This is a genomic window from Pseudomonas sp. BN515 (assembly GCF_029873155.1).
Classification (GTDB): Bacteria; Pseudomonadota; Gammaproteobacteria; order Pseudomonadales; family Pseudomonadaceae; genus Metapseudomonas.
Window position 1 is genome coordinate 1 of sequence record NZ_SSOH01000049.1, and the last position, 112,186, is coordinate 112,186.

General features: G+C 65.0%; 109 protein-coding genes (1 of these 109 cut by a window edge). 60 read left to right on the plus strand and 49 right to left on the minus strand.

The window, feature by feature from the left end; translation table 11 throughout:
- From E8E91_RS12440 to pilG, 6 genes are all read right to left on the minus strand, one after another.
- Nucleotides 1-2,168 (minus strand): Hpt domain-containing protein (locus E8E91_RS12440; protein ID WP_280375991.1); only part of this gene is annotated, 2,168 nt, incomplete at its 3' end.
- Between the two features lie 9 nt (nt 2,169-2,177).
- Nucleotides 2,178-3,038: a protein-glutamate O-methyltransferase gene (locus E8E91_RS12445; protein WP_280376132.1), complete on the minus strand. Its 861-nt coding sequence runs from the start codon at nt 3,036-3,038 to the stop codon at nt 2,178-2,180.
- A 62-nt stretch (nt 3,039-3,100) separates the two neighbouring features.
- Nucleotides 3,101-5,149 carry a methyl-accepting chemotaxis protein gene (locus tag E8E91_RS12450; RefSeq protein WP_280370848.1) on the minus strand — a complete coding sequence of 683 codons (2,049 nt, stop codon included), beginning with the start codon at nt 5,147-5,149 and terminating at the stop codon, nt 3,101-3,103.
- A 139-nt stretch (nt 5,150-5,288) separates the two neighbouring features.
- Nucleotides 5,289-5,825, minus strand: a complete 537-nt coding sequence (locus E8E91_RS12455) for a chemotaxis protein CheW (RefSeq protein ID WP_280375992.1) — start codon at nt 5,823-5,825, stop codon at nt 5,289-5,291.
- A 55-nt stretch (nt 5,826-5,880) separates the two neighbouring features.
- The gene (gene pilH, locus E8E91_RS12460) at nt 5,881-6,246 is read right to left on the minus strand and encodes a twitching motility response regulator PilH (RefSeq protein ID WP_151131354.1); all 366 of its coding nucleotides are present in this window, start codon (nt 6,244-6,246) and stop codon (nt 5,881-5,883) included.
- Between the two features lie 45 nt (nt 6,247-6,291).
- On the minus strand, nt 6,292-6,699 hold the full coding sequence (pilG, locus tag E8E91_RS12465; protein WP_003455569.1) for a twitching motility response regulator PilG: 408 nt from the start codon (nt 6,697-6,699) through the stop codon (nt 6,292-6,294).
- 267 nt (nt 6,700-6,966) lie between these two features.
- On the opposite strand from pilG, the gene gshB reads away from it, so the two are divergent.
- From gshB to E8E91_RS12500, 7 genes are all read left to right on the plus strand, one after another.
- Nucleotides 6,967-7,929 (plus strand): glutathione synthase, encoded by a 963-nt coding sequence (gene gshB, locus E8E91_RS12470; RefSeq protein ID WP_280375993.1) that lies wholly within the window; start codon nt 6,967-6,969, stop codon nt 7,927-7,929.
- A gap of 56 nt (nt 7,930-7,985) precedes the next feature.
- On the plus strand, nt 7,986-8,879 hold the full coding sequence (locus tag E8E91_RS12475; RefSeq protein ID WP_280375995.1) for an energy transducer TonB: 894 nt from the start codon (nt 7,986-7,988) through the stop codon (nt 8,877-8,879).
- Between the two features lie 113 nt (nt 8,880-8,992).
- Nucleotides 8,993-9,559 carry a YqgE/AlgH family protein gene (locus E8E91_RS12480; protein WP_280375996.1) on the plus strand — a complete coding sequence of 189 codons (567 nt, stop codon included), beginning with the start codon at nt 8,993-8,995 and terminating at the stop codon, nt 9,557-9,559.
- A complete protein-coding gene (gene ruvX, locus E8E91_RS12485; RefSeq protein WP_151131350.1) occupies nt 9,559-9,999 on the plus strand; it encodes a Holliday junction resolvase RuvX in 441 nt (146 codons plus the stop codon). Before E8E91_RS12480 ends, ruvX begins: the two co-directional genes overlap by 1 nt.
- A 21-nt stretch (nt 10,000-10,020) precedes the next feature.
- Nucleotides 10,021-10,533: a bifunctional pyr operon transcriptional regulator/uracil phosphoribosyltransferase PyrR gene (pyrR, locus tag E8E91_RS12490; protein ID WP_271471490.1), complete on the plus strand. Its 513-nt coding sequence runs from the start codon at nt 10,021-10,023 to the stop codon at nt 10,531-10,533.
- Between the two features lie 36 nt (nt 10,534-10,569).
- Nucleotides 10,570-11,577, plus strand: coding sequence for an aspartate carbamoyltransferase catalytic subunit (locus E8E91_RS12495; protein WP_280370838.1), 1,008 nt, complete (start codon nt 10,570-10,572; stop codon nt 11,575-11,577).
- Nucleotides 11,577-12,848 carry a dihydroorotase gene (locus E8E91_RS12500; RefSeq protein WP_280375997.1) on the plus strand — a complete coding sequence of 424 codons (1,272 nt, stop codon included), beginning with the start codon at nt 11,577-11,579 and terminating at the stop codon, nt 12,846-12,848. The genes E8E91_RS12495 and E8E91_RS12500 overlap by 1 nt, the downstream gene beginning before the upstream one ends.
- A gap of 69 nt (nt 12,849-12,917) precedes the next feature.
- On the opposite strand, the gene E8E91_RS12505 is transcribed toward E8E91_RS12500, so the two are convergent.
- The 3 genes from E8E91_RS12505 to E8E91_RS12515 form a co-directional block, all read right to left on the minus strand.
- Nucleotides 12,918-13,952 carry a sensor domain-containing diguanylate cyclase gene (locus tag E8E91_RS12505; RefSeq protein ID WP_280375998.1) on the minus strand — a complete coding sequence of 345 codons (1,035 nt, stop codon included), beginning with the start codon at nt 13,950-13,952 and terminating at the stop codon, nt 12,918-12,920.
- Nucleotides 13,953-14,034: 82 nt separating this feature from the next.
- Complete coding sequence (ptsP, locus tag E8E91_RS12510; protein ID WP_280375999.1) at nt 14,035-16,314, minus strand: phosphoenolpyruvate--protein phosphotransferase; 2,280 nt, start codon at nt 16,312-16,314, stop codon at nt 14,035-14,037.
- Between the two features lie 22 nt (nt 16,315-16,336).
- Nucleotides 16,337-16,816 (minus strand): RNA pyrophosphohydrolase, encoded by a 480-nt coding sequence (locus E8E91_RS12515; RefSeq protein WP_190833280.1) that lies wholly within the window; start codon nt 16,814-16,816, stop codon nt 16,337-16,339.
- A 145-nt stretch (nt 16,817-16,961) separates the two neighbouring features.
- On the opposite strand from E8E91_RS12515, the gene E8E91_RS12520 reads away from it, so the two are divergent.
- Nucleotides 16,962-17,615: an HAD family hydrolase gene (locus E8E91_RS12520; RefSeq protein ID WP_280376001.1), complete on the plus strand. Its 654-nt coding sequence runs from the start codon at nt 16,962-16,964 to the stop codon at nt 17,613-17,615.
- Between the two features lie 9 nt (nt 17,616-17,624).
- Here E8E91_RS12520 and E8E91_RS12525 read toward each other — a convergent pair whose 3' ends face one another.
- The 3 genes from E8E91_RS12525 to ilvA form a co-directional block, all read right to left on the minus strand.
- Nucleotides 17,625-18,092, minus strand: a complete 468-nt coding sequence (locus tag E8E91_RS12525; protein WP_280376003.1) for a DUF2269 domain-containing protein — start codon at nt 18,090-18,092, stop codon at nt 17,625-17,627.
- A 19-nt stretch (nt 18,093-18,111) separates the two neighbouring features.
- Nucleotides 18,112-18,570 carry a DUF2269 family protein gene (locus tag E8E91_RS12530; protein WP_280376005.1) on the minus strand — a complete coding sequence of 153 codons (459 nt, stop codon included), beginning with the start codon at nt 18,568-18,570 and terminating at the stop codon, nt 18,112-18,114.
- Nucleotides 18,571-18,644: 74 nt separating this feature from the next.
- Nucleotides 18,645-20,159, minus strand: a complete 1,515-nt coding sequence (gene ilvA, locus E8E91_RS12535) for a threonine ammonia-lyase, biosynthetic (protein ID WP_280370823.1) — start codon at nt 20,157-20,159, stop codon at nt 18,645-18,647.
- Nucleotides 20,160-20,292: 133 nt separating this feature from the next.
- Between ilvA and rpiA the strand changes: the two genes are divergently transcribed.
- Both rpiA and E8E91_RS12545 read left to right on the plus strand, forming a co-directional pair.
- Nucleotides 20,293-20,964 (plus strand): ribose-5-phosphate isomerase RpiA, encoded by a 672-nt coding sequence (gene rpiA, locus E8E91_RS12540; RefSeq protein ID WP_280370822.1) that lies wholly within the window; start codon nt 20,293-20,295, stop codon nt 20,962-20,964.
- A gap of 84 nt (nt 20,965-21,048) precedes the next feature.
- Nucleotides 21,049-21,381, plus strand: coding sequence for a YegP family protein (locus E8E91_RS12545; RefSeq protein ID WP_280370820.1), 333 nt, complete (start codon nt 21,049-21,051; stop codon nt 21,379-21,381).
- Here E8E91_RS12545 and E8E91_RS12550 read toward each other — a convergent pair whose 3' ends face one another.
- On the minus strand, nt 21,382-22,305 hold the full coding sequence (locus tag E8E91_RS12550) for an SdiA-regulated domain-containing protein (RefSeq protein ID WP_280376007.1): 924 nt from the start codon (nt 22,303-22,305) through the stop codon (nt 21,382-21,384).
- Nucleotides 22,306-22,423: 118 nt separating this feature from the next.
- Here E8E91_RS12550 and E8E91_RS12555 point away from each other — a divergent pair, with 118 nt between their 5' ends.
- The 7 genes from E8E91_RS12555 to E8E91_RS12585 all read left to right on the plus strand — a co-directional run bounded on the left by E8E91_RS12555 (nt 22,424) and on the right by E8E91_RS12585 (nt 30,582).
- The gene (locus E8E91_RS12555) at nt 22,424-23,440 is read left to right on the plus strand and encodes an AraC family transcriptional regulator (protein ID WP_280376008.1); all 1,017 of its coding nucleotides are present in this window, start codon (nt 22,424-22,426) and stop codon (nt 23,438-23,440) included.
- A 310-nt stretch (nt 23,441-23,750) separates the two neighbouring features.
- A complete protein-coding gene (locus tag E8E91_RS12560; protein ID WP_280376009.1) occupies nt 23,751-24,800 on the plus strand; it encodes an ABC transporter ATP-binding protein in 1,050 nt (349 codons plus the stop codon).
- Nucleotides 24,797-25,711 carry an ABC transporter permease gene (locus E8E91_RS12565; protein ID WP_190833264.1) on the plus strand — a complete coding sequence of 305 codons (915 nt, stop codon included), beginning with the start codon at nt 24,797-24,799 and terminating at the stop codon, nt 25,709-25,711. The genes E8E91_RS12560 and E8E91_RS12565 overlap by 4 nt, the downstream gene beginning before the upstream one ends.
- A complete protein-coding gene (locus E8E91_RS12570; protein ID WP_190833262.1) occupies nt 25,708-26,496 on the plus strand; it encodes an ABC transporter permease in 789 nt (262 codons plus the stop codon). The genes E8E91_RS12565 and E8E91_RS12570 overlap by 4 nt, the downstream gene beginning before the upstream one ends.
- 29 nt (nt 26,497-26,525) lie before the next feature.
- A complete protein-coding gene (locus E8E91_RS12575; protein WP_280376012.1) occupies nt 26,526-27,569 on the plus strand; it encodes an extracellular solute-binding protein in 1,044 nt (347 codons plus the stop codon).
- Nucleotides 27,570-28,125: 556 nt separating this feature from the next.
- The gene (locus E8E91_RS12580) at nt 28,126-29,517 is read left to right on the plus strand and encodes an APC family permease (protein ID WP_280376013.1); all 1,392 of its coding nucleotides are present in this window, start codon (nt 28,126-28,128) and stop codon (nt 29,515-29,517) included.
- 33 nt (nt 29,518-29,550) lie between these two features.
- Entirely contained in the window at nt 29,551-30,582 is a 1,032-nt protein-coding gene (locus E8E91_RS12585) for a histone deacetylase family protein (protein ID WP_280376024.1), read from the plus strand.
- 48 nt (nt 30,583-30,630) lie between these two features.
- Here E8E91_RS12585 and E8E91_RS12590 read toward each other — a convergent pair whose 3' ends face one another.
- The 4 genes from E8E91_RS12590 to E8E91_RS12605 form a co-directional block, all read right to left on the minus strand.
- Nucleotides 30,631-30,978: a NirD/YgiW/YdeI family stress tolerance protein gene (locus tag E8E91_RS12590; protein ID WP_280376026.1), complete on the minus strand. Its 348-nt coding sequence runs from the start codon at nt 30,976-30,978 to the stop codon at nt 30,631-30,633.
- Between the two features lie 102 nt (nt 30,979-31,080).
- The gene (locus tag E8E91_RS12595) at nt 31,081-31,968 is read right to left on the minus strand and encodes an SdiA-regulated domain-containing protein (protein WP_280376133.1); all 888 of its coding nucleotides are present in this window, start codon (nt 31,966-31,968) and stop codon (nt 31,081-31,083) included.
- 128 nt (nt 31,969-32,096) lie between these two features.
- Entirely contained in the window at nt 32,097-32,762 is a 666-nt protein-coding gene (locus E8E91_RS12600) for a fumarylacetoacetate hydrolase family protein (RefSeq protein WP_280376028.1), read from the minus strand.
- Between the two features lie 56 nt (nt 32,763-32,818).
- A complete protein-coding gene (locus E8E91_RS12605) occupies nt 32,819-34,210 on the minus strand; it encodes an FAD-binding oxidoreductase (protein WP_280376030.1) in 1,392 nt (463 codons plus the stop codon).
- A gap of 188 nt (nt 34,211-34,398) precedes the next feature.
- Between E8E91_RS12605 and serA the strand changes: the two genes are divergently transcribed.
- Nucleotides 34,399-35,628 carry a phosphoglycerate dehydrogenase gene (serA, locus tag E8E91_RS12610; RefSeq protein ID WP_280376032.1) on the plus strand — a complete coding sequence of 410 codons (1,230 nt, stop codon included), beginning with the start codon at nt 34,399-34,401 and terminating at the stop codon, nt 35,626-35,628.
- Between the two features lie 186 nt (nt 35,629-35,814).
- Here the strand turns inward: serA and E8E91_RS12615 are convergent, their stop codons facing one another.
- A complete protein-coding gene (locus tag E8E91_RS12615) occupies nt 35,815-36,246 on the minus strand; it encodes a DUF4399 domain-containing protein (protein WP_280376034.1) in 432 nt (143 codons plus the stop codon).
- Nucleotides 36,247-36,373: 127 nt separating this feature from the next.
- Between E8E91_RS12615 and E8E91_RS12620 the strand changes: the two genes are divergently transcribed.
- Nucleotides 36,374-36,910, plus strand: coding sequence for a transporter substrate-binding domain-containing protein (locus E8E91_RS12620; RefSeq protein ID WP_280376035.1), 537 nt, complete (start codon nt 36,374-36,376; stop codon nt 36,908-36,910).
- A 3-nt stretch (nt 36,911-36,913) separates the two neighbouring features.
- Here the strand turns inward: E8E91_RS12620 and E8E91_RS12625 are convergent, their stop codons facing one another.
- On the minus strand, nt 36,914-37,405 hold the full coding sequence (locus E8E91_RS12625) for a DUF523 domain-containing protein (RefSeq protein WP_280376036.1): 492 nt from the start codon (nt 37,403-37,405) through the stop codon (nt 36,914-36,916).
- A 224-nt stretch (nt 37,406-37,629) separates the two neighbouring features.
- Between E8E91_RS12625 and E8E91_RS12630 the strand changes: the two genes are divergently transcribed.
- Nucleotides 37,630-38,187 (plus strand): DUF6160 family protein, encoded by a 558-nt coding sequence (locus E8E91_RS12630; protein WP_280376037.1) that lies wholly within the window; start codon nt 37,630-37,632, stop codon nt 38,185-38,187.
- Nucleotides 38,188-38,198: 11 nt separating this feature from the next.
- On the opposite strand, the gene E8E91_RS12635 is transcribed toward E8E91_RS12630, so the two are convergent.
- Nucleotides 38,199-38,816: a 2OG-Fe(II) oxygenase gene (locus E8E91_RS12635; RefSeq protein ID WP_280376039.1), complete on the minus strand. Its 618-nt coding sequence runs from the start codon at nt 38,814-38,816 to the stop codon at nt 38,199-38,201.
- Between the two features lie 206 nt (nt 38,817-39,022).
- On the opposite strand from E8E91_RS12635, the gene E8E91_RS12640 reads away from it, so the two are divergent.
- Nucleotides 39,023-39,778: a DUF2059 domain-containing protein gene (locus E8E91_RS12640; protein WP_280376040.1), complete on the plus strand. Its 756-nt coding sequence runs from the start codon at nt 39,023-39,025 to the stop codon at nt 39,776-39,778.
- A 61-nt stretch (nt 39,779-39,839) separates the two neighbouring features.
- Here E8E91_RS12640 and E8E91_RS12645 read toward each other — a convergent pair whose 3' ends face one another.
- Nucleotides 39,840-40,781 carry an alpha/beta hydrolase gene (locus tag E8E91_RS12645; RefSeq protein WP_280376041.1) on the minus strand — a complete coding sequence of 314 codons (942 nt, stop codon included), beginning with the start codon at nt 40,779-40,781 and terminating at the stop codon, nt 39,840-39,842.
- Nucleotides 40,782-40,902: 121 nt separating this feature from the next.
- On the opposite strand from E8E91_RS12645, the gene E8E91_RS12650 reads away from it, so the two are divergent.
- Complete coding sequence (locus E8E91_RS12650) at nt 40,903-41,478, plus strand: DUF6436 domain-containing protein (RefSeq protein WP_280376042.1); 576 nt, start codon at nt 40,903-40,905, stop codon at nt 41,476-41,478.
- On the opposite strand, the gene E8E91_RS12655 is transcribed toward E8E91_RS12650, so the two are convergent.
- Nucleotides 41,475-42,515, minus strand: a complete 1,041-nt coding sequence (locus tag E8E91_RS12655) for an AraC family transcriptional regulator (protein ID WP_280376043.1) — start codon at nt 42,513-42,515, stop codon at nt 41,475-41,477. The two genes, E8E91_RS12650 and E8E91_RS12655, sit on opposite strands and share 4 nt — an antisense overlap.
- 111 nt (nt 42,516-42,626) lie before the next feature.
- Here E8E91_RS12655 and E8E91_RS12660 point away from each other — a divergent pair, with 111 nt between their 5' ends.
- Nucleotides 42,627-45,008, plus strand: a complete 2,382-nt coding sequence (locus E8E91_RS12660) for a penicillin acylase family protein (RefSeq protein WP_280376044.1) — start codon at nt 42,627-42,629, stop codon at nt 45,006-45,008.
- Nucleotides 45,009-45,153: 145 nt separating this feature from the next.
- On the opposite strand, the gene E8E91_RS12665 is transcribed toward E8E91_RS12660, so the two are convergent.
- Both E8E91_RS12665 and E8E91_RS12670 read right to left on the minus strand, forming a co-directional pair.
- Complete coding sequence (locus E8E91_RS12665; protein WP_280376046.1) at nt 45,154-46,338, minus strand: PLP-dependent aspartate aminotransferase family protein; 1,185 nt, start codon at nt 46,336-46,338, stop codon at nt 45,154-45,156.
- Nucleotides 46,335-47,714, minus strand: coding sequence for a pyridoxal-phosphate dependent enzyme (locus tag E8E91_RS12670; RefSeq protein WP_280376047.1), 1,380 nt, complete (start codon nt 47,712-47,714; stop codon nt 46,335-46,337). Before E8E91_RS12670 ends, E8E91_RS12665 begins: the two co-directional genes overlap by 4 nt.
- Nucleotides 47,715-48,074: 360 nt before the next feature.
- Between E8E91_RS12670 and E8E91_RS12675 the strand changes: the two genes are divergently transcribed.
- The 5 genes from E8E91_RS12675 to E8E91_RS12695 all read left to right on the plus strand — a co-directional run bounded on the left by E8E91_RS12675 (nt 48,075) and on the right by E8E91_RS12695 (nt 54,217).
- The gene (locus E8E91_RS12675; protein ID WP_280376048.1) at nt 48,075-51,980 is read left to right on the plus strand and encodes an RHS repeat protein; all 3,906 of its coding nucleotides are present in this window, start codon (nt 48,075-48,077) and stop codon (nt 51,978-51,980) included.
- 100 nt (nt 51,981-52,080) lie between these two features.
- Nucleotides 52,081-52,428 (plus strand): hypothetical protein, encoded by a 348-nt coding sequence (locus tag E8E91_RS12680; protein ID WP_280376049.1) that lies wholly within the window; start codon nt 52,081-52,083, stop codon nt 52,426-52,428.
- Between the two features lie 24 nt (nt 52,429-52,452).
- Nucleotides 52,453-53,379: an RHS repeat-associated core domain-containing protein gene (locus E8E91_RS12685; RefSeq protein ID WP_280376050.1), complete on the plus strand. Its 927-nt coding sequence runs from the start codon at nt 52,453-52,455 to the stop codon at nt 53,377-53,379.
- 392 nt (nt 53,380-53,771) lie between these two features.
- Nucleotides 53,772-53,885: a ParB/Srx family N-terminal domain-containing protein gene (locus E8E91_RS12690; RefSeq protein WP_280376051.1), complete on the plus strand. Its 114-nt coding sequence runs from the start codon at nt 53,772-53,774 to the stop codon at nt 53,883-53,885.
- A gap of 8 nt (nt 53,886-53,893) precedes the next feature.
- A complete protein-coding gene (locus E8E91_RS12695) occupies nt 53,894-54,217 on the plus strand; it encodes a hypothetical protein (protein WP_280376052.1) in 324 nt (107 codons plus the stop codon).
- A 631-nt stretch (nt 54,218-54,848) separates the two neighbouring features.
- Here the strand turns inward: E8E91_RS12695 and E8E91_RS12700 are convergent.
- From E8E91_RS12700 to pilT, 3 genes are all read right to left on the minus strand, one after another.
- Complete coding sequence (locus E8E91_RS12700; RefSeq protein WP_280376053.1) at nt 54,849-55,244, minus strand: TM2 domain-containing protein; 396 nt, start codon at nt 55,242-55,244, stop codon at nt 54,849-54,851.
- A gap of 74 nt (nt 55,245-55,318) precedes the next feature.
- Nucleotides 55,319-56,464 (minus strand): PilT/PilU family type 4a pilus ATPase, encoded by a 1,146-nt coding sequence (locus E8E91_RS12705; RefSeq protein ID WP_151131313.1) that lies wholly within the window; start codon nt 56,462-56,464, stop codon nt 55,319-55,321.
- 39 nt (nt 56,465-56,503) lie between these two features.
- Entirely contained in the window at nt 56,504-57,538 is a 1,035-nt protein-coding gene (gene pilT, locus E8E91_RS12710) for a type IV pilus twitching motility protein PilT (protein ID WP_028629028.1), read from the minus strand.
- 163 nt (nt 57,539-57,701) lie between these two features.
- On the opposite strand from pilT, the gene E8E91_RS12715 reads away from it, so the two are divergent.
- From E8E91_RS12715 to E8E91_RS12770, 12 genes are all read left to right on the plus strand, one after another.
- Entirely contained in the window at nt 57,702-58,394 is a 693-nt protein-coding gene (locus E8E91_RS12715; RefSeq protein WP_280376054.1) for a YggS family pyridoxal phosphate-dependent enzyme, read from the plus strand.
- A gap of 14 nt (nt 58,395-58,408) precedes the next feature.
- Nucleotides 58,409-59,227 (plus strand): pyrroline-5-carboxylate reductase, encoded by an 819-nt coding sequence (gene proC, locus E8E91_RS12720; RefSeq protein WP_280376055.1) that lies wholly within the window; start codon nt 58,409-58,411, stop codon nt 59,225-59,227.
- Between the two features lie 10 nt (nt 59,228-59,237).
- The gene (locus tag E8E91_RS12725; RefSeq protein WP_044871035.1) at nt 59,238-59,831 is read left to right on the plus strand and encodes a YggT family protein; all 594 of its coding nucleotides are present in this window, start codon (nt 59,238-59,240) and stop codon (nt 59,829-59,831) included.
- On the plus strand, nt 59,831-60,127 hold the full coding sequence (locus tag E8E91_RS12730) for a DUF167 domain-containing protein (RefSeq protein WP_280376056.1): 297 nt from the start codon (nt 59,831-59,833) through the stop codon (nt 60,125-60,127). Before E8E91_RS12725 ends, E8E91_RS12730 begins: the two co-directional genes overlap by 1 nt.
- 208 nt (nt 60,128-60,335) lie before the next feature.
- Nucleotides 60,336-62,315: a dynamin-like GTPase family protein gene (locus tag E8E91_RS12735; protein ID WP_280376057.1), complete on the plus strand. Its 1,980-nt coding sequence runs from the start codon at nt 60,336-60,338 to the stop codon at nt 62,313-62,315.
- 119 nt (nt 62,316-62,434) lie between these two features.
- Entirely contained in the window at nt 62,435-63,574 is a 1,140-nt protein-coding gene (locus E8E91_RS12740) for a homoserine O-acetyltransferase (RefSeq protein WP_190833220.1), read from the plus strand.
- A gap of 3 nt (nt 63,575-63,577) precedes the next feature.
- A complete protein-coding gene (gene metW / locus E8E91_RS12745) occupies nt 63,578-64,198 on the plus strand; it encodes a methionine biosynthesis protein MetW (protein ID WP_190833219.1) in 621 nt (206 codons plus the stop codon).
- Nucleotides 64,199-64,215: 17 nt separating this feature from the next.
- Nucleotides 64,216-64,635, plus strand: a complete 420-nt coding sequence (locus E8E91_RS12750) for a DUF4426 domain-containing protein (RefSeq protein WP_190833218.1) — start codon at nt 64,216-64,218, stop codon at nt 64,633-64,635.
- Nucleotides 64,632-65,225: an RdgB/HAM1 family non-canonical purine NTP pyrophosphatase gene (gene rdgB / locus E8E91_RS12755; RefSeq protein ID WP_280376058.1), complete on the plus strand. Its 594-nt coding sequence runs from the start codon at nt 64,632-64,634 to the stop codon at nt 65,223-65,225. The genes E8E91_RS12750 and rdgB overlap by 4 nt, the downstream gene beginning before the upstream one ends.
- Entirely contained in the window at nt 65,222-66,400 is a 1,179-nt protein-coding gene (gene hemW / locus E8E91_RS12760; RefSeq protein WP_280376059.1) for a radical SAM family heme chaperone HemW, read from the plus strand. The genes rdgB and hemW overlap by 4 nt, the downstream gene beginning before the upstream one ends.
- A gap of 60 nt (nt 66,401-66,460) precedes the next feature.
- Entirely contained in the window at nt 66,461-66,784 is a 324-nt protein-coding gene (locus E8E91_RS12765) for a DUF3392 domain-containing protein (RefSeq protein WP_280376060.1), read from the plus strand.
- A gap of 39 nt (nt 66,785-66,823) precedes the next feature.
- Nucleotides 66,824-67,078 (plus strand): hypothetical protein, encoded by a 255-nt coding sequence (locus tag E8E91_RS12770; RefSeq protein ID WP_179058531.1) that lies wholly within the window; start codon nt 66,824-66,826, stop codon nt 67,076-67,078.
- A 286-nt stretch (nt 67,079-67,364) separates the two neighbouring features.
- On the opposite strand, the gene E8E91_RS12775 is transcribed toward E8E91_RS12770, so the two are convergent.
- The 5 genes from E8E91_RS12775 to E8E91_RS12795 form a co-directional block, all read right to left on the minus strand.
- On the minus strand, nt 67,365-68,708 hold the full coding sequence (locus E8E91_RS12775; RefSeq protein WP_280376061.1) for a DUF1329 domain-containing protein: 1,344 nt from the start codon (nt 68,706-68,708) through the stop codon (nt 67,365-67,367).
- Between the two features lie 154 nt (nt 68,709-68,862).
- Nucleotides 68,863-69,582, minus strand: coding sequence for a tRNA (guanosine(46)-N7)-methyltransferase TrmB (gene trmB, locus E8E91_RS12780; RefSeq protein WP_280376062.1), 720 nt, complete (start codon nt 69,580-69,582; stop codon nt 68,863-68,865).
- Nucleotides 69,583-69,799: 217 nt separating this feature from the next.
- The gene (locus E8E91_RS12785) at nt 69,800-70,594 is read right to left on the minus strand and encodes a thiazole synthase (protein WP_271471873.1); all 795 of its coding nucleotides are present in this window, start codon (nt 70,592-70,594) and stop codon (nt 69,800-69,802) included.
- An 89-nt stretch (nt 70,595-70,683) separates the two neighbouring features.
- Nucleotides 70,684-70,884: a sulfur carrier protein ThiS gene (gene thiS, locus E8E91_RS12790; protein WP_280370754.1), complete on the minus strand. Its 201-nt coding sequence runs from the start codon at nt 70,882-70,884 to the stop codon at nt 70,684-70,686.
- 107 nt (nt 70,885-70,991) lie between these two features.
- Entirely contained in the window at nt 70,992-71,369 is a 378-nt protein-coding gene (locus E8E91_RS12795) for a DUF423 domain-containing protein (RefSeq protein ID WP_280376063.1), read from the minus strand.
- A 66-nt stretch (nt 71,370-71,435) separates the two neighbouring features.
- On the opposite strand from E8E91_RS12795, the gene mtgA reads away from it, so the two are divergent.
- Nucleotides 71,436-72,128, plus strand: coding sequence for a monofunctional biosynthetic peptidoglycan transglycosylase (gene mtgA, locus E8E91_RS12800; RefSeq protein ID WP_151131297.1), 693 nt, complete (start codon nt 71,436-71,438; stop codon nt 72,126-72,128).
- A 30-nt stretch (nt 72,129-72,158) separates the two neighbouring features.
- Here mtgA and E8E91_RS12805 read toward each other — a convergent pair whose 3' ends face one another.
- The 5 genes from E8E91_RS12805 to ftsY form a co-directional block, all read right to left on the minus strand.
- Nucleotides 72,159-72,761, minus strand: a complete 603-nt coding sequence (locus E8E91_RS12805) for a hypothetical protein (RefSeq protein WP_280376064.1) — start codon at nt 72,759-72,761, stop codon at nt 72,159-72,161.
- Nucleotides 72,762-72,821: 60 nt separating this feature from the next.
- Nucleotides 72,822-73,676, minus strand: a complete 855-nt coding sequence (gene rpoH / locus E8E91_RS12810) for an RNA polymerase sigma factor RpoH (RefSeq protein ID WP_151131295.1) — start codon at nt 73,674-73,676, stop codon at nt 72,822-72,824.
- 113 nt (nt 73,677-73,789) lie between these two features.
- Nucleotides 73,790-74,809: a permease-like cell division protein FtsX gene (gene ftsX, locus E8E91_RS12815; RefSeq protein ID WP_151131294.1), complete on the minus strand. Its 1,020-nt coding sequence runs from the start codon at nt 74,807-74,809 to the stop codon at nt 73,790-73,792.
- Nucleotides 74,809-75,477 (minus strand): cell division ATP-binding protein FtsE, encoded by a 669-nt coding sequence (ftsE, locus tag E8E91_RS12820; protein ID WP_069081568.1) that lies wholly within the window; start codon nt 75,475-75,477, stop codon nt 74,809-74,811. The genes ftsX and ftsE overlap by 1 nt, the downstream gene beginning before the upstream one ends.
- Nucleotides 75,474-76,937 carry a signal recognition particle-docking protein FtsY gene (gene ftsY, locus E8E91_RS12825; protein WP_280376065.1) on the minus strand — a complete coding sequence of 488 codons (1,464 nt, stop codon included), beginning with the start codon at nt 76,935-76,937 and terminating at the stop codon, nt 75,474-75,476. Before ftsY ends, ftsE begins: the two co-directional genes overlap by 4 nt.
- 143 nt (nt 76,938-77,080) lie before the next feature.
- Here ftsY and E8E91_RS12830 point away from each other — a divergent pair, with 143 nt between their 5' ends.
- The 4 genes from E8E91_RS12830 to E8E91_RS12845 are packed head-to-tail and all read left to right on the plus strand — an operon-like array spanning nt 77,081 to nt 81,568.
- The gene (locus E8E91_RS12830) at nt 77,081-78,436 is read left to right on the plus strand and encodes a pitrilysin family protein (RefSeq protein WP_280376066.1); all 1,356 of its coding nucleotides are present in this window, start codon (nt 77,081-77,083) and stop codon (nt 78,434-78,436) included.
- On the plus strand, nt 78,429-79,916 hold the full coding sequence (locus E8E91_RS12835; RefSeq protein ID WP_280376067.1) for a pitrilysin family protein: 1,488 nt from the start codon (nt 78,429-78,431) through the stop codon (nt 79,914-79,916). Before E8E91_RS12830 ends, E8E91_RS12835 begins: the two co-directional genes overlap by 8 nt.
- On the plus strand, nt 79,916-80,533 hold the full coding sequence (rsmD, locus tag E8E91_RS12840) for a 16S rRNA (guanine(966)-N(2))-methyltransferase RsmD (RefSeq protein WP_280376069.1): 618 nt from the start codon (nt 79,916-79,918) through the stop codon (nt 80,531-80,533). Before E8E91_RS12835 ends, rsmD begins: the two co-directional genes overlap by 1 nt.
- Before the next feature lie 15 nt (nt 80,534-80,548).
- A complete protein-coding gene (locus tag E8E91_RS12845) occupies nt 80,549-81,568 on the plus strand; it encodes a hydrolase (protein WP_280376070.1) in 1,020 nt (339 codons plus the stop codon).
- 10 nt (nt 81,569-81,578) lie between these two features.
- Here E8E91_RS12845 and E8E91_RS12850 read toward each other — a convergent pair whose 3' ends face one another.
- From E8E91_RS12850 to E8E91_RS12870, 5 genes are all read right to left on the minus strand, one after another.
- Nucleotides 81,579-82,619, minus strand: a complete 1,041-nt coding sequence (locus E8E91_RS12850; protein WP_280370732.1) for an HlyD family efflux transporter periplasmic adaptor subunit — start codon at nt 82,617-82,619, stop codon at nt 81,579-81,581.
- 8 nt (nt 82,620-82,627) lie between these two features.
- Nucleotides 82,628-84,712, minus strand: coding sequence for a TolC family protein (locus E8E91_RS12855; protein ID WP_280376071.1), 2,085 nt, complete (start codon nt 84,710-84,712; stop codon nt 82,628-82,630).
- Between the two features lie 4 nt (nt 84,713-84,716).
- Nucleotides 84,717-86,045 (minus strand): glycosyltransferase, encoded by a 1,329-nt coding sequence (locus tag E8E91_RS12860; protein WP_190833190.1) that lies wholly within the window; start codon nt 86,043-86,045, stop codon nt 84,717-84,719.
- Between the two features lie 2 nt (nt 86,046-86,047).
- Nucleotides 86,048-87,442, minus strand: a complete 1,395-nt coding sequence (locus E8E91_RS12865; protein ID WP_280376072.1) for a diguanylate cyclase — start codon at nt 87,440-87,442, stop codon at nt 86,048-86,050.
- 83 nt (nt 87,443-87,525) lie between these two features.
- Nucleotides 87,526-88,191 (minus strand): TetR/AcrR family transcriptional regulator, encoded by a 666-nt coding sequence (locus E8E91_RS12870; RefSeq protein WP_280376073.1) that lies wholly within the window; start codon nt 88,189-88,191, stop codon nt 87,526-87,528.
- Between the two features lie 257 nt (nt 88,192-88,448).
- Here E8E91_RS12870 and E8E91_RS12875 point away from each other — a divergent pair, with 257 nt between their 5' ends.
- The 7 genes from E8E91_RS12875 to ggt all read left to right on the plus strand — a co-directional run bounded on the left by E8E91_RS12875 (nt 88,449) and on the right by ggt (nt 95,137).
- Complete coding sequence (locus tag E8E91_RS12875; protein WP_280376075.1) at nt 88,449-89,879, plus strand: coniferyl aldehyde dehydrogenase; 1,431 nt, start codon at nt 88,449-88,451, stop codon at nt 89,877-89,879.
- 28 nt (nt 89,880-89,907) lie between these two features.
- The gene (locus tag E8E91_RS12880; protein ID WP_280376076.1) at nt 89,908-90,453 is read left to right on the plus strand and encodes a twin-arginine translocation pathway signal protein; all 546 of its coding nucleotides are present in this window, start codon (nt 89,908-89,910) and stop codon (nt 90,451-90,453) included.
- A 53-nt stretch (nt 90,454-90,506) separates the two neighbouring features.
- Entirely contained in the window at nt 90,507-92,102 is a 1,596-nt protein-coding gene (locus E8E91_RS12885; RefSeq protein WP_280376077.1) for a GMC family oxidoreductase, read from the plus strand.
- A gap of 28 nt (nt 92,103-92,130) precedes the next feature.
- The gene (locus tag E8E91_RS12890) at nt 92,131-92,517 is read left to right on the plus strand and encodes a phosphopantetheine adenylyltransferase (RefSeq protein WP_280376078.1); all 387 of its coding nucleotides are present in this window, start codon (nt 92,131-92,133) and stop codon (nt 92,515-92,517) included.
- Between the two features lie 73 nt (nt 92,518-92,590).
- On the plus strand, nt 92,591-93,070 hold the full coding sequence (gene coaD, locus E8E91_RS12895; protein WP_151131280.1) for a pantetheine-phosphate adenylyltransferase: 480 nt from the start codon (nt 92,591-92,593) through the stop codon (nt 93,068-93,070).
- Nucleotides 93,071-93,178: 108 nt separating this feature from the next.
- Nucleotides 93,179-93,430 (plus strand): YfhL family 4Fe-4S dicluster ferredoxin, encoded by a 252-nt coding sequence (locus E8E91_RS12900; protein ID WP_028629061.1) that lies wholly within the window; start codon nt 93,179-93,181, stop codon nt 93,428-93,430.
- A gap of 39 nt (nt 93,431-93,469) precedes the next feature.
- Entirely contained in the window at nt 93,470-95,137 is a 1,668-nt protein-coding gene (gene ggt / locus E8E91_RS12905; RefSeq protein ID WP_280376134.1) for a gamma-glutamyltransferase, read from the plus strand.
- Between the two features lie 107 nt (nt 95,138-95,244).
- Here ggt and E8E91_RS12910 read toward each other — a convergent pair whose 3' ends face one another.
- From E8E91_RS12910 to E8E91_RS12930, 5 genes are all read right to left on the minus strand, one after another.
- Nucleotides 95,245-97,095 carry a Na/Pi symporter gene (locus E8E91_RS12910; RefSeq protein ID WP_280376079.1) on the minus strand — a complete coding sequence of 617 codons (1,851 nt, stop codon included), beginning with the start codon at nt 97,093-97,095 and terminating at the stop codon, nt 95,245-95,247.
- Between the two features lie 130 nt (nt 97,096-97,225).
- A complete protein-coding gene (locus E8E91_RS12915; RefSeq protein ID WP_280376080.1) occupies nt 97,226-97,564 on the minus strand; it encodes a multidrug transporter in 339 nt (112 codons plus the stop codon).
- A gap of 72 nt (nt 97,565-97,636) precedes the next feature.
- Nucleotides 97,637-98,215: a lysophospholipid acyltransferase family protein gene (locus E8E91_RS12920; RefSeq protein ID WP_280376081.1), complete on the minus strand. Its 579-nt coding sequence runs from the start codon at nt 98,213-98,215 to the stop codon at nt 97,637-97,639.
- Between the two features lie 62 nt (nt 98,216-98,277).
- Complete coding sequence (gene mutM / locus E8E91_RS12925; protein WP_280376082.1) at nt 98,278-99,090, minus strand: bifunctional DNA-formamidopyrimidine glycosylase/DNA-(apurinic or apyrimidinic site) lyase; 813 nt, start codon at nt 99,088-99,090, stop codon at nt 98,278-98,280.
- A 14-nt stretch (nt 99,091-99,104) separates the two neighbouring features.
- Nucleotides 99,105-99,917, minus strand: coding sequence for an HDOD domain-containing protein (locus E8E91_RS12930; protein ID WP_190833395.1), 813 nt, complete (start codon nt 99,915-99,917; stop codon nt 99,105-99,107).
- 231 nt (nt 99,918-100,148) lie between these two features.
- Here E8E91_RS12930 and E8E91_RS12935 point away from each other — a divergent pair, with 231 nt between their 5' ends.
- From E8E91_RS12935 to E8E91_RS12950, 4 genes are all read left to right on the plus strand, one after another.
- Nucleotides 100,149-101,345 (plus strand): class I SAM-dependent rRNA methyltransferase, encoded by a 1,197-nt coding sequence (locus E8E91_RS12935; protein ID WP_280370706.1) that lies wholly within the window; start codon nt 100,149-100,151, stop codon nt 101,343-101,345.
- 266 nt (nt 101,346-101,611) lie between these two features.
- Nucleotides 101,612-103,450, plus strand: a complete 1,839-nt coding sequence (ilvD, locus tag E8E91_RS12940; RefSeq protein WP_280376083.1) for a dihydroxy-acid dehydratase — start codon at nt 101,612-101,614, stop codon at nt 103,448-103,450.
- A gap of 201 nt (nt 103,451-103,651) precedes the next feature.
- Complete coding sequence (locus E8E91_RS12945; RefSeq protein WP_280376085.1) at nt 103,652-105,019, plus strand: uracil-xanthine permease family protein; 1,368 nt, start codon at nt 103,652-103,654, stop codon at nt 105,017-105,019.
- A gap of 38 nt (nt 105,020-105,057) precedes the next feature.
- Nucleotides 105,058-105,525: a metallophosphoesterase family protein gene (locus E8E91_RS12950; RefSeq protein ID WP_280376086.1), complete on the plus strand. Its 468-nt coding sequence runs from the start codon at nt 105,058-105,060 to the stop codon at nt 105,523-105,525.
- A gap of 115 nt (nt 105,526-105,640) precedes the next feature.
- Here the strand turns inward: E8E91_RS12950 and E8E91_RS12955 are convergent, their stop codons facing one another.
- On the minus strand, nt 105,641-106,153 hold the full coding sequence (locus tag E8E91_RS12955; RefSeq protein WP_280376087.1) for a dihydrofolate reductase: 513 nt from the start codon (nt 106,151-106,153) through the stop codon (nt 105,641-105,643).
- A gap of 296 nt (nt 106,154-106,449) precedes the next feature.
- Here E8E91_RS12955 and E8E91_RS12960 point away from each other — a divergent pair, with 296 nt between their 5' ends.
- From E8E91_RS12960 to E8E91_RS12975, 4 genes are all read left to right on the plus strand, one after another.
- On the plus strand, nt 106,450-107,988 hold the full coding sequence (locus tag E8E91_RS12960; RefSeq protein WP_280376088.1) for a nucleobase:cation symporter-2 family protein: 1,539 nt from the start codon (nt 106,450-106,452) through the stop codon (nt 107,986-107,988).
- A gap of 98 nt (nt 107,989-108,086) precedes the next feature.
- The gene (locus tag E8E91_RS12965; RefSeq protein ID WP_280376089.1) at nt 108,087-109,484 is read left to right on the plus strand and encodes a DUF2868 domain-containing protein; all 1,398 of its coding nucleotides are present in this window, start codon (nt 108,087-108,089) and stop codon (nt 109,482-109,484) included.
- A complete protein-coding gene (locus tag E8E91_RS12970; protein ID WP_280376090.1) occupies nt 109,477-110,847 on the plus strand; it encodes a GTPase/DUF3482 domain-containing protein in 1,371 nt (456 codons plus the stop codon). The genes E8E91_RS12965 and E8E91_RS12970 overlap by 8 nt, the downstream gene beginning before the upstream one ends.
- A gap of 158 nt (nt 110,848-111,005) precedes the next feature.
- Complete coding sequence (locus E8E91_RS12975) at nt 111,006-111,740, plus strand: hypothetical protein (RefSeq protein ID WP_280376091.1); 735 nt, start codon at nt 111,006-111,008, stop codon at nt 111,738-111,740.
- 63 nt (nt 111,741-111,803) lie between these two features.
- Here the strand turns inward: E8E91_RS12975 and E8E91_RS12980 are convergent, their stop codons facing one another.
- A protein-coding gene (locus E8E91_RS12980) for a ribonuclease T(2) (RefSeq protein WP_280376092.1) crosses the window boundary here: on the minus strand, nt 111,804-112,186 show its 3' portion. Its footprint extends 616 nt past the window's final position; only the last 383 of its 999 coding nucleotides appear in the window; the start codon falls outside the window, past its right edge; its stop codon occupies nt 111,804-111,806.

Genomic DNA, 112,186 nt, shown 5'->3' on the forward strand with positions numbered 1-112,186 from the left:
GTGGCTTCGGCCAGCTCCAGCGGCGCATCCAGGCTGAGATCGATGCTCTCGGCAGCCGGTTCGGCTTCCAGCTCACCCAGGCTCCAATTGTCGTCGGAGACCAGCAGCTCGCCTTCGGCGGCCGGGGCCACAGTGGCTTCGGCCAGCTCCAGCGGAGCATCCAGGCTGAGATCGATGCTCTCGGCAGCCGGCTCGGCTTCCAGCTCGCCCAGGCTCCAGTTGTCGTCGGAGACCAGCAGCTCGCCTTCGGCGGCCGGCGCTTCGGCGAGTTGAACCGGCTCCAGCGGTGCCGGCAGCTCGAGGCCGTCGTCCGCAAGTTCGAAGTCCGCAGCCAGGGGCATGACGGCTTCCGGCTCGTCTTCCGGGTCCAGGTGCTGGTGCAGCTCCGACTCTTCGGCGGCCAGTACTTCAATTTCCTGCAGCGGATCGGCCAGGGGCGCCGGGGCTTCTTCCTCTTCCACGCGGTCGAGGATGGAAGGCTTCTCCTGCAGCGGATAACCCAGGGCGCCGAGGCTTTCCTCCGCGACGTCGAGGATCAGGTCACCCTGGGCGGCATGGTCCTCGGACAGGCGTTCGAGGTAGTACTCGACGCTGGTGATGGCGTCGGCCAGGGTGTCCAGGCTCTGCCAGTTGGGCACGGCCTTGCGCGCCAGCAGCTGTTCGAGGATGTAGCGGTTGCAGGCTTCGAGCAGAGCCGCGGCGCGCGGCAGCGGGATCATCGCCATTCCGCCGCGAGCCTGGGTCAGCAGTTCCGGCACGCGGGCCAGGTGCTCGTGGTTCCACTGCGAAGCGATGAATTCGATGATGGCGTCCTTGGCCTGTTCCAGGCCATTGCGCGCCTCCTTGATCACCAACTGGTGGATCTGCGCCACATCGGTGGTGGGCAGGTGACTTTCTTCCGCCGCGCCCTGTTCCGCCGGGCCGACCATGCCGGCCAGGGTGGCTTCGACGTAGAGCAAGGCACCGGCCACATCCATCAGCACCGCATCGCTGGGATCACGCTGACCCAGGGACAGGCCGTGGATGACGTCGATCTGGTCGAGGATCACCCGACGCGGTTGGCCGAAACCGAGCACCGCCAGTGTGTCGGCGATCTGCTTGAGCGGCGGCAGCAGGGAATCCAGTTCGGCGACGCCGGAGCGGTCGCTGCGCACGAACAGGTCGAGGCTGTCCTTGACCCGCACCAGTTCTTCACAGAGGGCAGTGACCACCGAGCGCATGGCATCGCGGTCGGGGCCAGCGAGACGGGCACGCTCCTCGTCCACCACGGCGGTATCGGGCAGGGCCTCGTCGAGGCGATAGCGCTCTTTCAGGGCGCGAATGCGCGGCGACTGGGCCGGGGCCTTGGCGATGTAGAACAGCAGGTTCTTCACCAGCTCTTCCGAGGCCGCCTGGTTGAAGCCATCGGCGCCTTCCTCGAGCAGACGCTTGAGTTCCTTGTCGACCTGGCGCAGCAGGTTGCGTACCGAGGAACCGTTGACCACGGAGCCATTGGCCAGGCCTTCCACCAGGCCGGAGGCGATCTGCCAGAGCGGGCCGAGCGGCGCGTCCTGGCAAAGAGATTCGAGACGCGCGAACACCCGAGCCATGTAGCCCAGGTTGGTCGCCAGGTCCTGGTTGCGGATCACGCCCACCAGGGCGGTCTGCAGCATCTGCCGCAGTTTGCGCAGTAGCACCGGCAGGTCGGCAGTACGCATGCGCGCCAGGGTGTCCATGGACAGCGCCGGCAGCACGCTGGAAAGGTCTGGGGCGAACAGGCTGGTTTCCGAGAGCAGGTTGTCGCCACGGGCAGCACGCAGGTCGTTCAGCAGCGGCAGCAGGACCATCGGCAAGTCGCGGCGGGCGCTCTGGATGCGGTCCAGGTAGGGAGGCAGCTGCAGGATGGCCTGCATCAGCACTTCCAGGGCCTCGCCCCGGTTGGCTGCGCGGCCTTCCATCAGGGCTTGGGCAAGACGCTCCATTTCTTCGGCGAGCAGGGCAGCGCCGTAGAACTCGACCATCTGCAGCGTGCCCTGGACCTGATGGATATAGGTCAGGCAGAAACGCATGCGCGTCGGATCCTGGGGATTCTCGACGAAATCCTCCAGGGCCTGTCGCGCCTGCTTCAGGGTTTCCGCGATCTCGCCCTTGACCCACTCGAGGGCGACGTAGTCGTGCCGATCAGTCATAGCCGTCTGCTATCCCTTCCGGGTGAATGCCAGAACCTGTTCATTGGGCACCGGATCGAGATCCGGGTGCTGCCACCCCACCACTTCACCGACACCCAGCACCATCAGGCCTCCCGGCGCCAGGCGTTCGGCCAGGCGGTTGAGGATTTCGCGGCGCCGCCAACGGCGAAAGTAGATCAACAGGTTCTGACAGAAAATTACGTCCATGCCGGACATTGGCGCCTTCGCCAGTTCCAGCACATTGAGCCGTGCGCAGCACACCCGTGCGGCCAGGCTCGGCACTATCTTGTAACGGCCATCGTCCTGGACCTGGAAATAGCGCTTGGTGAAGGCTGCTTCCAGTTGTTCCAGGCGCCTTGCGCCATACAGGCCCTCACGGGCCTTGGCCAGGGCGCTGAGGCTGATGTCGGTGCCGGTCACGCCGAAGTAATCCGGTCGTTCGGTACCGCCAAGGGCCTCGGCTGCCAGCATGGCCAGCGAATAGGGTTCTTCACCGCTGGAGCAACCCACGCTCCAGATCTCCAGGGGCCGGGCAAGACCAGCCTCGATACGCCCCCGCAGATAATCGGTGAGCAGCTCGAAGGAAGCCGGGTGACGGAAGAAGCGGGTCTCCTGCACGGTCAGCCGATCCAGCAGGGTCGACCATTCCACCGCGCCGCGCGGGCCATCGGTGACCTGACGGTAGTAGCTGGAGTAGTCCTGCACCCCCAGCTCACGCATGCGCGCGCTGAGATTGGCCTGGAGGAAGGAGCGGCGCTGGTCGCTGACCACCACGCCGGTACGCTCCTCCAGCAACTTCTGCCAGTCGTGGAATTCCGCTGTCGTCATGTCGGCCAGGGGTTTCAAGGCCCAGACGCCGCCTGGCTGCATGCTGTCGTGCCCTTGATTCATGGCCGTCGTGCCGCGGCCTCAGACCGCGGCGCCTCCCCTGCTCAGGCTATGTCCTGCGCTTCCGGCAGCTTGAAGCCGGAAACCGACTTGCGCATCTCGCTCGCCATCTTCGCCAGGTTGCCGATGCTCTTCGCAGTGGCGGTGGTACCGGCGGAGGTCTGCGAGGTGATCTCCTGGATCACGTTCATGGTGTTGGAGATATGGCCCGCGGAGGACGCTTGCTGACGAGCGGCGTTGGAAATGTTCTGGATAAGTGCCGCGAGGGTCTTGGATACCTTCTCGATCTCTTCCAGGGCCACACCGGCGTCCTGGGCCAGGCGGGCACCGCGGACCACTTCGGACGTGGTCTGCTCCATGGAGATAACCGCTTCGTTGGTGTCGGTCTGAATGGTCTTCACCAGCGCCTCGATCTGCTTGGTCGCGGCGGAGGAACGCTCCGCAAGGCGCTGTACTTCGTCCGCTACCACGGCGAAGCCGCGGCCCGCGTCGCCCGCCATGGACGCCTGGATCGCGGCGTTAAGGGCGAGGATGTTGGTCTGGTCGGCAATGTCGTTAATCAGGCTAACGATGTCACCGATCTCCTGGGACGATTCACCGAGGCGTTTGATCCGCTTCGAGGTGTCCTGGATCTGCTCACGGATGTTGTCCATGCCGGTGATGGTGTTGTGCACCACTTCGTTGCCCTTGTTGGCGATGGCTACGGAACGTTCCGCTACCGCCGAGGACTCGGAGGCGTTCGCCGATACCTGGTCAATGGACACGGCCATTTCGTTGATCGCGGCGGAGGCGCCGGCGATTTCCTGGGCCTGGTGCTCGGAGGCCTCGGCCAGGTGCATGGCGGTGGCCTGGGTTTCCTGGGCGGCGGCGGCCACCTGCACGGCGGTCAGGTTGATGGTTTCCACCAGCTCGCGGAGCTGGTCGATGGAGTAGTTGATGGAGTCAGCGATCGCACCGGTGAAGTCCTCGGTTACGGTCGCGGCCACGGTCAGGTCACCGTCGGCGAGGTCGGCGATTTCGTCGAGCAGTCGCAGAATCGCTGCCTGGTTACGTTCGTTCTTCGCGGCGGTCTCGGCCAGTCGGTTGCGGGTGCTCTGCACCATCACCAGACCGATGAGGATGATCGAGCCCAGGGCGAACACGGCCAGCACGTAGCCGGCGAAGGTGTTCATGCCACGGCCATTGGCCAGGTTCTCGAAGCCGGTGGTCAGAGCGGAAGCCTTGTCCAGCAGGGTCTGGGAGCCGGTGAAGATGGTGTTGGCGGATTCACGGACCTGGAAGAGTTCGGGCGAGGTTTCGAGGATCTCGTCCACAGAGCCGGATACGAACTCGAAGAGCTCGGAAATCTCCTGCAGGCGCTCCAGGGCCTCGGTGTTGGTGACCTTGGAGATCTCCATCGCCGCGTTGCCTTCGATCATGGCGCTCAGTACACGGCCGAACAGGCTGGCGTCGCGGCCGAACATGTCGGCGGCCTGAACCGAGTCATCGTCACCGGCCAGTACCTTGTTCACCGAGCCGAGGATACGTTCGGCCAGCAGCGACTGGCGCTGGGCCACGGAAACCTGGCTGGCGGGAGCACCGCTTTCCAGGAGGATGTCCACGACTTCCTCGTACTCGACCTGGAGCTGCGGAATGGTTTCGGCCAGGGTGGCGGCTACCTGGTGCAGGGAGAGTACGGTCTGCTCGCTGGCCAGGATGGCGTCGGCGTTCTTGCGCAGGCTGTCCCAGTCCTTCTGCACCACATCCATCTCGCCCTTCACGGCGACGGGTGCCGCAGGCAGGCCGGTGGTGGCGTCACCCTGTTGCAGGAAGTTCCAGCGCTTCTCGAAGTCGTTGCGCGCGTCCTTCAGCAAGGCGAAGGCTTCGGCCTTGCCCGCCGCGGCTTCACTGGAGTTCTTGGCGATACGCTGGGACAGCACGCGGAGTTCACCGGCGTGGCTGATGTATTCCTTGTCGTAGTTCGCCTGGGTGTTGAGGTACGCGAAGTTCGCGAACAGCAGCACGATGGCGACGATCAGGACCACGAAGAGTCCGGCGATCAGCGACGTGCTGCGCACCCCGGAGAACAGATTGCCTGCGTTCAGTCTTTTCATTATCGGGCCCCCGCCTGGACCAACCACTTATTCCCATGTAACGCCAAAGGGCCGGCAAAGCCGGCCCAACCTTGAAGCCTTGGCCCCGGAGACTCTGCCCCGGTGACCGGTACGGAGCGCCATGCGCCCCGCGTCGAATCTAGACAGCCACCTCGAGGAACGCCTGGTGCTGCGCGAGCGCGTGCGGGCTGAATACCAGCCAGGGCTGCTCGCGATGGAAAACGCCGTGAATGAACGGCTGGATGCTGGCCTCCAGTGGAGGAAGCGTCTCGCTGAAGGAATCCACCAGGAAATGCTGCATGCCGAAGACTTCATCGACGATCAGCCCGGCGAAGATCTCCTGATAGTCCACCACCAGGACCCGGCGCTGTTTGCGCAGCGGCGAAAGTTCGCTGCCGAAGAAGCCGCACAGGTCCATGACTGGTAACAGGCGGCCACGGACGTTGGAAACGCCCTTGACCCAGGACTTCACACCGGGAAGCGAGGTGTGGCGCGGCTCGTGCAGCACTTCGCTGACCTCGCCCATGGGCGCCACGAACAAGCGCTCGCCCATGCGAAAGCCGATGCCGCTCCAGCTCTGCACCACCTGCTGCTGCGCAGGCAGGCCAGCCGCCAGCGCGCGACAGCGCTGGTCGATCTCGAAGAGGAGCTGGAAGGGAGTCTGCGAATCCGACATGGCGACCGGCCTTGGCCTGTTTCTAATAGTTATGTTTCGGGGACCGGCGCGGCAATCAGCCGGCCAGTACCGTATTCAGGGTCTTGATCAGCGTGTCTTCTTCGATCGGCTTGGTCAGGTAGTCACGCGCGCCCTGTCGCTTGCCCCAGACCTTATCGGTTTCCTGATCCTTGGTGGTGACGATAATCACCGGAATGTGACTGGTGTCAGCGTCCTTGGTCAGTTGACGGGTCGCCTGGAACCCATTGAGACCGGGCATCACGATGTCCATCAGGACAGCGTCCGGCTTTTCCTGGCGGGCCAGGGCCACGCCGTCGGCGCCATTCTCGGCCTTGAGTACCTGGTGGCCATGCTTCTCGAGCATGGCAGTCAGCTTGTACATCTCGGTCGGCGAGTCATCAACAATCAGAATACGAGCCATTGTGTTCCCCATACGGAAAGGCTTCACCGGCCTTCAGGCCGGACTTCAGGAGGCTTGCTCCACCGGGGTGAAATCGGGGACGTGAGTCTTGATCGCGCCGAGCAGCTCTTCCTTGCTGAAGGGCTTGGTGAGGTACTGATCGGAACCGACGATGCGACCCTTGGCCTTGTCGAACAGGCCGTCCTTGGAGGACAGCATGATCACCGGGGTGGATTTGAAAGCACTGTTGTTCTTGATCAGGGCGCAGGTCTGATACCCGTCCAGGCGCGGCATCATGATGTCGACGAAGATGATGTTCGGGTGGGAATCGGCGATCTTGGCCAGGGCATCGAAACCATCAACTGCGGTGATGACCTCGCACCCCACTTTCTTGAGCAGAGTCTCGGCTGTACGACGAATCGTTTTCGAATCGTCGATCACCATGACCTTCAAACCCTCGGAATGCTGTTCCATGTTCGCCCTACCATCGCCTCGGTGAGTCGTTATTCTGCTTTATATATGTGCCTGAGGCCCTGCAACCGACGGGCTGCGACCCAATCGTCGGGCCTTTTTAGCACAGTCTCCAGACGCAAGCTACACGGCCTCTGCATCTGCGATTCTTCCCTTTCTGGGGAAGGTTTTTTCCTTGACCGCAATCAATGCCGGCGCCACCCTGAGCGCCTTATCCAACCGGCCCGCCAGCTTTGGCGCGCCCCTTGAAACCTGTTGCGGAGACCCCCCATGAGCGTTCGCCTCGGGATCGTCATGGACCCCATTGCGCAAATCTCCTTCAAGAAGGACAGCTCCCTGGCCATGCTACTGGCCGCCCAGGAGCGCGGCTGGTCACTGTTCTATATGGAGCAGCAGGACCTATACCAGAAAAACGGTGAAGCTCGCGCGCGCATGCGCCCCTTGAAGGTATTCCTCGACCCCGAACACTGGTTCGAGCTGGAAGCGGAGGCCGATACCCCGCTGGCCGAGCTGGACGTGATCCTGATGCGCAAGGACCCGCCCTTCGACAACGAGTTCGTCTACTCCACCTACCTGCTGGAACAAGCCGAACGGTCCGGCGTGCTGGTGGTGAACCGCCCGCAGAGCCTTCGCGACTGCAACGAGAAGTTCTTCGCCACCCTGTTCCCCGATTACACGCCGCCAACCGTGGTCAGCCGACGAGCGGACATTCTGCGCGAGTTTGCCGAAGAACAGCGTGACATCATTCTCAAACCCCTGGACGGCATGGGCGGTTCCTCGATTTTCCGTCACCGCGCCGGTGACCCGAACCTCTCGGTGATCCTCGAGACCCTGACCGCCCACGGCAGCCAGCAGATCATGGCGCAGGGCTACCTGCCGGCGATCAAGGACGGCGACAAGCGCATCCTGATGATCGATGGCGAGCCGGTCCCCTACTGCCTGGCGCGCATCCCGGCTGCCGGCGAGACTCGCGGCAACCTGGCCGCCGGCGGTCGTGGCGAAGCGCGCCCACTGACCGACCGCGACCGTGAAATCGCCGCCGCCGTCGGCCCGACCCTGCGGGAGAAAGGCCTGCTGTTCGTCGGCCTGGACGTGATCGGCGAGCACCTCACCGAGATCAACGTCACCAGCCCCACCTGCATCCGCGAGATCGACAAAGCCTACGACACACGCATTGGTGAACGTCTCATGGATGCGATCGCCCGCAAGCTCGATGCGCGGAGTGCTTCATAGACTTTTATGCGGACGCTCGGCAGACTTCGCCGCTAACTGAAGCAAGCTGACTGGCGATGAACGCAGCCGTGAATACCTCCTCCCAACTGTCCGCCGGCGTCCGCCCGGCGGATCGGCTGGGCTTTACCCTGTTCCTCGCCGCCGTGCTGCACGTGGCGCTGATCCTCGGTGTCGGCTTCACCGTCGGCGACCCACAGCAGATCAGCAAGACCCTGGAAATCACCCTCGCCACCTTCAAGAGCGAGGAGAAGCCGAAGAAGGCCGACTTCCTCGCCCAGGCCAACCAGCTGGGCAGCGGCACCCTGGAACACAAGGCCACGCCCAAGACCACCGAGCAGGCGCCATTCCAGGACAAGGAAATCCGCAAGACCACGCCCCCCGCCGCACCGCCCCAGGCGCCCAAGAAGGAAGCGCCCAAGGCCGCCGTGGCCACCAAGAGCCCGCAGCCGCAGAAAACCACGGTCAAACGCGAGCAGACCAAGCCCCAGCCCGAGGCCACTCCGGCGCCGTCCTTCGACAGCTCGCAGCTCTCTTCCGAAATTGCCAGCCTCGAAGCGGAACTGGACAAGGAGCGCCAGCTCTACGCCAAGCGCCCGCGCATTCACCGCCTGAACGCCGCGTCGACCATGCGCGACAAGGGCGCCTGGTACAAGGAAGAGTGGCGCAAGAAGATCGAGCGCATCGGCAATCTCAACTACCCGGATGAAGCCCGCCGCCAGCGCATCTACGGCAACCTGCGCCTGCTGGTGTCGATCAATCGCGACGGCACCCTGTACGAAGTGCAGGTGCTGGAATCCTCCGGCCAGCCGGTGCTGGACCAGGGCGCCATGCGCATCGTGCGCCTTGCCGCGCCCTTCGCCCCGTTCACCGGTGACCTCGCGGATATCGACCGCCTGGAGATCATCCGCACCTGGCGTTTCGAGCGCGGCGACCGCCTGTCGAGCAATTGAAAGCAGCAGGACGAGATTGGCTCTAGGCTTCAGGCAGAGTCCCGGCGTGGCGTGAGTCCGCGCCGCAGCCTTTTCGCTTGAAGCCTGCCGTCTTAAGCCTGAAACTAACCGACATGAAAAGCGCACCGAGCTACCTCAAGCATCACTTTCTGATCGCCATGCCGCACATGGCCGATCCGAACTTCGCCCAGACCGTCACCTACCTGGTGGAGCACAACGAGCAGGGCGCCATGGGCCTGGTGATCAACCGCCCCAACGGCCTGAGCCTGAGCGACGTACTCGAACAACTGCGCCCGGAAATCACTCCGCCGGCACGCTGCCAGGGCCTGCCCATCTACGCCGGTGGCCCGGTGCAAACCGACCGCGGCTTCGTCCTGCACCCGACCGGCCACAGCTTCCAGGCCACTCTGGAACTGGGCGAACTGGCCCTCTCCACTTCCCAGGACGTGCTCTTCGCAATCGCCGACGGCAGTGGTCCGCAGAAGAGCCTGGTAGCCCTCGGCTACGCCGGTTGGGATGCAGGCCAACTGGAAGCTGAACTCAGTGACAACGCCTGGCTGACCTGCCCGGCGGACCTGTCCATCCTCTTCGAGACCCCGTCCGAGCAGCGCCTTTCGGCGGCCGCCGCGCGTCTGGGCGTGAACCTCAGCCTGCTTACCGCCCAGGCCGGGCACGCCTGATGGCCGAACCCAAACCCCTGCGCCTGTTGCTCGGTTTCGACTACGGCACCAAACAGATCGGCGTTGCCGTCGGCCAGGCGGTCACCGGCCAGGCCCGCGAGTTGAAGGTGCTAAAAGCGCAGAACGGCGTGCCGGACTGGCAACAGGTCGAAGCCCTGGTCCGTGAGTGGCAGCCCGACGCCATGGTCGTCGGCCTGCCGCTGAACATGGACGGCACCCCCAGTGACATGAGCGCCCGCGCGGAAAAATTCGCCCGGCGCCTGAATGGCCGCTTCAATCTCCCGGTATTCACCCACGACGAACGCCTGACCACCTTCGAAGCGAAGGGCCACCGCCTGGCCCAGGGCCAGCGCGATGGCTACCGCGACCGTCCGGTGGACGCCCTGGCCGCCGCGCTGCTGCTGGAAGGCTGGCTGGCCGAGAATTCCGCAACTTCCTGATTCCGAACGCGAGGACCGCCGATGACCCTGCCCAATCCCGCCGAACTGCTGCCGAGGATGGCCAGCGACCTGCAAGCCCACCTGAAGGCCCGCAACATCGACGAACCGCGCTACATCGGCATCCGCACCGGCGGTGTCTGGGTCGCCCAGGCCCTGCTTGAACAGCTGGGCGAAAAGGGGCCCATGGGCACCCTGGACGTATCCTTCTACCGCGACGACTTCACCCAGAGCGGCCTGCACCCGCAAGTGCGCCCGTCCGCTCTGCCCTTCGAGATCGAAGGCCAGCACCTGGTGCTGATCGACGACGTACTGATGAGCGGGCGCACCGTGCGCGCCGCCCTCAATGAGCTCTTCGACTATGGCCGCCCGGCCAGCGTGACGCTGGTCTGCCTGCTCGACCTCAACGCCCGCGAGCTGCCGGTCCGCCCGGATGTGGTCGGTGCAACCCTGTCCCTGGGCGCCACTGAACGGGTAAAATTGCTCGGCCCCGCGCCGCTCACCCTCGAGCGCCAGGATCTCGCTTCACCCGCCTGACCTACCGATTTCTCGTAACCTTTCAGGGCCTGCCCCATGCCGACAGACGCCAAGCGCCCGCTGCAGCTCAACGACCAGGGCCAGCTGCGCCACTTCCTCTCGCTCGACGGTCTGCCCCGCGAGCTGCTGACGGAACTCCTCGACACCGCCGACTCCTTCCTCGAAGTCGGCGCCCGCGCGGTGAAGAAAGTCCCGCTGCTGCGCGGCAAGACGGTGTGCAACGTGTTCTTCGAGAACTCCACCCGCACCCGCACCACCTTCGAGCTGGCGGCCCAGCGCCTGTCCGCCGACGTCATCACGCTCAACGTGTCCACTTCCTCCACCAGCAAGGGCGAGACGCTGTTCGACACCCTGCGCAACCTGGAAGCGATGGCCGCGGACATGTTCGTGGTGCGCCACGCCGACTCCGGCGCCGCTCACTTCATCGCCGAGCACGTGTGCCCGGACGTCGCCATCATCAATGGCGGTGACGGCCGCCACGCACACCCGACCCAGGGCATGCTCGACATGCTCACCATCCGCCGCCACAAGGGCAGCTTCGAGAACCTCTCGGTCGCCATCGTCGGCGACATCCTGCACTCGCGCGTGGCCCGCTCGGACATGCTCGCCCTGCGTACCCTGGGCTGCCGGGACATCCGCGTGATCGGGCCGAAGACCCTGATCCCGGTAGGCGTCGAACAGTACGGCGTGAAGGTCTACACCGACCTCGCCGAGGGCCTGAAGGACGTCGATGTGGTGATCATGCTGCGCCTGCAGCGCGAACGTATGCAGGGCGGCCTGCTGCCCAGCGAGGGCGAGTTCTACAAGCTCTACGGCCTGAGCACCCAGCGCATGACACTGGCCAAGCCGGATGCCATCGTCATGCACCCGGGCCCGATCAACCGTGGCGTGGAAATCGAATCCGCGGTGGCCGACGGCAGCCACTCGGTGATCCTCAACCAGGTCACCTACGGCATCGCCGTGCGCATGGCGGTGCTCTCCATGGCCATGAGCGGCCAGACCGCGCAGCGTCAACTGAACCAGGAAGCCGAGGAGCTGAACTGATGCGTACCCATATCCTCGGCGCCCGCCTGATCGACCCGGCCAGCGGCCACGACCAGGTCGCCGACCTCTTCCTCGACAGCGGCAAGGTCGCCGCCATCGGCAAGGCCCCGGCCGGCTTCGAAGCGGACAAGACCCTCGACGCCAAGGGCCTGGCGGCTGCCCCCGGCCTGGTGGACCTGTCCGTCGCCCTGCGCGAGCCCGGCTACAGCCGCAAGGGCAATATCGCCAGCGAGACCCTGGCTGCCGTCAGCGGCGGCGTCACCAGCCTCTGCTGCCCGCCCCTGACCCGCCCGGTACTGGACACCCCGGCCGTGGCCGAGATGATCCTCGACCGCGCCCAGGAAGCCGGCCACGCCAAGGTCTTCCCCATCGGTGCCCTGACCAAGGGCCTGGCCGGTGAGCAGCTGTCCGAACTGGTGGCCCTGCGCGACGTGGGCTGCGTGGCGTTCGGCAACGGCCTGGCGAGCTTCGCCAGCAACCGCGTGCAGCGCCGCGCCCTGGAATACGCGGCCACCTTCGACCTGACCGTGGTCTTCCATTCCCAGGACGCGTCCCTGGCCGAAGGCGGCCTGGCCCATGAAGGTCCGACCGCCAGCTTCCTCGGCCTGGCCGGTATCCCGGAAACTGCCGAAACCGTGGCACTGGCCCGTGACCTGCTGCTGGTCGAACAGAGCGGCGTGCGTGCCCACTTCAGTCAGATCACCAGCGCCCGCGGCGCCGAAATGATCGCCCAGGCACAGGCCCGTGGCCTGCCGGTAACCGCTGACGTGGCCATGTACCAGCTGATTCTCACCGACGAGGCGCTGATCGACTTCTCCAGCCTCTACCACGTGCAACCGCCGCTGCGCACCCGCGCCGACCGCGACGCGCTGCGTGAGGCGGTGAAGAGTGGCGTGATCAACGCCATTTCCAGCCACCACCAGCCCCACGAGCCGGATGCCAAGCTCGCCCCCTTCGGCGCCACCGAACCGGGTATGAGCGGCGTGGAGCTGCTGCTGCCGCTGGCCATGACGCTGGTGCAGGACGGCCTGCTCGACCTCCCCACCCTGCTCGCCCGCCTCACCGTCGGCCCGGCTCGCGCCCTGCGCCTGCCCGCCGGCCGCCTCGCGGTTGGCGCTCCTGCAGACGTGGTGCTGTTCGACCCGCAAGCCACCACCCTGGCCGGGGAAACCTGGAAGTCCAAGGGCGACAACTGCCCCTTCATCGGTCACTGCCTGCCGGGCAAGGTGCGCTATACCCTGGTGGACGGCCGGATCATCTTCGAAGCCTGATACCCACCCATGAAAAAGCCCGCCAATCGGCGGGCTTTTTCGTTTCAGCCAGATGGAGCCACCAGTGGCTTAACAGCCCACGATGCAATTGCGCCGCTGCTTGGCGCGGTAGAGCCCATCATCCAGGCGTTTAAGCAAGGATTCGATCCCCTCGCCGGCCTGCATCGCCGCCACCGAGAAGCTGGCGGTCAGCCCTAGCGGCAGACTCGCATCGGCCTGACTGACCAGCAAACGCAAGCGCTCCGCGAGGAGCAGCGCCGCGCTCTGGTCGGTTTCGGGAAGCAGGGCGATGAATTCTTCGCCACCCCAGCGGGCGAAGCAGTCCTCATCCCGCAACGCCTGACGCACGGTACGGCTGACAGCCACGAGGGCGCGGTCACCGATCTGGTGGCCGTGGTTGTCGTTGATGCGCTTGAAGTGATCCAGATCGAACATCAGCAGCGCAGTGACATGCCCGTGACGCTGGAAACGCTGCCACTCGCCGTGGAGGCTGCGCTCGAAGTGCCGGCGGTTGGATATCTGCGTCAGCGGATCGGTCTCGCTGAGGCGCATGGCGGCTTCCACCTGAAGGGCCAGCGCCTCGTTAGCCTGGCGCAACGCCTCGGTACGCGCCTCCACCAGCGCCTCGAGCTTGCGATTGAGAGCCAGGAGTTCATCGTTCTTGCGCTGCAATGCCAGTGCAGCCATCTTGCGCCGGTGGACGTTGCGGTGAGCGCCGATCATGCGCGTTGGCTTGCCGGCCTCGTCGAACTCGACGAAACGGCCGTGATCGCTGATCCAGAGATAGCTGCCATCTCGGCAACGGCAGCGGTAATCCTCGGCGTAGATCAGGCTTTCACCGTCCAGATAAGCCTGGAAATTGCGCATCACCCGCTCGAAATCACCGGGGTGGATCACCGATCGCCAGGTGTCCACGTCCTCCGGCAGGCTGTCCGGCGGATAGCCGAGCATGGAGTACCAGCCGGGGCTTCGCTTGACGTGATTGGTGCGGATATTCCAGTCCCAGATGCCGTCGCTGACGATATCCAGGGCATAGCGCAGGGTGCGCTCGATCTCTTCGCGGGTGGTGCCATAGCAGTGGTCGAGGGGCGCGAGCTTGTCCATAAGCTTCCTACGGGTCGACGACCCGGCTGGGACTTCCACGCCCGGGCAATTGCCCGGGCGCCACGAACACTTGCCCCCGGCCTCAGGCCTGGATGGTCGCCGCCGGATTGATGACCCGGCCGAGCCCCAGGTTGCGCAAGGCGAGATGCAGCGAGCTGTGGATGACCTGCGGGTTGTCGATGGCCAGCAGTTGCTCCAGCAGCTCCTTGGCTTTGGTCATGGTGACCTGGCGCAGCAGCCACTTCACCTTCGGCAGGTTGGTGGCGTTCATCGACAGGCTGTCGAAGCCCATCGCCAGCAGCAGCACGGCAGCAGCAGGATCGCCCGCCATCTCGCCGCAGATGCTCACCGGTTTGCCTTCCGAATGGGCGTCGTCCACCACCTTCTTCAGGGCCTGCAGCACTGCCGGATGCAGGTAATCGTAGAGATCGGCCACGCGCGGGTTGTTGCGATCCACCGCCAGCAGGTACTGGGTCAGGTCGTTGGAGCCCACCGATAGGAAGTCCACCTGACGCGACAACTCGCGGGTCTGGTAGACGGCAGCTGGGATCTCGACCATCACGCCAACCGGCGGCATGGGGATGTCCACGCCTTCGTCGCGCACTTCGCCCCAGGCACGGTGAATCAGGTGCAGCGCCTCTTCCAGCTCGTGGGTTCCGGAAATCATCGGCAGCAGGATGCGCAGGTTGTCCAGGCCTTCACTGGCCTTGAGCATCGCGCGCACCTGGACCAGGAAGATTTCCGGGTGATCGAGGGTGACGCGGATGCCGCGCCAGCCGAGGAAGGGGTTGCTTTCCTTGATCGGGAAGTAGGAAAGCGCCTTGTCGCCGCCGATATCCAGGGTACGCATGGTCACCGGCAGCGGATGGAAAGCGGCAAGCTGCTCGCGGTAGATGGCGAGCTGCTCTTTTTCGCTGGGGAAGCGCTCGTTGATCATGAACGGCACTTCGGTACGGTACAGGCCGACGCCCTCGGCACCGCGCTCCTGGGCGCGGGTCACATCGGCGAGCAGACCGGTGTTCACCCAGAGCGGCATGCGATGACCGTCCAGGGTTTCGCAGGGCAGGCTGCGCAGCGCGTCCAGGCCCTTGACCAGCTGGCGTTCCTCTTCCACCACTTCGCTGTACTGCTTGCGCAGCTCGGGCGAGGGGTTGGTGAAGACTTCGCCGTGGTAGCCGTCGACGATGAGCTCGATGCCGTCGACCTTGGAATACGGCAGGTCGACCACGCCCATCACAGTGGGAATGCCCATGGCGCGGGCGAGGATGGCGACGTGGGAGTTGCCCGAACCCAGGACCGACACCAGGCCCACCAGCTTGCCTTCCGGCACTTCGCCGAGCATCGCCGGGGACAGCTCCTCGCTGACGAGGATGGTGTTCTCCTGGTAGACCAGGTTCTGCTTGCGCTCTTCCTGCAGGTAGGCGAGCAGGCGGCGGCCGAGGTCCTTGACGTCCGAGGCGCGCTCACGCAGGTAGGCGTCGTCCATCAGCTCGAAACGGGTCACGTGCTCCATCACCACCTGGCGCAGGGCGCCCTGGGCCCACTGGCCGGTGCGGATCACACGCTTGACCTCCATGCCGATGGAGGCGTCGTCGAGCATCATCAGGTAAACGTCGAAGAGCGCACGCTCTTCGGGGCGCAGCTGGGTTTCCAGCTTGCTGGAGAGACGGCGCATGTCTTCGCGCACCGCTTCCAGGGCTTGTTTGAAGCGCTCGACCTCGGCTTCGATGTCATCGACCGCGCGATCGGGCACGACGTCGAGATCGGCGGGCGGCAACACCACCACCGCCTTGCCCACAGCGGCACCGGGGGCGCCCGGTACACCGACGAACTTGGCTTCCTGGGTGCCCTTGCCCTGGCGGCCAAGGCCACGAATGGAGCCGGTTGCCTCGGCGTGGGCGATAACGCCCGCGAGCTGCGCGCTCATGGTGACGAGGAAGGCTTCCTCGCCCTCGTCGAACTGGCGGCGCTCCTTTTGCTGCACCACCAGAACGCCCATCACCCGACGGTGGTGGATGATCGGGGCGCCAAGGAACGAGGCGAAACGTTCTTCACCGGTTTCAGCAAAGTAGCGGTAACGGGGGTGATCGGCGGCGTGTTCGAGGTTCAGCGGCTCCTCGCGGGTACCCACCAGGCCGACGAGGCCTTCGTTGGGCGCCATGCTGACCTTGCCGATGGAGCGTTTGTTCAGGCCCTCGGTGGCCATGAGCACGAAGCGGTTGGACTCCGGGTCCAGCAGGTAGACCGAGCAGACCTGGCTGCCCATGGCCTCCTTGACCCGCTGCACGATGATCGCCAACGCCGCCTTCAGATCCTTGGCGGCGTTCACTTCCTGGACGATCTTGCGCAGCGTGTTGAGCATGGCTAGGCAGCCTTTCTCCGGGTCAGTCTTGCGCCAGCAGGCGCGGTGCTAGTTCCTTGAGGGCACGACGGTAGACTTCTCGCTTGAAGGTCACCACCTGACCCAACGGGTACCAGTAACTGACCCAGCGCCAGCCATCGAACTCGGGCTTGCCGGTCAGGTCCATCCGTACCTTGTTCTCGTCCGACTGCAAGCGCAGCAGGAACCACTTCTGTTTCTGGCCAATGCACAACGGTTGGCTGTTGGTTCGCACCAGCCGCTGGGGCAGACGATAGCGCAACCAGCCGCGGGTGCAGGCAAGAATCTTCACATCCTGCTCTTCCAGGCCAACTTCTTCGTTCAACTCCCGGTAAAGGGCCTCTTCGGGCGTCTCCCGTGGATTGATCCCGCCTTGCGGGAACTGCCAGGCATCCTGATTGATACGCCGGGCCCAAAGCACCTGCCCGACATCATTAGCGAGAATGATGCCGACATTCGGGCGAAAACCATCGGAATCAATCACGGCACTCAACCTCGCAAACGCATGTTCCGGCATTGTTCCATAAAGGCCGCAAACGCAGCAATGCGAGCATTCCACGCGATGGGCAGGTCCACCCAAAGCGGCTATTCTGGCCGCCCTTCGAAGCCTCGATGCAAGGAAAAACGACGTGCGTTTGGCTCTTTTCGACCTCGACAACACCCTGCTGGCCGGCGACAGCGACCACGCCTGGGGCGACTACCTGTGCGAACGCGGGATTCTCGACGGGATTGCCTACAAGGCACGTAACGATGAGTTCTACCAGGACTACCTGGCCGGCCGCCTGAACATCCAGGACTACCTCAACTTCAGCCTGGAAATACTCGGCCGCACCGAGATGGTGCAACTGGACCAGTGGCACCGTGAGTTCATGCGCGACTGCATCGAACCCATCATCCTGCCCAAAGCCGAGGCCCTGCTGACAGAACACCGCGCCGCCGGCGACAAGCTGCTGATCATCACTGCCACCAACCGTTTCGTCACGGCGCCCATCGCCAAGCGCCTCGGCGTCGAAACCCTGCTGGCCACCGAATGCGAAATGGCCGATGGCCGCTACACCGGCCGCACCACCGACATCCCCTGCTTCCGCGAGGGCAAGGTGACACGACTGGCGCGCTGGCTCGACGAAACCGGTTTCGACCTCGGCGACAGCACCTTCTATAGCGACTCGCTGAACGACCTCCCCCTGCTGGAGCAGGTAACCCGTCCGGTGGCGGTGGACCCGGACCCGAAACTGCGCGCAGAGGCACAGCAGCGCGGCTGGCCGGTGATCTCCCTGCGCTAGTCGGCCAGATCAGAGCGGCTTGATCACCATCAGGGCGTAAATCGCCACCAGCACGCCCAGCACGAACACCGCCAGGCGAACGCGTAATGCCAAGTGGGCGGCAATCTGCGGCCCGAGCGGCTGGCCATCTCGCAAGGCCTTGCGCGCGCGGTTGCGAATGCGCACCTGCAGCCAGAACAGCGGCAGCCAGCAGAGCGCCGCCAGCAGATAAAGCCCGGTGCTCCACAGCAACCAGAGCTGCCCCAGGGGCCAGCCGCCCACCTTGGCCAGGGCAAGTCCCGTCAGCGGCAGCAGCGTGGCAGAGCTGGCGATGAACCAGAGATCCAGCCTCACCAGCGAGGAGAAGGTGAGCGCGATTTGCTGGAGGTCGCCGCCTTTCCATGCCCGATAAGCGAAGAACAGCCCAACCAGCACCGTGCCAAGCAGCACCACAGCGAGCAGCCCGTGGACGGTCTTGAGCAGGAAATAGAGGGTCATGCCGGGCGCTGGCGTCGCGTCAGAGCGGCTTGGCCAGCATCAGCGCCAGCACCGAAAGGAACAGCAGCAGGCCCACCAGGCCGTAGGCGGCGCCGAACTTGAGGTTGCGCTGCACCGGCGCCGTGGCCGGTCCGCCCGCGACCAGAGCCTGTTCCCGCAGGCGCGCAACGCGGCCGAACAGCAACAGCCAGGCGATGCAGCCGAACAGGTAGAGGATGGCGCCACCCAGCAGCCAGGTCTGGCCCAGCGGCAAGCCGGCGAGGTTGACCATCCACCAGCCGCTGACCGGCAGGGAGACGGCCACGACAATCAGCAGCGGCACGCCGATCAGCAGGATGCGCCGCAGGCTCGGGCCGATCCGCGCGGCATCGCCTGAGCGGAAGTTGCGCCAGCCGTACCAGGCCAGTCCCACCAGACCGCCGAAGAACAGCAGGGTGGCCAGGCCGTGGAGGATGCGGAACAGCAGGTAGTTTTCCATGGAACAGGTCCTTGTCAGCGAAAGCGGCTGCGAGAAAGCCTAGCAGCCGCCCGGTCCGGCGCGATTGCGCGTCCTCAGCCCAGGAAGAGCCTGTAGGCGGGGTTTTCGCTCTCATCCCAGTACGGATAGCCGATCTCGTCCAGGGCCGCGTGCACCAGGGCACGTTCCTCGGCCGGCACCTGCAGGCCGGCGACCACGCGGCCATCGGCGGCGCCGTGGTTGCGGTAATGGAACATGGTGATGTTCCAGCGCCCGCCCAGCTTGTTGAGGAAGTTGAACAACGCGCCGGGACGCTCGGGGAATTCGAAGCGGAACACCAGCTCGTCGCTGATGCGCACGGCGTGGCCGCCGACCATGTGGCGGATGTGCAGCTTGGCCAGCTCGTTGTCGGTCAGGTCCAGCACCGGGAAGCCCTGGCTGCGCAGGTTCTCCACCAGGGCCGCGCGCGGGTCGGTTTCCGGGTGGGTCTGCACGCCGACGAAGATGTGCGCTTCGGCGTCGGTGTTGTAGCGGTAGTTGAACTCGGTGATCTGGCGCTTGCCGATGGCTTCGCAGAAGGCCTTGAAGCTGCCGGGACGCTCGGGGATGGTCACGGCGATGATGGCTTCGCGTTTCTCGCCCAGTTCGGCACGCTCGGCCACGTGGCGCAGGCGGTCGAAGTTGATGTTGGCGCCCGAGTCGATGGCCACCAGGGTCTGGTCGCGCACGCCTTCACGCTCGACGTACTTCTTGATCCCGGCCACGGCGAGGGCGCCGGCGGGTTCGGTGATGGAGCGGGTGTCGTCGTAGATGTCCTTGATCGCCGCGCAGATCTCGTCGGTGCTGACGGTGATCACCTCATCCACATGCTGCTTGCAGATGTCGAAGGTGTGCTGGCCGATCTGCGCCACGGCAACGCCGTCGGCGAACAGTCCGACCTGCCCCAGCACCACGCGCTCGCCGGCGGCCATGGCGGCCTGCAGGCAGTTGGAGTCGTCCGGCTCGACGCCGATCACCTTCACTTCCGGGCGCAGGTATTTGACGAAGGCGGCAATGCCCGCCACCAGGCCACCACCACCCACCGGGACGAAGATGGCATCGAGGCGTCCCGGATGCTGGCGGAGGATTTCCATCGCCACGGTGCCCTGGCCGGCAATCACTTCCGGGTCATCGTAGGGGTGGATGTAGACGAAGCCCTTTTCTTCCACCAGCTTCAGCGAGTGGGCCAGGGCTTCGGGGAAGGCATCGCCGTGCAGCACCACCTTGCCGCCGCGGGCACGCACGCCCTGCACCTTCAGCTCCGGAGTGGTGCGCGGCATGACGATGGTCGCCTTCACGCCGAGTTCGCGGGCCGCCAGGGCCACGCCCTGGGCATGGTTGCCGGCCGAGGCGGTGACCACGCCACGCGCCAGCTCTTCACGCGAAAGCTGGGCGATCTTGTTGTAAGCGCCGCGGATCTTGAAGGAATAGACCGGCTGCAGGTCCTCGCGCTTGAGGAGGATCTGGTTGCCCAGGCGCTCGGTGAGCTGGCGGGCAGGCTGCAGCGGGGTTTCCACGGCGACGTCGTAGACGCGCGAGGTCAGGGTCTTCTTCACGTATTCTTCGAGCATCGCGGCTTCACTGGCGGGCATTTCACGGGAGGACCGAGTCTACCGCAGGGATTCGTCGGGCGACCACATGGTTTGCGGGGTTTAGCGGCTATAATCCGCGCCCTCGACACTCCTCCAATCGGACCACCCCAGCATGACCCAGGACCAGCTCAAGCAGGCCGTCGCCCAGGCCGCCATCGACTTCATCCTCCCCAAGCTCGATGACAAGAGCATCATCGGCGTCGGCACCGGCTCCACCGCCAACTTCTTCATCGACCTGCTGGCCCAGCACAAGATGGCGTTCGACGGCGCCGTGGCCAGCTCCGAGGCCACCGCCCAGCGTCTGAAGGGCCACGGCATCCCGGTGTACGACCTGAACAGCGTCAGCGACCTCGAGTTCTACGTGGACGGCGCCGACGAGAGCAACGAGCGCCTCGAGCTGATCAAGGGCGGCGGTGCGGCCCTGACCCGCGAGAAAATCGTCGCTGCGGTGGCCAAGACCTTCATCTGCATCGCCGACGAGAGCAAGCTGGTGCCCATCCTCGGCGCCTTCCCGCTGCCGGTGGAAGTCATCCCCATGGCCCGCAGCCACGTGGCCCGCCAGCTGGTGAAGCTGGGCGGCGACCCGGTCTACCGCGAAGGCGTGCTGACCGACAACGGCAACATCATCCTCGACGTGTACAACCTGCAGATCGACAGCCCGGCGAAGCTGGAAGAGCAGATCAACAACATCGTCGGCGTGGTCACCAACGGCCTGTTCGCCCAGCGTCCGGCCGACCTGCTGCTGCTCGGCACCAAGGACGGCGTGAAGAGCATCAAGCTCTGACGCGACTTCCCGGCCAAACCGGCTAGATTTGATGGCTACGGCGCCGTTGCGCGCCGTCCACTGCCACGAACTAGGAGGTGCCCCATGGCCGGGAAATTCCACCTGAAGAAGGCCAACGATGGCCAGTTCCACTTCAACCTGAACGCCGGCAACGGCGAGACCATCCTCACCAGCGAGCTGTACAAGGCCAAGGATTCCGCCTTGAACGGCATCGATTCGGTGCGCAAGAACGCCGCTCGCGACGGCGCCTTCGAAAGCAAGACCGCCAGCAACGGCAAGTTCTATTTCGTGCTCAAGGCCACCAACGGCCAGGTCATCGGCCAGAGCCAGATGTATGCCAGCGCCGCCAGCGCCAGCGCGGGCATCGACTCGGTGAAGAACAACGCCCCCGGCGCCACCCTCAACGACGAAAGCTGATCAATCGCCGGCCTGTTTGCGAAACGCGTAGAACAGGTTCGGCTCGCTGACCAGGTAGAGGTTGCCGTCGTTATCCATGGCCACCCCCTCGGCCTGCGGCACCCCCCGCTGCAGGCCGTGCATGCCGCGCAGCAGCGACAGCGTGCTGATGGGGCGGCCATCGGCGTTCAACTCCAGCACCAGCCGCGACTCATCCGACAGCGCCAGCAAGTGGCCGCTGCGGTCGTCGTATTGCAGGCTGGAAAGATCACGGACAAAGAGCCGGGCGTCACGCTTGGGGTCGTCCACCACGTGCACGGCGAAGGGCTTGTCCGGGTTGGTGTGGGGGAATCCGTGGATCTCGTAGATCCGCACCGGATCGCGCTCCTTGGCCACGAACAGGCGCTGGCCGGCCGTGTCGTAGGCCAGCCCTTCGAAGCCTTTGTTGCCGGACAGGCCGATGCCGAGGGAAAGCTGCTGGGAGTCGCTGGCATCGATGGAGGTGGTGTCCTCATCGACACGCACCTTGATAAGGCGCTGCAGGCGCTCGTCGGTGATCACGTAGACGCCCTTGCTGATGTACTCGATGGCTTCCGGATCGCCGAACCCCACCAGCGGGATGCGCCGAATCAAGTGGCCATCCAGGGAAAGCTCGATGATTTCCGGGTGCTGGTTGGTCACGGTGAACAGGCTGTGGCGATCGGGATCGTAGGTCAGCGCGGACACATCGTCGGTCAGGCCTTCGATGGGCTTGGCCTCGATGGCCACCCGATAGTCCGGCAGCCAGATCGAGCGCTCCCGCCACTCCGAGGCGTGGCGCCATTCTTGCAGGACGAACAGGCCCCGCTCGAAGAGTCGGAACTGCTGGGCGACGACACCGAGCACCACCAGCAGCAGGACCAGAAAGGCGGCAACCAGTCGCCACGGGGTCAGGAGTGAACGCATCGATCAGGACTCTGGGATTCAGGACGCGGCGAAGGATACAGAGCACACCGGATTTCTACCTGAATTGAAGCTTAAAGCCCGAACGAAGGCATGGCGGGCGTTACAAAAGGGGACGGAAATGGCCACCTCGCTGCTACCGGAAGAACGCGCACTCACCACCCTGCATACCATCGCCCTGGCCGTGGCAACCCTGGCCAGCAGCGGCATCGACCGCAGGCTGCTCCTGGAAGGCAGCGGCGTGTCCTGCAGCGACCTCGACACCCCCGACAAACTGATCACCCACGCCCAGGAGTTGCGCGTGTTCGCCAACGCCCTGGCCAACACCCGCGACCCGGCGCTGGGCCTGTCCCTCGGCCTGCGCATGCACGTGTCCGCCTACGGCATGCTCGGCTACACCATGCTCGCCAGCCGCACCCTGCGCGATGCCCTGACCATCGCACTCGACCGTCCGGCACTGCTGGGCACCTATTTCAAGCTGAGCCTGGAAGACGACGGCGAGGAGGCGCACCTCGTCGCAGTGGGCTATCGCTACGCACCGGAGCTGACGGTGTTCAACAGCGAGCTGTGCCTGACCTCGCTGCTTACTGTGCTGCAGGACCTGCTCGGCACCAGCATCCGCCCGCAGCGGGTTTGCCTGTCGTACCGGCCGCCGCTGCATGCCGCCACCTACGAACAGATGCTCGGCTGCCCTGTGGAATTCGGCGCCTCACGCAATGCGCTGTGCTTCGACGCTGCGCTGCTCGACCGGACATTGCCGCTGGCCGACCCGGTCACCTGCCATTACGGGCTGCAACAATGCCTGAAGCTCGACGCCCAGCTCGACAGCCGCCATGACGTGCTCGACCAGATTCGCCACCACCTGGCCGACAACCTGCGCGACGCCTGCGACCTGGACAGCGTGGCGCGTCAGCTGCACCGTTCCGAGCGCACCCTGCGCCGCCACCTCCAGCAGTTAAACACCAGCTTCCAGCGCCTGCTGGACGAGGTGCGCTACGACAAGGCGCGGCAGTTACTGGTGCAGACCGACCTGCCCATCTACCTGATCGCCGAACAGCTCGGCTACAGCGAAACCGCCAGCTTCCGCCATGCCTTCCAGCGCTGGAGCGGGCAGTCGCCGAGTCTGTATCGGCGTTAACTAATTCTCTGACCCGCTCTTCTGTAGGGGCGAATTCATTCGCCAAGGACAGCGCAGCTGTCCCGGCTGACCTTGCAGGGCAGACCTGCGGCCTGCCTGGCGATTGAAATCGCCCCTACAGGAAGGCGCCCAGCAGCGCTTCTGCGACCTCCATCACACCCCCACAACTTGGCCGAAAATATCCCCTTTTGACCTGATCTATCGTTCTGCACCTACTAGGCTGCTGACAGAATCGCGACAAACAAGGGCCGCTTCACCAGCAGAAAAAGAAAAGCCCAATAAGAACAAATCCTTAGAGCTTGTGATCAGCATGACTAGCGCGATCAGCGTCGAACGTGTGTGCATGGAGTTCGGTGATCCGGGGCAGGGCGTGAAGGCCCTCGACGATGTTTCCCTGGAAATCCGCGCCAACGAGTTCTTCACCCTCCTCGGCCCGTCCGGCTGCGGCAAGACCACTCTCTTGCGGCTCATCGCCGGTTTCGAGCAACCCAGCTCCGGTGCCATCCGCCTCTACGGCGAGCCGATGCAGGGCCTCCCGCCCTTCCGCCGACCGGTCAACACCGTGTTCCAGAGCTACGCCCTGTTCCCCCACATGACGGTGGCGCAGAACATCGCCTTTGGCCTGGAAATGCGCGGGCTCTCTCGCAGCGACATCGAGCAGACGGTGCAGCGCATGCTGGACCTGGTGAAGCTGCCGGACGTGGGCAAACGCCGCGCCGACCAGCTTTCCGGTGGCCAGCAGCAGCGCATCGCCCTGGCCCGCGCCCTGGCCAACAAGCCCAAGGTGCTCTTGCTCGACGAATCCCTTTCGGCGCTGGACCAGAAGCTGCGCAAGGACATGCAGATCGAACTCAAGCGCCTGCAGCACGAGACCGGCATCACCTTCATCTTCGTCACCCACGACCAGGAAGAAGCCCTGACCATGTCCGACCGCATTGCGGTGATGAGCAAGGGTCGCATCCTCCAGGTCGGCACTCCCACGGAAATCTACGAAGCCCCGCTGAACCGCACGGTGGCGGACTTCATTGGCGAAACCAACTTCCTCGAAGGCGAAGCCCTGGAGCGCGGCGTGCTGTTGCCCGACGGCCAGTTGCTCAGCGCCTTCAGCCCACGCCGCGGCGCCGTCACCCTGGCGATCCGCCCGGAGCGCACCTGCCTCGACGAACAGGGCAACCTGGCCGGCGAGATCGAGAACGTGGTCTATGTCGGTACCGACACCGTGTACCACCTCAACATCGCCGGGCAGAGCGGCTTCCGCGTGCGCCAGCAGAATCGCAATGGCGCGCTGAATGCCTATTCGACAGGTGAGAAGGTGCGGGTCCTGGTACCCAGCGAAGCCATCCGGGTGCTGGTCGAATGAGCACCCTGCGCGCCCAGGCCGAACGCCGCCAGCTGCGCCGGCGCTTGCTGCTGACCAGCCCGGCCATGCTCGCCCTGCTGGTGTTCCTGGTGCTGCCGCTGGGGATCATGTTCCTGGTATCGGTCCTGGTGCCCGGCGACTACGGCGGCGTGAAGTGGGACCAGTACTCGCTGGAGGCCTACATCAACTTCCTCTACGAGCGCGATCTGGACGACAGCCTAGTGTTCAACACCGACTACCTGCAGATCTTCCAGCGCTCGTTCTGGCTCTCGGTACTGACCACCGTCGGCTGCCTGCTGATCGGTTTCCCCACTGCGCTCTACCTGGCGCTGCAGAGCGAGCGCAAACGCAACCTGCTGCTGTTCCTAGTCACCGTGCCCTTCTGGACCAACCTGCTGGTGCGCGTCTACGCGTGGATCCTGCTGCTGCGCAACGGCGGCCTGGTGGACAGCGGGCTAGGCGTGTTCGGGCTCTCGGACGGCGCCCTGGGTCTGCTCTACACCGATGTGGCAGTGGTGATAGGCCTGCTCTACACCTTCCTGCCGTTCATGGTGCTGCCCATCTACACCAGCCTCGAAAAGCTCGACTGGCGACTGGTGGAAGCCGCCTTCGACCTCGGCGCCAACCGCTTCCAGGCCCTGCGCCGGATCATCGTGCCGCTGGCCATGCCGGGCATCGTCGCCGGCGCGATCCTGGTGTTCATCCCGTCGCTGGGCAACTACATCATTCCCGAACTGCTGGGAGGCGGTAAGTCGCTGATGATCGGCAACCTGATCCAGCTGCAGTTCGGCGCCTCCCACAACTGGCCGCTGGGCGCGGCGCTGTCCTTCGCCCTGCTCGGTTTCGTGCTGCTGGCGATGCTGCTCTACAGCCTGCGCTTCAAGCAGGCCACCGGGGGAGGCCATCCATGAACATGCAGAACCCGCTCTGGCGCTTCACCGGCGTACGCCCCACTGCCTGGCTGTTCTTCGCCTTCCTCTATGTGCCGATCCTGGTGCTGGTGGCGCTGAGCTTCAACGGCGGACAGTCAGCGACCATCTGGGAAAGCTTCAGCCTGAAGTGGTACTCGGTGGTGGCCAACGACCCGGAGATCGTCCGCGCGGCGAAGAACTCGCTGATCGTCGCCACCTTCGCCACCCTGATCGCCACCTCACTGGCCACCCTCGCCGCGCTGGGCATGCGCGGCCGCGCCTTCCGTGGGCAGACGCTGATGAGCGGCGTGCTCGGCCTGCCGCTGCTGGTGCCGGAGATCGTCACAGCCGTCGCCACCCTGATGTTCTTCGCCTTCATCGGGCTCAAGCTCTCGCTGTTCACCATCCTCATCGCCCACGTGGTGTTCTGCATTCCCTTCGCCTACCTGCCGATCCGCGCCCGCCTGGAAGGCATGGACCCGCGTCTGGCCGAAGCCGCCGCCGACCTCTACGCCTCGCCCTGGAAAGCCTTCTGGAAGGTGACCTTCCCGCTGCTGATGCCCGGCATCCTTTCCGGCGCGATGCTCGCCTTCATCATTTCCATGGACGACTTCGTCATCACCTACTTCGTCGCCGGGGCGGGAGCCACCACCCTGCCGGTGTACATTTTCAGTTCGATACGGATGGGCATTTCGCCGAAGATCAATGCGATCTCCTCGATCATCCTCGTGATTTCCATAGCTTTCGTTGCATTGTCCTACTACGTCGGGCAGCGCAAGCGCTGACCCGCTTCCGACCAGCAAGGAGCTTGACCATGACCCGCCGTACACCGCTCGCGCTCGCCATACTGCTCGCTTCCGGCCTCGCCGGTTCCGCGCAGGCCGCAGGGACCCTGCACTTCGCCAACTGGTCGGACTACTACCCGCCGGAGCTGCTGCAGAAGTTCGAGAAGGACACGGGCATCAAGGCCACCCTGGACGCCTACGACAGCAACGAAACCCTGCTGGCCAAGCTGAAGGCCGGCGGCGGCGCCTACGACGTGGTGGTGCCGTCCGACAGCTTCATCCAAATCATGGTGCAGGACGGCCTGCTGCAGAAATTCGACAAGAGCAAGCTGACCAACCTGAAGAACCTCAAGACCAACTTCCAGACCCTCGGCTTCGACCCGGGCCACGACTACAGCGTGCCCTACCTCTGGGGCACCACGGGCTACAGCTACGACAGCAAGCAGGTGCCCGGCGGCAAGCTGGATGAGAGCTGGAAGCCCTTCTTCGAGCCGCCGGCCGAGCTGAAGGGCAAGGTCGTGGCGCTGAACTCGATCGAAGACCTGTACATCGCCGCCTCTCACTACCTGTCCATCGACCAGTGCACCGAGGACCCGAAGGACGCGAAGAAGATCCAGGACCTGCTGCTGGCACAGAAACCGCTGCTGGCCATGTACAACAGCGACGGCACCATTGAGCGCATGGCCGCCGGTGAAGTGGCCATGCACATGCAGTGGAACGGCGCCTTCCACCGCGCCCATGCCCAGCGCGATAGCCTGGTGTACGTCTATCCGAAGGAAGGCATCCACGTCTTCATCGACAACCTGGTGATTCCCAAGGACGCGGTGAACGTCGAGGAGGCCCACGCCTTCATCAACTGGATGATGCTGCCGGAGAACATCGCCGCCGCCTCCAACTTCGCCAAGTACAACAACGCCATCGAGGGCTCGGACAAGTTCATGGAGAAGGAACTGTTCGACGACCCGGCCATCAACACCCCGCAGGACAAGCTCGACCGCCTGCGCACCTTCAAGCTCTGCTCGCCGAAGGCCCTCAGCCTGCGCAGCAAGGTGTGGACCAAGCTGAAGAAGTAAGCTCGCCCCAACGTGCTTGCCCCCCTCTCCCTCTGGGAGAGGGGCCGGGGGTGAGGAAAGCCTGGCTAAAGCACCCATGCCGCAGGACCGGACGGGTAGCATTCCTGCAGCCGAGGTGATGGGTTTCGCTGCGCTCTACGCCATCCTACGGATCCTCTTTCAAGGGTGGATGTCGCTTTTCACATCCACTAATGGCGAATCCGAAAGCCATCACCCCGGCCAACCACATTGGCCATCTCGATCCCTTTTTGACCCTTTGCGGGGTTCTGCCCCCGGTATTCCACTGACAGAATCGAAGCGCATGCAACTAGCGGGCGCCCCACAGACGGGTGCCGATCCAACAAGAACAATGGCTAGAGAGATATGAAGATGTCCCGTGCGCTTGCGCTTCACAACGCCCTTCCTCCGTCCTTCCAGCGGACACCCCGCCTCCACCCTCACTGACTGCCCGCGCACAGCCGGATGCGCAACGGACCCGGCCTCGCACGCGCAAGGATGGCTCGCATCGCGACCCAGGCGCCGCCCAGCGGCGCGCAGTAAACCGGAGAGAAGAACAATGTCCACCCCGTCCGCCAGCCTCGACAACAGCGACAGCCTGCCCAACGAATTCACCCACAGCGCCCAGGGCACGGCCCTGCGCCGGATACTCGGGCTGCCCGCCCTGGTGTTCTTCGGCCTCGTCTACATGGTGCCGCTGACCATCTTCACCACCTACGGCGTGGTCACCGAAATGACCGGCGGCCGTACCGCCCTGGCCTACGTGGTGACCCTGCTGGCGATGATCTTCACCGCCCTGTCGTACAGCTTCATGGTCCGCCGCTACCCCATCGCCGGCTCGGCCTATTCGTACACCAGCCTGAGCTTCGGCCCCGGCGTGGGCTTCCTCGCCGGCTGGTCGCTGCTGCTGGATTACCTGTTCCTGCCGATGATCAACTACCTGGTGATCGGCCTGTTCCTCAACATCGCCTTCCCCGAGGTGCCGGCCTGGGTCTTCGTCGTCAGCACCATCGCCCTGGTGACCGTGCTGAACATCCTCGGCATCAGCTCGGTATCGGGCATGAGCAACCTGATCGTGATCGCGCAGGTGGTCTTCGTCGTGGTGTTCCTGGCGATGGCTGGCCGGAGCCTGTTCGACGCCCCCATCGACTTCACCACGCCCTTCCTCGGCGACGGCACCCAGCCGGGCCTGGCGCCCCTGATGGCCGGCGCGGCAGTGCTCTGCCTGTCGTTCCTCGGCTTCGATGCGGTCTCCACCCTGGCCGAAGAGGCCCGCGACCCGAAACGCGACATTCCCCGCGCCATCATCATCACCACCCTCTGCGCTGGTGTGCTGTTCTTCGTCCTGTCGCTGGTGGCCCAACTGGTATTCCCCGGCAGCGTCTTCCAGGACGTGGATGCCGCCGCCAACGAGGTGATGCTGAAGGCCGGCGGCCAGTTCCTCGCCGCCTTCTTCACCGCCACCTACGTGGCCGGCGCCGCGGGCTCGGCGCTGGCGTCCCAGGCTTCGGTTTCGCGCATCCTCTACAGCATGGGCCGCGACGGAATCCTCCCGCGCCGCCTGTTCGGCACGCTGTCGGAGCGTTTCCACACCCCGACCGTGGCCATCCTCATCGTGTCGCTGGTGTCGTTGCTGGCGGTGGTCATCGACCTAGCCACCCTGGCGTCGATGATCAGCTTCGGCGCCCTGGTGGCCTTCTCCGCGGTGAACCTGGCGGTGATCCGTACCCACCTGTTCGACGGCCGCCCGCGCCAGCCGGGTGATCTCGCTCGTTATGGCCTGGTCCCGGCGATCGGTTTCGCGCTGATCGCCTGGCTCTGGACCAGCCTGTCGGGGCTGACCCTGGTCATCGGCCTTGGCTGGTTCGCTATCGGCCTGGCTTACCTGGCGATTCAGACCGGTGGCTTCCGCCGCAAGGCGCCGCAAGTGCAATTCTCTGAAATCGAATGATCCCCAAGACCTGCTAGCCGAAAGGAGACGCTGATGCTGACGATCTATTCCGACGACCACCACCTGCACCACGGCAAGCACGAGCTGATCGGTGGCCAGTTCACCCCCTGCTTCGAGAAACCGAGCCGGGCCGACATGGTGCTGGACCGCGCCAAGGCGGTGAACCTGGGCGCCATCCAGACACCGACCGACTTCGGCCTGTCGCCCATCCTGCGGGTGCACAGCGAGGGCTTCGTAAACTTCCTGAAGACCGCCTGGAGCGACTGGCAAGCCAAGGGCCGCAGCCACGACATGCTGCCCATCGCCTGGCCAACCCGGCGCCTGCGCCAGGTGGAGCCCACCGACATCGACGGGCGCCTGGGCTACTACTCCTTCGACGCCGGCGCGCCCATCACCGCCGGCACCTGGCAGGCCATCACCAGCTCGGCCAACGTCGCCCTCAGCGGCCAGGCCGAACTGCGCAAGGGCGCCCGCGGCATCTTTTCCCTCTGCCGCCCGCCGGGCCACCACGCTGCCGCCGACTACATGGGCGGCTACTGCTACCTGAACAACGCGGCCATCGCCGTGCAGGCCATGCTGGATGCCGGAGCGAAGCGGGTCGCGGTGCTGGACGTGGACTACCACCACGGCAACGGTACCCAGGACATCTTCTACGACCGCGCCGACGTGCTTTTCACCTCGATTCACGGCGACCCGCGCTTCGAGTACCCCTACTACCTGGGCTTCGCCGACGAGAAAGGCGTGGGTACGGGAGAAGGCTTCAACTTCAACTACCCGCTGGCTTCGGGCATCGACTGGTCCGTCTGGAGCCTCGCCCTCGCCGACGCCTGCCGGCAGATCGCCGAATACGCGCCGGACGCCCTGGTGGTGTCGCTAGGGGTGGATACCTTCAAGGAAGACCCGATTTCGCAGTTCAAGCTGGACAGCCCGGACTACCTGCGCATGGGCGAGATCATCGGCAAGCTCGGCCTGCAGACGCTCTTCGTGATGGAGGGGGGTTATGCGGTGGAGGAGATCGGCATCAACGCGATCAATGTGCTGCAGGGGTTCGATAGCGTGGCGTGAGGGTCCAAACTGGCTCCCTCTCCCGCAAGCGGGAGAGGGGAGTTTTTATCAGTTCACCCGCTCAACGAACTCCACATCCACCTCGCGGCCCGTCAGGTCGCGATCCACTTCGCCGGTCAGCTTAACGGTGTCTTTCTCGCCGATGGACATCGGCGGCCAGTCTTCGTCGTCGATTTCCACCTTCATGGTGCCGGTAGCGTCCTTGAACTCGTAGATATCGCCCTTGATGCGGCGGACGATCTGTCCCTTCAGCACCACCGGAGCGTCGTCGGCAGCCTCCAGGGCGGCGGCGACAGTGTTGATCTGGGCAGTGGCACCCGGACCGGTGTAGCTGCTGGCCATGACGGCGGTGGAGAACAGCGGAACGGCCAGCAGGGCGAGGTATTTGGCTTTCATGGAGGTGATCCCGTGTGTTTGTAGATGACGGGATCAGGCTAGGGCGGCTGGCTGAAACGAGGCTTAAAAGCGCCTTAAGCGAAACTTAATGGGGCGGAGCATTCAGCCCCCGACGCCGGCGACAAGCGTCTTGCGGAACACATAGAACAGATTCGGCTCGCTGACGACATAGATGTCGCCGTTCTCGTCCATGGCCACGCCTTCGGCTCGGGGAATACGGCTGTCCAGTCCGTTCATGCCGCCGAGCAGACTGATGAAGCTGACGGGGTCACCCTGTTCGTTCAGCTCCAGCAACAGGTTGGATTGGGCCGAGAGCACCAGCAGATGGCCGGTGCGCGGGTCGATGCTCAACGCCGACAGGTTGCGCATGCCCAGGCCGTAGCTGGGCAACGGGCGCAGCGCTTCGCCAAGGGTCTCGTTGCCATCGCTTCCGAGGCTGAACAGGGCGACAGGGCCACGCTCCTTGCCGAGGATCAACTGCCCGTTGAGCGGGTCCCAGGCGATACCTTCGAAGCCCTTGTTGCCCGAGTCCGGGAAGCCCAGATCGAACTCGTTCGTCACGTCGGCGCTCAGTTCGCGGGTTTCCGGGTCCAGTTCGAAGATCGACAGGGTACGGCGGCGCTCATCGGTCACCGCCACATGGCCACTTTCCAGCACGGCCACGCCTTCGGGGTTGGAGAAGCCCTTCAGCGGGATCTTGCGCAGCACCTCGCCGTCACGGCTCAACTCCACCAGAGTCGGCGATTTGCCGGTCACGGTGAACAGGGTTCCGGTGACGGGGTTGTAGGCCAGATCGGAGGTTTCGTCGTTTTCCAGGCCTGCCAGGGGCTTGCCCTGTAGCACGGCCTTGTAGCCCGGCAGCCAGATGCTGTCGGCCCGCTGCTCGTCGGTCAGCTGCTGCTCGGCCAGCCAGACCAGGGCGCGGTCGTCCCAGTGCATGTAGCGCGTGAGGGCGGTGGCACCAGCGAGGGCGGCGACCAATCCCAACATCAGCCGGCGGCGGCGAATGAACGGCGGGAAACGGAACGTCATCGGGGACTACTCAACGATGGGGTCGGCAAGAGATAGCCATATGCCAGTGAAAGTTCCGTGAAATGGTCTGCCGCCGGTCGGCCCGGTTAAAGGACGCGACTTTCGAAGCGGCTGTGTCCCACCAGCTCCAGCACCAGCGCATCGCCCTGATTCAACGGGCCGACGCCCACCGGAGTGCCGGTGAGGATGACGTCGCCTGGTTGCAGGCTGAAATGGCCGGCCATGTGCTGGATCAGCGGCAGGATCGGGTTGAGCATGTCGCGGCTGTTGCCGTCCTGGCGGACCTCGCCGTTGATGGTCAGGCGGATGCCGATATCGTCCAGGCCCTCCGGGGCATCGCCCGGCACGAAGGGCGCCAGCACACAGGCGCCGTCGAAGCTCTTGGCGATTTCCCAGGGCAGGCCCTTCTCCTTGAGCTTGGCCTGCACGTCGCGCAGGGTCAGGTCCAGGGCCGGTGCGAAGCCGGAGATGGCGTCACGCACTTCTTCCGCATCGGGATGGCGGGACAGCGGCTTGCCGATCAGCACGGCGATTTCCGCTTCGTAATGCACTGCGCCACGGTCCTGGGGAATGCTGAAGCCGCCGGCCAGCAGCACCGCGCAGGAACCCGGCTTGATGAACAGCAGCGGTTCGGTCGGTACGGGGTTGTTCAGTTCCTTGGCGTGCTCGGCGTAATTGCGGCCGACGCAGACCACCTTGCCCAGGGAAAAGTGGATCGGAGTGCCATCGACATACTGGTGCTGGTAGCTCATTTACCGACTCCTGTTGAACGTGACGCTGAAAGCGTCACGAGCGAGCGCAGTAGCTTTCAGTTGAAGATCTTCCCGGGGTTCATGATCCCGTTGGGATCAAACACCGCCTTGATCGCCTTCATCACCGCAATCTCAGGCTCCGAACGGCTGTAGCCGAGGTAATCGCGCTTGGTCATGCCCACACCGTGCTCGGCGGAGATCGAGCCGTTGTACTTCTGCACGGTCTCGAATACCCACTTGTTCACGGTGGCGCACTTGGCGAAGAACTCGTCCTTGGACAGGTTATCCGGCTTGAGGATGTTCAGGTGCAGGTTGCCGTCGCCGATATGGCCGAACCAGACCACTTCGAAGTCCGGGTAGTTGGCTTCGACGATGGCGTCGATGTCGTGCAGGAAGGCCGGCACCTTGGAAACGGTGACCGAGATGTCGTTCTTGTACGGGGTCCAGTGGGAGATGGTCTCGGAGATGTACTCACGCAGCTTCCACAGGTTCTGCAGCTGTTGCTCGCTCTGGCTCATCACGCCATCCAGCACCCAGCCCTGCTCCACGCAATGCTCGAAGGTAGCCAGGGCGTCGTTGGCGATTTCTTCGCTGGCGGCCTCGAACTCCAGCAGCGCGTAGAACGGGCAGTCGGTCTCGAAGGGAGCCGGCACGTCGCCACGGGCCAGGACCTTGGCCATGGCCTTGTCGGAGAAGAATTCGAAGGCGGTGAGGTCCAGCTTGCTCTGGAAGGCGTGGAGCACCGGCATGATGGAATCCAGGTCCGGCGAACCCAGCACCATGGCGGTGAGGTTCTTCGGCGCGCGGTCCAGGCGCATGGTGGCTTCCACCACAAAGCCCAGGGTGCCTTCGGCGCCGATGAACAGCTGGCGCATGTCGTAGCCGGTGGCGTTCTTGATCAGGTCCTTGTTCAGTTCCAGCAGGTCGCCAGCGCCGGTGACTACCTTCAGGCCGGCTACCCAGTTACGGGTCATACCGTAGCGAATTACCTTGATCCCGCCGGCATTGGTGCCGATATTGCCGCCAAGCTGGCTGGATCCTGCGGAAGCGAAGTCCACCGGATAGTACAGGCCCTTTTCCTCGGCAAAGTTCTGCAGCTGCTCGGTGATCACGCCCGGCTGGCAGACCACGGTGCGGTCGAACTCGTTGAATTCGAGGATCTGGTTCATGTAGTCGAAAGCGACCACGACCTCGCCGTTAGCCGCCACGGCCGCAGCGGACAGACCGGTACGACCGCCGGACGGCACCAACGCGACCTTGTGCTGGTTGGCCCAACGCACGATGGCCTGCACCTGCTCGATGGTCTTGGGGAAGACGATGGCGCTGGGCGCGGGGGCGAAATGCTTGGTCCAGTCCTTGCCGTAGGCGTCCAGGGACGGGGCATCGGTCAGCACCTTGCCGGGCTCAACCAGGGTCTTCAGCTCTTCGATCAGGGCAGCGTTGGTCATCAGCGAAACTCTCAAATCATTCATGGTCGCCCTGAGAACGTTTCAGGTCGCAACCGAGCAAGGAAAAAGGAGATCATGCTAGCATACGCACCCCGTGAATCGTGCGCTCCAGCCGATATTCCGGGTAGCAGCCCGCGCTCCCCCACGGCCCGCTTCTGACATTTTTACCGGGATACATAGGTACGCAGATGAGCAAGACCTCTCTCGAAAAGAGCAAGATCAAGTTCCTTCTCCTCGAAGGCGTCCACCAGAACGCCGTGGACACCCTGAAGGCCGCCGGTTACACCAACATCGAGTACCTCAAGGGCGCCCTCTCGGGTGACGAACTGAAGGAAAAGATCGCCGACGTCCACTTCATCGGCATTCGCTCGCGCACCCAGCTCACCGAAGAGGTGTTCGACTGCGCCAAGAAGCTCATCGCCGTCGGCTGCTTCTGCATCGGCACCAACCAGGTCAACCTGAGTGCCGCCCGCGAACGCGGCATCGCCGTGTTCAACGCGCCTTACTCCAACACCCGTTCGGTAGCCGAGCTGGTGCTGGCCGAGGCCATCCTGCTGCTACGCGGCATTCCGGAGAAGAACGCTTCCTGCCACCGCGGCGGCTGGATCAAGTCCGCAGCCAACTCCTTCGAAATCCGTGGCAAGAAGCTGGGTATCGTCGGCTACGGCTCCATCGGCACCCAGCTGTCGGTACTGGCCGAAGCCCTGGGCATGCAGGTGTTCTTCTATGACACCGTGACCAAGCTGCCGCTGGGCAACGCCACCCAGGTGGGCAACCTGCACGAGCTGCTGGGCATGTCCGACATCGTCTCCCTGCACGTGCCCGAGCTGCCGTCCACCCAGTGGATGATCGGCGAGAAGGAAATCCGCGCCATCAAGAAGGGCGGCATCCTGATCAACGCCGCACGCGGCACCGTGGTCGAGCTGGATCACCTGGCTGCCGCCATCAAGGACGAGCACCTGATCGGCGCCGCCATCGACGTGTTCCCGGTCGAGCCCAAGTCCAACGACGAGGAGTTCGAGAGCCCGCTGCGTGGCCTGGACCGCGTGATCCTGACCCCGCACATCGGTGGTTCCACCGCCGAAGCCCAGGCCAACATCGGTCTGGAAGTGGCCGAGAAGCTGGTCAAGTACAGCGACAACGGTACTTCGGTGTCCTCCGTGAACTTCCCGGAAGTGGCCCTGCCGTCCCACCCGGGCAAGCACCGTCTGCTGCACATCCACCAGAACGTGCCGGGCGTGATGAGCGAGATCAACAAGGTGTTCGCCGACAACGGCATCAACATCTCCGGCCAGTACCTGCAGACCGACGACAAGGTCGGCTACGTGGTGATCGACGTCGATGCCGAGTACTCGGACCTCGCCCTCGAGAAGCTGCAGCACGTGAACGGAACGATCCGCAGCCGCGTCCTGTTCTAAGACGGGGCTGCTGCGCGTCGGCGATACTGCGTTGGAAAGAGCCTCGGAGATGCTCATTTACAGTCGTAAACTCCGCTCTCCTCGGCTCTTTCCGCCTTGTCTCGCTCTAGCTCGCGAGCCACTGGCAGATATTCGCAGGACATGAAAAAGGGAGGCCTCGGCCTCCCTTTTTCGTTTCCAGCGTCTTTACTTCACCGTCACGGTGATGGATTGCGAGATCACCGGCGGCTCAAGCGGTACGTGGTTCTTGTCCCCCACCAGGAGCTGCAGGGTGTGCGTGCCGGGCGGCAGGGTGACCTGGGTTTCGGTCTGGCCCTTGCCGAAGTGGCGGATGCTGTCGGTCATGGGCAGCGGCTTGTCCATCTCCGGCTGTTCGGCGAGATCGATCAACAGGTGGTGGTGACCGGTTGCGGGCACATCCACGCCAGCCGGCGCGACGCCCATGCCCTTGAGGCCGAACTTGACGGTGAAGGTCTGGCCGACGGTGGCGCCATCAGCCGGCTCGATGAAGTACACCTGCGCACCTTCAGGTGCCGGGGTACGTGGGACAGCCGCCAGTGTGGCGGTGGCGGCGCCGAGGAGCAGGGCGCCCAGGCTCAGAAAAGACAAAGTCCTCATTACACATCTCCATGTTTTTGTGAGCGAGACACCAGACTCCATGCAACCGAATAGGTTCACTTGCTGTCCGAGCAAGGCGTTGCACCCACGCCAGCCGAAAAAACATAACGAAACGAGGAAGTCCCCCATGCGTCTGCTGTACTGCCTGCCCGCCCTGTTCGCCCTGCTGAGCCCCCTGGCCCAGGCCGAACTGCTCGATGACGTCTGGGAACGCGGCAGCCTGCGCATCGCCCTCGAAGACAACAATCCCCCCTACAGCTACCGCGAAGACGGCAAGCTGACCGGCTTCGGCGTGGAGCTGGGCCGGGCCCTGGCGGCGGAATTGAACGTGGACGCGGAATTCGTGGTGGACGACGACGGCAAGATGCTCGAAGGCCTGCAAAGCGGTCGCTACGACATCGCCCTGGATCAGCTCGCAGCATCGGAACAGGGCCAGGCCACCCTGGAATTCAGCGAGCCCTACGTCTTTCCCCTGGCCGAGGCCGAAGGCGACAGTGGCGCGGAACAACCCATGGCGATTCCCTTCCAGAAGGGCAACCCGGCATTTCGCGACACCCTCAACCGTGCGCTGGTCAAGCTGCGCGGTGAAGGCAAGCTGGGCGAACTCTCGGAGCAGTGGCTGGGCAAGGATCTCAGTCAGCCCGCTGCAACCAGCTCGCGCTGAGACTCAGGCCTCGTCCAGTTCGGCCAGGCGCGCGGCCGCCTCGGCCAACTCCTCCTCGCTGAACACCTCGACACCGGCGCGGCGCAGGGCCGCGGCGGTCACGCCCTCACCCGCGACGCGAACGCCGCTGAACGTGCCGTCGTAGTTTTCGCGGTTGCCGCAGGATGGACTGCGCGACTTGAGCAGCGCGATGCGGATGCCGTGGGCCGCAACCAGCTCCAGGGCAATGCGCGCCCCGGCAACGAATTCGGCGGTCACATCCAGGCCATCGTCGGTCAGCACCGGTAATTCACCGTCCAGCACCGCAGCACCGCGTCCGCCGGCAATCTCCGCCGGAGCGCGCGGGGTTGGCAGGCCACCCGCCACTTCCGGACAGAGCGGCACGATGCGCCCCCCCGCCTGCCAACGCTCCAGCAGGCCGAAAGGCCCATGGGCGCCGCCGTCGTAGCGCACGCGCTGCCCGAGCAGGCAGCGACTGACCAGAATCTTCTGCATCGTCTTCTCCAGAGGGGCGCCTTGATGGTCACCCCGGGTAACACCGGCGACACCGGCGCGAACCGGGCCCTGATCGAAGGTATTGCCTTGGCCGGGCAACTGCCAAGCCGGTCACAGGGGCAGGCGACGAACTTCCCCATCCTTAGGCGGGAAGCGCCCGTCGCCACTGGCTGCCACCCGTTCGGCACTCCAGACTCTGCGCGCCAACCGCACAGGAGCGTGCCATGCCCAGAACAACAAAGAACCTTCGCCTTGCCCTGGCCTGTGGCACCGCCCTGCTCAGCGGCACCGGCCAGGCCGCACTCGAATCCCTGGACAACCAGGCCCTCAGCGAAATCAGCGGCCAGGCCGGGATCAACCTGCGCCTGGACGTGATGGCGCGCATCGACCGCATCAGTTGGAACGACGACGGTGGCAGCCTGTCGCTGCGCAACGTCCGTATCGACAACGGCTGCCTCAAGCCCGGCGACTGTCCGAACGGCGCCGGCGGCAGCTTCCCCCTGGGGGCGGCACAGCTCGGTCTTACCCTGCCCATTTTCGGCGTCGACCAACCGACCCTGAAAGTCGATGTGGTGAAGAACGCCGCCGGCACCCAGCAGGTCCGCCTGGAGCTGCCGGACCTCACCACCATCAACGATCAGCTCCAGGGCAGCGGCATCCCCGCCCAGCGCATTCGCGTGCGCGTCGCCGCCGACATGCACATCGGCGAGAGCCGCCTGGGCAGCCTGGAGATTCGCGACATCACCGACCTGCGGGGAAATTTCCGCGTCTGGGGGCACTGAACCCGGCAGGGCTAAAGCGGGCTACCTCGCCGGCGGAACCAGCCGGCGATGGACATGCGTTCGCGGTTCGCCGGCAAGACCTCGTGGGGCAGCTCGGCGGACAGGAACACCACCAGGCTGCCGCCTTCGGGGAGAACGTCCCGCTCGCCCTCGGCCAGGTACAGGCGCAGTGCGCCGCCCTGCTCCGCCTGCCAGTCGGCGTTCAGATACGCCACAACCGACACCGTGCGACGGTCATCGTCACGGAAGCGGTCCAGGTGTTTCTGGTAGAAGGCACCGGGCGGATAGAGGGCGAAGTGGCACTCGAAGTCTTCCAGCCCGAGGTAAAGCTCGTGGTTGAGGCGCTGGCGCAGTTCGTCCATCAGCGCCAGGTAGGCGTCGCTGGCGGCCGACTGGCCAGGCTCCAGCCAGTGGATACGGTCACCCCGCACACCCTCGCGAACCTGCTGTCCCTCACCACGCCCCACGGATGCCGGCGCAAGGCTCCCGTCAGCGGAGCGCACGCGACACTCTACGGCGAGGTTGGTGGTCAGTTCGGCGGGGAGTGCCAGGCGCTGATGGGACCAGCCCTGGTTGGCCAGGTCGTCGACGATCAGGGCAGTCAGCGGGGATTCGGGAGATGGAGTCATGATGGCGGCATTCTACCAGCGGCCAGGAAATCGCCTACATGACTTACGGCAGTTTCCGACACCTCGACAATAAAGCCCGAGTCCGCTGAGAATAGCCGCACGCTCAATCCCGCACTGCCCGCCCGCCGCCACCGCCTTCCCCGCCGAACCGATGCCGTTAGCGTGGGTCCGATACGAACTGCGGACTGCGTCATCAAGGAGACTCCATGCGCCTGCTCTTCGCCGTCACCCTCCTCCTCTTCGGTTTGCCCGCCCTGGCCGACGACCACACCAATCTCTACCAGGCAGCCGGCTGGCCGGAACAGCGCGCGCACTTCAACGACGCCCTCACGGCGGCCCAGCAGCGCTACCAGAAAACCTTGCCGCCGGCGGTCTACCAGGCCCTGGTGGACAACAGCAATCGCCGCTTCCAGCCCCAGGCCATCGACCAGCGCGCCCAGGTTGCGCTGCGCCACCAGCTTCAGGACCCGCGTCCGGCACTGGCCTTCTTCCAGTCGCCGCTGGGCAAGAAGATCATCGCCGCTGAAACCCTGGCCACCCGCCGCGACCAACTGGCCAAGCACGCCAGCGGACTGCCGCGCATCGAGGCTGAAGCCACCCGACGTCTGCTGATCAGTCACCTGACCCAGGCCTTGCCGGCCCGTGAAGCCGGCGCGGAAGTCAGCCTCGCCCTGGCCGGTGTCGCTGCCGACAGCCTGAGCCAGATGCTGCCCGGCCTGCTCGGCGGCGGCCAGGCACAAGGCATGATCGACGGCCAGCGTCAGCGGCTGATGGAGCAGATCGGCAACGATCTGGATAACACCCTGCTCTACGTCTACCGCGACCTGTCCGATCCGGAGCTGGAAGAGTTCGTCACCTTCGCCGAATCCGCGGACGGCAAGGCCTATTACCAGGCCGCCCTGGCCGCCGTGCGCGCAGGCCTCGCCGTAGGCCAGGACGCCTCGGCCCAGCAGGGGTTCTGAACCACCTCGCAGAGTGAGCGCCGCGTAGAGCCTGCGATACCCATGCTACGTGGCTGTGGCGTCAGCCCAGGCGCTCGCGCAAGAAGCCAAAATACCGCTCCCGATAGGCCGGCGCCTCGTTCACCAGATGGTGACCGGCCCCTTCGAGCATCAGCACCTCCGGCTGGTCGAACTTCTCCGCCAGCACCCTGAGGTTGTGCCGCCAGTCCACCGTCATGTCGCCGTCGCCCTGGATCACCAGCGGCCGACGCGAACTGCGCTGCGCCCGCTCGATGCGCGGCACCCAGCGCGCCAGCGCGCCGACCCAGGCGGTGGGCAGGGTCTGCGGCTGCAGCGGGTCCTTGTGGTGGACGAACTCGATGAACTCGGCGTCGCTGGAGTTGACGCTGAAGCGCCGTGGAATGCTTTCGACGAAGTGCCGCATCAACTGGTAGCTGAACTTCGACCAGCCCCAGGCGCGCGGACGCACCAACGGAGCGAATAGCAGGGTCTCGCCCACCTCCGGACGCGGCGTGCCGGTCAGCAGATAGTCCAGCAGGATGGCGCCGCCGGTGCTCTGCCCGGCCAGGTGCCAGGGTTGCGGCAGGTTCAGGGCCGCGGCCTCGCCCAGCAGGGCCTGGAGGGTGGCCTGGTACTCGGCGAAGTCGCCGATGCTGGCCCGCGCGCCGCTGGACAGCCCATGGCCGGGCAGGTCGCAGGCGATCACCGCGAATCCCATGCCCAGCGCCCACTCCACCAGATGGCCATAGAGGCCCATGTGGTCGTAGTAGCCGTGCAGCATCACCAGGCTTGCGCGCGGTTCGGGGGGCAGCCAGAGCTGGGTGACCAGCGAATACCCGGCAGCCCCGACGCAGCCCAGGCGCGCCTGCACGCCCGGAAGGCGAGCGGCGAAATCCAGCCGGTAGAACGCGCGATAGCTCTGGCTCTGGCGCAGGTCGGCGGCACCTGCGGCCAAGGGTCGCAACAGCGGACGCAGGAGATCGGGCTGGAACGGGTCTGACATCGGGCTTTCCCTGAATGAAGCAACGCTATCCACAGGACCGCCTGGGGTCCTGGCCGGCTGCCGATATTCTGCTGCCCGGCGCAACGTGGCAAGCTACGCGCCCCCGCACAGGCCCATATCCATGCGTGCATTCAAGCCCAAGACCCTGATCACCAGCCTCGCCCTCCTCGCCTGCGTCGGCGCCATCCTGCTGGCCCTGCGCTGGTACGAGTCGCGCTATGTGCGCCCTTTCAATAGCCAGGCGACGGTGTTCTCCGGCGAGCAACTGCGCCTGCCCGCCGAGCTGGCCGGTCCCGGCCCCATTCGCCTGGTGCACTTCTGGGACCCGGCCTGCCCGTGCAACGCCGGCAACCAGCAGCACCTGGCCGAACTGATCCAGCGCTTCGCGCCCCAGGGCGTGACCTTCCATGCCTTGCAGAAGCCGGGCAGCAAGGGACAGCTGCCACCGGGTCTGGAAGCCCTGCAACCACTGGCCGAGGTGCCTGGCGCCGAACAGTTGCCGGCGGTGCCCGCGGTGGGCATCTGGGACCGCGAAGGCCGTCTGGCCTACTTCGGCCCTTATAGCGAAGGCGCGGTGTGCAATTCGGCCAACAGCTTCATCGAACCCATCCTCGAAGCCCTGATCGACAACCGCCCGGTGCGCGCCAGCAGCACCCTGGCGGCAGGCTGCTTCTGCGCCTGGCGGGAGCCGTCCTAAACCGCGTTCAGGCGCGCCCGATAGGCCTCCGGTGGCATGCCGTACCACCGGCGAAAGGCCCGGTAGAACGGCGACAGTTCGGAGAATCCGCAGGCTCGCGCCACCTCGCGCATCGCCATGCCCTCCCGCAGCAACTCCACCGCACGCTGCTGCTGCACCGACTCACGCACCCTGCGCAGGTTGCTGCCCTGCTCCGCCAGGGCCCGCTGCAAGCCGCCCGCGCCAAGGCCCAGTTCCGCCGCGCAGGCTTCCAGCGAGCAGTCCGCCCGACCGAGGCGAACCCCCAGCAGGTAGCGCAGGCGGTTGAGCAGGTCATTGCCCGCCAGCACTTCCAGTTGCACCTCGGCGTGGCGCCAGAGCAACTGGTGCAGTTCGGGATTGGCGGTACGCGACGGGCGTTTCAGCAGGGACGCCGGGAACAGCAGCGCGTCGTGCTCGCAGCCGAACTCCGGCAGCAGGCCGAACAGCCGCTGATGCTCACTGACCCGCGCCGGCCGGGAATGACGGAACTGCACGCCCTCCAGGCGGAATTCGCCATCGGTGATGAAGCCCAGCAGTTTGACGAACAGCAGCGCCAGGCACTCCATCTGCTGGCGCAAGGACGAGAACCCCAGGTAGTTGAGATCGATCACCAGCCGGGCCTGCGCGCCCTCGGTCCGTAGCTGGGCAACGAAACCGCCGGAGAGGATGTGCTGGAAGCGCAGGAAGCTTGCCAATGCCTCGTCCAGATCACGGCTGGCCAGCAGCAGGTAGCCCACCACATCGAGCAAGCGCGGCTTCATGACCTCGCCCAGATGCAGTCCGATATCGGGGTCGCCAACCAGGGAGTCGGCGGCCAGCCAGAACTGCGGCGCATCGTCGTGCCGCAGGCGGCCGTCCACCGGCGGCGGCCCCGGGCGACGGTGCTGGTTCACGCCCAGGTAGACCCGCCCCGGATTGAGACCCAGCTCGGCCAGCGCTTCATAGAGCAGGCGACGCAGGGTGGCCGAATGAGTCAGCGGGGCGAAGCTGGAGGCATCGGGGTCAACGGTGGACATGGCGGCTCCTCGAAATTGACCGAAGACTTTCAGCTCGCACGCCTTTGGTCAATGCCCGCCAGGTTCCGCTTGGGGAGAATGCCGCGACCATAACAACAAGGAATTTCGTGCATGAAACGCACCCTGACTGTCCTGGCCGTCGTCATCGCAGCGGCCGCCGGCGGCGCCGCCTGGTACAGCGAGAGCAAGAAACCGCTGCGCGACGGCGAGCTTTCCCTGGCCCATCTCCAGGCCCCGGTGACCGTCCACTACGACGAGCGCGGCGTGCCGCACATCCAGGCCAGCAACGAAGCCGACCTGTATCGCGCGCTGGGCTTCGTCCATGCCCAGGACCGCCTGTTCCAGATGGAAATGCTGCGCCGCCTCGCCCGTGGCGAACTGGCCGAAGTCCTCGGTGCCCGCCTGGTGGACACCGACCGCCTGTTCCGCACCCTGGGGATTCGCGCCCACGCCGACGAATACGCCCGCAAGATGGACCCGAACAGCCCGGCGACCAAAGCCCTGCAGGCGTACCTCGACGGCATCAACCAGTACCAGGACAGCCGCCCGGCGCCGGTGGAATTCGACCTGCTGGGCATCGAGAAACGCCCCTTCACAGTCGCCGACACCCTCTCCGTCGCCGGCTACATGGCCTACAGCTTCGCCGCCGCATTCCGCACCGAGCCGGCCATCACCTACGTGCGCGACGAGCTGGGCGCCGATTACCTGAAGGCCTTTGACCTCGACTGGCACCCCGAAGGTGTGATCGGCCAGCCGCTGGCCAAGGGCGATTGGCAGGACCTCAACAGCCTCGCGCATCTCAGCCAGCAAGCCCTGGTCGAAGCCGGCCTGCCGCAGTTCGAGGGCAGCAACGCCTGGGCCGTATCCGGCAGCCGCACCGCCAGCGGCAAACCCCTCCTGGCTGGCGATCCGCATATCCGCTTCGCCGTACCGGCGGTGTGGTACGAGGCGCAGCTGAGCTATCCGGGCTTCGAACTCTACGGCCACCACCAGGCCCTGAACCCGGTCGCGTCCCTCGGGCACAACCGTCAGTTCGCCTGGAGCCTGACCATGTTCCAGAACGACGATCTCGACCTGATCGCCGAGAAGAGCAATCCGGACAACCCGAACCAGATCTGGTACCAGGGCCAGTGGGTGAACCTGGAAAGCCGCGAGGAAACCATCCAGGTCAAGGACGGCGAGCCAGTGAAACTGACCCTGCGCCGCTCGCCCCACGGCCCGATTATCAACGACGCACTCGGCGCGGCGGCCGGCAAGACGCCGATCGCCATGTGGTGGGCCTTCCTGGAAACCGAGAACCCGATCCTCGACGCCTTCTACCAGCTCAACCGCGCCGACAGCCTGGACAAGGCCCGCGCCGCCGCCGAGAAGATCCATTCCCCTGGCCTCAACGTCATCTGGGCCAGCGCCAGCGGTGACATCGGCTGGTGGGCGTCGGCGAAACTGCCGCAACGCCCGGACGGCGTGAATCCGTACTTCATCCTCGATGGCAGCACCGGCGAAGCCGACAAGCCCGGCTACCTGCCCTTCAGCGCCAATCCCCACGAGGAGAACCCTGAGCGCGGCTTCATCGTTTCGGCCAACTACCAGCCACTGTCGCCAACGGGCGTCGCCATTCCGGGTTACTACAACCTGCCGGACCGCGGCGTGCGCCTGAACCAGTTGCTGGCCGAACCCGGCGTGAAGTGGGATGTACAGAACAGCCAGGCGTTGCAGCTGGACACCACCACCGGCTATGGCCCGCGCCTGCTCGCGCCCATCCTCGACGACCTGCGCTCGGCAGCGGCCAACGACGCCGAGCGCGCGGTAGTGGAGCAACTGGCCGGCTGGACGGGCGACCATCCGCTGGACTCCACCGCGGCCACGCTGTTCAACCAGCTCACCTACGAACTGGCCAACGTGATGATGCGCGACGAGTTGGGCGATGCCTTCTTCGACAGCCTGCTGCAAACGCGCATCCTCGACGCCGCCCTGCCGCGCCTGACCAATGACCCGGCATCGCCCTGGTGGGATATACGCCAGACGCCGCAGAAGGAAGGCCGCGCAGAGGTGGTCAAGGCGGCCTGGCAGGCCAGTCTGGCGCACCTGAAGAAGACCTTCGGCGACGACAGCTCGAAGTGGCAGTGGGGCAACGGCCACACCCTGACCCACAGCCACCCGCTGGGCCAGCAGAAGCCGCTGAACCTGCTGTTCAACGTCGGTCCCTTCGCCGCGCCGGGTGGCCACGAAGTGCCCAACAACCTGTCCCACCGCGTCGGCCCGGCGCCCTGGGAAGTGTTCCACGGCCCCTCGACACGCCGCCTGGTGGACATGGCCGACGCCGAGCATGCCCTGGGCATCAACCCGGTAGGCCAGAGCGGCGTGCCCTTCGACCGCCATTACAAGGACCAGGCCGAGGCCTACATACGCGGCGAATACGTGCCGATGCACTTTGCCGAGGATGAGGTGAAGGCGAATAGCCAGGAGACGCTGAAATTGGTGCCTGGGAACTAAGGCCCTCTCCCCCGGCCCCTCTCCCTGAAGGGAGAGGGGTGACTCAGGAGCTGACCCCCTGCACAGAATGCCCCCTCTCCCTGAGGGAGAGGGCTGGGGTGAGGGGGAAAGGTCCCAGATAATTCGGCGTCACTCCCGGTGCACCTCAAACCCTCCCCAACGCCTGCGCCAGATCCGCGCGCAGATCGTCCACGTCCTCCACCCCCACCGACAACCGCACCAGCGAATCGCCGATGCCCAGCTCCGCGCGGATCTCCGCCGGGATGCTGGCGTGGGTCATGATCGCCGGATGCTCGATCAGGCTCTCCACGCCACCCAGGCTCTCGGCCAGGGTGAAGATACGCACCGCTTCGAGGAATCGACGGGTACCCGCCAGGTCGGCCCGCAGATCGAGGGAGATCATGCCCCCGTAACCGTGCATCTGCCGCCGCGCCAACGCGTGCTGCGGGTGGGACTGCAGGCCGGGGTAGTAGACCCGCGCCACCTGGGGCTGCTGCTCCAGCCAGAAGGCCAGCTCCAGGGCGTTGTGGCAGTGGCGTTCCATGCGCAGCGCCAGGGTCTTCACCCCGCGCAGGGTGAGAAAGGCGTCGAAGGGCCCGGCGATGGCGCCCACGGCGTTCTGCAGGAAGCCCAGGCGCTCGCGCAGGGGTTCACAGCGGTTGTCGGCGGAAACGATGGCGATGCCGCCGATCACATCGGAGTGGCCATTGAGGTACTTGGTGGTGGAGTGCACCACCAGGTCGAAGCCCAGCTCCAGCGGCCGCTGCACCCAGGGACTGGCGAAGGTGTTATCCGCCACCAGGATGATGCCCCGCCCCTGGCACAGCTCCACGATGGCTTCCAGGTCGGCCAGGCGCAGCAGCGGGTTGCTCGGGGTCTCCACCCAGAGCATGCGGGTGTCGTCCTGGATCGCCGCCCGGATCGCGCCGATATCGCTGAAGTCGACGAAGCTGAACCTGTGCCCGGCGCTGACCCGCCGCACCCGTTCGAACAGGCGGAAGGTGCCGCCGTAGAGGTCATTGCTCGCAACGATGTGAGACCCGCTGTCGAGCAGCTCCAGCACCGTGGAAATGGCCGCCAGCCCGGACGCGAAAGCGAAGGCCTGAGCGCCGCCTTCCAGGTCCGCGACGCAGCGTTCCAGGGCCCAGCGCGTAGGGTTGTGGGAACGGCCGTAATCCAGCCCCTTGTGCACGCCGGGGCTTGCCTGGGCATAGGTGGAGTTGGCGTAGATCGGCGGCATGATGGCCCCGGTGGAAGGGTCGGGGGCTTGGCCGGCGTGGATGACGCGGGTGGCGAAGGCACGTGGATCAGTGTCGTCCTGCTGGCTCATGCAAGGGTCCTCCGCAGGTGATTGAGCAGGTCGGAGCGGGTAATGAGGCCGTGAAATCCGGAAGTGTCCGCGATGATGGCGACCAGGCCACGGTCAAGTTCTTCCTGCAGTTCGGCCAGGCTGGCATCGGGTGCCAGGGTTTCCAGGCGCGTGGTCATGACGCCCGCCACCGGCTGGCGGAAGTGTGTGGCGTCGGCGTGCACGCCTAGCAGGATGTCCGATTCATCCACCACGCCCACCAATTGCCCGTCCCGCAGCACCGGCAGTTGCGAAACATCCGCCAGGCGCATGCGCTGGAAGGCGGTGAGCAGGGTGTCGTCCGGCCCCACACTGATCACCCGACCGTCCTCGTAGCGCCGCGCGATGATGTCGCGCAGGTCGCCGTAGCGCTTGCGCGCCAGCAGGCCCTGGTCGGTCATCCACTGGTCGTTGTAGACCTTCGACAGGTAGCGGGTTCCGGTATCGCAGACGAAGCTGACCACGCGCTTCGCCGTCTTCTGCTCGCGGCAGTAACGCAGCGCCGCCGCCAGCAGGGTGCCCGTGGAGGAGCCGCCGGGAATGCCCTCGGCGCGCAACAGCTCGCGGGCATGGGCGAAGCTCTCTTCGTCGCTGATGGAATAGGCGTGGCGCACACTGGAGAGGTCGGCGATGGAGGGCACGAAGTCTTCACCGATGCCCTCCACCGCCCAGGAGCCGACGGTGCCCAGGGTGCCACTGCGCACGTACTCGGCCATCACCGAACCCACCGGGTCGGCCAGGACCATTTCCAGATCGGGTTGCACCCGACGGAAGTAGCGGGTCAGGCCGGTGAGGGTGCCGGCGGAGCCGACGCCGACGACGATGGCGTCCACGTTCTGCCCGGTCTGCTGCCAGATCTCCGGGCCGGTGGTGCTCTCGTGGGCCAGGGGGTTGGCCGGGTTGTTGAACTGGTCGGCGAAGAAGGCGCCGGGAATCTGCGCCGCCAGGCGGCCGGCCAGGTCCTGGTAGTAATCGGGGTGCCCCTTGCCGACATCGGAGCGGGTGATGTGCACCTCGGCACCCATGGCTTTCAGGTGCAGCACCTTCTCGGTGGACATCTTGTCCGGCACCACCAGCACCACCCGGTAGCCCTTGGCGCGGCCCACCAGTGCCAGGCCCAGGCCAGTGTTACCGGCGGTCGCCTCGACTATGGTGCCGCCAGGCTTGAGCCGGCCATCACGTTCGGCGCTGTTGATCATGGCAACGCCGATGCGGTCCTTGATCGAGCCACCGGGGTTCTGGGATTCGAGTTTCAAGAACAGGGTGCAGGGGCCGGTATCGAAGCGGGTGACCCGCACCAACGGGGTGTTGCCGATCAGGTCGAGGACTGCGGGACGAACATCTTTGACACTGTTCATGGCGTCACCTCCTTGCGCGACCAGGCAGGGGGCGAAGCAGGCGCCCCACGCTGGAACATAGGCCGCGAGGCGGAGTGCCGCCACGGGTTCCGACGAAGGGGGAAGGGATTGACTGCCCTTTGCTATCGTCCGCCCAAGCCTGGGCATCCATCAGCGTGATGCTGCGCGGGGCATTCCACGGCGCCTCGGAAACTGTCCCCACATGGGGACAAGCGGGACCTACGGAGTTTTGAGAATCCTCTGATTCGGTCGGCTCTTCCCCCCCAATAGACTCCCAGGCTCATGCACCTAGGGCCGTCAATCCTGACGAAACCCGGGACGATAAAGGTGGGCCTCATGACCTGGGACAGGTGTTGCCGATTGGGTTCTCTGCTCGCAGCGGGCGTCCTGGCTTTCCAGGCACTGGCGGCCGACGAGGACATCAATGGAGCCGCCGTAGGCTCCTACCAGGAGCCCGGCTACGCAGCCAATCGCGACTTTGCTCAAGGGCAGCAGGTCGACAGCATCGACCCTTTCACCGGTGCATTGAAGATCCTCACCCGGGACCTGCTGATACCGGGCAACGGCGGGCTGGATATCGAAGTCCTGCGCAACTACCAGAGCGTCACCAACAGCCATGGCCCCTACAGCAACGGCTACCGCGAGCGCACCCCTTTCGGTACCGGCTGGGACCTGCACTTCGGCCGGCTCTGGGTCTCCGGCAAATACCAGTACCTGAACCAGGCGGACAACAACCGCGGTTGCCAGATCGGCAACCAGGTGGCTTCCAACCTCAACCCCATCCTTGAACTACCGGACGGCTCGCGCCAGGTCCTGGCCAACGGCAATGGCCAGGACCACGCGTTCATTACCAAGGAGCGCTGGATCGGACGCTGCCTGCCACGATCGATGAACCAGGGCGACGGCGGACTCATCGTCATCTCCCCGGCCGGGTTGAAATACATCTTCGACAAGAAAGGCACGGTATCGCCAGACCAGCAGTTGCGTACCTACTTCGTGACCCGCATCGAGGACCCGGACGGCAACTTCCTCAACTTCACCTACAACATCGGCACGCACAATCTCTATGGCCGGCATCATCTGCTCAAGTCGATACAGGCTTCGGACGGACGCTCCGTGCACCTGACCTACCGGGACGAAACAGGACAGCGGCCTGTATTGGACAGCATCGTCGCCAATGGCGTGACCCTCCGATATGCCTACATCGATGCCAATTGGGGCATAGGTGCCAAGCCGCACTACCTGGAGAGCGTGCACTATCCGGACGGCACGCGCTGGTCCTATAGCTACAACAACGCCAGCAGTCTGACCGGGACCGTACCCGGCCGCTTCGCCATGGCAAGCATGACCAGCCCCACGGGCCTGCGTACCAGCTATGCCTACGAATACCGGCAAATGGGGCCCAACCCGGCCGAACGACTCAACGTCATCAGCCGGCGCACGCTGTCCGGCATCCAGGGCGCGCCCACCGAACAAGTCTGGGAGTACCAATACGCCAAGGGCCGCGCCCCGAACAACGACCAGACCCTGGTCAAAGGACCGTTGCAATGCATCGGCTACGAGCATGTGGGCGCCGACACCGTAGCCAACGGCGCAACGGGCGTGAACCGTGGACTGTGGAAGGTCGGTGCGCTGGTCCGCAAGTACACAGCAGCGCGTGCTGGCTCAGGTTGCGGGCCGGCATTGCGCACCGAAACCTATACGTGGACCAGTCAGGACATCTCACTCCAGCACGAGGTGCGCCGTTACAACCTGCTGGTGGAGGACCGCACCCGCGCCGCCCTGCTGGCAAGCAAGTTGGTCGTTCAGGACGGCACCAGCTACAGCACGCGATACACCTACGACGCCTACGGGCAACCCCTGACGGTGGCCGAGCAAGGCCAGTTGGCACGCACCACGACCTACACCTATGTCAGGCCCGGTGGACACTGGATGCTGGGCAAAGTGGCCAGTCAAACCATCTCCGGCATACCTGGTGCGATCACCAGCAGCTACAGCAACTCGGGGCGCCTGACACAGCAGGTGCATTTCGGCGTTGCCACGACCTTCAGCTATACCTCCACGGGCGACCTGGCGACCCAAGTCGATGCCAACGGCCGCACCACTCGCCACGCTGGCTATTTCCGGGGCATTGCCGGCACCACGACCCAACCCGACGGAGGGGTGATCCGCCGCACGGTCAACCCAACAGGCACCCTCGGCTCCATCACCGATCCCCTGGGCCGAGTCACGCGCTACTCCTACGACAGCATGAACCGCGTCACCGCCGTGATGCTGCCCAAGGGAGGCGCCAGCAATCTCGCAGTCAGCTACGCCTTTGGCGCCAACGGAATCACGGAAACCCTCAAACGTGCCAACTACACCCGGGTCCGTCAGTACAACGCGCTTGGGCAACTGATCAACCAGCGCGAGTCCGGCGGCAGCGCGCCGATCGTGAGCGCCGCCACCTACGGGGCGGATGGCCAGCCGGCCACACAGTCCCTGCCCGGCTACAACCAGGCCAGCACTAGCCTGCTCACCTTCGAATACGACGGTCTCGGGCGGCGAATCCTGCTGCGTCACGCCGACGGCAGCACGATCAGTACCCACTACGCGGCGGCGAACACCCAGACCCAGCGCGACGAACGCGGCAACGTCACGACCCTGGCTTATGCGGCCTTCGGTGAGCCTTCCGAGCAAATCCTGATAAAGACGGTCCAGCCGGGCGGCATCACCACGACCTTTGGCCGGGACAACCTGGGCCGGCTCCTGTCCATCGAACAAGGCGGGCTGATTCGCCGCTACACCTACGACGCCCGCGGGTTACTCAACACTGAAGTCAACCCGGAATCCCAGACCACGCTGTACGGCTACGACGCCGTGGGCAATCGCACGAGCCGCAAGGTGGGCGCGGCGGCGGTCGACACCTTCGGCTATGACGCCATGAACCGCCTGGTGCGCATCACCCATCCCAACAGCCAGACCTTCACCTTTAACTACGACCTGGCCGGAAGGCTGCTGTCGCAGACCTCTTACCAGGGCAACACCTGGAACTACACCTATGACCTCCACGACCTGCTGGTAAGCGAAAGCCTCGTTCTGACCAGCCCGGCGGCCCGTATTCTGACCTTTCGCTATAGCTACAACGCCCAGGATAGTCTGCAGTCGATCACCTACCCCAGTGGCCTGGTGGTGGACTACGCCCCCGATGCTTACGGGCGAGCCACCCGGGCCGGCACTTACGCCAGTGCCATCGCGTATCACCCCGACGGACAACTGAGCACGCTGACCTATGGCAACGGCCGCAGGTTGAGCGTTGCAGTGGACGCCCGGCGCCTGCGGGTGACGGAACGCCAGGTGGGCGGGCCCGACCGGCCGCTGCACCTGCGCTACGCCTATGACGCGGCCAGTAACCCCACGCAGATCGCCGACCTGCAGAACAGCGCCTATACCCAGACACTGGGCTACGACGCCTTGAACCGCCTGACCAGCGCACGGGGCATCTGGGGTGCCGCGAGCTTTGCCTACAACCTTCGTGGTGACCTCACCCGACAAACCCTCGGCAGCCGGGTCATCGACTACGGCTACGACAGCCAGGGGCGCCTGGCCAGCCTGGGCGGGGCACTGAGCGCCCGGCTCAGCTACGACGCCCGCGGCAACATCCTCAGTGCCGCCGGCCAGTATGGCTACGACCACGCAAGCCGGATGACCTGGCTATGCCTGACACCACGCGCCGATTGCGCCACCGCACCAGACGAACGCTACCGCTATGACGCAGCCGGCCGACGGGTGACCACCACCGACGCCGGGGGAGGCCTGCGCATTAGCGTCTACGGCAGAAATGGCCAGCTGCTTCGCGAAGAAGATGCCAATGGCGGGGTCAAGGAATACATCCACGTAGCCGGCCAACTGCTGGCCCACCGCGAGCAATGCTCCGACCGGGACAGCGATCTCGACGGCATGCCCGACTGCTACGAACGACGGCTCGGCCTGGACCCTGCAGACCCCAGGGACGGCCGCGCGGACAGCGACGGCGATGGCCTGAGCAATGCGGATGAGTACCGACTTGGCACCAAGCTACGCAATGCCGACAGCGACAACGACGGCATGCCCGATGGCTGGGAGTTCCAGCACAAGCTCAACCCCCTGAATGCGGCCGATGCCCACTTCGACGCGAACGGCGACGGCATATCCAACCTGAACAGTTACAGGCAGGGAATATCGCTCTCCAAACCGGCCTGGCCGGCCGTGGTGCCGGTGATGCACCAGATGTCGACAGGGCACTGATGGTCAGATCGAAAAGTTTCATAGGGGCCTCGGTGACGAAGCGCCATCCGTACCGCCTCATCACTTGGCAATACCACCTGAGTCAGACAGGGAGACCAGCATGCGAGCCTTATCTTTCATAGTCCTCATGGCTTTATCCGCAGCCGCGCAGTCCGACGCGCTCTACTGCGCGGGGAAGATTGCCCAGGCGATCGTCTATGGCAATGGAAACCTGATGGTGCTGAGCACCTGGAGAAGCGACTGGACAGTGCTGTGCAATCTCAAAGGCACCCCATCCATCGACTCGGTGACCTGCTCCCACTGGTCCTCGCTCACCAGCATGGCGTTCAAGGACGGCGCGACGCTCGGGCTCTATTACAACGTCCCTACCGGCACCACCTGCGCCAACCTCCCGACCTACGCCAAGGCGCCTGTACCGGTCTATTTGAGGCTGGTTTCGCCCAAATAAGGGACAAGAGAAAAGGAGCCTCTCATGCACAGGATCATCGCCTTTTTCCTGGCACTTCTACTGCTGGGTTCCGCCCAGGCAGCAACACTGGTCTTCACCACGTACTATCACAACGACCATCTGGGGTCGCCGGTCGCTGCCACCGACGAGCGCAATGAACTGCTCTGGCGCGCCCACTACCGGCCCTTCGGCGAACGCCAGGAAAACCCTAGGGAAATCCCCTATGGCAGCCCGGGCTACATCGGGCATGTGCAGGACAGCACCAGCGGCCTGGTCTATATGCAGGCCCGCTACTACGACCCGCAACTGGGGCGCTTCCTCTCCATGGATTCGGTGGGTCCGCAGGAAACCGTGCCGGGTAGCTTCAACCGCTATGCCTATGGGCTGAATAACCCGTATCGCTATGTGGATCCGGATGGGCGCTGGGCGGAAGACTTGGTCATCGGTGTCGCCTCGGTGTCCATCGGTGCCTACAGCCTCGGCGCCAACATCAGCGACGGGAACTGGGGCGCCGCTGCGGTTGATGCGGGCGGTCTGGTGCTAGATGGCATCGCAATGGCTCTTCCGGTGGTGCCTGCGGCAGCTGGGTTGGCGATTCAAGCCTCCAGGTCGGGAGAAAGGGTTGTAAAGAGCGGAGCCGAAAGTGCCAAGCAAGCAGCAGACCTTTCAAAGCACTTCCGTTACTCCGAGCGATATGGCCAGGCTGGAATCAAGGAATTGGAGAGTGGGAGAGTTCGCTACTATGGCGAGTTACAGCAGGCCAATAAATCAGGGGAAATGGCTGGTCGCCGTTATGTTCATGAGCTAGACCCTGTGTCCGGCAGGTCACGTGGCTGGCATGAAACTCTAGACCACACTGGAAAAGTTCGCCAAGTGCGTCCCGAACTGAACAACGGATCAAAAACACATTACACTTTCGACACCAATGGAAACTACTCCGGGAGTTGGTAGCCGTGAAAATTACGTTAGCTGATGTTCACACCATATTTGAAAAAATATTGACTGGAGAACTAACTCGCGAAGCTGCCGACCGATGGGCGTACTCGATCATACAGGAGTCAGAGTCCGGAAATCTATTATTCTCCCCTCCAGAGGATGAAAAAAAAATATGGTCAGGGATACTATATCTTTATGGAATAGACAGCAAAGACTCTCCAAACAGCTATTTACATACATTTGACGACATCCGCAAAGCAATGAAGCAGAATCTATAACAACATAAAACAGGACATGAAAATGCGAAATAGGGACAATGCGAAAAAGGGGAAAGATTTATTTTTACCACTCTAAATCTGAATTTCGGGATGAGATTAGATTGCAGAAAATAAATCTGCCCCCTTTTTATGGACGCCTGGAAAGGACCAGACGGACGGCTCGAAATACAAGATGGACATCATAGAACCGAAGCAGCAAAGAAAGCTGGACTAGAAAGCATACCTGTCAGGATTTGGGAGTAAGAATAACGATGAAATCGACCTATAAAGCAGTTTTCCTAATACCACGTGACTCCCGCAAAACACTAAGTGAAGACAGCTGGATAATTGAATCCCAAAACAGGATAAGCGAGTCCATAGCCAAAACCATCTGCAACTCACTCGGATTAAATTTCAAAGAATCTTATGAGAACTGCACTGCCTATGAGGGAAATGAAATAAAGGCAACCGTCATTCATGACGAGGAAGGCGAAATAGAGCAAATTTACCTACAGCTTTTCAGAAAAAGCGCAGAAAAGCTAAAGAAAGAACTCTCAGAAACGACACTTTTCAACCTGGAGGTATTTATCCCCTGAAAATCCTATCACTTACAACAAAAGCTCTAAACAAAAAGCCATGACTGACCTTCGCAAATTATAACCACCCTTAGCAGTTTAGAATAAAATAACACAAACCAGACAGACGACCTCTTCTAGAATCGCCAACCAATCACACAATGAGTCACCAAATAAACCCTAAACACGACAAAAATAAATAGAGTCAGACAAAACACGGACAGCCCCACTTACCAATCCCGCCTCTAATGACTTCTGACGAACGCGACACTTAGTTCCTGATTTATTCATCCATCAACCAAGGAGCGAAATAAGCTCTTTGGACACACACAGGACATCCCAAAGCTGTGCTGATTTTTCGAGGCCACGGCTGGATAAATGCACACAAGACTTTTGATCATAGAGTGAAACGCCTCCATCCTCTGCTACTTACACTTTTCACCATCAGCGCACATGCGGCCACCTTCCAGGCAGAGAAGAAAGCCTTCTTCGCCCGGCAGGAGTGCGAAAAAGGGGACCGAAAAAGGGGAAGTGATTCTGTGGGGGCGAATTCATTCGCTAAGCGGACCGCCAGGTCCGGCCTGCACGCCTTGCCGGGGACGCTGCGCGTCCCTTCGCGAATGAATTCGCCCCCACAAAGATAAGAACTGGCTCAGCGCGCGTTCAGCACCGACACCTGGGTATTCAGGGTCCAGAAGTCGTAGAGCACGCCGATCAGGAAGAAGCCGCCGGTAAGCAGGTAGAGGATGCCGCTGATCCACTTGCCCTGGTACATGCGGTGCACGCCGAAAACGCCGAGGAAGGTCAGCAGGATCCAGGCGACGTTGTAGTCGTACTGGCCGGCGTTGAAGCGCAGGGCGGCCTCGCGGTCCATGGCGGGGATCAGGAACAGGTCGATGATCCAGCCGATGAAGAACAGGCCCAGGGTGAAGAACCAGATGGTGCCGGTCACCGGCTTGCCATAGTAGAAGCGGTGGGAACCGAGGAATCCGAAAATCCAGAGCAGGTAGCCGATGACCTTGCTGTGGGTGTCCTGACGGGTGTTCATGCTGCCTCCTGCAGGTGTGTGAATCGCGGGCATGAAGAAGCCCGCCGAAGCGGGCTTGTTCACGGAGCGCAAGCTTAGCGGAAGCGGCGCCCCGGGTCTTCTTCCGACACTTGCAGGGACAGGCCGTCGCTCATGTGCTGCAGGTGCTCGCCATCGGTTTCCGAGCCGAGCTTGATCATCAGGCGCAGGTCGTTGGCCGAGTCGGCGTAGAGCAGCGCGTCTTCGTAGGTGATCTCGCCCTGGGAATAGAGGTTGTAGAGCGCCTGGTCGAAGGTCTGCATGCCGTGCTCGGAGGAGCGCTTCATCAGGGCCTTGAGTTCGTGTACTTCGCCCTTGCGGATCAGGTCGGCAGCCAGCGGGGTGTTGATCAGTACTTCGATCACCGCGCGGCGGCCCTTGCCGTCCGGGGTCGGCACCAGTTGCTGGGCAACGATGGCCTTGAGGTTCAGCGACAGGTCCATCCACACCTGCTGCTGCCGGTCGGCGGGGAAGAAGTTGATGATGCGGTCCAGCGCCTGGTTGGCGTTGTTGGCGTGCAGGGTGGCCAGGCAGAGGTGGCCGGTTTCGGCGAAGGCGATGGCGTGGTCCATGGTCTCGCGGGTCCGCACCTCGCCGATCAGGATCACGTCCGGCGCCTGGCGCAGGGTGTTCTTCAGGGCCACTTCGAAGGACTCGGTGTCGATGCCCACTTCACGCTGGGTGACGATGCAGCTCTGGTGCTGGTGGATGAATTCGATCGGGTCTTCGATGGAAATGATGTGGCCGCTGCTGTTCTTGTTGCGGTGGCCGATCATGGCTGCCAGGGAGGTGGACTTACCGGTACCGGTGGCGCCGACGAAGAGCACCAGGCCGCGCTTGGTCAGCGCCAGCTTCTTGAGGATTTCCGGCAGTTTCAGCTCATCGATGGTGGGGATGGTGGTCTCGATGCGGCGCAGCACCATGCCCACCAGGTTGCGCTGGTAGAAGGCGCTGACACGGAAACGGCCAATGCCCCGCGCGCTTATGGCGAAGTTGCATTCGTGGTGCTCGGCGAAGTCGCGGCGCTGCTGCTCGTTCATCACGCCCAGCACGGTTTCCCGCGTCATTTCCGGCGACATGGGGTTCTTGGTCACCGGCATGATCTTGCCGTTGACCTTCATCGACGGCGGCACACCCGCCGTGATGAAGAGGTCGGAACCGCCTTTTTCCACCATCAGGCGCATCAGTTTCTCGAATTCCATGGCGTTCTCGCTGTTCGATGCCGGCGCCGGTCAGGCGGGTCAGAAGTTTTCCGGGCTCTTGGCCTTTTCCCGCGCGCTCTCGCGGCTCACCAGGCCCTTGGCGACCAGGCCCTTGAGGCACATGTCGAGGGTCTGCATGCCGAGCGAGCCGCCGGTCTGGATGGCGGAGTACATCTGCGCCACCTTGTCTTCGCGGATCAGGTTACGGATAGCCGGAGTGCCGATCATGATCTCGTGGGCCGCCACCCGGCCGCCGCCGATCTTCTTCAGCAGGGTCTGGGAAATCACCGACTGGAGGGATTCGGAGAGCATGGAGCGAACCATGGACTTTTCCTCGGCGGGGAACACGTCGACCACGCGGTCGATGGTCTTGGCCGCGGAGGTGGTGTGCAGGGTGCCGAATACCAGGTGACCGGTTTCCGCGGCGGTCAGCGCCAGGCGGATGGTTTCCAGGTCGCGCATCTCGCCTACCAGGATGATGTCCGGGTCTTCACGCAGGGCCGAGCGCAGGGCTTCGTTGAAGCCGAGCGTATCGCGGTGCACTTCCCGCTGGTTGATCAGGCACTTCTTCGACTCGTGGACGAATTCGATCGGGTCTTCCACGGTGAGGATGTGGTGGTACTTGGTGCTGTTCAGGTAGTCGAGCATGGCCGCCAGGGTGGTCGACTTGCCCGAACCGGTGGGGCCGGTGACCAGCACCAGACCGCGCGGAACGTCGGAAATCTTCTTGAAGATCTCGCCCATTCCCAGGTCTTCCATGCTCAGTACCTTGGAGGGAATGGTACGGAACACGGCGCCGGCGCCGCGGTTCTGGTTGAAGGCGTTGACCCGGAAACGCGCGACGCCAGGGACTTCGAAGGAGAAGTCGGTCTCGAGGAATTCCTCGAAATCCTTGCGCTGCTTGTCGTTCATGATGTCGTAGATCAGCGCGTGGACCTGCTTGTGGTCCAGGGCCGGCAGGTTGATCCGGCGCACGTCGCCATCGACGCGAATCATAGGTGGCAGGCCGGCCGAGAGATGCAGGTCCGAAGCGCCCTGCTTGGCGCTGAAGGCAAGCAGCTCAGTAATATCCATGGGGCTCCCCAATTCGAAGCAAACGGTTTGCAGACTGCTGAATGATCACCGCGCCGTGCCTAAGGCCGTCGATACCGACCTGCCCGGCCGTCGCTCGCTACATTTTTCAGCGGCAGTTAGAATGCCGCAGACCCCACTCAGGCCGGGCTGTAGAGCGCAGGTAATGTCCACGATAGCAGACAATATTGCAAAGGTTCGCGCGCGTATCCGTGAGGCGGCGCAAGCCTCAGGGCGAGAATTTTCCAGCATCGGCCTGCTGGCCGTGAGCAAGACCAAACCCGCCGCCGCCGTCCGCGAAGCTTTCGCCGCCGGGGTGGCCGATTTTGGCGAGAACTACTTGCAGGAAGCACTGGCCAAGCAGGTCGAGCTCACTGACCTGGCGCTGACCTGGCATTTCATCGGTCCGATCCAGTCGAACAAGACCAAATCCATTGCCGAACATTTCCACTGGGTGCACTCGGTGGACCGCCTGAAGATCGCCGAGCGCCTTTCAGCCCAACGCCCCGCGCACCTGCCGCCGCTGAACATCTGCCTGCAGGTGAACGTCAGCGGTGAAGACAGCAAGTCCGGCTGTACCCCCGAGGATCTGCCGGCTCTGGCCGCTGCCGTGGCCGAGCTGCCGAATCTGCGCCTGCGCGGCCTGATGGCGATTCCCGAACCCACCGAAGACCCGGCGGAGCAGCATGCCGCCTTCGCCCGCCTGCGCCAGTTGCAGGAGGCGCTGAACCCCTCGTTGGACACTCTGTCCATGGGCATGAGCCATGACCTGGAAGCGGCCATCGCCGAAGGCGCCACCTGGGTGCGCATTGGCACTGCGCTATTCGGCGCCCGCGACTACGGCCAGCCCTCGCACTAATTAAGGAAGCATTCATGAGCACTCCCCGCATTGCATTCATTGGCGCCGGCAACATGGCCGCCAGCCTGATCGGCGGCCTGCGCGCCCAGGGCGTCGCCGCTGACCACATCCGTGCCAGCGATCCCGGCGCCGAGCAGCGCGCGAAGATCAGCGCCGAGCACGGCATCGAAGTGGTGGAAAGCAACGCCGACGCCGTGCAAGGCGCCGACGTGGTGGTCCTGGCGACCAAGCCGCAAGTGATGAAGGCGGTCTGCCAGGCCCTGGCTCCCAGCCTGAAGGATGGCCAGCTGGTGGTTTCCATTGCCGCCGGCATCACCTGCGCCAGCCTGGCTGCCTGGCTCGGCCCGCGCCCGATCGTGCGCTGCATGCCCAACACCCCGGCGCTGGTGGGTCTGGGCGCGAGCGGCCTGTACGCCAACGCCGAGGTCAGCGCGGCCCAGCGTGAGCAGGCCGAGCAGCTGCTGGCCGCCGTCGGCATCGCCCTCTGGCTGGAAGAAGAGAAACTGATCGACGCCGTGACCGCCGTATCCGGCAGCGGCCCGGCCTACTTCTTCCTGCTGATGGAAGCCATGACCGCCGCTGGCGAGAAACTCGGCCTGCCCCGCTCCACCGCCGAGCAACTGACCCTGCAGACCGCCCTGGGCGCCGCGCGCATGGCGGTTTCCAGCGACGTCGACGCCGCCGAACTGCGTCGCCGCGTCACCTCGCCCAACGGCACCACCGAAGCGGCGATCAAAACTTTCCAGGCCGGCGGCTTCGAAGCCCTGGTGCAACAGGCCCTGAACGCCGCCGACCGGCGTTCGGCCGAGCTGGCCGAACAACTGGGCCAATAAGGAGCTTTCGATGACCGGACTCAACACCGCAGCCATCTATGTGATCCAGACCCTCGGCAGCCTCTACCTGCTGATCGTCCTGCTGCGCTTCATCCTGCAACTGGTGCGCGCCGACTTCTACAACCCGCTGAGCCAGTTCGTGGTGCGTGCCACCAAGCCGCTGCTCAATCCGCTGCGCAAGATCATCCCCGGCTTCGGCGGCCTGGATCTCGCTTCCCTGGTCCTGGCCATCCTCGTCCAGCTGCTGCTGATGATCGTCACCCTGACCCTGATGGGCTACGGCGTCGGCGGCTATCTGCTGCAACTGCTGATCTGGTCGATCATCGGCGTCACCTCGCTGTTCCTGAAGGTGTTCTTCTTCGCCCTGATCATCAGCGTGATCCTCTCCTGGGTCGCCCCGGGCAGCTACAACCCCGGCGCCCAGCTGGTGAACCAGATCTGCGAGCCGCTGCTGATGCCGTTCCGCAAGCTGCTGCCGAACCTTGGCGGTCTGGATATTTCGCCGATCTTCGCCTTCATTGCACTGAAACTGCTGGATATGCTGGTGATCGGCAACCTGGCCGCCATGACTGGCATGCCGCAGATCCTCAGCCCGTTCCTCTGATGAGCTGGTACCGCTGGGCAGGCGAGGACCTGATCCTCGACTGCCATCTGCAGCCCAAGGCGAGCCGTGACGAGTTCGCCGGGCTGCACGGCGAAAGACTGAAGATCCGCCTCACCGCGCCGCCGGTGGAAGGCAAGGCGAATGCCCACCTGATGGCCTTCCTGGCGGAGGCCTTCGGGGTCGCCAAGAGCCAGGTGAGCCTGGAAAGCGGCGGGCTGAACCGCCAGAAACGGGTGCGAATCCAGCGTCCGCGTACCCTCCCCGACCTGCCGGGCCTGACCGCTCGGCAGTCCTGACCGACCTTAAGGCGGGCGTGGCGAGCCGGCCAATTGACGCCCATCCCTCAAGGCGCATAATGCCCAGCAATGACTGGCTGGCACTCTGCCTTAATCCCGCCCCGGAGCAAGCTTCCGGATGTCGCGGTATGACTGCCCGCGTCGGCATTTCGATTCGAAAATCGTCTATTCCCCGTACGCAGGAAGCGTGATCCCGAGGAGAGCCTGAATGAGCATGGAGCGTCTCAGTCAGCAAGTCGACGCCTACGTAGCCTGGAAGCGCGAGCTACTGCGGGAGATCACCCGCTATAGAAGCTGGCTGGAACACAACCGGCTCAACTCCGATGCGCTCTCCGCCAAGCTGGAACGGGCGCAGCGCCTGCTCCGCACCGATCACATCACTCTGGCCTTCGTCGGCGAGTTCTCCCGCGGCAAGACCGAGCTGATCAACTGCCTGTTCTTCTCCGAATTCGGCCAGCGCATGCTGCCGTCCCAGGCCGGGCGCACCACCATGTGCCCCACCGAACTGTTCTACGACCCGCGCTCCGAGCGTTCCTACATCCGCTTGCTGCCCATCGAGTCGCGCATGGCCGAAGCCAGCGTGGCCCAGTTCAAGCGCGCGCCACGGCATTGGGTGAACATCCCGCTGGACCCGAGCGACCCGGACAACATGATCCAGGCCTTCACCCAGGTGGCGCGGACCAAGCCGATGCCAGTGGAGCAGGCCATCCAGCTCGGCTTCCATCCGGACATGCTCGACTCCACCGGCCGCCCTGGCGAGGTCCTGGTGCCGGCCTGGCGCCATGCCCTGGTCAACTTCGACCACCCGCTGCTGCGTCAGGGCCTGCGCATCCTCGACACCCCTGGCCTGAACGCACTCGGCAGCGAACCCGAGCTCACCCTGTCGATGCTGCCGGCCGCCCAGGCCATCGTGTTCCTGCTCTCGGCCGATAGCGGCGTCACCGCCAGCGACATGAGCGTCTGGCAGCAGCACATCCGCCAGCTCGACGAAGACACCCAGGCCCACCTGTTCGCCGTGCTGAACAAGGTCGACGTGCTGTGGGATGACCTGGCCGGCGAGAATTTCGTGCAGAACGCCATTCGCCGCATCCAGGAAACCACCGCCCGCCAGCTCGGCATCCGCAGTGACGAAGTGCTGCCGCTGTCGGCCAAGCAGGCACTGCTGGCCAAGGTGCGCAAGGACGGGGAGCTGCTCCGGCGCAGCCAGATCGGCGCACTGGAAGAGCTGCTCTGCGACCGGATCGTCACGCAGAAGGAGCGCCTGATCGAAGACCACGTGGCGCATCAGATGATGGCGCTGCTGCAGAACAGCCTGCACGTGCTCAACCTTCGCCTGGACAAGGTCCGCGAGCAGCAGTCGATGCTCGACAGCCACCAGCAGGACAACGGCCAGATGCTCTTCGAGCTGACCGCGCGGACCAAGGAAGACCACGCCCAGCACCATCGCCGCCTGCTCGGCCTGAAAACCAACCAGCGCCTGCTCAAACGCCAAGGCGACGTCCTGCGCAATGCCGCGCGCACCGAGCGCCTGGACGAACACCTGGCACGCCTGCGCCGCGAACTCACTGCCAGCTGGACCACGGTAGGCATCAACCAGGGCATCGTGCATTTCTTCCATTCGGTACAGCACGACCTGCACAGCCTGGAACACGAGGCCGAGATGGCCAACAAGATGGTCGCGGCCATCTACCGTCGGCACAACGAGGAGAACCCGCTGAATGGGGTCGATGCGCCGCAGTTCAATGTGCAGCGCTATCTCCGCGAGCTCCGTCAGCTGCGCGCCAAGGCCGACCAGTTCCGCCTGCATCCCAAGACCCTGCTGACCGAGCAGCGCCAGCTCGGCAAGCGCTTCTTCGACACCCTGGTGCAAGAAGTCATCGGCATGCACCAGCGCCTGCGCCTGGAAGTCGCGCAATGGGCCGGCGATGCCCTGATGCCGCTGATGCAGCACACCCTGGAGCACAAGCAGCTGCTGGAAACCCACATGCTGCGGCTGAAGGCCCTGGCCCAGGAAACCCAGCTCACCCGCCAGCGCGGCCAGCAATTGCAGCGCTACACCGAGGAACTGGAGCAGCAGATCGCCGAAGCCAACGAGATGCTGCGCACCTTCCGCCGCCCTTCGCCCATGCAGCGCATGAACAAGGTCGTCAACCTGCCGGTGGCATCGCGCAAGCAGCGCGGTGGCTAGCCCGCCTGAACGCCCGCAGCACCTGATTATTCAACGTCTTAGCCGCCGCCCCCCGCGCTTGCCGCTGGGGGCGGCGCTCTTTAGACTGGCGCCCTTCCCAGATTGAGAGCAGGGTCGCGATGCCCACCGCCATTCCCGCAGATTCCGTCGGCCTGGTCAGCCCCCGGGTACAGCGCTTCAGCGAGCCGCTGGCACTGGCCTGTGGCCGCAGCCTGACCGACTACGAGCTGGTCTATGAAACCTACGGCGAACTGAATGCAGACCGCAGCAACGCGGTGCTGATCTGCCATGCGCTGTCCGGCCACCACCACGCCGCCGGCTACCACAGCATGGACGACCGCAAGCCGGGCTGGTGGGACAGCTGCATCGGCCCGGGCAAGCCCATCGACACCCTGAAGTTCTTCGTCGTCAGCCTGAACAACCTCGGCGGCTGCAACGGTTCGACCGGCCCCTCCAGCATCAACCCGGCCACCGGCACGCCATTCGGTGCCGACTTCCCGGTGATGACGGTGGAAGACTGGGTCAACAGCCAGGCGCGCCTGGCGGATGTCCTCGGCATCCAGCAATGGGCCGCCGTGATCGGTGGCAGCCTTGGCGGCATGCAGGCCATGCAATGGACCATCAGCTACCCCGACCGCGTGCGTCACTGCCTGGCCATCGCTTCGGCACCCAAGCTCTCGGCACAGAACATCGCCTTCAACGAGGTGGCTCGCCAGGCCATTCTCACCGACCCGGATTTCCACGGCGGCCACTTCCAGGACCAGGGCGTGATCCCCAAGCGCGGCCTGATGCTGGCGCGCATGGTGGGACACATCACCTACCTGTCGGACGATGCCATGGGCGAGAAATTCGGCCGCGGGCTGAAGAGCGAGAAGCTCAACTACGACTTCCACAGCGTGGAATTCCAGGTGGAAAGCTACCTGCGCTACCAGGGCGAGGAGTTCTCCGGGCGCTTCGACGCCAACACCTACCTGCTGATGACCAAGGCGCTGGACTACTTCGACCCGGCGGCCGCCCATGACGGCGACCTGGCCCGGACCCTGTCGGTGGCCAAGGCGGACTTCTGCGTGATGTCCTTCACCACCGACTGGCGCTTCTCCCCGGCCCGCTCGCGGGAAATCGTCGACGCCCTGACCGCCGCGCGCAAGAACGTCAGCTACCTGGAAATCGATGCGCCCCAGGGCCACGATGCCTTCCTCATGCCGATCCCGCGCTATCTCCAGGCCTTCAGCAGCTACATGAACAGGATTGCGGTGTAACCCATGCGTGCCGACCTAGATATCATCCAGGACTGGATTCCCGCCGGCAGCCGGGTGCTCGACCTTGGCTGCGGCCGTGGCGAACTGCTGGCCTGGCTGCGCGACAACAAGCAGGTCACCGGTTATGGCCTGGAAATCGACCCCGAGAACATCGCCCACTGCATCGACCGTGGCGTGAACGTGATCGAGCAGGACCTGGACAAGGGCCTGGGCAACTTCGCCAGTAACAGCTTCGACGTGGTGGTGATGACCCAGGCACTGCAGGCGGTGCACTACCCCGATCGCATCCTCCAGGAAATGCTGCGGGTCGGTCGCGAATGCATCATCACCTTCCCCAACTTCGGCCACTGGCGCTGCCGCTGGTACCTGGCGCGCTACGGGCGCATGCCGGTGTCGGAGTTCCTGCCCTACACCTGGTACAACACGCCGAACATCCACTTCTGCACCTTCAAGGATTTCGAGGCGCTGTGCCACGAAATGCAGGTGAAAGTGCTCGACCGCCTCGCGGTGGACCACGAGCATCGGCACAACCTGCCCAGCCGGGTTTGGCCTAATCTGTTGGGTGAGATCGGCATCTATCGCGTCAGCGGTCCGAGCCTTGCGGACCACCGCATCGCGATCTGAATAGAAGGAGGCACACCATGCGTCGTCTAGCCCTGTTCCTTTTCGCCCTTTGCCTGGCGCTGCCGGCAGCTGCCGAGCGCAAGCAGACCTTCGGCGACCTGGACGTGCACTACAACGCGTTCAACTCCAGTTTCCTGCAGCCGGACATCGCCGCCGCCGTCGGCCTGACCCGCAGCAAGACGCAAGGCGTGGTCAACGTCGCCGTGCTCAAGGCCGGCAAGGCCAGTACCGCCCAGGTCAGCGGCCAGGTGAAGAACCTGCTCGGCCAGGTCACGCCGCTGCAGTTCAAGCAGATCAGTGAAGGCGAGGCCATCTACTACCTGGCGCAGTTCCCCTTCAACGAGCGTGAAATGCTCAATTTCACCCTCAATGTGCAACGCGGAGATGAAGCGCCCCACAGCTTCAGCTTCGACCAGGAATTCTTCCCCGACGAATGATGCCCTTCAAAGAACTGGTGCTGGCCAGCCATAACGCCGGCAAACTCAAGGAACTCCAGGCCATGCTCGGTGACAGCGTGAAAGTACGCTCCATCGCCGAGTTCAGCGACATCGAGCCTGAAGAAACCGGCCTGACCTTCGTCGAGAACGCCATCCTCAAGGCCCGCAACGCGGCCCGCCTGTCCGGCCTGCCGGCGCTGGCCGACGACTCCGGCCTGGCGGTGGACTTCCTCGGCGGCGCCCCTGGCATCTATTCCGCGCGCTACGCCGACGGCAAGGGCGATGCGGCCAACAACGCCAAGCTGCTGGACGTCCTGCGCGACGTTCCCGAAGCCGAGCGTGGCGCGCAGTTCATCTGCAGCCTGGCGCTGATGCGACATGCCAACGATCCGCTGCCGATTCTCTGCGAAGGCAGCTGGCGCGGCCGCATCCTGTTCGAAGCCCGAGGCGAGCACGGCTTCGGCTACGACCCGCTGTTCTGGGTCGAGGAATGCAACAGCTCCGCTGCGGAGCTCTCCCCCACCGACAAGAACCAGCTCAGCCACCGCGCCCGCGCCATGGCCCTGCTCAAGCAGCGGCTGGGGATATGAAAGGCCCAGGCACGCACCCGGAGGCCGGGGCCGCAGGCTTCCAGCTCCCGCCCCTGGCACTCTACGTCCATATTCCCTGGTGCGTGCGCAAGTGCCCCTACTGCGACTTCAACTCCCACGCTGCCGGCTCGGAGCTGCCTGAAGAAGCCTATATCGACGCGCTGCTGGATGATCTCGAGCAGGACCTCGGCCATGTCCATGGCCGTGAGCTGACGTCGATCTTCTTCGGCGGCGGCACCCCCAGCCTGTTCAGCGCCAACGCCATCGGCCGGCTGCTGGATGGCGTGGAGCAGCGGGTACCCTTTGCCCGCGATATCGAGATCACCCTCGAAGCCAACCCCGGCACCTTCGAGCAGGCCAAGTTCGCCGCCTACCGCCAGCTCGGCATCAATCGCCTGTCCATCGGCGTGCAGAGCTTCCAGGAGGCCAAGCTCAAGGCCCTGGGGCGCATCCACGACGGTGACGAAGCGGTGCGTGCCGCCGACATGGCGCGCAAGGCCGGCTTCGACAACTTCAACCTGGACCTGATGCACGGCCTGCCGGACCAGTCCCTCGAAGACGCCCTGGAAGACTTGCAAACCGCCATCGCCCAGGGGCCGACGCACCTCTCCTGGTACCAGCTGACCATGGAGCCGAACACGGTGTTCTGGAACCAGCCACCGGAACTGCCCGAAGACGACATCCTCTGGGACATCCAGGAAGCCGGCCAGGCCCTGCTGGCCGAACAGGGCTACGCGCAGTACGAAGTGTCCGCCTACGCCCGAGACGGCCTGCGCGCGCGGCACAACCTCAACTACTGGACCTTTGGCGACTTCCTCGGCATCGGCGCTGGCGCCCACGCCAAGCTGAGCAACCCGGAAGGCCGCATCATCCGCAGCTGGAAGACCCGCCTGCCGAAGGACTACCTGGACCCGGCCAAACGCTTCCTGGCCGGCGAGCGCCACCTCGACCAGGGCGAGCTGCCCTTCGAATTCCTCATGAACGTGCTGCGCCTCACGGACGGCGTGCCCGCAGCGTTGTTCACTCAGCGCACCGGCATGCCGCTGGCCGACCTGGCAGCGGCGCGCACCGAAGCCGAGGCCCGTGGCCTGCTGCTGAAAGACCCGGAGCGGCTAGTGGCCACCCCCGAAGGTCAGTTGTTCCTCAACGACCTGCTGCAGCACTTCCTGCCTTGACGGGCGCACCACGGATTTGGAATCGTCTGCCCCCGAACCATTTCGCCAAGGATTCTCTGGATGGAAGTCGTACTGGACCTGATCGCCACCCTCTCGCGCTGGAGCCGCGGCCACCTGCATGACATCGCCCTGGCGATCATGGCCACCGTCCTGGTGCTGTTCGGCCCCGCCCTGAACGCCTGGGTGCAACAGCGCATCGGCAGCCTCAACTTCCTCTTCCGCACCCTGCTCTTCGTGATGCTCTGCGCGGTGGGCTACGGCCTGGCGATGATCTACCTGACGCCCTGGCTGGCCAAAGGACTGGGCTACTTCAACAACTACACCTTGGCGCCCGTCCTGCTACTAGTCTTCTTCGTGATCGGTGTGATCGCCGATCGCAACTAGGATCGGCGGCTCCCGGCCGCCACCGCCGGGAGCACGCCCATGAAACCGATCAAGCACCTCTACCTGCACTTCCAGGACGGCCAGCGCCTGGCCCTGCGCTTCCCCCAGCAAACCGCCGACCCGGTCGAAGTGGCCAGGGGCTTGCGCCGCCAACTGGAGTCCCCCTTTCTCAGCATCGAGGTGGATGGCGACCTGCTGCTGATTCCACGGGAAAGCATCAAGTACATGCAGATCAGCCCCGCACCCCCGGCCCTGCCGGATGCGACGTTGACTGGGGCGGAGCTGATCAATTAGCGGCGCCTCCACACCGGTCGAGTCCGTGCCTCGCTCTGTAGGGGCGAATTCATTCGCCAAGGGTCGCGCAGCGGCCCCGTAGGGTGGAAATCGCCTTTCATTTCCACCATCGACGTTCGGCGGGGCCCCACTGGTGGATGAAAAAAACGTCATCCACCCTTGAACTACCCCTTGTGTGAGCGAATTCATTCGCGAATGAAATCGCCCCCACAAGGCTATGCCGCCCGGAAGACGCCCATTAAAAAGCCGCCCCGAGGGGCGGCTGGGATGGCCAGGCAGGCCGGAATCAGTTGCCTTCGCGTCGCAGCGCCTGGGGCGTGAAGTCCCTCGGGCTGAGCACGGCCTTGAAGTCATACATGGGTTCGTTGTTATCGAGCCCGTCGACGAAGTAACGGTCACCCATGAAATCGTAGATGGTTTCCAGCGTACTGCCGAACATGGGGACATCGTAGTAGCTGATCGGATGGCTTTCCTGCATTCCGATCAGGCCGTCGTCCTTGTCGTAGAGGTCGACGGCGAGGATCTGCCAGCTGTCCTCATCCAGATAGAAGCGACGCTTGGCGTAGGGATGACTGAAACCCTTGCGCAGGGTCGCCTCCACCACCCAGACGCGATGCTGCTCGTAGCGCAGCAGGTCGGGGTTCACGTAGCTGGTCTTGAGGATCTGCTGGTAGGGAATGCCCTTCTGGTGCACTTCATAGCTGTTGTACGGCACCAGCATTTCCTGCTTGCCCAGCAGCTGCCACTCGTAGCGGTCCGGCGCGCCGTTGTAGGAGTCCACCACATCGGCGGTAGCCAGGCCGTTGGTATCGGGCTGCAGGGTGTCGTAGGCCAGCATCGGCAGGCGGCGGACGCGACGCTCGCCACGGTTGAATCGCCAGGCCTTGCGGATCGACAGCACCTGGTCGAGGGTTTCCTGCACCACCAGGGCCGAACCGGACAGCTTGGCCGGCGCAACGACGCGGTACTTGTAGAAGAACAGGGTGTTCTCCAGGTTACCCGGCGTCATGCCCTCGCGTCCGTAGACGAAGTAGATGTCCCGCTCCAGCTTCAGCAGGTTGTAGCTGCCGTTGGCGAGGACCGCCGCCTGGTTGGTGGTGAAGTGAACCTGCTCGCCGCGATAGCGCAGGATGTGGTTCCAGATGGCTTCCAGCCCGTTGGCCGGGATCGGGAATGGCACGCCCGCGGCCACGCCTTCCACACCGTTGCCGCCGGCGATCAGCGCGCCGTTTTCGGCATTGAAGCGGGTGGCATCGTAGATGCGCTGCGGTGCGGCAGCACTGCGGTGGGTCGGGAAGACCCGCAGCTTGTACTCCGGGTGTTCCTGCAGCAGGGCCTTGTGCCCCGGCGTCAGCAACTGCTCGTACTGACCGAGGTTCTTGCCATCGATGACGAAGCGCGGGGCTTCGCCGGCGTAGGGATCAGGGTGGTGCATGCCCGGCTCGTAGCCGGCAGGCGGAGTGGCGAGGCCACCATCCCAGACCGGGATGGTGCCGGCGGCATTGCCAGCGCGTTCGCCGCCCATTGGGGTGAGGTCCTGCCCGAGACGGGCGGCCTGGGTAGCGTCGACCTTGGCCTGGGCTTGCAGGGCGCAGCCGGCCAGGAGCAGATATCCGAATGTTCTCAACAACACAGCCTTCTCCTCACGACGCAGTGGCAGCCACGTCGCTCTTATTCTTATGCCGCCTGCTCAGTGGGCAGGCGTTGCTATCGTCGGATCAGGTGAGGTGCCGGGTGGTCCCGGTCTAGTCAGGTGTACCGGTGCGCCGCTGCGCGGCGCACGGTCAATCGATGCGCTGGAACTTGAGGTCCCAGACGCCGTGGCCGAGGCGTTCGCCGCGACGCTCGAACTTGGTTATCGGACGCTCTTCCGGGCGCGGCACGTAGCGACCGTCTTCGGCCAGGTTGCGGTAGCCCGGCGCGACATTCATCACTTCCAGCATGTGCTCGGCGTAGTGCTCCCAGTCCGTGGCCATGTGCAGCACACCACCGACCCGGAGCTTCTGCCGCACCAGCTCGGCGAAGGCCAGCTGTACGATGCGCCGCTTATGGTGGCGGGACTTGTGCCAGGGATCGGGGAAAAACAGCAGGACGCGTTCCAGGCTGCCATCGGCGACGCAGTCGCGAAGCACTTCCAGGGCATCGCAGCTGTACACGCGGATGTTGGACAGGCCCTGGGTCATGGCGCCATTGAGCAGGGCACCAACGCCGGGACGGTGCACTTCGACACCGATGAAGTCCTGCTCCGGCGCGGCCGCGGCCATCTCCAGGGTGGCGTGGCCCATACCGAAGCCGATCTCGAAGGTACGCGGCGCACTGCGACCGAACAGGGCATCGAAGTCCTGCGGGCCGTCGGCCAGCTCCAGGCCAAACTTCGGCCAGCCCTGGTCGAGGCCGCGCTGCTGGCCTTCGGTCATGCGCCCAGCACGCATCACGAAACTCTTGATGGTGCGATGGTGGCGCGTTTCGTCGGCTTCAGCCGGCGAGCCCTGTTCTTCAATCATGTTCGCGAAACCTGTAAATAAAATTCAGAACCTGCTCGATCTTGCGAGCTAGAACCATGCAAGGCAAAAACAGGTGAGGAAGCGGAGTTTACAGGCTGTAAATGAGCATTACTCGCTTCGCTCGCCCTTCGGGCCGCGCTAAAGCGCGTTAGCCGCAAGCGGCTTTCCGAGCCTGTTTTTAACGCCGCAGGGCCGACGCGCAGCTGTTCGTGGGTTCTCAGCGGATCAGACCATCCAGCGGTGAAGATGCGCTGGCGTAGAGCTTGCGCGGCATACGCCCGGCCAGGTAGGCGAGGCGGCCGGCGACGATGGCGTGTTTCATGGCCTCGGCCATCATCACCGGGTTCTGCGCGTGGGCGATGGCGGTGTTCATCAACACGGCCTCGCAGCCCAGCTCCATGGCGATGGTGGCGTCGGAGGCGGTGCCCACACCGGCATCCACCAGCACCGGAACCTTGGCTTCTTCAAGGATGATGCGCAGGTTCCAGGGGTTGCAGATGCCCATGCCCGAGCCGATCAGACCGGCCAGGGGCATCACGGCGATGCAGCCGATTTCGGCCAGTTGGCGGGCGATGATGGGGTCGTCGCTGGTGTAGACCATCACGTCGAAACCGTCCTTGACCAGTTGTTCGGCGGCCTTGATGGTTTCGACGACGTTGGGGAAGAGGGTCTTCTGGTCAGCCAGCACTTCCAGCTTGACCAGGTTGTGGCCATCCAGCAGCTCGCGGGCCAAGCGGCAGGTGCGTACGGCCTCTTCGGCGTTATAGCAGCCGGCGGTGTTCGGCAGGATGGTGTACTTGTCCGGGGAGATCACGTCCAGCAGGTTCGGCTCACCCGGGTTCTGGCCGATGTTGGTGCGGCGCACGGCAACGGTGACGATCTCGGCGCCGGAAGCCTCGATGGCGACGCGGGTTTCTTCGAGGTCCTTGTACTTGCCAGTGCCCACCAACAGACGCGACTGATAGGTGCGGCCCGCGAGGGTGAAGGGCTTGTCGATCGGCGTTTGGCTCATGCTGGACTCCTGGCAGGCAGAGGAAATTGCTTGATACGCGGAACAGGTGCTGCGGAAGGGACGACTGGGCAGGTTCGAAACCCGCGCTACTAGCCGCCGCCTATGGCGTGGACCACCTCGACGCGGTCGCCTTCGCGCAGGGCGGTGGCGGCGTGCTGGCTGCGCGGCACGATATCGAGATTGAGCTCGACCGCGACGCGGCGGCCGGCCAGGTCCAGGCGGGAAAGGAGGTCCGCGACGGTGTGGCCATCGGGAAGCTCTAAGGATTCGCCGTTCAACTGAATGCGCATGACGGATCAGTCACAACTGGAAAAGGGGACGGCATTCTAGCCCGATCGCCTCGCGGCACCAAGGTAAAAGGGCGCCATTCGTCCCGCAATTTGACGCCACGGTCAAGTTAGCGCGGAACGGTATTCCAGGCGGCCAGCCCCAGGCACAGCCAGCCTGCGAGGAACGCCAGACCGCCGAAGGGAGTGATGATGCCGAGCTTGCCGATGCCGCTGAGGGTCAGCAGGTAGAGACTCCCGGAGAACAGTAAGATACCGAGGACGAAGAAACCGCCCGCCAGGTTCACCAACCTCCCGGGAATGTGGAGCGCCAACAGGGCCACGCCGAACAGGGCCAGGGCATGGATGAGCTGGTAGTGAGTACCGGTCTGGAACACGGCCAGGTACTCGGGCGACAGCTTGCTCTTCAGGCCGTGGGCGGCGAAGGCGCCAAGGGCCACCCCGGTGAAACCGGCGAATGCGGACAACATCAGGAAAAGGCGCGCCATGGGGACTCCAGACAGAAGACGGACGGCCGCTATAATGGCGCGCAAATTTCCCCGGGCCAACCCAGCATGTTCCGCACCATACGCCGCCGCCTGTTCAAACTGCTGCTCTGGTTCGCGGCGGCGTCCGTATTGCTGGTGATCCTGTTCCGCTGGGTGCCGACGCCGGGCTCGATGGTCATGGTGGAACGCAAGATCGAGTCATGGATCGACGGCAAGCCCATCGACATCAAGCGCGACTGGGTGTCCTGGGATGAGCTGCCGGATGACCTGAAGATCGCGGTGATCGCCGCCGAAGACCAGAAGTTTGCCGAACACTGGGGCTTCGACATCCCCGCGATCCGCAAGGCCATGGCGCACAACGAGCGCGGCGGTTCGATCCGTGGCGCCAGTACCCTGAGCCAGCAGGTGGCGAAGAACCTGTTCCTCTGGTCCGGCCGCAACTGGGTCCGCAAGGGGCTGGAAGTCTGGTTCACCGGCCTGATCGAGCTGTTCTGGCCCAAGCACCGCATCCTTGAGGTCTACCTGAACAGCGTCGAGTGGGGCAATGGCGTATTCGGTGCCGACGCCGCAGCACGCCAACACTTCGGCGTGCCGGCCGCGCGACTGTCACGTCAGCAGGCAGCCCTGCTGGCGGCGGTGCTGCCCAACCCGCGCAAATGGAGCCCTTCGCGTCCCAGCGGTTACGTCGCTACGCGCGCCGGCTGGATTCGTCGACAGATGAACCAGCTGGGCGGCAGCAGCTACCTGCAGCAGCTCTGACCTTGGGGCCGCGGCCTTACCCTCCGCCGTTCAGTGCTTCATCGCCTCGCGCGGCACGAGATGCAGCAGCTGAATCTTGCCTTCCAGCAGGTGCGCGCTGAGCCCCTGCTGGGGATAGATCCACGCCTCGCCCTCACCCGTGCGTAACCGCAGCCGGGGCGGGCCGATGCTGGCGGCGAGACGCGCAGCGGACACCTCGACCATGGGCACCATGTTCAGCACTCCAACCCGGTGTCCACCCAGCTGCTCCAGCATGTCGCCGCTCAGGGGCTGCTCGTCGGTGCCCTTGCCGAGCACCTTGGCCAGGCTGGTGCGCTCGCTGTCGCTGAGTTCAAGCTCTGCCTCGAGGCGCCAGGCACCCTCATCCCGCTGCTGCTCGGAGCGGAAGATCAGGCGCGGGCCTTCCTGACGCGGTTGCAGCCAGAGCTCGCCGGGTGCCAGCTCGGCCAGCTTCTCCATTAGCAGGTCGCCTTCGGCCAGCGGCACGATCACCGACTCCTGCCAATCCACCAGCCAGGGCAGCGGCTCGGCTCTATCGGACTGCCGGCTCATCCACAGCGCCAGGGAAAAGAACAGCACGGCGACCGCGGCGAACAGCAACCAGTGGCTGGAACGCAGTTGCGGCAAGGGCATGGTGGTTTTCTCCAGACAGAAAAAAGCCGCACCGAGGTGCGGCTTTTCCGGGTTTCAGCATCACGCCTGAATGAAGCCCTTGAGCTTGTTCATGGCGTTCTTCTCCAACTGGCGAATACGCTCGGCGGAGACGTTGTACTTGGCCGCCAGGTCGTGCAGCGTCGCCTTCTCCTCGGCCAGCCAACGCTGGTAGAGGATGTCGCGACTACGCTCGTCCAGGCCGTCCAGCGCTTCGTGCAGGTTGGCGGTGGAGCTGTCGCTCCAGTCCGCTTCCTCCAGCTGGCGCGCCGGGTCGTAGCGGTGGTCTTCCAAGTAATGAGCCGGTGCCTGGAAGGCGGTATCGTCGTCGGCATCCGCCGCCGGATCGAACGCCATGTCCTGGCCGGTCAGCCGGCTTTCCATTTCGCGCACTTCGTGGGGCTCGACACCGAGGGTGTTGGCCACGGCGTGGACTTCATCATTGTTCAGCCAGGTCAGACGCTTCTTCTGGCTGCGCAGATTGAAGAACAGCTTGCGCTGCGCCTTGGTGGTGGCGACCTTGACGATGCGCCAGTTGCGCAGGATGAACTCATGGATCTCGGCCTTGATCCAGTGCACCGCGAAAGACACCAGGCGCACGCCCATCTCGGGGTTGAAGCGCTTGACGGCCTTCATCAGGCCGACGTTGCCTTCCTGGATCAGGTCGGCCTGGGCCAGACCGTAGCCGGAATAACTCTTGGCGATGTGCACGACGAAGCGCAGGTGCGCCAATACCATTTGCCGTGCCGCTTCCAGATCTTGTTCGTAGAAGAGGCGTTCGGCCAGATCGCGCTCCTGCTCGACGGACAACAGCGGGATGCCGTTGACCGCATGCACGTATGCCTCCAGGTTCGCACCGGGGGCCAGGGCATAGACAGGTTGCAGGGAAGTGGTCATGCGAATCCTCCGATTCACTAAAGCTCGCGCAGTGTAGCACTGGCCTATATGACTGCAAGGGGGTGTAAAAGTTTCCTTACACCCCTCGCAACACCCGCGAAAACCGATGGGTTCTAACGCGGCGCCAGCTCACTGAGATGACGGGCGACGGCCAGCCAGGCGCCAATGTAGCCCAGCAGGACGGCGCCCAGAAGCAGGGATAGACCATCGGCTAATGGCACGCCCGCCAGGGCGAAATCACTGCCGTAGAGGCCGGCCAGACGCACCACGGCGTCGTTCAGCCAGTCCAGGCCGTAGGCCAGCACCAGCCAGGCCAGAAGGCCGGCGCCGGTGCCATAGAGTGCGCCCATATAAAGGAAAGGACGGCGCACGTAGCTATCGGTACCGCCCACCAGCTTGATTACTTCGATCTCGGTGCGGCGGTTCTCGATATGCAGACGAATAGTATTACCGATCACCAGCAGCAGCGCCAGGATCAGCAGCACCGCCAGGCCGAAGACGAAACGCTCGCCCAGCTTGAGGATGGCGGACAGGCGCTCGACCCAGACCAGGTCCAGTTGCGCCTGCTCGATACCCGGCATTTCCGACAGACGCTGGCGCAGCGCTTCCAGTCCCGCCTTGTCGACTTCCTTGGGCGTTACCAGGACCACGCCCGGCAGCGGGTTCTGCGGCAGTTCCTTGAGCGCTTCCCCAAGGCCTGACTGCTGTTGCAGTTCGGCCAGGGCCTGCTCGCGGCTGATCCACTCTGCCTCGGCGACGTCGGGCATGCCGGCGATCTCGTCGCGCAGTTTCTGCCCCTGGGATTCGCTGGCGTCCATCTTCATGAACAGGGAAATCTGTGCCGCGCGCTGCCAGGAACCGCCCAGGCGCTCGACGTTGCTGAGCAGCAAGGACAGGCCCATCGGCAAGCTGAGGGCGATGGCCATCACCAGGCAGGTGAAGAAGCTGCCAACGGGCTGGCGGCCCAGGCGGCGCAGGCTGTCCACCAGACTGGCGCGATGGCTTTCCAGCCAGGCGTGCAGCAGGGTGCGGAAATCCGGGCCGTCGTCACCCTTCTCCGGCGACTCGACGTGGCGGGGCGAAGCCCCCACACGCTCGGCGGGTTTTGGCGGCGGCATCTGCTTGGCGCTCATCAGACAGCCTCCCCATCACCGATCAGGCGACCGCGTTGCAGGGTGAGCAGGCGATGGCGCATGCGCGCGATCAGCGCCAGGTCGTGGCTGGCGATCAGCACTGTGGTGCCCAAGCGATTGATGTCCTCGAATACGCCCATGATCTCGGCGGCCAGGCGCGGGTCCAGGTTACCGGTGGGTTCGTCCGCCAGCAGCAGGGCCGGGCGATGAACCACGGCGCGGGCGATGCCGACGCGCTGCTGTTGGCCGGTGGACAGGTCGGCCGGGTAGAGCTCGGCCTTGTCCGCCAGGGAAACCCGCTCCAGCGCCACGCTCACGCGCTTGGCGATCTCCGCCTTGGACAGGCCATGGATCTGCAGCGGCAAGGCGACGTTGTCAAACACGCTGCGGTCGAACAACAGCTGGTGATTCTGGAACACGACGCCGATCTGGCGACGCAGGAAAGGGATCTGCGAATTGGTGATGGTCGAGAGGTCCTGCCCGGCCAGCAGCAGCTTGCCGGTGGTGGGACGCTCCATCGCCAGCAGCAGGCGCAACAGGGTGCTCTTGCCGGCACCGGAATGGCCGGTGACGAAGAGGAACTCGCCGCGACGTACGCGGAAGCTCAGTTCGTGCAGGCCGACATGGCCGTTTGGATAGCGCTTGCCGACCTGCTCGAATCGAATCATGCGGACTCCCGCTCAGCGAAGAGGGCCTTCACGAAGGCGTCGGCTTCGAAGGTACGCAAATCGTCGATGCCTTCACCCACACCGATGTAGCGGATCGGCAGGCTGAACTGCTTGGCCAGGGCGAAGATCACCCCGCCCTTGGCGGTGCCGTCCAGTTTGGTCAGCGCCAGGCCGGACAGGTTGACCGCCTGGTGGAACTGCTTGGCCTGGTTGATGGCGTTCTGGCCGGTGCCGGCGTCCAGCACCAGCAGCACTTCGTGGGGAGCGGTCTCGTCCAGCTTGCCGATCACGCGGCGCACCTTCTTCAGCTCTTCCATCAGGTTGTCCTTGGTGTGCAGGCGACCGGCGGTGTCCGCGATCAGCACGTCGACGCCACGGGCCTTGGCGGCCTGCACGGCATCGAAGATCACGGAAGCGGAGTCGGCGCCGGTGTGCTGCGCGATCACGGCGATGTTGTTGCGCTCGCCCCAGATCTGCAGCTGCTCCACGGCGGCTGCACGGAAGGTGTCGCCGGCGGCGAGCATGACCTTCTTGCCATCCTGCTGCAGCTTCTTGGCCAGCTTGCCGATGGTGGTGGTCTTGCCGACGCCGTTCACGCCGACCACGAGGATCACGTAGGGCGCGTGGCCGTTGTCGATCTTCAGCGGCTGCTCGACCGGACGCAGCAGCGCGGCCAGTTCATCCTGCAGGGCCTTGTACAGGGCATCGGCGTCGGCGAGCTGCTTGCGTGCGACCTTCTGGGTCAGGCTCTGGACGATGGCGCTGGTGGCTTCCACGCCGACATCGGCGGTCAGCAGGCGGGTTTCGATTTCATCCAGCAGGTCGTCGTCGATGGCCTTGCGCCCAAGGAACAGACTGGCCATGCCTTCGCCAATGCTGGCGCTGGTCTTGGACAAACCCTGCTTGAGGCGCGCAAAGAAACCGGCCTTGGCCGGTTCCGCCTGGGCAACGGGAGCCGGTGTGGGCTCGGATGCGGGTTCGGCGACAGGTGCGGCGACAGGTGCGACAACCGGAACGGGGGCGGCCACCGGAGCAGGCTGCTCGGCGACAGGTGCGGGTGCGGGTGCGGGTGCGGGTGCGGGTGCGGGTGCGGGTGCGGGTGCGGGTGCGGGTGCAACAAGCTCGGCGACAACCGGCGCCTCAGCAATGACTGGCGCGGGTGCCGGAGCCTCTGCCACAACCAGAGCAGGAACAGGAGCGGGAGCGGGCGTTTCGACCGGCGCAGGAGCAACCTCGGGCGCCGGAGCCTGCTCGGCCACTGGCGCGGCTACAGGCTGGGCAGCCGGAACGGATTCGGGAGCGGGCGCAGGTGCGGCCGGGGCATCAGCCTCGACAGGGGCCACCGTCTCCGCCGGAGCGGCGGGAGTGGCTTCCTGGGGCTTCTTGCGCAGCCAGCCGAACAAGGATTTCTTTTCCCCGGCCTGGGCCGGAGCCTTCTTGTCGTCGTTGGAACCAAACATGAGTCGAATGCATCTCAAGGGAGCGGCCGTGCTGGCTCTATGCCGGCCAGCTTCGCCGCCCCGGGAAAGGATGGGGTATCCTAGCACCTCTTCGCCCGCAGGCGGTACGACCGCCGGGGCCGTCCGACAGGTCAAGAACATTGATGAAAGCCACTGCCCGACAAGCCGCCGGCTTGCTGTTTTGCGCTCTCTGTCTGCCCACTCTGGCCCTCGCTGCAGACAACCAACCCACCCACGAGTTCACCCTGGACAACGGCCTCAAGGTCGTGGTCCGTGAGGACCACCGCGCGCCCGTGGTGGTCTCCCAACTCTGGTACAAGGTCGGCTCGAGCTACGAGACCTCCGGCCAGACCGGTCTCTCCCACGCCCTCGAACATATGATGTTCAAGGGCAGCCGCAAGCTCGGCCCCGGCGAAGCCTCGCGCATCCTGCGGGAGCTCGGCGCCGAAGAGAACGCCTTCACCAGCGACGACTACACCGCCTATTACCAGGTGCTGGCCCGCGACCGCCTGGGCGTGGCCTTCGAACTGGAAGCCGACCGCCTCGCCAGCCTCAAGTTGCCGCCGGAAGAGTTCTCCCGCGAGATCGAGGTGATCAAGGAGGAACGCCGCCTGCGTACCGACGACAAGCCCACCGCCAAGGCGTTCGAGCGCTTCAAGGCGATGGCCTACCCAGCCAGCGGCTATCACATCCCCACCATCGGCTGGATGGCCGACCTCAATCGCATGAAGGTCGAGGAGCTGCGCCACTGGTACGAATCCTGGTACGTGCCGAACAACGCCACCCTGGTGGTGGTGGGCGACGTCACCCCGGACGAGGTCAAGGGTCTGGCCGAGCGCTATTTCGCTGGCATTCCGAAGCGTGAAGTGCCGCCTGCGAAGAAGCCCCTCGAACTGGCCACCCCAGGCGAGCGTCGCCTCACCCTGCACGTGCGCACCCAGCTGCCGAGCCTGCTGATGGGCTTCAACGTGCCGGGGCTTGCTACCGCCAAGGACGCGCGCCAGGTCCACGCCCTGCGCCTGATTTCCACCCTGCTCGACGGCGGCTACAGCGCACGCCTGTCCAGCCGACTGGAGCGAGGCGAGGAGCTCGTCAGCGGCGCCTCCGCCTGGTACGACGGTTTCCCCCGCGGCGACAGCCTGTTCGTGATCAGCGCCACCCCCAACGTGCAGAAGGGCAAGACCCTGGAGCAGACCGAGGCCGGCATCTGGCGCCAGCTGGAAGACCTGAAGAACACTCCACCGAGCGCCGATGAACTCAAGCGCGTACGCGCCCAGGCCATTGCCGACCTCGTCTACCAGCGCGACTCCATCACCAGCCAGGCCACCACCATCGGCCAGCTGGAAACCGTCGGCCTGTCCTGGAAACTGATGGACCAGGACCTCGCGGCCCTCGAAGCCGTGACGCCTGCCGATATCCAGGCCGCCGCCAAGACCTTCTTCACCCGCGACCGCCTGAGCGTCGCCCACATCCTGCCCGAGGAGGCCCGCAATGAGTGAGCGCAACGGCCTGCGTTTTGGCCTGCTCGGCCTGGCCCTGATCGCCCTGCTCGGCGTGCTGGCCTTCATCGTCAATCGCCCGGCGACCACCGCAACCGCTGAAACCGCCACCCCCGCGCCGGCCCAGGGACTTCAATCCCTGGCGGAACTGGGCGGCAAGGCACCCAGCCGTCGCACGCTGGACATCCAGAGCTGGAAGACCGCCGAAGGCGCCAAGGTACTGTTCGTCGCCGCTCCCGAGCTGCCGATGTTCGACCTGCGCCTGACCTTCGCCGCCGGCAGCAGCCAGGACGGCGATATCCCTGGCCTGGCGACCATGACCAACGCCATGCTCAACGAAGGCGTGGCTGGCAAGGACGTCACCGCCATCGCCGAAGGCTTCGAGGGCCTGGGCGCGGAATTCGGCAACGGCGCCTACCGCGACATGGCCGTCGCCAGCCTGCGCAGCCTCACCGCCCCCGAGCAGCGCCAGCCGGCCCTGGACCTGTTCACCCAGGTGATCGGCGCACCGACCTTCCCCGAAGACTCCCTGGCGCGGATCAAGAACCAGATGCTCGCCGGCTTCGAGTACCAGAAGCAGAACCCCGGCAAACTCGCTGGCCTGGAGCTCTTCGACAAACTCTACGGCCAGCATCCCTATGCCCACCCGAGCGAAGGCGACGAGAAATCCGTCCCCGGCATCACCGTCGCCCAGATGCGAGCCTTCCACCAGAAGGCCTATGCCGCCGGCAACGTGGTGATCGCCCTGGTCGGCGACCTGTCCCGCGCCGACGCCGAAGCCATCGCCAACCAGGTTTCCAAAGCCCTGCCCAAGGGGCCGGCGCTGGCCAAACTGCCTGAACCGCAAGCACCGAAACCCGGTCTCAACCATATTGAGTTCCCGTCCAAGCAGACCCACCTGATGCTGGCCCAGCTCGGCATCGACCGGAACGATCCGGACTACGCCGCGCTCTATCTGGGCAACCAGATTCTCGGCGGTGGTGGCTTCGGCACCCGGCTGATGGAAGAAGTGCGCGAGAAGCGCGGCCTGACCTATGGCGTCAGCTCGGGCTTCACCGCCATGCAGGTGCGCGGCCCGTTCATGATCGGTCTGCAGACCCGCGCGGAAATGAGCCAGGGCACGCTCAAGCTGATTCAGGACATCGTCCGTCAGTACCTGGCCGAAGGCCCCACCCAGAAGGAACTGGACGATGCCAAGCGTGAGCTGGCCGGCAGCTTCCCGCTGTCCACCGCGAGCAACGCCGACATCGTCGGCCAGCTGGGCGCCATCGGCTTCTACGACCTGCCGCTGACCTACCTGGAAGACTTCATGGCCAAGGTCCAGGCGCTGGACGTGCCCCAGGTGAAAGCCGCCATGGCCAAACACCTGGCCCCCGACCAGTTCGTCATCGTCACCGCCGGCCCGACGGTCACCCAGAAGGAGCTGCCGCCCCCCACCGACAAGCCCGCCGAAATGCCCAGCGGCGTACCGGAGCACTGATGCGCAAGCCAAACGCAAAACCCGCCAAGCCGAATCACGGTGGCCAGGGCCAGCTACGCATCATCGGGGGCGAATGGCGCTCGCGGCGCTTCGCCTTCCCCGACGGTCCCGGCCTGCGCCCCACGCCGGACCGCGTGCGTGAAACGCTGTTCAACTGGCTGGCGCCGTACGTGGAAGGCGCGCGGGTACTCGATCCCTTCGCCGGCAGCGGCGCGCTCTATCTGGAGGCCTTGTCCCGCGGCGCCGCCGCAGGCCTGGCACTGGATCTGAACCCTGACTCCGTAGCCGCCCTGCGCGGCCATCTGGACGTCCTGCGCTGCGGCAAGGGCCAGTTGTTGCAGACCGACGCCCTGCGTTATCTGGACACCCAGCCGCCCAGCGCCTTCGACCTTGTGTTCCTCGACCCGCCCTTCAATCAGGGCCTGCTGCAACCCGTTTGCAACCTGTTGGAAAACCGCGGCTGGCTTGCACCCCGCGCCTGGGTCTATACAGAAAGCGAGAACCCGCCCTCCACGCTGGGCCTGCCGGGCAACTGGCGCCTGCACCGCGAGAAGAAAGCCGGTCAGGTCTACTACGCCCTGTGGCAGCGTGCAGTCGGGGACACCCCCGCAGCCTGACCGACGGCCACGCCGATGAACTCGTTCCACTCGCCGGTAACCACCCACACCAGCTTCCAGCCGGCCTGGTGGTTACCCGGCCCACACCTGCAGACCCTCTGGTCGCCCTTCTGCCGCACGCCGCCGCCACTCCATCGGCAGCGTGAGCGGCTATGGCTGGAGGACGGCGACTTCCTCGACCTGGACTGGCATGGCCCACACGAGGCCGACGCACCTCTGACGCTGGTTCTGCATGGCCTGACCGGTTCTTCCACCTCGCTCTATGTCCTCGGCCTGCAGCAGGAACTGGCCACTCGCGGCTGGGCCAGCGTGGCCATCAACTGGCGCGGCTGTTCGGGCGAACCCAACTTGCTGCCGCGGGGCTACCACTCGGGCGTCAGCGAAGACCTGGCAGCCACCATCCGCCACCTGCGCGCCAGCCGTCCGCTGGCACCGCTCTACGCAGTGGGCTACTCGCTGGGCGGCAATGTGCTGCTCAAGCACCTGGGGGAAACCGGGGAAGACTGTGGCCTGCAGGGCGCTGTGGCGGTCTCGGTGCCCTATCGCCTGGACCAGTGCGCCGACCGCATCGCCCTCGGCTTTTCCAAGGTCTACCAGGCGCACTTCATGCGCGAAATGGTGGCCTACGTGAAGCAGAAGCAGCGCCTGTTCGCTCACCACGGTCAGACGGAGCACCTCTCCACCCTGGAACGCCTCGGTTCGCTGGAAGGCATGCATACCTTCTGGGACTTCGACGGTCGCATCACCGCGCCATTGCACGGCTTCGACGACGCCCACGACTACTACCGCCGTGCCTCCAGCCGCTACTACCTGGGCGGCATCCGCATCCCGACCCTGCTGATCCAGTCAGCCGACGACCCCTTCGTGTTCCGCCACAGCCTGCCGGAAGCCCACGAGCTCTCGGCCACCACCCGCATGGAACTGCACCCCCGAGGCGGTCATGTGGGCTTTGTCGAAGGATCACCGCGCAAACCCGCGTATTACCTGGAACGGCGGATTCCGGACTGGCTAACGAGTCAGACGCCAGTGCGCTGAACGCTGGGGCTCAGCTATCGCTGGCCCAGCTGTCGAGCCAGCGCCAGCGATGGGGGAAGCGCGCCTTCAGACCCAGGCGGTCCACACGCCAGAACGCCGGCCACTCCCCTTTTACCCGCGCCAGCAAGCGCAGGTTGCGGCTCGGGGCGCTGAATGCCTCGCGCAGCTCCACCGGCACAGGAGCGGCGTCCTCCACCATGCGCACCACCTCGGCAGGCAGCCAGGTGCCGTCCGGCAGGCGCAGCCGGAAGGGCTGGCCTGGAGAGGCATAGGCGGCATCCCGCGGGTCGAGATAGACCCACAGTTCGGCGTCACCCAGACGCTGCAGGCGCATCAGCGGCGTCCCGGGGCCGACGTTTTCGCCCTCATCCACCAGCACCTCGCTGATCACCCCGGACTCGCCGGCCTTCAGCTCCAGCCCATGCAAACGTGCTTGCAGCCAGTCGCTTTCCAGTCGGCGTTGACGCTCCAGAGTGTCGTCCACCGGTTGCGACTCTCGCCGCTCGAATTGCACCAGGTCACGCTGGCGTCTGTCCCGCTCGTCCTGGGCCTGCTGCACCTCACCGCGGGTCGCGGCACCGGCGGCGAGCAGCCCGCGCAGGCGCCCAAGACGACTCTCCGCGCTGGCCAGCAGACGCTCCAGAGCCTGGCGTTCCTGCTCCGGCAGGGGCCGGTTTCCGGCAGGCCGCCGCGCCTGGGCGGCGGGGTCACCGAGCAGGGCAAGGCGAGCACGCCACTCGGGGTTATCCATCTTCACCAGCAACTGGCCGGCCTCGACCCGGTCGCCAGGCCTGGCCAGCACGCGCTCCACCTGTCCAGCCTCCCGCGCCCGCAGCTCGGTGGACGGCAGGTGCAGCTGCACCGGCGCCTCGATCAGCCAGAGGCCAAGGAACTCGCGCCCGACCAGGAACAACAGCGGACTGGTGACCGCGAGCAGGATCAGGTACCAGCGCAGCTTGAAGGCCAGGCGCTTGCCGGGCGCGTAGAGCACCTTGAGCCCCTGATCCTGGGTGGGCTGCTGTTCCTTGGGGCTTGAGAATCGAATCTTCATGGCCTGACTCAACGGGGAAAATGGGTCCAATCCTGCCAGTCGACGCCGGTGATACCGGCGCTCTGCAGGCGCGTGCGCCAACGCTCGAGCTGTTCCCGCAACTGCGTGCGCGATGTCCCGGCCCAGGATTCCTCAGCCGGCAGCTGGGTCTCGACACTCTGGGCCAGACGGAAGCGCAGCGCCGGCCAGCGCCGGGCGATGGATTCCGCCAGTTCGGCGCTTCGGGCGGGATTGCGGGTGTAGATCATCAGGTCGACCTGCCGCACGCCGCGCTTTGGCAGGGCGCAGGGCACGCAGGTCGCATCGGCGACTGGCTCGGCGAACCAGCGGGGATGGCTGGATAGCTCCAGCGGCCAGGACACGACCGCGGACACGGCGCCCAGGGTGTCCAGCCAGTCCTGCAAGCGGCGGTCGGGCACCGGCCAGCCGAGTTGCTCCACCTCAAGATCCAGGTGCAGGGCATCGAACGGCAGCCCCTTGAGCTTGCCGAGCAGATCCAGCAAGCGCTGGCGCCCTGCGGGCTCCAGCCAGGCCGGGTCCCCCAGCAGCAAGGCCACCTGCAAGCCTTGGGCGTGGGCGTCATCAAGGGTGTCCTGCAGTTGCTTGCGCAGGGCCGGGATGTCGGCCACCTGCCCACCATCGAGCCCCAGGTACAGCCGCGTCATGCCGGCGCGGCGCAGTTCGCGCAGTTCCGCGTGACGAGTCGCGGGATTCAGCAATGCCCCGCTTTTCCACAGGTAAACGCCCTGGCTCCAGCCGGTCGGGCCGACGCCCATCGGCGCCGCCCCGACCACCCCCAGGGCGGTCCAGTCGAGACGCTGCGGCCCCAGCAGGCCAGCCAGGGCCTGGTCATCGTCGACGAACAGGCGCAGGGCCGCTTCACGCAGCCAGGCAGCGTGCCAGGCGGCAATCAGGCGCAATCCGCTGTTGTAGCGTTCAAGTTCCACAGCCAGTTCCTCGGCCGGGCTCTCGGAAACCGAGCGCTCGGCGCGCAGCCGCTGCTCCCGCAGGGCCTGGTCTGAAACGGCCAACTGCTCGCGCTCTCGATCCAGGTCCAGCGCTGCCTGGCGTTGCGCCTGCAGGGTCTGCCCAAGGGACTGGAGCAGTTGCTGGCGCTCGGCTTCCAGCTGCGCCAGGGCGGCTTGATGGCGCGCCTCACCTTCGCGATTGCGGGCCCGGCCGTAGTTCATCAGGTCGAAGGGCGCGGACAGACTGAGCGCAGCCACCAGCCCGTCGCCGCTCTTGCTGGCGCCGCTGCGTGACTCGTAGCTCTGCGCAACGCTGAAGCTTGAGTCGACGCTCTCGTACCAGGGCGATTGACGATTCCGCTCGGCGTGGCGCAGTTCGTCCTGTCTCTCTTGCAGGCGCGGGTGCCCCTCCAGGGCCTGACGCCAATTGGACAGCGGCAGCACTTGCGTTGACAGCGATACCGCTTCGGCCTGCTGACCAGGGCCAATCTCCATACCCGCCAACCCGGCCAGGCTGGCGCGGGTGTCCTCCACCAGGAGCGCGCTCTGCCGGCAACGCTGCTGGAGACCCTGCCATTGGCCGTCCAGCAACCGCGCCTGCGAAGGCAGCAGCCAGCCGCCCTGTTGACGCCGGGTCAGGCGTTCGCGAGCTGTCTGGGAGGCGGGCAGCAGCCCCTTGCACCAGCGTTCTTCCTGCTCGGCGCGCCACCAGTCGGCGTAGGCGCTGCGTAAGGCCAGACGTTGCTCCGCCAGGCGCAACAGGCGCTGCGCCTGCTGCCGTTGCTGCTCAAGCTCCACCGCCGATACGGCCTGCACTTGTCGACGCAGGCTGCCGAGCAGCGGGTGGCGCAGGCCGAGGGCCAGGTCACGCCCGTAATAGTCGTCACGCAGGTCTTCGGTCACCAGTTCGTGGTAGTGCCCGGTACTGCCAGAGCCGAACCACTGCCAGCCCGCCTCGGCTTCGCGCTGTTCCTTGAGTGCATCGAGCGCCCGCAGCTCGGCCGCCTTGGCCTGCAGCGCGGCCCCGTCTTCGGCGCGGTCCAGCACCTGGGCCAACGGCAGCACGTCGGCCCGGGCCATGCCGGCGGACAGCAGCAGTGCGCAGAAAAGAAATGGACGAATCATGAACTCAGAACCTCTTGGCCCTGCGCAGCACCCACCAGGGCGCCATGCTGGTTTCCTCATGGCCGCGACGCAGGGCCTCGTTGAGCATGGCCACCGCGCTCCACATGCGCATGACCAGCATGAACAGCGGGAAGACGAAGACCACAGGGAACAATCGCAGGTCCATGCGCGGCCGCTCGGACACCAGGGCCAGCATGGCCACATAGAGCAACAGCGTCATGCCCAGATAGACCAGGTAGATGAGGGCGGCCAGGGCCAGGAAGCGCGGCCAGGGCAGCACCAGGGGCCCGGCCAGGCAGTAGCCGGCGATGATGAAAGGCAGTACCAGCTGGAAGAAAAAGCCGGTGATCAGGGTCATCAGGAAATTCGGCCAGCCCAGCAGGCGCGGATTGAAGCTGTGCCGGTGCTTGCGAATGTAGAGGAAGTACAGGTCACCGTCCCAGCGCAGGCGCTGCTTGAGGAACTGCAGGAAGGTCACGGGCGCGTCGGTATGGCCGATGGCGCCGGGCTCGAAAGGAATGCGCAGGGGCCTGCGGCCGAAGTAGTTCTTGATCCGCAGGGTGATGTCGAGGTCTTCCGCGGTGTGGGTGTCCCAGCCGCCGATCTTGTCGAGAAAACTGCGGCGAAACGCGCCGAACGCGCCGGATACGTTATTCACCAGGTTCCATTCGCTGAGGCCGATCTTGGCCATGTGGATCGACAGCTGATACTCCAGCGCCTGCATGGCGGTGGTGAGCGAAGCCCGGGCGTTGCGCACGCGCAGGCTTCCTGCCACGGCCGGGACGTCCGGGTCGGCGAAATGACGGACCATCTGGCTGACCATGTCGTTGTCGAAGGAGGTGTCGCCGTCCAGGGCCATCACCACTTCGCCGGTGCAGTGCGCCAGTCCCGCGTTCAGGGAGGAGACCCGGCCACCGCGCTGCCACTTGGCGATGGGTCGCAACAGGCGTCGCGGATAGAGCTGCGGATCGACGCGAAAATCCCGCACGGCCTGCATGGTGGGCTGGTTCACAGCCGCTCCGTCCACCACCGGAATCATCTCGATGTAGCCGGGGTAGGTCTGCTCACACAGGCTGCGCAGGGTCGTCTGGACGTCCCGACCCTCGCTGTAGCAGGTGATGATGCAGGACACCCGCGGCCGATAGGTGCTCTGCTGGGGCAACTCGAACGGCTTGCGGACGAACCAGCGCAGAACGCCAATCAGCACCAGCAGGTTGAGCGGCAGCTCCAGCAGCAGGAAGGCCGGCAGCAACATGAAGGCACCCTGCAGAATGCCATCGCTCCTGGCGAACTCGCCGAGGAGCAGCAGCCACTGCTCGACAAAAGCTTCCATGCTTAGCCCAACTGTCCGCCCAGACGCGCCAGCAGCAGCGCCGCGTCTTCCTGGTCCTGCTGATCATCGGGAGCCGTGAACACCGCCAACCGCACCTCGATGGGCGTCGCCTGTCCGGCGGTCAGGCGTTCCGCGCCCTTGACCAGGCGCTTGCGCACCACCTCCAGGCCAATGGCATCGGTGTGCGGCATCAGCAGCCAGAGCACCTCCTCGCTCAGCCGGCAACAACGATCGGTTTCCCGCACGGCTTCCTGCAGGCGCTCCACCAGCCCGTCCACCAGCGCGTGGCCGCGCATCTCGCCGAGTTGGGAGAGGGTTTCCAATAGGTTGACGAAACGCAGACCGAGTAGAGAGAAGGCCGGCTCCCGGTGCCGTCGCGTCAGTTGCAACTGCCAGTTCAGCAACTCGAGGAAGGCCTGGCGTGGCAACAAGTTGAGGCTGCCGAAGCGCTCGATGTTCGTCGCCCCGGCGCCGAAGCCTTCCCGGCACCTCAGGCGCCCGGCCTCGGCCAGGCGGAAGTGGCGTACCTCGCGCACACGCAGCTTGTCGGGTGCGTGGGATTGGCCGCAGTCCAGGCAGCGCGCATCCACGGCGGCATCAACGAAGAAGGCCTGGCAGTTGCGGCAGCGATAGTTCTCCAGCGGGCGGTCGTAGTCGCTGCCAATATGCCGAAGACGGGTCAGGCAGTTCGGGCAGAGCAGCACGCCTTCCTTGAGGAAGTGTTCCTGGGGGCCGACGTGCCCGCAGGTGAAGCAATGCAGCGAAGGCTGGCGACTGATGTCCAGGGCCTGGCACTCGGGGCAGACATCCACGTAATTGAGGCGGCCCGACCCACAGCTGGTGCACAAGCGCAGCCTGTCCTGCAGTGCACCCTCTTCCAGCCAGCCCTGCTGGCTCATCAGCTGTAGCCAGGAGAATTGATTGATGGTCTCTTCGTTGCCGAGGGCTTCCAGCAGCGGATAGCGGTAGTGCTGGGGCACGCCGGCATCACGCACTGCAAGGACTTCACCGCGTGAGCGCAGCCAGAGCCACGCCATCACCCGTTCTTCGAAGCGTTCAGGGGCGGTTCCGCGATTGAAAAGGCCAAGGCGCTCGCGCCAGAGGCGCCAAAGGGGCGTGATCGCACCCAGGTCGGCCGGCGGCGGGCCGTCACCCAGGGCAATGCACCAGGGATCCTGGTCCTGGCAGCAGTAGATCAGACTGAAGCGATAGCGGGGATCGAGGCGCAGGCTCCGCAAGGCCGGGCCCGCCTGTGCGCCCGGTAGGTCGACCAACAGCACATCGGCTTCGGAATCGGCCTGCAGGCTCGCGAGATCGTTGTAGCGTTCCAGCTCAATGCCGGGGAATCGATACGGACCAGCGCCAAGTAACGCAATCCTGGGTGTGGTTCTGGACATGGATAAAACTCAAGCATTCCTTGGCTCAATCTTCTCACTATAGACGCGCCGCTTCGCCTTAACACGCGTCAATGTTTCCTCGATCAGCTCGGTACCACCTGCTCCAGCGGCACGTAGAGTTTCTCGTACAGCGCCTTGACCGCTGGCTGTGCTTCCGGCGCGAGGTAACCACCTTCCAGCGCCAGCACCTGGTAGATGCCTCGGCGCAGCAGTTCCTGGCTGAGGTCGGCGGCATCGCCTCGGGTGGTGCAGAGGAAGCGCACCCAGGAGGTGACGATGATCCAGCTGTTGAGGGTCAGGGCTTCGACCTGGGCAGGGCTCATCAGCAGGATGCCGGCGCTGACGAAGCCGCGATAAATGGCCTGGGCATGGTCCAGGCAGCGCTGGGCGAAGAGCCGGTAGCGCGCGGCGAGTTCCACATCGGATTCCAGCAGGTGCTCCAGGTCACGATGCAGGAAGCGGAAGTCCCACATGGCCGCCAGCAGGGACTCCAGATAGAAGGTCTTGTCCTCCACCGTCACCGGGCGACCTTCCGGCAGGCGCAGAAAGCTGTCCACCCGCGCCTCGTAGAGGCCGAACAGCTCGGCGATGATCTCCTGCTTGTTGCGGAAGTGGTAATAGAGGTTGCCCGGTGACATGCCCAGGTGAGCGGCGATGTGGTTGGTGGTGACATTGCGCTCGCCCTGGGTGTTGAACAGCCCGAGGCTCTCCAGAACGATGCGGTCGCGGGTCTTGGGTCTTGGTGCCATCGGGCGGTGGTTCCTGCAATCGGTAGGCGCGGCGAGCGGTAAAGGTACACCGCGCGGCGTTCGGGAAACACCCGGTGTTACCGGCAGCCGCCCCGTCCAGCATTTCGTTGGGCTGCCGCCGAACGAGCCGGCGAGCAAGCTATTTGACAGATTAGAGCAATTGCTCTAAAAATCCAGCGACACCAAAACAACAGAGCCACGTCGCGTCCGCTCGGCGGATTCGAACGACGCTCCCGGAGCCGCCGAGGAACCGCGCCATGGTCGCCGACATCGCCTACCTGCAACAGAGCCAGCAGCAGATCAGCCAGCTGGAAACCCTCTTCCAGCGCCAGCGCGAGGCCTTTCGCGCCAACCCCATGCCCAGCGCCGAGCAGCGCATCCAGTGGCTGAAGTCCCTCCGCGAGCTGCTGTTCACTGAGCAGGAGGCGCTGATCGCGGCCATCTCCCAGGACTTCAGCAATCGCTCTGCCGACGAGACCCGACTCGCCGAGATCATGCCCAGCCTCCACGGCATCCACTATTCCGCCAAGCGCCTGAAGAAATGGATGAAGCCGTCCCGCCGCAGCGTCGGCCTGGCCTTCCAGCCGGCCTCGGCCAAGGTGGTGTACCAGCCGCTGGGCGTGGTCGGTGTGATCGTGCCGTGGAACTACCCGCTGTTCCTGGCCATCGGCCCGCTGGTGGGCGCCCTGGCCGCGGGCAACCGGGTGATGATCAAGATGAGCGAGTCCACCCCGGCCACCTCGCAACTGGTGAAAGACCTGCTGGCGCGGATCTTCCCCGAAGACCTGGTGGCCGTAACCCTGGGCGAAGCCGAGGTGGGCGTGGCCTTCTCCCGCCTGCCCTTCGACCACCTGCTGTTCACCGGTGCCACCAGCATCGGCAAGCACGTGATGCGCGCCGCCGCCGAGAACCTGACCCCGGTGACCCTGGAGCTGGGCGGCAAGTCGCCAGCCATCGTTTCCGCCGACGTACCCCTGGCCGACGCCGCCGAGCGCATCGCCTTCGGCAAGACCATGAACGCCGGCCAGACCTGCGTGGCCCCGGACTACGTACTGGTGCCGGAAGACCGCGTCGACGGTTTCGTCGAGGCGTATCGCCAGGCCGTGAAGGGTTTCTACCCGCAGCTGACCGACAACCCCGACTACACCGCCATCATCAACGAGCGCCAGCTGGGCCGCCTGAAAGGCTACCTGGCCGACGCCGAAGCCAAGGGCGCACGCCTGGTGCCGCTGTTCCCTGAAGCCCAGGGCCGCCGCCTGCCGCACACCCTGGTGCTGAATGCCACCGATGACATGAAGCTGATGCAGGACGAAATCTTCGGTCCCCTGCTGCCGGTGGTTCCCTATCGCAACATCGACGAGGCCTTCAGCTACATCAACGACCGCCCGCGTCCGCTGGCGCTCTACTATTTCGGCTACGGCCGGGGCGAGCAGCAACGCGTCCTCAACGAAACCCATTCCGGCGGCGTATGCCTGAACGACACCCTGCTGCACGTCGCCCAGGACGACATGCCCTTCGGCGGTATCGGCCCGTCCGGCATGGGCCATTACCACGGCCACGAAGGCTTCCTGACCTTCAGCAAGGCCAAGGGCGTGTTCATCAAGCAGCGCTTCAATGCCGCGAAACTGATCTACCCGCCCTATGGCAAGGCCATCCAGAAGCTGGTCTTCAAACTCTTCGTCCGCTGAACCGGGCTTTCGCAGGCAGATAACAAGAATGAGCGATACCACCCTCGATGCGCCGGGGCTTTCCCGGCGCAATCTGCTCAAGGTCGGCCTGTTCGGCTCGGCCTTCCTCGCCACCGCCGGTGTGACCGCCAGCCTCAGCGGCTGCTCGGCCAGCGTTCCAGCTAGCGGCTTCGCGGTGTTGCGCCAGTCCGACATGCCCTTCCTCCGGGCTCTGGTGCCAGTGATGCTGGAAAGCGCCGTACCCGCCGGGAAGATGGCCGCAGCCGTGGACGGCACCCTGCAGAGCCTGGACTACGCCCTGCACCGCCTGTCGCCGGAAATGCTCAAGCTGACTATGCAGCTGTTCGACGTGCTCGCCCTGCCGATCACCCGAGGCCCGCTGACTGGCATCTGGGGCAGCTGGGACAAGGCCGGCGCCCAGGACATCCGCGAATTCCTCTCGCGCTGGGAACACAGCTCCATCGGCCTCTTGAAGATGGGCCACGCCTCCCTGCTGCAACTGGTGATGATGGCCTGGTACGGCCGCCCGGAATCCTGGGCACATTGCGGTTACCCAGGCCCGCCCACCGTTTGACGGTGCCCGCGCGCTTCATCGAATAACGACAAGAACTCGCCCGAGACCCTGAAATGCCTGTACCCGATCTGTTCGCCGAAGGCCTGGCCCGCGGCTGGAAAACCCACAACGGCTCGCGCCTTGAAAACGACCTGACCCTGGAAGCCGACGTCGCCATCGTCGGCAGCGGTGCCGGTGGCGGCACCACGGCGGAAATCCTCAGTGCGGCGGGTTTCAAGGTGCTGCTGATCGAGGAAGGCCCGCTGAAGACCAGCTCCGACTTCAAGATGCAGGAGGCCGAGGCCTACCCGAGCCTGTACCAGGAAGGCATAGGCCGCATGACCAAGGACGGCGCTATCACCATCCTCCAGGGCCGCGCGGTCGGAGGAACCACCCTGGTGAACTGGACCTCCAGCTTCCGCACCCCGGACCCCACGCTTGAACACTGGGCCCGCGAGCACGGCGTGAAGGGCTTGTCGGTCGCCGAGATGGCCCCCTGGTTCGAGAAGATGGAACAACGCCTGGGCGTTGCCCCCTGGGCAATTCCGCCGAACCCCAACAACGATGTGATCCGCCTTGGCTGCGAAAAACTCGGGCTGCACTGGAAGGTCATCCCGCGCAACGTGCGTGGCTGCTGGAACCTGGGTTACTGCGGCATGGGCTGCCCGACCAACGCCAAGCAGTCGATGCTGGTCACCACCATTCCCGCCACCCTGGAAAAGGGCGGTGAGCTGCTTTACCTCGCCCGCGCCGACAAGCTGCTGTTCGAGGGCGACAAGGTCAGCGGCCTCGAATGCCTAGGCCTGGACGAGCGTTGCGTGGCGCCCAACGGCCACAAGATTACCGTCAAGGCGCGCCACTACGTGCTGTCCGGCGGCGGCATCAACACTCCTGCCCTGCTGATGCGTTCCGACGCACCGGACCCGCACGGCCGCACTGGCAAGCGCACCTTCCTGCACGTGGTGAACTTCTCCGCCGCGCAGTTCGACCGCCTGATCAACCCCTTCTACGGCGCGCCGCAGTCGATCTATTCCGACCACTTCCAGTGGGACGACGGCGCCACCGGGCGCATGTCCTACAAGCTGGAAGTTCCGCCACTGCAACCCTCGCTCACCTCCACGCTGCTGGGCCGCTTCGGTGTCGACAACGCCCTGCGCATGGAACAGCTGCCGCACACCAACGTGATGCTGGCGCTGATGCGCGACGGCTTCCACCCGGACAGCGCCGAAGGCACCGTGGAGCTACGCGGCGACGGCAGTCCGGTGCTCGACTACCACATGACCGACTACACCTGGGACGGCATCCGCCGGGCCTACCACGTCATGGCCGAGATCCAGTTCGCCGCCGGCGCCCGCGCCGTGCTGCCGATGCACAGCGACGCCGACTACGTGAAGACCCTGGATGAAGCCCGCAAGCTGATCGACGGCCTGCCGATGGAGCTCTATCGCGCCCGCCTGGGCAGTGCCCACGTGATGGGCGGCTGCGCCATGGGCGAGGACCCGAAGCAGGCGGTGACCGACAGCCTTGGCCGCCACCACCAGTTGGCTAACCTCTCCATTCACGACGGTTCGCTGTTCCCCACCAGCATCGGCGCCAACCCGCAGCTCTCGGTCTACGGCCTCACGGCCAAGCTGGCCACGGGCCTCGCCGAGCGACTGGGCAAGGCGTGACGAGCGGAGCGCGTCGAGGAGGAGGTCCATGGACAAGCTCATCTCCGCCCTGCTGATCGTCGCCGGCATCATTCACTTGCTGCCGGCCAGCGGCCTGCTCGGCGCTGAACGGCTGGCGACGCTCTACGGCCTGTCGTTCAGCGAACCCAACCTGCTGCTCCTGATGCGCCACCGCGCGGTGCTCTTCGGCCTGCTCGGCGCGCTGCTGGTCTGGGCCGCCTTTCGTCCGGCCCTGCAACCCGTGGCCATGCTGGGCGGACTGGTGAGCGTGCTGTCCTTCCTGCTGCTGGCCTGGATCACGCCCGGCTACAACGCCGCGCTGCGCAAGGTGGTGATCGCCGACTGGGTGGCGCTGGCCTGCCTGGCTCTGGCCGTCGTGCTCTGGCTGCTGCGCCGACCGGCGCCGGCAGGATGAGCGCACTTCTTGGCCGCAGGGATTCGCTGCGCTACCATCCGATTCCCTTTCGGTCCCCTGCCAGGACGTCGCGATGAACCGAGTGTTGTATCCGGGCACTTTCGACCCCATCACCAAGGGTCACGGCGATCTGATCGAACGCGCTTCGCGCCTGTTCGATACCGTGATCATCGCCGTTGCCGCGAGCCCGAAGAAGAATCCGCTGTTCAGCCTGGAGCAGCGTGTGGAGCTGGCGCGCGAAGTCACCAAACACCTGCCGAACGTCGAGGTGGTGGGCTTCTCCACCCTGCTGGCGCACTTCGTCAAGGAACAGAATGCCAATGTGTTCCTTCGCGGCCTGCGCGCCGTGTCGGACTTCGAGTATGAATTCCAGCTGGCCAACATGAACCGCCAACTGGCGCCGGACGTGGAGAGCATGTTCCTCACCCCGTCGGAGAAGTACTCCTTCATCTCCTCGACCCTGGTACGCGAAATAGCGGCCCTGGGCGGCGACATCAGCAAGTTCGTGCATCCCGCAGTAGCAGCTGCGCTGGCTGAGCGTTTCAAGCGCTAACGACAGCCCCTCCGCGATCGACGCGTGCGTCGATCGCGGCATTCCGGCACAATTCCGCTATTTTCTGTTCAAGGCCGCCGCTGCCTGGCGACGGCAGGAGTTGTTCCCATGTCCCTCAAGATCACCGACGACTGCATCAACTGCGACGTCTGCGAACCCGAGTGCCCCAACGGCGCGATTTCCCAGGGCGAGGAAATCTATGTGATCGATCCCAACCTGTGCACGGAATGCGTTGGCCACTACGACGAGCCCCAGTGCCAGCAGGTCTGCCCCGTCGATTGCATTCCCCTCGACGAAACCCATGTCGAAAGCAAGGATGAGCTGATGCAGAAGTACCTGAAGCTCACCGGCAAGGCCTGACCCGTGGGCCGCCCGGAACGCGGCGTCTACCGCGGCGCGCTGCTCGCCACGCTGCTTCTGCTCGCGGGCGCCGTGCAGGCCGCCCAGCCAGGCCGCGCGGCAGTCGCCACGCCCCACCCATCGGCCACCGTGGCCGGCCTGGAAACCCTGGCCCAGGGCGGCAACGCCTTCGACGCCGCCGTGGCCATCAGCGCCGCCCTTGCCGTTGCCGAGCCTTATGGGTCCGGCCTGGGCGGCGGCGGTTTCTTCCTGCTCCGCCAGGCTGGCGAGAAGCCCGTCTACCGCTTCCTCGATGCCCGTGAGCGTGCGCCGCTGGCCGCCCATCCGCGGCTCTATGTGCGCGACGGCAAGGCCGACCCGGCACTTTCCCTGGACGGCCCTCTGGCCGCCGCCATCCCCGGCCTTCCGGCAGCCCTGGCGGATCTCGCCAGCCGCTATGGCCGACTGCCGCTGGCCGACAGCCTGACCCCGGCGATCCGCCTGGCCCGCGACGGTATTTCGGTGGATCGCATCTACCGTGAGCGCGCCTCCTGGCGCCTGTCGTCCATGCGCGACGACCGCGAGACCGCCCGCCTCTTCCTCGACCACAAGGGCGAGGTGCCGGAAGAGTTCAGCCTGCTGCGCCAGCCGGAGCTGGCCAACACCCTGGAACGCATGGCTCGCTACGGCAAGTCCGGCTTCTACAGCGGCCCCACCGCGGAAAAACTGGTTGAGGGCGTCAATGCCGCCGGTGGCATCTGGAGCCTGCGCGACCTCGCCGACTACAAGACCGTGGAACGCCAGCCGATCCGTTTTCCCCTCGCCGATGGCCGCGAGCTGATCGGCGCCCCGCCGCCCTCGGCCGGCGGCATTGCCCTGGCCCAGAGCCTGGCGATGCTGCAGGAACTGCCCTGGCGCAAGGCCGACCGCGTGCAGCGCACCCACTACGTGGTGGAAGTGCTGCGCCGCGCCTATCGCGATCGGGGCCTGCTGGGCGATCCGGACTTCGTCGCGATTCCCCAGGCCAAACTGCTCGACGCCGACTACCTGAAGAAACTCGCCTCCGGCATCGACGCCCGCCGCGCCACGCCGAGCAGCAGCCTGCCGCCGTCGCCGCCCCTGCACGAAGGCGAACACACCACCCATTTCGCAGTGATCGACAAGGACGGCAACGCCGTGGCGGCCACCCTGTCCATCAACCTGCCCTTCGGCGCCGCCTTCACCGTGCCCGGCACCGGCGTCCTGCTGAACGACGAGATGGACGACTTCGCCGCCAACCCTGAAGGCGCGAATGCCTATGGCCTCGCGGCCAGCCAGGCCAACGCGGTGGGCTCGGGCAAGCGCCCGCTGTCGTCGATGAGCCCTACCTTCATCGAGAGCGAGCAGGAATTCACCGCCTTCGGCACTCCGGGCGGCAGCCGAATTCCCAGCATGGTGCTGCTCTCGGTGCTGGAGTACCTGGACGGCCAGCCGGTGAGCCGCTGGCCTGCCGTGGCGCGCTACCACCACCAATACCTGCCGGACCAGATCGAGCACGAGCCGGGCGCATTCAGCAGCAGCGAAAGCGCGGAGCTGCAGGCGCGCGGTTACAGCCTCAAGCCGCTGTCACGCAATTACGGTAACCAGCAGGTGCTGTTCTGGAACAAGGCCAAGGGCAGCCTCGAAGCCGCCAGCGACCCGCGCGGTCTAGGCCTATCCGAAATCCTCGAAATCGAGAAGTTGAAGTAGGAGCGAATTCATTCGCGAAGGGCCGTCCCAGCGGCCCGTTGACCCAAGCCAGCACAAGGGGTCCGCATCGCGAATGAATTCGCTCCCACAGAAAACAGGGCCACACCTCAGGACTGCCGTTCTCCTTCCAGCACGATCAGCGACTCTTCGTCCTGCTCCAACCTCCGCAACTCGCGGAACAGCAACTCTCCCTCACCCAGCATCAGCACGTTGCGCAGGCTCTGGAAGATCCGGCTGGCGTAGCCCAGGTCGTTCATCAGCGAGCTGGTCTGCAGGCCATCCAGTTCAGTGCTGCGTACAGAATTGAACAGGCGGGTGCGGAAGGTGCCGTCGAAGGCCGCCGCCTTCTCGTCCAGCCAGCGCAGGCGCTCGTTCCAGGCCTCTTCCGGGAGATCGGAGCGGCCCAGCTCGCGTAATTCGTGGAGCATCGCCAGCAGATGACGGCGCAAGTCCACGTAGGCCTCGCGGATGGGAGACGGCTCCTCGGCCAGGTAGCGCCCGAGGTTCTTCTGCAGATGCTTGGCATCCTTCACCGCATCTACCAGTTGCAGCGCGGCCAGTTGGCAACTGACCCAGAACTGCTGGTGCGCCTCGTCCAGCGGCAGGTCGAGCCGCCCCATGAAGCTCAGCAAGTCGCCGTACACCCCCTTGATATGCCGCTGGTAGAGCGCTTCGGCATCCAGGTGATAGCGCTCCGGCCGTGCGTGCAGCAGACGCTCGTCACCCTGGGCGCTGGCCAACTGGTCCACCGGCAGGTAGAGCGCATGGCAGATCACCTCCATGCTCAGCCGGCCGAGGTGGTGCAGCTCGCGCACCACGGCGCTGGCAGCGGCGTCCGCCGAATCCAGGGCGCGCTCGCTGAGGTAGCGCGCCTGGGTGCGCCGGGGTTCTTCCTGTCCGGCGGCCAGCTCGGTGATCAGTACCTGGGGCTCTTCGCGCTCCGGCAGCCAGCGCACCAGCCACTGGGCAAGGCGCTCCTGCAGCGGCCAGAACAGCAGCACGCCCATGGCATTGATCAGGCTGTGGAACATGGCCAGCTGGATCAGTTCGTTCTCGCCCAGGCCGGTGAGGGCGGCCAGGCGATCGACCAGCCAGCTCAGCGGCGCCAGCAGGATGAAGGCCAGGGTGCAGGTGACCACGTTGAACAGCACATGGGCCAGGGCCAAGCGCTGACCGCTGCGGTTACCGCCGAGGGAACCGACGAAGGCGGTGGTTACGCTGCTGCCGACATTGGAACCAATGGCGATGGCGAAGCCCTGGGCCAGGTCCAGCTGCCCGCCGGCCAGCGCCGCCAGGGTCAGCATCAGGGTGGCATGGCTGGACTGCAGCACCACCGTGACCAGCAGGCCAATCAGTGCGAACAGCAGACTGCCCATCAGCCCGTCAGCCTGGTACGCGGTGAGGTCGAGGCCGTCGCCAAAGCTGGCGAAGCCGTCCTTGATCTGGTCGATACCCAGGAAGATGAAGGCGATGCCGAGGACGATGCGCCCAGCGGCCTTGCTCTTCTCACCCAGGAAGCCACCGAGCACGCCGAACACCAGCAGCGGCAGGGCCAGCGGGCTGAGGCTGAGGTTCTGCCCGGCCAGCGCCAGCAGCCAGATGCCGCTGGTGGCGCCCAGGTTGGCGCCGAAGAGGATGGCGATGCCGCCGGCGAGCTGGATCAGCCCGGCACTGATGAAGGCGATGGTGAGCAGGGACACCAGCGTGCTGGACTGCAGCAGCAAGGTGCCGCCGATGCCGAACATCAGCCCCTTGAAGGAGGTGGCCGTGCTGCGCGCCAGCAACTGCTCCAGCTTGCCGCCGGCGAGCTGGCGCAGCCCTTCCTCCAGGCACTGCATGCCGAACAGGAACAGCGCGAGCCCCGCGCACAGTTCGAGCCAACCGGAACTGAACCAGAAGCTCAAGGCCAGTCCGACGGTGGCGAGGATCAGCAGAACAATGCGGGAGTAGTGCTTCACGGGCGGTATTCCTTCACCAGACAAGGCCCCAGCTATTAACCGATGCGATGGCCGGAGGGCAACCCGCGCGCGCCCCGGAAACGCCGACGGCCCCGATAAGGGGCCGTCGCGATGGAGCCGCAGGAAGGGATCAGTCTTGCCTGTAACCGCTCATGGTGCAGCCCAGGCAGCGCACGAAGGCCTCCCTGCCCGGCTCCACAACCAGCGCATTGGCGGCATCCTCGACATTACCGCCCAGGGCGGAGAACGGCAGGCTGATGATGAACAGGCCTGCGCCGATCACCGTGGCGCCGATCAGCAGCGGGCGGGCGATCAGGATGTCGCCGGCCATGCTGTAGCCGCTGGGGGCGTTGGCGGTGTACATGGGGTCGCCGCTGACATTTTCCTGTACCACTTCCGCATTAGCCGGCAGCGCCAGCAGGCCAGTGGTCAGCGCCAGGACAGCAGCGGTTGAGCGGAGCAGGTTCATACGGGCGATCCTTCAGATAGTGGTATACGAAAAACTATAACAGCGCATGGCACATCGGCAGCGTGACGGCCTTCAATCGCCATTGAAAGCGTAGTCGGGTTTTTTCGGTACGTAGGGCCGGTAGAAGGCCAGCAACTGCTGAAGGTCGGCCTGCTCGTCGCCAGTGGTGTAGAACGGCTGGCCGATCACCACCCGACGGTTGACGTAATCCAGGGCCGCCGGGACCACGGGCACGTCGGCGCCACGGGCGATGTGGTAGAAGCCCATCTTCCAGCGCTCCACCCGCTTGCGGGTGCCTTCGGGCGAGATGATCAGCATGAACTCGCGGCTCTGGCGGAATTGCTCCACTGCCTGCTCCACCATGTTCAGCTTGAGGTGGCGGTAGATCGGCACCCCGCCCCAGCGCTTCAACAGACCGCCGAAGGGCCGGCGGAACAGCGTGTGCTTGGCGAACCAGTGGCCATTCAGGCGCAGGACGAACTTCACCGCGAGGAAGATCACGAAGTCCCAGTTGGAGGTGTGATGGGCGCCGATCACCACAAACTTGTCGAGGGGCGGCATGCGACCCTCGATACGCCAGCCCATCAGGCGCAGCACGCCGTGGCCGATCGCCTCGGCAAAGGGATTGCGAGGCAGGTAGTTACCGTACATAGGACAGACTTCTTTCTTGTTCTAGAAATGCTCGACGCCGAGTCTGGCGACTCGGCGGGGGATCAGCGTTGGCAGCGCGGACAATAGACACTGGCACGTTGGCCGAGACGTATTTCCCGCAGGGTCGAACCGCACTGCTTGCAGAACTCGCCTGCACGGCCGTAGACCCAGAGTTCCTGCTGGAAGTAGCCGGGCTTGCCGTCGCCGCCGACGAAGTCGCGCAGGGTGGTACCGCCGCATTCGATGGCCTGGGCGAGGATGCGTTTGATCTCCTCGGCCAGCTTCAGGTAACGCGCACGGGAAATGGAGCCGGCCTCGCGGCGGGGGTCGATGCCAGCGGCGAACAGCGCTTCGCTGGCGTAGATGTTGCCGACACCCACCACCACGGCGTTGTCCATGATAAAGGGCTTCACCGCCATGCTGCGGCTGCGGGAAAGCTGGAACAGGCGCTCGCCGTCGAACAGGTCGGTCAGCGGCTCGGGCCCCAGGTGGCGCAGCAGCTCGTGGTTCAGCGGATCATCGCTCCACAGCAGGGCGCCGAAACGGCGCGGATCGGTGTAGCGCAGGGCCATTCCCGATTCCAGCTCGATATCCACATGCTCATGCTTGGCCACGGCCAGCCCGGCCTCCACCAGGCGCAGGCTGCCGGACATGCCGAGGTGGCTGATCAGCGTGCCGGCTTCGGCCTGCAATAACAGGTACTTGGCGCGGCGTTCCACGTGCAGGATGCGCTGGCCGGACAGGCGCACGTCCAGGTCCTCGGGAATCGGCCAGCGCAGGCGGCGTTCACGCACGATCACCCGGCTGACGCGCTGGCCTTCGAGGAAGGGCGCGATGCCACGGCGGGTGGTTTCGACTTCAGGTAATTCAGGCATCGGTTTCTCGGTACTCAGCTCGCGCCAAGTTCACGAATGCTTTCCTTGAGGTTCTCGAAGTCGTACTCCGAGAGACCCACGTAGTCCAGTACCTGACCACGGATGCTCATCCACTCGTAGTCCTCGGCCTGGTTGCCCAGCACCAGGTGCGAAGCGCAGATGTGCTCGGCCATCTTGAGGATCGCCAGCAGGTTCTTGAGCTGGGCGTCACGGCCAGAGTCGTCGCTGAAGATGGACGAGGCGTTGTGGTGGTTGGCGATGGCCTCGCAGAGGTGCTCCGGCAGGCGCCAGGAGCGCGCAGTGAAGTAGCCGACCACCGCATGGTTGGTGTTCAGCAGGCGGTTCTCGGTATCCACCACTCGGCGTTCCGGGCCCGCGCTGGCGTAGGCCTCTTCCAGCACCGTCATGTAGTCGGGGAAGCGCTTGAGCATCAGCGGGATGCCGCAATTGTGGAACAGGCCGAGGGCGTAGGCCTCGTCGGCGGACTGGTAGCCGATGCGCTTGGCCAGGGTCAGGCAGGTCATGGCCACGTCCTGGGCGGTGTCCCAGAAGCGGTTCAGGGTGACGATGGTCTCGTCGCTCATCTCGCCCTTGATCGACTGCGCGTTGATCAGGTTGATCACCGTGTTGCAGCCCAGCAGGTTCACCGCCTGCTGGATCGAGGCGATGCGGTTGGTCAGGCCGAAGAACGGCGAATTGACGATCTTCAGCAGCGCACCGGAGAGGCCCGGGTCCTGGCTGATCAGGCGGGCGATGGACTTCAGGTCGGGGCTGGGCATGACCTGCTCCATTTGCAGGTCGACCATGATCTGCGGCTGCGGCGGCACACTGATGCCCTGCAGGACCTGACGGATCTGATCTGCGGAAAGTTCTTGAGCCATGGGGACGAGTGGGAAGTTTGACCGAATCGACAGTCTACCCGGTTGCCCCAATCACTTGCTCGGGATTTCCGGCCATTTTCCGACTGTCGTGCCAAGTGGCCGCCAGCGCCGCCGGGTGGCCTCCGGAGCAGGTATTGCCTGGGGTATAATCCCCGCCTTTTTTCCGGAGAGTGACACATGTCCCTGCCCAGCCTGCGCCTCAAAGCCAATGCCGATCGACGCCTGCGCGCCGGCCACCTGTGGGTCTACAGCAACGAAGTGGACGTGGTCGCCACCCCGCTGAACCTCTTCCAGCCCGGTGACCAGGCCATTCTCGAAGCCGCCGGCGGCAAGCCGCTGGGCGTGGTCGCCCTCTCCCCGAACAACCTGATCTGCGCGCGCCTGGTATCCCGTGACATCAAGCACACCCTGGATAAATCCCTGCTGGTGCACCGCATCAACGTCGCCCTGAGCCTGCGCGAGCGCCTCTTCGACAAGCCCTTCTACCGCCTGGTCTACGGCGACTCCGACCTGCTGCCGGGCCTGGTGGTGGACCGCTTCGGCGATCACCTGGTGGTGCAACTCGCCTCCGCCGCCATGGAGCGCAACAAGGACGCCGTTCTCGACGCCCTGGTGCAAGTGCTCAAACCCCGTGGCGTGCTCTGGAAGAACGACTCCAGCGCCCGTGACGCCGAAGGCCTGGAGCGTTACGTGGACACCGCATTCGGCGTGGTGCCGGAATGGGTCGCCCTGGAAGAGAACGGAGTGAAGTTCGAAGCCCCGGTGATGGAAGGCCAGAAGACCGGCTGGTTCTACGACCACCGCATGAACCGCGCGCGTCTGGCGCCCTACGTGAAGGGCAAGCGCGTGCTCGACCTGTTCAGCTACATCGGCGGCTGGGGCGTGCAGGCCGCGGCCTTCGGCGCCAGTGAAGTGTTCTGCGTCGACGCCTCCGGCTTCGCCCTGGACGGCGTGGAGCGCAACGCCACCCTCAACGGCGTGGCCGAGCAGGTCACCTGTGTGGAAGGCGATGTCTTCGAAGCCCTGAAAGAGCTGAAAGCTGCTGAAGAACGCTTCGACGTGGTTGTTGCCGACCCGCCGGCCTTCATCAAGCGCAAGAAGGACCTGAAGAACGGCGAAGCTGCCTACCGCCGCCTGAACGAGCAGGCCATGCGCCTCTTGAACAAGGACGGCATCCTGGTCAGCGCCTCCTGCTCCATGCACCTGCCGGAAGACGACCTGCAGAACATCCTGCTCAACAGCGCCCGCCACCTGGACCGCAACATCATCCTGCTGGAGCGCGGCGGCCAGGGTCCGGACCACCCGGTGCACCCGGCCATCAGCGAAACCCGCTACATCAAGAGCCTGACCTGCCGCCTGCTGCCCAACAGCTAAGCGCGCACCCCGTACTGCGGCATCCGGGCCGGCCCCAGCGCCGGCCCGACCGCCAGCCTTTCCCTGCCGGCCAGGCCCGGCGTAGAATCGGGCGATTCCTCGCCAACCATCCTCCGGCGGGCCAGTGAGCCCCGGCCGAGCGAGCGGTGACCCCGCCCCGCCTTCCGGCCACCACCGACCGAACAGCCATCTGCTGTTTGCATCCGGTACGTTGCGCGCTCACGATGAGACTCTTATCGATACCTGATTAGCCGCAGGAAACCGTCATGCCCGATTACCGCTCGAAAACCTCCACCCACGGTCGCAACATGGCCGGCGCCCGTGCCCTGTGGCGCGCCACCGGGATGAAGGACGAGGACTTCAAGAAGCCGATCATCGCCATCGCCAACTCCTTCACCCAGTTCGTGCCCGGCCACGTGCACCTGAAGGATCTGGGCCAGCTGGTCGCCCGCGAGATCGAGAAGCACGGCGGCGTGGCCAAGGAATTCAACACCATTGCCGTGGACGACGGCATCGCCATGGGCCATGACGGCATGCTCTATTCCCTGCCGAGCCGCGAGATCATCGCCGACTCCGTGGAATACATGGTCAACGCCCACTGCGCCGACGCCATCGTCTGCATCTCCAACTGCGACAAGATCACCCCCGGCATGCTGATGGCCGCCCTGCGCCTGAACATCCCGGTGGTCTTCGTCTCCGGTGGCCCGATGGAAGCCGGCAAGACCAAGCTGGCCAACCACGGCCTGGACCTGGTCGACGCCATGGTGGTTGCCGCCGACGACTCCTGCTCCGACGAAAAAGTCGCCGAGTACGAGCGCAGCGCCTGCCCCACCTGCGGTTCCTGCTCCGGCATGTTCACCGCCAACTCGATGAACTGCCTGACCGAAGCCCTCGGCCTGTCCCTGCCGGGCAACGGCTCCACCCTGGCCACCCACGCCGACCGCGAGCAGCTGTTCCTGCGCGCCGGCCGCCTGGCTGTCGAGCTGTGCCAGCGCTACTACGGCGAAGGCGACGATTCCGTCCTGCCGCGCAACATCGCCAACTTCAAGGCGTTCGAGAACGCCATGACCCTGGACATCGCCATGGGCGGTTCCACCAACACCATCCTGCACCTGCTGGCCGCCGCCCAGGAGGGCGAGGTGGCGTTCGACCTGCGTGACATCGACCGTCTGTCCCGCAAGGTCCCGCAGCTGTGCAAGGTGGCGCCGAACATCCAGAAGTACCACATGGAAGACGTGCACCGCGCTGGTGGCATCTTCTCCATCCTCGGTGAACTGGCCCGTGGCGGCCTGCTGCACACAGACGTCGCCACCGTGCACAGTCCGAGCATGGCCGACGCCATCGCCCAGTGGGACATCACCCAGACCAATGACGAAGCCGTCCACACCTTCTTCAAGGCGGGCCCGGCCGGCATCCCCACCCAGGTTGCGTTCAGCCAGTCCACTCGTTGGGACACCCTGGACGACGACCGCGCCGAAGGCTGCATCCGCAGCGTCGAGCACGCCTATTCCCAGGAAGGCGGTCTGGCCGTGCTTTACGGCAACATCGCCCTTGATGGCTGCGTGGTGAAAACCGCTGGCGTGGATGAGTCGATCCACGTCTTCGAAGGCACCGCGAAGATCTTCGAAAGCCAGGACAGCGCCGTGAAAGGCATCCTCGCCGACGAAGTGAAGGCCGGCGACATCGTGATCATCCGCTACGAAGGCCCGAAAGGCGGCCCGGGCATGCAGGAAATGCTGTACCCGACCAGCTACCTGAAGTCCAAGGGCCTGGGCAAGCAGTGCGCCCTGCTCACCGACGGCCGCTTCTCCGGCGGCACCTCGGGCCTGTCCATCGGCCACGCCTCGCCGGAAGCCGCTGCTGGTGGCGCCATCGGCCTGGTACAGGACGGCGACAAGGTGCTGATCGACATCCCCAACCGCAGCATCAACCTGCTGGTTTCGGACGAAGAACTGGCCGCCCGCCGCGTGGAACAGGACAAGAAAGGCTGGAAGCCGGTGGCGCCGCGCGCGCGCAAGGTGACCACCGCCCTGAAGGCCTACGCCCTGCTCGCCACCAGCGCCGACAAGGGCGCGGTACGCGACAAGTCGATGCTCGAAGGCTGATCGCCCTGATCGACAGAAAGCCCGGCCCTTGCCGGGCTTTCTGCTTTCTTGTGGGAGCGAATTCATTCGCGATGCCCCAAAGGACGAGCCTTCGGCCCGTTTCGCGATTGAAATCGCTCCTACAGGTTCGCGTTCGACAGGTATCGCTTCGCCCAACCCATCCTACGCAGTAGAATCGCCGCTTTTTTGCGGTCGATCGCCATGACTTCACTGGAAAAGCCCCCTGTCCCCGAGGCTCGAAACGAGCTGCTCTACGGCCTGGAAGACAAGCCGCGTCCGCTGGCCGCCCTGCTGGCTGCGCTACAGCACTTGCTGGCCATCATCGTCCCCATCGTCACCCCCGGCCTCTTGATCTGCCAGGCGCTGGGCGTCTCGGCGCGGGATACCAACCTGATCGTCTCCATGTCCCTGGTGGTCTCCGGCATCGCCACCTACGTGCAGTGCAAGCGCTTCGGGCCGTTTGGCGCCGGGCTGCTGATCGTGCAGGGCACCAGCTTCAACTTCGTCGGCCCGCTGATCGCCGGCGGCGCGCTGATGGTCAAGCAGGGCTCGCCGGTCGAAGCGGTGATGGCGGCCATCTTCGGTGTGGTGATGGCCGGCGCTTTCGTTGAGATGGGCATCTCCCGCGTACTGCCCTTCGTCAAACGCCTGATCAATCCGCTGGTGACCGGCATCGTGGTGCTGATGATCGGCCTGACCCTGATCAAGGTCGGTCTGATCAGCATGGGCGGCGGTTTCGGCGCCATGGCCAACGGCACATTCGCCAACGGTGAGAACCTGCTGCTGTCCGGCACCGTGCTGGGTGTGATCCTGCTGCTCAACCGCATCCCGCTGGTATGGATGCGCAGTTGCGCCATCGTCATCGCCCTGCTCGCAGGCTACGCCCTGGCCGCGTGGCTCGGCCGCCTCGACTTCAGCGGCCTGCACGACGCGCCGCTGGTACAGGTGCCGGTTCCGCTGCACTTCGGCCTGGGCTTTTCCTGGTCTCTGTTCGTGCCGATGCTGGTGATCTACCTGGTCACTTCGCTCGAAGCCATCGGCGACGTCACCGCCACCAGCAAGGTCTCGCGCCAGCCGGTGGAAGGCCCGCTGTGGATGCAGCGGATCAAGGGCGGCGTGCTGGTAAACGGTGCCAACTCCCTGCTGGCCGGCCTGTTCAACACCTTCCCCAGCTCGGTCTTCGCGCAGAACAACGGCGTGATCCAGCTGACCGGCATCGCCAGCCGCCATATCGGCCTGTGGCTCGCCCTGATGCTGGTGCTGCTGGGCCTGTTCCCGGCGGTAGCCGGCGTGCTGCAGGCCATTCCCGAGCCGGTACTGGGTGGCGCCGCCATGGTGATGTTCGGCGCAGTCGCAGCCTCGGGCATCAATATCCTGGCCGGCACCACCCTGGACCGCCGCGCGCTGCTGATCATCGCCGTGTCGCTGGCCCTGGGCCTGGGCGTGTCGCAGGTGCCGGAATTCCTCGCCCACATGCCGGCCGCCCTGCGCAACATCCTCGAATCCGGCGTCGCCACCGGCGGCCTCTGCGCCCTGTTGCTCAACTGGTTCCTGCCGGAATCCCGCTAAGTGGCAGAATGGGTCCCATCACTCGATGGGACCCAGCCATGACCTCCCTCCGAATCGGCCTGATCTCAGACACCCACGGCCTTCTCCGGCCCCAGGCCCTCGCGGCGCTTGAGGGGTGCGACCACATCCTCCATGCCGGCGACATCGGCAAACCCGAAATCCTCGACGCCCTGCGCCAACTGGCGCCGCTGACGGCTGTGCGCGGCAATAACGACGTGGACACCTGGACCGACGCTGTACGCGAGATCGAAGAGCTGTGGCTGGGAGAGACCGGGATCTACCTGGTGCACGACCAGGCGGATATCCCCACTGATTTGAAGGAGCGCGGATTCAGCGTCGTGGTCACGGGGCATTCCCACAAGCCGCTGATTACCGAGCGCGCCGGCCTGGTGCACGTGAATCCGGGCAGCGCCGGACCGCGGCGCTTCAAGCTGCCGGTGTCAGTGGGGGTTCTGCTGATAGAGAACGGCAGGGTAAAAGCGGAGCTGCTGGAGCTGGACCTGTAGGGGCGAATTTATTCGCCAAGGACTGCGCAGCAGACCCCCTACACGCCCACGGCAGCCCTTCGGACTGCTTGGCGAATGAATTCGCCCCCACAAAAAGCGTCCACAGCGCTGGAGTTCAGCGCTTTTCCCACACCTCGAAGGCGTAGGCCGGCGTGTCCGTCGTCGCCTCGTGCTCAATGCTGGAGGCCAGACGCCAATCCTGCTGCGACACTTCAGGGAAGAACGCATCGCCTTCCGGAGCCAGCTCCACGCGGGTCAGGTAGAGGCGGTCGGCCTGGGCAAGGCCCTGGGCATAGAGCTGGGCGCCGCCGATCAGCATCAGCTCCTCGGCTTCTTCTTCGCGCGCCCAGGCATCAGCGCGCTCGATGGCGGCTTCCAGGCTGGGGAAGACTTCCGCGCCTTCCAGCACCAACCCTTCCTGGCGACTGACCACCAGATTGAGCCGGCCCGGCAGCGGACGTCCCAGGGAGTCCCAGGTCTTGCGGCCCATGATGATCGGCTTGCCGAGGGTCATGGCCTTGAAGTGCTTGAGATCCGCCGGCAGGTGCCAGGGCAGTTGGTTGTCGCGACCGATCACGCGGTTCTGCGCGAGAGCGGCGATCAGGCAGAGGGGCAGGGTCTTTTTCATGGCGGCGAGAATACCGGCTGCCGCCCGGGAGAGAAAGCCAACGGAGGATGGGCGCAGGCGACGATCGAGAGACCCGTTTCGGCGTCCGACAGGCCCCCAGAGGCACACCGTTCGTCGTGAGGCTTTTTCCTGATCGACTGGTCAATAACCAGAAGTGCAGGAATTACAGAAATTTACTGGAGATAGCCGAAAAATAGCCCAAGAATCTGGCTCGAAAAATTGTATACAAAGCACTAGTCAATGGGCTGACTAATTGTCTACAGTTGCCGGCACAATAACAAAACCGAGAGCCCACCATGACAGTCCCATCCGCAAGTCCGTCTCCGGTGCAACGTCCGGAAGATGAAAACCTCGGCATTGGAGCCAACCTCGCCTACGGTCTGCAGCATGTGCTGACCATGTATGGCGGAATTGTCGCGGTACCCCTGATCATCGGCCAGGCTGCCGGGCTATCGCCCGCAGACATCGGCCTGTTGATCGCAGCCTCACTGTTCGCCGGTGGCCTGGCCACCCTGCTGCAAACCATCGGTCTCCCCTTCTTCGGCTGTCAGCTGCCCCTGGTGCAAGGCGTGTCCTTCGCTGGCGTGGCAACCATGATCGCCATCATCGGCAGTAACGGCGCCGGCGGCATTCCAGCCGTACTTGGCGCGGTAATCGCCGCCTCACTGATCGGCCTGCTGATCACCCCGATATTCTCGCGGATCACCAAGTTCTTCCCGCCGCTCGTGACCGGCATCGTGATCACCACCATCGGCCTCACCCTGATGCCCGTGGCGGCACGCTGGGCAATGGGCGGCAACAGCCAGTCGCCGGACTTCGGCAGCGTGGCCAACGTCAGCCTCGCCGCCTTCACCCTCGCCACCGTGCTGCTGCTGAGCAAGCTGGGCAGTGCCAGCATCTCGCGCCTGTCGATCCTCCTGGCGATGGTCATCGGCACCGTGACTGCGGTGTTCTTCGGCATGGCGGATTTCTCCAAGGTGCTCGAAGGCCCGCTGGTGGCCCTGCCCACTCCGCTGCACTTCGGCATGCCGGAATTCCACATCGCGGCGATCCTGTCGATGCTGATCGTGATCATCGTGACCCTGGTGGAAACCTCGGCGGACATCCTCGCCGTCGGTGAAATCATCGGCACCAAGGTGGACTCCAAGCGCCTCGGCAACGGCCTGCGTGCCGACATGATTTCCAGCTCCGTGGCTCCCCTGTTCGGTTCCTTCACCCAGAGCGCCTTCGCCCAGAACGTCGGCCTGGTGGCCGTGACCGGCGTGAAGAGCCGCTATGTGGTAGCCACCGCCGGCCTGATCCTGGTCACCCTCGGCCTGCTGCCGGTGATGGGTCGCCTGATTGCCGCGGTCCCCACCTCGGTACTGGGCGGCGCAGGCGTGGTGCTCTTCGGCACCGTGGCCGCCTCCGGCATCCGCACCCTGGCGCAAGTCGACTACCGCAACAACATGAACCTGATCATCGTCGCCACCTCCATCGGCTTCGGCATGATCCCGATCGCGGCGCCGACCTTCTACCACCACTTCCCCGCCTGGTTCGAAACCATCTTCCACTCCGGCATCAGCTCGGCCGCGATCATGGCCATCCTGCTGAACCTGATCTTCAACCACCTGAAGGCCGGCAACTCGGACCAGCAGTCGGTGTTCGTCGCCGCCAGCGAGCGCACCCTGCGCTACCAGGACATCGCCGCCTTGAACGAGGGCGACTATTTCCGCGACGGCAAGCTGTACGACTGCGACGGCAACGAAGTGAAAGTGGTGTCCGAACATGACGACCACCACGGCGCGCCATCAACACCCCGGGTGAAGGTGGCGGCCAGCTCCCACAGCCACTGACAGATGAAGGCCGGCGCCCAGCGCCGGCCTTCTCTTTTGATGATGGTCCCGCCTCGAGCGGTTATTCTCAGAGCTCACCCTTGGCCAAGAAGCCCTTCGTGAGCGAACCCAATCCAGCCGCCCTCCCTCCCCTTTCCGCCCTCGACCAGCTCTGGCTGACCGAGGCCATCCGCCTGCGCGAAGAACACGCCGGCCCCCTCGACGACGCAGAAGCCAACCGCCGTGCCAATGCCGCCGGTGGCGACCTGGCGCAGCGCATTCAGGCTCGTGCCCTCTGGCTGGCCCAGCGCGACGGTCAACTGCAGGCCCTCCACCACTGGCGCCAAGGCGCGCGGCTCGCCGGCCTGCTGCTGATGGTGCTGGCTTTGGTCAGCGGATCCGGGCTCGCCATCGCGGCGCTGGGCAACGGCGAACGCCCGGTCAACCTGTTCTGGGCCCTGGGCAGCCTGCTCGGCTTGCACCTGCTGATGTTGCTGGGCTGGGCCCTGTCGTTCTGCCTCGGCAGCAGCACCAGCGTGCTCGGACGGCTCTGGCTCTGGCTCAGCGGCAAACTGGCCCGCGATGCCCAGGCCGCACACCTGGCACCCGCCCTGCTCCTGCTGCTCCAACGCCAGGGGCTGACCCGCTGGGGCCTGGGCGCACTGGTCCACGGCGCCTGGCTGCTGACCCTGGGCAGCGCGCTCATGGTCCTCCTGCTGTTGCTCGCCACTCGCCGCTACGGCTTCGTCTGGGAAACCACCATCCTCGGCAGCGAAACCTTCGTCGTGCTCATCCGGGCCCTGGGCGCCCTGCCCAGCGTGCTTGGTTTCAGCCTGCCCGATGCCGAGACCATCCGCGCCAGCAGCAACGTGCTGGCAGAAGAAGGCGCGCGCCAGGCGTGGTCCGGCTGGCTGCTCGGGGTCACCTTCACTTACGGTCTGCTGCCGCGACTGTTGCTGGGATTGTTCTGCTTCTGGCGCTGGTCACAAGGCCGCGCGCGCCTTCGGCTGGACCTCGGCCTGCCCGGCTACGGCCTGCTGCGCGAACGCCTGCAACCAGCGAGCGAACGCCTGGGTGTCTGCGACGCCGCCCCGGCCGAACTGGTCGAACCTCAATCCGGCAACCTGGATGGCGCCAGCCAGGGCGCCCTGCTGGTGGCCATCGAACTGGACGACCGCCGCCCCTGGCCGCCCGCGCTGCCCAAGGGCGTCGGCGATGCCGGCGTGCTGGACAGCCGTGAGCAGCGCCAGCGCCTGCTGGATCAACTCAGCCGCTTTCCCCCGGAGCGCCTGGCGGTGGCCTGCGACCCCCGCCGCTCGCCGGACCGAGGAACCCTGGCATTGATCGGCGAACTGGCGCGCAGCGCAGGCCGGACCCGCATCTGGCTGCTGCCTCCGCCGTCCGGCGAATCCCTCGATAGCCAGCGCCTGGAAGACTGGCATCAGGCCCTCGACCGCTTGGCCCTGCCCCACGCCCAGGGCGCTCCCATGACCTGGCTGGAGACCGGCCATGACTAAGCCGTTGAAGCTGGCCGTGGTCGGCCATACCAACGTCGGCAAGACCTCCCTGCTGCGCACCTTGCTGCGCGACCGTGCCTTCGGCGAGGTATCCCACCGCCCCAGCACCACCCGCCATGTGGAAGGCGCGCGACTGTCGGTGGACGGCCAGCCGCTGCTGGAGCTCTACGACACGCCCGGCCTGGAAGACGCCATCGCATTGCTGGATCACCTGGAGCGACTGGACCGCCCCGGCGAACGGCTCGACGGCCCCGCGCGCCTGGCCCGTTTTCTCGACGGTAGCGAGGCGCGCCAGCGCTTCGAGCAGGAGGCCAAGGTATTGCGCCAGTTGCTGGCCTCCGATGCCGGGCTCTACGTGATCGATGCTCGCGAACCGGTCCTGGCCAAGTACCGCGACGAGCTGGCGGTGCTGGCCATGTGTGGCCGCCCCCTGCTGCCGGTGCTGAACTTCGTCGCCAGCGAAAACCACCGTGAGGCCGATTGGCGCGAGGCACTGGCCCGCCTGGGCCTGCATGCACTAGTGCGCTTCGACAGCGTGGCGCCACCGCTGGACGGCGAGCAGCGTCTCTACGACAGCCTGGCACTGCTGCTGGAGCGCGCCCGTCCGCAGTTGCAGCGGTTGGTGGACGATCATCAGGCGCAAAGGCGCCTGCGCCTGGACGCCGGGAGCCGCCTGATTGCCGAACTGCTGCTGGACGTGGCCGCCTGCCGGCGCAGCGTACCCGCCCAGGAGGCCGCCGTGCTGGCAGCCACCGAGACCCTGCGCCAGCAGGTGCGCCAGCGCGAGCAGCGCTGCGTGGAAGCCCTGCTGCGGCTCTACGCCTTCGGTCAGGCAGATGCTTCTGCCAGCGACCTGCCGCTGCTGGGCGGGCGCTGGGGCGATGACCTGTTCAATCCGGAAACCCTCAAGCAACTGGGCGTACGCCTGGGTGGCGGCATGGCGGCGGGCGCGGCGGCCGGCGCCGGCGTCGACCTGCTGGTGGGCGGCGTCACCCTCGGTGCCGCAGCGGCCCTTGGCGCCATCGCCGGTGGCGCCTGGCAGACCGTCGGCCACTACGGCGAGCGCCTGCTGGGCAAGATCAAGGGACAGCGCGAGCTGACCGTGGACGATGCCATCCTGCGCCTGCTGGCCTTGCGTCAGCGCCAATTGCTGCAGGCGCTGGACGCTCGCGGCCACGCCGCCTTCGAGGCGGTACGCATCGATACGCCGGAAGAGAAGCAGTGGCGGGAAGGCAAGTTGCCCGCCGTACTGGGCAAGACCCGAGCCCACCCGGAATGGTCGTCGCTGAATCCCGATGCGGAACTGGAACAGGCCGAACGCCAGGGGCAGGTAGCGACCCTGGCCACTGGTCTCATGCCCTGATCACATACCGGCGGCAAGGACTTACCGAAAACTTTCCGCTCCCGTAGGATTGGCCCGCCGCTCCAACAGGGCCGACCGTCTGAATGCACGGCGCCGGCAAGGGGCCAGATTCCACGCCCCAGCGCGCCCGACACAAAAACAAGAACCGGGAGAGATGGATGATGCGCAAGTTGTTGATGCTGTTCTGCCTGCTGAGCCCGTTGGCCTGGGGTAGTGAGCAGGATGCCCGGCATCTGGGGGAGCTGAGCAGCCATAGCCGCCTGCTCTGCGCCAGTGCCATGGTCTACTTCAATCCAGAGGAGCGCGAGCCCGATCCCCGCGCCCTGAAGGCGACCTTCTACCACCTCAACACCCTGAACCGGCTCATCGTCCAGCTCGGCAATCCGGAATCGCTGCAGCGCCCGGCGCGGGCCATGGAAAAGCTGTTCAATACTCTCGACGGCCTGCCGCGCGATCAGGCGTCCCGCTTCCCGGAACTCGTAGGCCAATTGCTGGAGCAGGAACGGAGCCTGGAGCAAGCCGCCCAAACGCTCTCCGCAAGCATGAAGCAGGACCCGGCCGCCGATCCTGGAGCGCCGTTCAACGCCCAGAGCCAGGCGCTGGCCAGCGTGCTGCTGGACTATCAGCTCCGCGCCTACCCCTTGCCCAACAAGCTGGATTTCGCCCTGCCCGAAGCGCAGGCGGCCGGCCTGGATGCCGACATCGAACAGCGCTTCGACCAGTTGCTCACGGGCCATCCGGAACACGCCGACGTGCTGGGCAAGGCCCGGACCAACTACCGCTTCGTGCGCGCCCAGCTCCAGCAAGGCGGGGGCCGCACCCACGGCGGCGCCGAGTTCTATCTCAGCCGCGCGGCCGACGACCTCGACGAACTGGCCGCTACCCTGAACTAACCAGCGACCTGCACCAACCGGGCTGCCGCCGGACTGTTCCCGACGCAGCTCGGGGCCCCTGGATCAGCGGCCGCCGGCTTCGATCAGGATGCGATCGGCTGCGCACTCGCTGCGGTCGCGCGCGCGGCTGGCGGCGAACTGGCCATCGACCACGCCCACCAGGTTGTCGGCCTGCTTCAGTTCGCGAGGCAGCGAGACGCGGATTTCCTGCAGGTACTTGCCGCTACAGATCAGCAGGAAGTTGTTCTGCGCATCACGACTGCCGAAATCCTCTTCCACCTTCTGGTAGAACGCCCGCCTCGAAATGGCGCCGCCGATATTGGCCACGATGTACTGCCCGGCCTTCGACTCGTCCAACTGCCGCACCAGATCCACGGCACGGCGGAAGTAGGCATCGTCATCCATCTGGGTCTGGCAGACGCCGTGCTTGTCCCACTGGTAGCGGC

Bases quoted from the DNA above. Each gene is read 5' to 3' on its own strand.
- E8E91_RS12870 (WP_280376073.1), bottom strand. From the start codon at position 88,191: ATGGCACCAAGACCCAAGACCCGCGACCGCATCGTTCTGGAGAGCCTC.
- E8E91_RS12625 (WP_280376036.1), bottom strand. From the start codon at position 37,405: ATGCAGAAGATTCTGGTCAGTCGCTGCCTGCTCGGGCAGCGCGTGCGC.
- coaD (WP_151131280.1), top strand. From the start codon at position 92,591: ATGAACCGAGTGTTGTATCCGGGCACTTTCGACCCCATCACCAAGGGT.
- E8E91_RS12665 (WP_280376046.1), bottom strand. From the start codon at position 46,338: ATGAGCCAGCAGGACGACACTGATCCACGTGCCTTCGCCACCCGCGTC.
- E8E91_RS12600 (WP_280376028.1), bottom strand. From the start codon at position 32,762: ATGAGCTACCAGCACCAGTATGTCGATGGCACTCCGATCCACTTTTCC.
- E8E91_RS12680 (WP_280376049.1), top strand. From the start codon at position 52,081: ATGCGAGCCTTATCTTTCATAGTCCTCATGGCTTTATCCGCAGCCGCG.
- E8E91_RS12495 (WP_280370838.1), top strand. From the start codon at position 10,570: ATGCCGACAGACGCCAAGCGCCCGCTGCAGCTCAACGACCAGGGCCAG.
- E8E91_RS12660 (WP_280376044.1), top strand. From the start codon at position 42,627: ATGAAACGCACCCTGACTGTCCTGGCCGTCGTCATCGCAGCGGCCGCC.
- E8E91_RS12525 (WP_280376003.1), bottom strand. From the start codon at position 18,092: ATGACCCTCTATTTCCTGCTCAAGACCGTCCACGGGCTGCTCGCTGTG.
- E8E91_RS12900 (WP_028629061.1), top strand. From the start codon at position 93,179: ATGTCCCTCAAGATCACCGACGACTGCATCAACTGCGACGTCTGCGAA.
- E8E91_RS12620 (WP_280376035.1), top strand. From the start codon at position 36,374: ATGCGTCTGCTGTACTGCCTGCCCGCCCTGTTCGCCCTGCTGAGCCCC.
- rpiA (WP_280370822.1), top strand. From the start codon at position 20,293: ATGACCCAGGACCAGCTCAAGCAGGCCGTCGCCCAGGCCGCCATCGAC.
- proC (WP_280376055.1), top strand. From the start codon at position 58,409: ATGAGCACTCCCCGCATTGCATTCATTGGCGCCGGCAACATGGCCGCC.
- E8E91_RS12805 (WP_280376064.1), bottom strand. From the start codon at position 72,761: ATGCCCTTGCCGCAACTGCGTTCCAGCCACTGGTTGCTGTTCGCCGCG.
- E8E91_RS12615 (WP_280376034.1), bottom strand. From the start codon at position 36,246: ATGAGGACTTTGTCTTTTCTGAGCCTGGGCGCCCTGCTCCTCGGCGCC.
- E8E91_RS12730 (WP_280376056.1), top strand. From the start codon at position 59,831: ATGAGCTGGTACCGCTGGGCAGGCGAGGACCTGATCCTCGACTGCCAT.
- E8E91_RS12975 (WP_280376091.1), top strand. From the start codon at position 111,006: ATGATGCGCAAGTTGTTGATGCTGTTCTGCCTGCTGAGCCCGTTGGCC.
- E8E91_RS12740 (WP_190833220.1), top strand. From the start codon at position 62,435: ATGCCCACCGCCATTCCCGCAGATTCCGTCGGCCTGGTCAGCCCCCGG.
- E8E91_RS12500 (WP_280375997.1), top strand. From the start codon at position 11,577: ATGCGTACCCATATCCTCGGCGCCCGCCTGATCGACCCGGCCAGCGGC.
- rdgB (WP_280376058.1), top strand. From the start codon at position 64,632: ATGATGCCCTTCAAAGAACTGGTGCTGGCCAGCCATAACGCCGGCAAA.
- E8E91_RS12480 (WP_280375996.1), top strand. From the start codon at position 8,993: ATGAAAAGCGCACCGAGCTACCTCAAGCATCACTTTCTGATCGCCATG.
- E8E91_RS12590 (WP_280376026.1), bottom strand. From the start codon at position 30,978: ATGAAAGCCAAATACCTCGCCCTGCTGGCCGTTCCGCTGTTCTCCACC.
- rpoH (WP_151131295.1), bottom strand. From the start codon at position 73,676: ATGACCACTTCCCTGCAACCTGTCTATGCCCTGGCCCCCGGTGCGAAC.
- E8E91_RS12630 (WP_280376037.1), top strand. From the start codon at position 37,630: ATGCCCAGAACAACAAAGAACCTTCGCCTTGCCCTGGCCTGTGGCACC.
- ruvX (WP_151131350.1), top strand. From the start codon at position 9,559: ATGGCCGAACCCAAACCCCTGCGCCTGTTGCTCGGTTTCGACTACGGC.
- E8E91_RS12875 (WP_280376075.1), top strand. From the start codon at position 88,449: ATGGTCGCCGACATCGCCTACCTGCAACAGAGCCAGCAGCAGATCAGC.
- E8E91_RS12955 (WP_280376087.1), bottom strand. From the start codon at position 106,153: ATGAAAAAGACCCTGCCCCTCTGCCTGATCGCCGCTCTCGCGCAGAAC.
- pilT (WP_028629028.1), bottom strand. From the start codon at position 57,538: ATGGATATTACTGAGCTGCTTGCCTTCAGCGCCAAGCAGGGCGCTTCG.
- E8E91_RS12890 (WP_280376078.1), top strand. From the start codon at position 92,131: ATGGACAAGCTCATCTCCGCCCTGCTGATCGTCGCCGGCATCATTCAC.
- E8E91_RS12920 (WP_280376081.1), bottom strand. From the start codon at position 98,215: ATGTACGGTAACTACCTGCCTCGCAATCCCTTTGCCGAGGCGATCGGC.
- E8E91_RS12580 (WP_280376013.1), top strand. From the start codon at position 28,126: ATGTCCACCCCGTCCGCCAGCCTCGACAACAGCGACAGCCTGCCCAAC.
- E8E91_RS12960 (WP_280376088.1), top strand. From the start codon at position 106,450: ATGACAGTCCCATCCGCAAGTCCGTCTCCGGTGCAACGTCCGGAAGAT.
- E8E91_RS12555 (WP_280376008.1), top strand. From the start codon at position 22,424: ATGGCCACCTCGCTGCTACCGGAAGAACGCGCACTCACCACCCTGCAT.
- E8E91_RS12935 (WP_280370706.1), top strand. From the start codon at position 100,149: ATGTCCCTGCCCAGCCTGCGCCTCAAAGCCAATGCCGATCGACGCCTG.
- E8E91_RS12655 (WP_280376043.1), bottom strand. From the start codon at position 42,515: ATGTCCACCGTTGACCCCGATGCCTCCAGCTTCGCCCCGCTGACTCAT.
- E8E91_RS12735 (WP_280376057.1), top strand. From the start codon at position 60,336: ATGAGCATGGAGCGTCTCAGTCAGCAAGTCGACGCCTACGTAGCCTGG.
- pilG (WP_003455569.1), bottom strand. From the start codon at position 6,699: ATGGAACAGCATTCCGAGGGTTTGAAGGTCATGGTGATCGACGATTCG.
- pilH (WP_151131354.1), bottom strand. From the start codon at position 6,246: ATGGCTCGTATTCTGATTGTTGATGACTCGCCGACCGAGATGTACAAG.
- E8E91_RS12885 (WP_280376077.1), top strand. From the start codon at position 90,507: ATGCCTGTACCCGATCTGTTCGCCGAAGGCCTGGCCCGCGGCTGGAAA.
- E8E91_RS12705 (WP_151131313.1), bottom strand. From the start codon at position 56,464: ATGGAATTCGAGAAACTGATGCGCCTGATGGTGGAAAAAGGCGGTTCC.
- E8E91_RS12865 (WP_280376072.1), bottom strand. From the start codon at position 87,442: ATGTCCAGAACCACACCCAGGATTGCGTTACTTGGCGCTGGTCCGTAT.
- E8E91_RS12690 (WP_280376051.1), top strand. From the start codon at position 53,772: ATGGACGCCTGGAAAGGACCAGACGGACGGCTCGAAATACAAGATGGA.
- E8E91_RS12475 (WP_280375995.1), top strand. From the start codon at position 7,986: ATGAACGCAGCCGTGAATACCTCCTCCCAACTGTCCGCCGGCGTCCGC.
- E8E91_RS12565 (WP_190833264.1), top strand. From the start codon at position 24,797: ATGAGCACCCTGCGCGCCCAGGCCGAACGCCGCCAGCTGCGCCGGCGC.
- E8E91_RS12830 (WP_280376066.1), top strand. From the start codon at position 77,081: ATGAAAGCCACTGCCCGACAAGCCGCCGGCTTGCTGTTTTGCGCTCTC.
- E8E91_RS12880 (WP_280376076.1), top strand. From the start codon at position 89,908: ATGAGCGATACCACCCTCGATGCGCCGGGGCTTTCCCGGCGCAATCTG.
- E8E91_RS12635 (WP_280376039.1), bottom strand. From the start codon at position 38,816: ATGACTCCATCTCCCGAATCCCCGCTGACTGCCCTGATCGTCGACGAC.
- trmB (WP_280376062.1), bottom strand. From the start codon at position 69,582: ATGATTGAAGAACAGGGCTCGCCGGCTGAAGCCGACGAAACGCGCCAC.
- gshB (WP_280375993.1), top strand. From the start codon at position 6,967: ATGAGCGTTCGCCTCGGGATCGTCATGGACCCCATTGCGCAAATCTCC.
- E8E91_RS12570 (WP_190833262.1), top strand. From the start codon at position 25,708: ATGAACATGCAGAACCCGCTCTGGCGCTTCACCGGCGTACGCCCCACT.
- rsmD (WP_280376069.1), top strand. From the start codon at position 79,916: ATGCGCAAGCCAAACGCAAAACCCGCCAAGCCGAATCACGGTGGCCAG.
- E8E91_RS12970 (WP_280376090.1), top strand. From the start codon at position 109,477: ATGACTAAGCCGTTGAAGCTGGCCGTGGTCGGCCATACCAACGTCGGC.
- E8E91_RS12685 (WP_280376050.1), top strand. From the start codon at position 52,453: ATGCACAGGATCATCGCCTTTTTCCTGGCACTTCTACTGCTGGGTTCC.
- E8E91_RS12575 (WP_280376012.1), top strand. From the start codon at position 26,526: ATGACCCGCCGTACACCGCTCGCGCTCGCCATACTGCTCGCTTCCGGC.
- E8E91_RS12640 (WP_280376040.1), top strand. From the start codon at position 39,023: ATGCGCCTGCTCTTCGCCGTCACCCTCCTCCTCTTCGGTTTGCCCGCC.
- E8E91_RS12530 (WP_280376005.1), bottom strand. From the start codon at position 18,570: ATGGAAAACTACCTGCTGTTCCGCATCCTCCACGGCCTGGCCACCCTG.
- ftsE (WP_069081568.1), bottom strand. From the start codon at position 75,477: ATGATTCGATTCGAGCAGGTCGGCAAGCGCTATCCAAACGGCCATGTC.
- E8E91_RS12725 (WP_044871035.1), top strand. From the start codon at position 59,238: ATGACCGGACTCAACACCGCAGCCATCTATGTGATCCAGACCCTCGGC.
- E8E91_RS12750 (WP_190833218.1), top strand. From the start codon at position 64,216: ATGCGTCGTCTAGCCCTGTTCCTTTTCGCCCTTTGCCTGGCGCTGCCG.
- E8E91_RS12845 (WP_280376070.1), top strand. From the start codon at position 80,549: ATGAACTCGTTCCACTCGCCGGTAACCACCCACACCAGCTTCCAGCCG.
- E8E91_RS12950 (WP_280376086.1), top strand. From the start codon at position 105,058: ATGACCTCCCTCCGAATCGGCCTGATCTCAGACACCCACGGCCTTCTC.
- E8E91_RS12695 (WP_280376052.1), top strand. From the start codon at position 53,894: ATGAAATCGACCTATAAAGCAGTTTTCCTAATACCACGTGACTCCCGC.
- E8E91_RS12650 (WP_280376042.1), top strand. From the start codon at position 40,903: ATGCGTGCATTCAAGCCCAAGACCCTGATCACCAGCCTCGCCCTCCTC.
- E8E91_RS12670 (WP_280376047.1), bottom strand. From the start codon at position 47,714: ATGAACAGTGTCAAAGATGTTCGTCCCGCAGTCCTCGACCTGATCGGC.
- E8E91_RS12770 (WP_179058531.1), top strand. From the start codon at position 66,824: ATGAAACCGATCAAGCACCTCTACCTGCACTTCCAGGACGGCCAGCGC.
- E8E91_RS12645 (WP_280376041.1), bottom strand. From the start codon at position 40,781: ATGTCAGACCCGTTCCAGCCCGATCTCCTGCGTCCGCTGTTGCGACCC.
- serA (WP_280376032.1), top strand. From the start codon at position 34,399: ATGAGCAAGACCTCTCTCGAAAAGAGCAAGATCAAGTTCCTTCTCCTC.
- E8E91_RS12700 (WP_280376053.1), bottom strand. From the start codon at position 55,244: ATGAACACCCGTCAGGACACCCACAGCAAGGTCATCGGCTACCTGCTC.
- E8E91_RS12445 (WP_280376132.1), bottom strand. From the start codon at position 3,038: ATGCAGCCAGGCGGCGTCTGGGCCTTGAAACCCCTGGCCGACATGACG.
- E8E91_RS12595 (WP_280376133.1), bottom strand. From the start codon at position 31,968: ATGTTGGGATTGGTCGCCGCCCTCGCTGGTGCCACCGCCCTCACGCGC.
- pyrR (WP_271471490.1), top strand. From the start codon at position 10,021: ATGACCCTGCCCAATCCCGCCGAACTGCTGCCGAGGATGGCCAGCGAC.
- E8E91_RS12860 (WP_190833190.1), bottom strand. From the start codon at position 86,045: ATGGAAGCTTTTGTCGAGCAGTGGCTGCTGCTCCTCGGCGAGTTCGCC.
- E8E91_RS12915 (WP_280376080.1), bottom strand. From the start codon at position 97,564: ATGAACCTGCTCCGCTCAACCGCTGCTGTCCTGGCGCTGACCACTGGC.
- E8E91_RS12550 (WP_280376007.1), bottom strand. From the start codon at position 22,305: ATGCGTTCACTCCTGACCCCGTGGCGACTGGTTGCCGCCTTTCTGGTC.
- E8E91_RS12605 (WP_280376030.1), bottom strand. From the start codon at position 34,210: ATGACCAACGCTGCCCTGATCGAAGAGCTGAAGACCCTGGTTGAGCCC.
- E8E91_RS12855 (WP_280376071.1), bottom strand. From the start codon at position 84,712: ATGATTCGTCCATTTCTTTTCTGCGCACTGCTGCTGTCCGCCGGCATG.
- mtgA (WP_151131297.1), top strand. From the start codon at position 71,436: ATGTTCCGCACCATACGCCGCCGCCTGTTCAAACTGCTGCTCTGGTTC.
- E8E91_RS12850 (WP_280370732.1), bottom strand. From the start codon at position 82,619: ATGAAGATTCGATTCTCAAGCCCCAAGGAACAGCAGCCCACCCAGGAT.
- E8E91_RS12795 (WP_280376063.1), bottom strand. From the start codon at position 71,369: ATGGCGCGCCTTTTCCTGATGTTGTCCGCATTCGCCGGTTTCACCGGG.
- E8E91_RS12785 (WP_271471873.1), bottom strand. From the start codon at position 70,594: ATGAGCCAAACGCCGATCGACAAGCCCTTCACCCTCGCGGGCCGCACC.
- ilvA (WP_280370823.1), bottom strand. From the start codon at position 20,159: ATGCTCGAAGAATACGTGAAGAAGACCCTGACCTCGCGCGTCTACGAC.
- E8E91_RS12505 (WP_280375998.1), bottom strand. From the start codon at position 13,952: ATGGACAAGCTCGCGCCCCTCGACCACTGCTATGGCACCACCCGCGAA.
- ptsP (WP_280375999.1), bottom strand. From the start codon at position 16,314: ATGCTCAACACGCTGCGCAAGATCGTCCAGGAAGTGAACGCCGCCAAG.
- ilvD (WP_280376083.1), top strand. From the start codon at position 101,612: ATGCCCGATTACCGCTCGAAAACCTCCACCCACGGTCGCAACATGGCC.
- E8E91_RS12585 (WP_280376024.1), top strand. From the start codon at position 29,551: ATGCTGACGATCTATTCCGACGACCACCACCTGCACCACGGCAAGCAC.
- ftsY (WP_280376065.1), bottom strand. From the start codon at position 76,937: ATGTTTGGTTCCAACGACGACAAGAAGGCTCCGGCCCAGGCCGGGGAA.
- E8E91_RS12945 (WP_280376085.1), top strand. From the start codon at position 103,652: ATGACTTCACTGGAAAAGCCCCCTGTCCCCGAGGCTCGAAACGAGCTG.
- thiS (WP_280370754.1), bottom strand. From the start codon at position 70,884: ATGCGCATTCAGTTGAACGGCGAATCCTTAGAGCTTCCCGATGGCCAC.
- E8E91_RS12455 (WP_280375992.1), bottom strand. From the start codon at position 5,825: ATGTCGGATTCGCAGACTCCCTTCCAGCTCCTCTTCGAGATCGACCAG.
- E8E91_RS12765 (WP_280376060.1), top strand. From the start codon at position 66,461: ATGGAAGTCGTACTGGACCTGATCGCCACCCTCTCGCGCTGGAGCCGC.
- E8E91_RS12560 (WP_280376009.1), top strand. From the start codon at position 23,751: ATGACTAGCGCGATCAGCGTCGAACGTGTGTGCATGGAGTTCGGTGAT.
- metW (WP_190833219.1), top strand. From the start codon at position 63,578: ATGCGTGCCGACCTAGATATCATCCAGGACTGGATTCCCGCCGGCAGC.
- ftsX (WP_151131294.1), bottom strand. From the start codon at position 74,809: ATGAGCGCCAAGCAGATGCCGCCGCCAAAACCCGCCGAGCGTGTGGGG.
- E8E91_RS12450 (WP_280370848.1), bottom strand. From the start codon at position 5,149: ATGAAAAGACTGAACGCAGGCAATCTGTTCTCCGGGGTGCGCAGCACG.
- hemW (WP_280376059.1), top strand. From the start codon at position 65,222: ATGAAAGGCCCAGGCACGCACCCGGAGGCCGGGGCCGCAGGCTTCCAG.
- E8E91_RS12835 (WP_280376067.1), top strand. From the start codon at position 78,429: ATGAGTGAGCGCAACGGCCTGCGTTTTGGCCTGCTCGGCCTGGCCCTG.
- E8E91_RS12715 (WP_280376054.1), top strand. From the start codon at position 57,702: ATGTCCACGATAGCAGACAATATTGCAAAGGTTCGCGCGCGTATCCGT.
- E8E91_RS12545 (WP_280370820.1), top strand. From the start codon at position 21,049: ATGGCCGGGAAATTCCACCTGAAGAAGGCCAACGATGGCCAGTTCCAC.
- mutM (WP_280376082.1), bottom strand. From the start codon at position 99,090: ATGCCTGAATTACCTGAAGTCGAAACCACCCGCCGTGGCATCGCGCCC.